Source organism: Streptomyces sp. NPDC058691 (assembly GCF_042714775.1).
Taxonomy (GTDB): domain Bacteria; phylum Actinomycetota; class Actinomycetes; order Streptomycetales; family Streptomycetaceae; genus Actinacidiphila.
The window spans coordinates 1-97,865 of the sequence record NZ_JBHXSO010000034.1; the positions used below are offsets into that span (position 1 = coordinate 1).

Annotated in this window: 90 protein-coding genes, 3 tRNA genes and 1 pseudogene; 36 read left to right on the top strand and 58 right to left on the bottom strand. The window is 73.1% G+C overall.

The annotated features are described in order from the left end of the window. Positions 1 to 182: 182 nt before the first annotated feature. A complete protein-coding gene (locus ACFWVC_RS23455) occupies positions 183 to 1,235 on the top strand; it encodes an aldose epimerase family protein (RefSeq protein WP_384289329.1) in 1,053 nt (350 codons plus the stop codon). Positions 1,236 to 1,256: 21 nt separating this feature from the next. Here the strand turns inward: ACFWVC_RS23455 and ACFWVC_RS23460 are convergent, their stop codons facing one another. From ACFWVC_RS23460 to ACFWVC_RS23485, 6 genes are all read right to left on the bottom strand, one after another. Beyond that, a complete protein-coding gene (locus tag ACFWVC_RS23460) occupies positions 1,257 to 2,876 on the bottom strand; it encodes an aminotransferase class I/II-fold pyridoxal phosphate-dependent enzyme (RefSeq protein WP_384289332.1) in 1,620 nt (539 codons plus the stop codon). Positions 2,877 to 3,095: 219 nt separating this feature from the next. Then, positions 3,096 to 4,352 (bottom strand): pyroglutamyl peptidase, encoded by a 1,257-nt coding sequence (locus ACFWVC_RS23465; protein WP_384289334.1) that lies wholly within the window; start codon positions 4,350 to 4,352, stop codon positions 3,096 to 3,098. Between the two features lie 113 nt (positions 4,353 to 4,465). Beyond that, positions 4,466 to 5,665 (bottom strand): exo-alpha-sialidase, encoded by a 1,200-nt coding sequence (locus ACFWVC_RS23470; protein ID WP_384289337.1) that lies wholly within the window; start codon positions 5,663 to 5,665, stop codon positions 4,466 to 4,468. A gap of 148 nt (positions 5,666 to 5,813) precedes the next feature. After that, complete coding sequence (locus ACFWVC_RS23475; RefSeq protein WP_384289340.1) at positions 5,814 to 6,569, bottom strand: class I SAM-dependent methyltransferase; 756 nt, start codon at positions 6,567 to 6,569, stop codon at positions 5,814 to 5,816. 78 nt (positions 6,570 to 6,647) lie between these two features. Continuing rightward, a complete protein-coding gene (locus ACFWVC_RS23480) occupies positions 6,648 to 7,466 on the bottom strand; it encodes an EI24 domain-containing protein (protein WP_384289342.1) in 819 nt (272 codons plus the stop codon). Between the two features lie 61 nt (positions 7,467 to 7,527). Further along, complete coding sequence (locus ACFWVC_RS23485) at positions 7,528 to 8,088, bottom strand: hypothetical protein (RefSeq protein WP_384289345.1); 561 nt, start codon at positions 8,086 to 8,088, stop codon at positions 7,528 to 7,530. 407 nt (positions 8,089 to 8,495) lie between these two features. On the opposite strand from ACFWVC_RS23485, the gene ACFWVC_RS23490 reads away from it, so the two are divergent. Then, positions 8,496 to 10,556, top strand: a complete 2,061-nt coding sequence (locus ACFWVC_RS23490) for a glycoside hydrolase family 36 protein (RefSeq protein WP_384289348.1) — start codon at positions 8,496 to 8,498, stop codon at positions 10,554 to 10,556. A gap of 54 nt (positions 10,557 to 10,610) precedes the next feature. On the opposite strand, the gene ACFWVC_RS23495 is transcribed toward ACFWVC_RS23490, so the two are convergent. Further along, positions 10,611 to 13,100, bottom strand: a complete 2,490-nt coding sequence (locus ACFWVC_RS23495; protein ID WP_384289351.1) for a glycoside hydrolase family 3 protein — start codon at positions 13,098 to 13,100, stop codon at positions 10,611 to 10,613. A gap of 201 nt (positions 13,101 to 13,301) precedes the next feature. Here ACFWVC_RS23495 and ACFWVC_RS23500 point away from each other — a divergent pair, with 201 nt between their 5' ends. After that, positions 13,302 to 13,928, top strand: a complete 627-nt coding sequence (locus tag ACFWVC_RS23500; protein WP_384289353.1) for a TetR/AcrR family transcriptional regulator — start codon at positions 13,302 to 13,304, stop codon at positions 13,926 to 13,928. Positions 13,929 to 14,040: 112 nt separating this feature from the next. Here the strand turns inward: ACFWVC_RS23500 and ACFWVC_RS23505 are convergent, their stop codons facing one another. Beyond that, complete coding sequence (locus ACFWVC_RS23505; RefSeq protein WP_384289355.1) at positions 14,041 to 15,048, bottom strand: NADP-dependent oxidoreductase; 1,008 nt, start codon at positions 15,046 to 15,048, stop codon at positions 14,041 to 14,043. Positions 15,049 to 15,134: 86 nt separating this feature from the next. On the opposite strand from ACFWVC_RS23505, the pseudogene ACFWVC_RS23510 reads away from it, so the two are divergent. After that, positions 15,135 to 15,561, top strand: a pseudogene (locus ACFWVC_RS23510) (MarR family winged helix-turn-helix transcriptional regulator). A gap of 54 nt (positions 15,562 to 15,615) precedes the next feature. On the opposite strand, the gene ACFWVC_RS23515 reads toward ACFWVC_RS23510, so the two are convergent. From ACFWVC_RS23515 to ACFWVC_RS23525, 3 genes are all read right to left on the bottom strand, one after another. Then, positions 15,616 to 16,251 (bottom strand): hypothetical protein, encoded by a 636-nt coding sequence (locus ACFWVC_RS23515; RefSeq protein WP_384289357.1) that lies wholly within the window; start codon positions 16,249 to 16,251, stop codon positions 15,616 to 15,618. 229 nt (positions 16,252 to 16,480) lie between these two features. Beyond that, a complete protein-coding gene (locus ACFWVC_RS23520) occupies positions 16,481 to 17,344 on the bottom strand; it encodes an SMP-30/gluconolactonase/LRE family protein (RefSeq protein ID WP_384289360.1) in 864 nt (287 codons plus the stop codon). After that, positions 17,341 to 18,117, bottom strand: coding sequence for an IclR family transcriptional regulator (locus ACFWVC_RS23525; RefSeq protein WP_384289364.1), 777 nt, complete (start codon positions 18,115 to 18,117; stop codon positions 17,341 to 17,343). Before ACFWVC_RS23525 ends, ACFWVC_RS23520 begins: the two co-directional genes overlap by 4 nt. 314 nt (positions 18,118 to 18,431) lie before the next feature. Here ACFWVC_RS23525 and ACFWVC_RS23530 point away from each other — a divergent pair, with 314 nt between their 5' ends. Next, positions 18,432 to 18,791, top strand: coding sequence for a chaplin (locus ACFWVC_RS23530; RefSeq protein ID WP_384289366.1), 360 nt, complete (start codon positions 18,432 to 18,434; stop codon positions 18,789 to 18,791). A gap of 81 nt (positions 18,792 to 18,872) precedes the next feature. Here ACFWVC_RS23530 and ACFWVC_RS23535 read toward each other — a convergent pair whose 3' ends face one another. Next, a complete protein-coding gene (locus tag ACFWVC_RS23535; RefSeq protein ID WP_384289370.1) occupies positions 18,873 to 20,264 on the bottom strand; it encodes a S8 family serine peptidase in 1,392 nt (463 codons plus the stop codon). Between the two features lie 172 nt (positions 20,265 to 20,436). Between ACFWVC_RS23535 and ACFWVC_RS23540 the strand changes: the two genes are divergently transcribed. After that, positions 20,437 to 20,745 carry a chaplin gene (locus ACFWVC_RS23540; RefSeq protein ID WP_384289373.1) on the top strand — a complete coding sequence of 103 codons (309 nt, stop codon included), beginning with the start codon at positions 20,437 to 20,439 and terminating at the stop codon, positions 20,743 to 20,745. A 270-nt stretch (positions 20,746 to 21,015) separates the two neighbouring features. Here ACFWVC_RS23540 and ACFWVC_RS23545 read toward each other — a convergent pair whose 3' ends face one another. The 7 genes from ACFWVC_RS23545 to ACFWVC_RS23575 all read right to left on the bottom strand — a co-directional run bounded on the left by ACFWVC_RS23545 (position 21,016) and on the right by ACFWVC_RS23575 (position 27,174). Beyond that, on the bottom strand, positions 21,016 to 22,254 hold the full coding sequence (locus ACFWVC_RS23545) for a beta-ketoacyl synthase N-terminal-like domain-containing protein (protein WP_384289376.1): 1,239 nt from the start codon (positions 22,252 to 22,254) through the stop codon (positions 21,016 to 21,018). Beyond that, positions 22,251 to 23,591 (bottom strand): beta-ketoacyl-[acyl-carrier-protein] synthase family protein, encoded by a 1,341-nt coding sequence (locus ACFWVC_RS23550; RefSeq protein WP_384289378.1) that lies wholly within the window; start codon positions 23,589 to 23,591, stop codon positions 22,251 to 22,253. Before ACFWVC_RS23550 ends, ACFWVC_RS23545 begins: the two co-directional genes overlap by 4 nt. Further along, positions 23,588 to 24,487, bottom strand: a complete 900-nt coding sequence (locus tag ACFWVC_RS23555; RefSeq protein WP_384289381.1) for a cupin domain-containing protein — start codon at positions 24,485 to 24,487, stop codon at positions 23,588 to 23,590. Before ACFWVC_RS23555 ends, ACFWVC_RS23550 begins: the two co-directional genes overlap by 4 nt. 100 nt (positions 24,488 to 24,587) lie before the next feature. Further along, positions 24,588 to 25,046 carry an SRPBCC family protein gene (locus ACFWVC_RS23560; RefSeq protein ID WP_384289384.1) on the bottom strand — a complete coding sequence of 153 codons (459 nt, stop codon included), beginning with the start codon at positions 25,044 to 25,046 and terminating at the stop codon, positions 24,588 to 24,590. Positions 25,047 to 25,107: 61 nt separating this feature from the next. Next, positions 25,108 to 25,311 carry a hypothetical protein gene (locus tag ACFWVC_RS23565; RefSeq protein ID WP_384289386.1) on the bottom strand — a complete coding sequence of 68 codons (204 nt, stop codon included), beginning with the start codon at positions 25,309 to 25,311 and terminating at the stop codon, positions 25,108 to 25,110. Positions 25,312 to 25,339: 28 nt separating this feature from the next. After that, positions 25,340 to 26,146 carry a family 1 encapsulin nanocompartment shell protein gene (locus ACFWVC_RS23570; RefSeq protein WP_384289388.1) on the bottom strand — a complete coding sequence of 269 codons (807 nt, stop codon included), beginning with the start codon at positions 26,144 to 26,146 and terminating at the stop codon, positions 25,340 to 25,342. After that, on the bottom strand, positions 26,143 to 27,174 hold the full coding sequence (locus tag ACFWVC_RS23575; RefSeq protein WP_384289391.1) for a Dyp-type peroxidase: 1,032 nt from the start codon (positions 27,172 to 27,174) through the stop codon (positions 26,143 to 26,145). Before ACFWVC_RS23575 ends, ACFWVC_RS23570 begins: the two co-directional genes overlap by 4 nt. A gap of 111 nt (positions 27,175 to 27,285) precedes the next feature. Between ACFWVC_RS23575 and ACFWVC_RS23580 the strand changes: the two genes are divergently transcribed. The 3 genes from ACFWVC_RS23580 (at position 27,286) to ACFWVC_RS23590 (ending at position 30,553) form a co-directional block, all read left to right on the top strand. Further along, positions 27,286 to 27,942 carry a YoaK family protein gene (locus ACFWVC_RS23580; protein WP_384289393.1) on the top strand — a complete coding sequence of 219 codons (657 nt, stop codon included), beginning with the start codon at positions 27,286 to 27,288 and terminating at the stop codon, positions 27,940 to 27,942. A 254-nt stretch (positions 27,943 to 28,196) separates the two neighbouring features. Then, on the top strand, positions 28,197 to 29,912 hold the full coding sequence (locus ACFWVC_RS23585; protein ID WP_384289395.1) for a PHP domain-containing protein: 1,716 nt from the start codon (positions 28,197 to 28,199) through the stop codon (positions 29,910 to 29,912). Next, positions 29,909 to 30,553 (top strand): hypothetical protein, encoded by a 645-nt coding sequence (locus tag ACFWVC_RS23590; protein ID WP_384289398.1) that lies wholly within the window; start codon positions 29,909 to 29,911, stop codon positions 30,551 to 30,553. Before ACFWVC_RS23585 ends, ACFWVC_RS23590 begins: the two co-directional genes overlap by 4 nt. A gap of 43 nt (positions 30,554 to 30,596) precedes the next feature. On the opposite strand, the gene ACFWVC_RS23595 is transcribed toward ACFWVC_RS23590, so the two are convergent. Then, positions 30,597 to 31,511, bottom strand: a complete 915-nt coding sequence (locus ACFWVC_RS23595) for an NmrA family NAD(P)-binding protein (protein WP_384289401.1) — start codon at positions 31,509 to 31,511, stop codon at positions 30,597 to 30,599. 177 nt (positions 31,512 to 31,688) lie between these two features. Here ACFWVC_RS23595 and ACFWVC_RS23600 point away from each other — a divergent pair, with 177 nt between their 5' ends. The 3 genes from ACFWVC_RS23600 to ACFWVC_RS23610 all read left to right on the top strand — a co-directional run bounded on the left by ACFWVC_RS23600 (position 31,689) and on the right by ACFWVC_RS23610 (position 33,826). Then, on the top strand, positions 31,689 to 31,847 hold the full coding sequence (locus ACFWVC_RS23600) for a hypothetical protein (RefSeq protein WP_384289403.1): 159 nt from the start codon (positions 31,689 to 31,691) through the stop codon (positions 31,845 to 31,847). Between the two features lie 174 nt (positions 31,848 to 32,021). After that, positions 32,022 to 33,266 (top strand): glycoside hydrolase family 88 protein, encoded by a 1,245-nt coding sequence (locus tag ACFWVC_RS23605; protein WP_384289406.1) that lies wholly within the window; start codon positions 32,022 to 32,024, stop codon positions 33,264 to 33,266. A 134-nt stretch (positions 33,267 to 33,400) separates the two neighbouring features. Continuing rightward, the gene (locus ACFWVC_RS23610) at positions 33,401 to 33,826 is read left to right on the top strand and encodes a hypothetical protein (RefSeq protein ID WP_384289408.1); all 426 of its coding nucleotides are present in this window, start codon (positions 33,401 to 33,403) and stop codon (positions 33,824 to 33,826) included. A 35-nt stretch (positions 33,827 to 33,861) separates the two neighbouring features. On the opposite strand, the gene ACFWVC_RS23615 is transcribed toward ACFWVC_RS23610, so the two are convergent. Together ACFWVC_RS23615 and ACFWVC_RS23620 are read right to left on the bottom strand one after the other, a co-directional pair. Continuing rightward, the gene (locus tag ACFWVC_RS23615) at positions 33,862 to 34,107 is read right to left on the bottom strand and encodes a hypothetical protein (protein ID WP_384289411.1); all 246 of its coding nucleotides are present in this window, start codon (positions 34,105 to 34,107) and stop codon (positions 33,862 to 33,864) included. 108 nt (positions 34,108 to 34,215) lie between these two features. Continuing rightward, positions 34,216 to 34,464, bottom strand: coding sequence for a hypothetical protein (locus ACFWVC_RS23620; RefSeq protein WP_384289413.1), 249 nt, complete (start codon positions 34,462 to 34,464; stop codon positions 34,216 to 34,218). Positions 34,465 to 34,925: 461 nt separating this feature from the next. Here ACFWVC_RS23620 and ACFWVC_RS23625 point away from each other — a divergent pair, with 461 nt between their 5' ends. Next, the gene (locus ACFWVC_RS23625) at positions 34,926 to 35,777 is read left to right on the top strand and encodes a fumarylacetoacetate hydrolase family protein (protein ID WP_384289414.1); all 852 of its coding nucleotides are present in this window, start codon (positions 34,926 to 34,928) and stop codon (positions 35,775 to 35,777) included. A 352-nt stretch (positions 35,778 to 36,129) separates the two neighbouring features. Here the strand turns inward: ACFWVC_RS23625 and ACFWVC_RS23630 are convergent. The 3 genes from ACFWVC_RS23630 to ACFWVC_RS23640 form a co-directional block, all read right to left on the bottom strand. Continuing rightward, positions 36,130 to 36,203: transfer RNA gene (locus ACFWVC_RS23630), tRNA-Ile, on the bottom strand. Between the two features lie 165 nt (positions 36,204 to 36,368). Beyond that, positions 36,369 to 36,441, bottom strand: a tRNA-Asn gene (locus tag ACFWVC_RS23635). Positions 36,442 to 36,455: 14 nt separating this feature from the next. Then, a tRNA-Asn gene (locus ACFWVC_RS23640) sits at positions 36,456 to 36,528 on the bottom strand. Between the two features lie 180 nt (positions 36,529 to 36,708). On the opposite strand from ACFWVC_RS23640, the gene ACFWVC_RS23645 reads away from it, so the two are divergent. From ACFWVC_RS23645 to ACFWVC_RS23660, 4 genes are all read left to right on the top strand, one after another. Beyond that, complete coding sequence (locus tag ACFWVC_RS23645) at positions 36,709 to 37,008, top strand: YtxH domain-containing protein (RefSeq protein ID WP_319662686.1); 300 nt, start codon at positions 36,709 to 36,711, stop codon at positions 37,006 to 37,008. Positions 37,009 to 37,071: 63 nt separating this feature from the next. Next, entirely contained in the window at positions 37,072 to 38,526 is a 1,455-nt protein-coding gene (locus ACFWVC_RS23650; protein ID WP_384289416.1) for an FGGY family carbohydrate kinase, read from the top strand. Positions 38,527 to 38,628: 102 nt separating this feature from the next. Further along, positions 38,629 to 40,371, top strand: a complete 1,743-nt coding sequence (locus ACFWVC_RS23655) for an ABC transporter ATP-binding protein (protein WP_384289418.1) — start codon at positions 38,629 to 38,631, stop codon at positions 40,369 to 40,371. 26 nt (positions 40,372 to 40,397) lie between these two features. Beyond that, the gene (locus ACFWVC_RS23660) at positions 40,398 to 42,320 is read left to right on the top strand and encodes an ABC transporter ATP-binding protein (RefSeq protein WP_384289581.1); all 1,923 of its coding nucleotides are present in this window, start codon (positions 40,398 to 40,400) and stop codon (positions 42,318 to 42,320) included. Positions 42,321 to 42,402: 82 nt separating this feature from the next. Here the strand turns inward: ACFWVC_RS23660 and ACFWVC_RS23665 are convergent, their stop codons facing one another. From ACFWVC_RS23665 to ACFWVC_RS23695, 7 genes are all read right to left on the bottom strand, one after another. Then, a complete protein-coding gene (locus tag ACFWVC_RS23665) occupies positions 42,403 to 43,707 on the bottom strand; it encodes an RNA polymerase sigma factor (RefSeq protein ID WP_384289420.1) in 1,305 nt (434 codons plus the stop codon). A 579-nt stretch (positions 43,708 to 44,286) separates the two neighbouring features. Further along, a complete protein-coding gene (gene dnaG, locus ACFWVC_RS23670) occupies positions 44,287 to 46,200 on the bottom strand; it encodes a DNA primase (protein ID WP_384289422.1) in 1,914 nt (637 codons plus the stop codon). A gap of 31 nt (positions 46,201 to 46,231) precedes the next feature. Next, on the bottom strand, positions 46,232 to 46,684 hold the full coding sequence (locus tag ACFWVC_RS23675; protein WP_384289425.1) for a GNAT family N-acetyltransferase: 453 nt from the start codon (positions 46,682 to 46,684) through the stop codon (positions 46,232 to 46,234). A gap of 30 nt (positions 46,685 to 46,714) precedes the next feature. Further along, positions 46,715 to 47,977, bottom strand: coding sequence for an NAD(P)/FAD-dependent oxidoreductase (locus tag ACFWVC_RS23680; RefSeq protein ID WP_384289428.1), 1,263 nt, complete (start codon positions 47,975 to 47,977; stop codon positions 46,715 to 46,717). A gap of 162 nt (positions 47,978 to 48,139) precedes the next feature. Beyond that, a complete protein-coding gene (locus tag ACFWVC_RS23685; protein WP_384289431.1) occupies positions 48,140 to 49,447 on the bottom strand; it encodes a deoxyguanosinetriphosphate triphosphohydrolase in 1,308 nt (435 codons plus the stop codon). Positions 49,448 to 49,483: 36 nt separating this feature from the next. Then, entirely contained in the window at positions 49,484 to 50,386 is a 903-nt protein-coding gene (locus tag ACFWVC_RS23690; RefSeq protein ID WP_384289436.1) for a sirohydrochlorin chelatase, read from the bottom strand. A gap of 142 nt (positions 50,387 to 50,528) precedes the next feature. Next, on the bottom strand, positions 50,529 to 50,960 hold the full coding sequence (locus ACFWVC_RS23695) for a gamma-glutamylcyclotransferase family protein (protein ID WP_384289440.1): 432 nt from the start codon (positions 50,958 to 50,960) through the stop codon (positions 50,529 to 50,531). Between the two features lie 44 nt (positions 50,961 to 51,004). Between ACFWVC_RS23695 and ACFWVC_RS23700 the strand changes: the two genes are divergently transcribed. The 4 genes from ACFWVC_RS23700 to ACFWVC_RS23715 all read left to right on the top strand — a co-directional run bounded on the left by ACFWVC_RS23700 (position 51,005) and on the right by ACFWVC_RS23715 (position 53,632). Beyond that, on the top strand, positions 51,005 to 51,706 hold the full coding sequence (locus tag ACFWVC_RS23700) for a vancomycin high temperature exclusion protein (RefSeq protein WP_384289584.1): 702 nt from the start codon (positions 51,005 to 51,007) through the stop codon (positions 51,704 to 51,706). Then, positions 51,703 to 52,350: a PhzF family phenazine biosynthesis protein gene (locus tag ACFWVC_RS23705; RefSeq protein ID WP_384289443.1), complete on the top strand. Its 648-nt coding sequence runs from the start codon at positions 51,703 to 51,705 to the stop codon at positions 52,348 to 52,350. The genes ACFWVC_RS23700 and ACFWVC_RS23705 overlap by 4 nt, the downstream gene beginning before the upstream one ends. 100 nt (positions 52,351 to 52,450) lie before the next feature. Next, entirely contained in the window at positions 52,451 to 52,648 is a 198-nt protein-coding gene (locus tag ACFWVC_RS23710) for an antitoxin (RefSeq protein ID WP_384289448.1), read from the top strand. 57 nt (positions 52,649 to 52,705) lie between these two features. Continuing rightward, positions 52,706 to 53,632: an oxidoreductase gene (locus ACFWVC_RS23715; protein WP_384289452.1), complete on the top strand. Its 927-nt coding sequence runs from the start codon at positions 52,706 to 52,708 to the stop codon at positions 53,630 to 53,632. Here ACFWVC_RS23715 and ACFWVC_RS23720 read toward each other — a convergent pair. The 3 genes from ACFWVC_RS23720 to dusB form a co-directional block, all read right to left on the bottom strand. Then, positions 53,604 to 54,962 carry an O-antigen ligase family protein gene (locus ACFWVC_RS23720; RefSeq protein ID WP_384289457.1) on the bottom strand — a complete coding sequence of 453 codons (1,359 nt, stop codon included), beginning with the start codon at positions 54,960 to 54,962 and terminating at the stop codon, positions 53,604 to 53,606. The two genes, ACFWVC_RS23715 and ACFWVC_RS23720, sit on opposite strands and share 29 nt — an antisense overlap. 129 nt (positions 54,963 to 55,091) lie before the next feature. Next, on the bottom strand, positions 55,092 to 57,788 hold the full coding sequence (gene ppdK, locus ACFWVC_RS23725) for a pyruvate, phosphate dikinase (RefSeq protein ID WP_384289586.1): 2,697 nt from the start codon (positions 57,786 to 57,788) through the stop codon (positions 55,092 to 55,094). A 418-nt stretch (positions 57,789 to 58,206) separates the two neighbouring features. Next, positions 58,207 to 59,361, bottom strand: a complete 1,155-nt coding sequence (gene dusB, locus ACFWVC_RS23730; RefSeq protein ID WP_384289460.1) for a tRNA dihydrouridine synthase DusB — start codon at positions 59,359 to 59,361, stop codon at positions 58,207 to 58,209. 129 nt (positions 59,362 to 59,490) lie between these two features. Between dusB and ACFWVC_RS23735 the strand changes: the two genes are divergently transcribed. Genes ACFWVC_RS23735 through ACFWVC_RS23745 form a run of 3 tightly spaced genes read left to right on the top strand, consistent with a single transcriptional unit; the run spans position 59,491 to position 61,933 of the window. Continuing rightward, a complete protein-coding gene (locus ACFWVC_RS23735; RefSeq protein WP_384289464.1) occupies positions 59,491 to 60,903 on the top strand; it encodes an MFS transporter in 1,413 nt (470 codons plus the stop codon). Then, positions 60,903 to 61,316 carry a MarR family winged helix-turn-helix transcriptional regulator gene (locus tag ACFWVC_RS23740; RefSeq protein WP_384289469.1) on the top strand — a complete coding sequence of 138 codons (414 nt, stop codon included), beginning with the start codon at positions 60,903 to 60,905 and terminating at the stop codon, positions 61,314 to 61,316. Before ACFWVC_RS23735 ends, ACFWVC_RS23740 begins: the two co-directional genes overlap by 1 nt. A gap of 41 nt (positions 61,317 to 61,357) precedes the next feature. Then, on the top strand, positions 61,358 to 61,933 hold the full coding sequence (locus ACFWVC_RS23745; RefSeq protein WP_384289473.1) for an NADAR family protein: 576 nt from the start codon (positions 61,358 to 61,360) through the stop codon (positions 61,931 to 61,933). A gap of 34 nt (positions 61,934 to 61,967) precedes the next feature. Here the strand turns inward: ACFWVC_RS23745 and ACFWVC_RS23750 are convergent, their stop codons facing one another. After that, entirely contained in the window at positions 61,968 to 62,849 is an 882-nt protein-coding gene (locus tag ACFWVC_RS23750; RefSeq protein WP_384289477.1) for a helix-turn-helix transcriptional regulator, read from the bottom strand. Positions 62,850 to 63,098: 249 nt separating this feature from the next. On the opposite strand from ACFWVC_RS23750, the gene ACFWVC_RS23755 reads away from it, so the two are divergent. From ACFWVC_RS23755 to ACFWVC_RS23765, 3 genes are all read left to right on the top strand, one after another. Then, positions 63,099 to 64,481 (top strand): MFS transporter, encoded by a 1,383-nt coding sequence (locus ACFWVC_RS23755; RefSeq protein WP_384289589.1) that lies wholly within the window; start codon positions 63,099 to 63,101, stop codon positions 64,479 to 64,481. A gap of 162 nt (positions 64,482 to 64,643) precedes the next feature. Beyond that, a complete protein-coding gene (locus tag ACFWVC_RS23760) occupies positions 64,644 to 65,651 on the top strand; it encodes an aldo/keto reductase (RefSeq protein WP_384289479.1) in 1,008 nt (335 codons plus the stop codon). 34 nt (positions 65,652 to 65,685) lie between these two features. Further along, positions 65,686 to 66,270 carry a TetR family transcriptional regulator gene (locus ACFWVC_RS23765; protein ID WP_384289485.1) on the top strand — a complete coding sequence of 195 codons (585 nt, stop codon included), beginning with the start codon at positions 65,686 to 65,688 and terminating at the stop codon, positions 66,268 to 66,270. Between the two features lie 83 nt (positions 66,271 to 66,353). Here ACFWVC_RS23765 and ACFWVC_RS23770 read toward each other — a convergent pair whose 3' ends face one another. Next, on the bottom strand, positions 66,354 to 67,736 hold the full coding sequence (locus tag ACFWVC_RS23770; protein ID WP_384289489.1) for a glycine--tRNA ligase: 1,383 nt from the start codon (positions 67,734 to 67,736) through the stop codon (positions 66,354 to 66,356). A 186-nt stretch (positions 67,737 to 67,922) separates the two neighbouring features. Here ACFWVC_RS23770 and ACFWVC_RS23775 point away from each other — a divergent pair, with 186 nt between their 5' ends. The 4 genes from ACFWVC_RS23775 to ACFWVC_RS23790 are packed head-to-tail and all read left to right on the top strand — an operon-like array spanning position 67,923 to position 71,057. Further along, positions 67,923 to 68,900, top strand: a complete 978-nt coding sequence (locus ACFWVC_RS23775) for a metal ABC transporter substrate-binding protein (RefSeq protein WP_384289495.1) — start codon at positions 67,923 to 67,925, stop codon at positions 68,898 to 68,900. 20 nt (positions 68,901 to 68,920) lie between these two features. After that, on the top strand, positions 68,921 to 69,682 hold the full coding sequence (locus ACFWVC_RS23780) for a metal ABC transporter ATP-binding protein (RefSeq protein WP_384289498.1): 762 nt from the start codon (positions 68,921 to 68,923) through the stop codon (positions 69,680 to 69,682). After that, positions 69,682 to 70,575, top strand: coding sequence for a metal ABC transporter permease (locus tag ACFWVC_RS23785; RefSeq protein ID WP_384289503.1), 894 nt, complete (start codon positions 69,682 to 69,684; stop codon positions 70,573 to 70,575). The genes ACFWVC_RS23780 and ACFWVC_RS23785 overlap by 1 nt, the downstream gene beginning before the upstream one ends. Positions 70,576 to 70,631: 56 nt before the next feature. Then, on the top strand, positions 70,632 to 71,057 hold the full coding sequence (locus ACFWVC_RS23790; RefSeq protein WP_384289506.1) for a Fur family transcriptional regulator: 426 nt from the start codon (positions 70,632 to 70,634) through the stop codon (positions 71,055 to 71,057). A gap of 37 nt (positions 71,058 to 71,094) precedes the next feature. On the opposite strand, the gene ACFWVC_RS23795 is transcribed toward ACFWVC_RS23790, so the two are convergent. Next, on the bottom strand, positions 71,095 to 71,937 hold the full coding sequence (locus ACFWVC_RS23795; protein WP_384289508.1) for an isoprenyl transferase: 843 nt from the start codon (positions 71,935 to 71,937) through the stop codon (positions 71,095 to 71,097). A 26-nt stretch (positions 71,938 to 71,963) separates the two neighbouring features. Further along, positions 71,964 to 72,710 (bottom strand): DNA repair protein RecO, encoded by a 747-nt coding sequence (recO, locus tag ACFWVC_RS23800; RefSeq protein WP_360906767.1) that lies wholly within the window; start codon positions 72,708 to 72,710, stop codon positions 71,964 to 71,966. A 71-nt stretch (positions 72,711 to 72,781) separates the two neighbouring features. Between recO and ACFWVC_RS23805 the strand changes: the two genes are divergently transcribed. Further along, a complete protein-coding gene (locus tag ACFWVC_RS23805; protein ID WP_384289517.1) occupies positions 72,782 to 73,147 on the top strand; it encodes a DUF1304 domain-containing protein in 366 nt (121 codons plus the stop codon). Here the strand turns inward: ACFWVC_RS23805 and ACFWVC_RS23810 are convergent. From ACFWVC_RS23810 to leuA, 6 genes are all read right to left on the bottom strand, one after another. Beyond that, complete coding sequence (locus ACFWVC_RS23810) at positions 73,110 to 73,748, bottom strand: response regulator (RefSeq protein ID WP_384289590.1); 639 nt, start codon at positions 73,746 to 73,748, stop codon at positions 73,110 to 73,112. The genes ACFWVC_RS23805 and ACFWVC_RS23810 overlap by 38 nt on opposite strands. Positions 73,749 to 73,798: 50 nt before the next feature. Further along, positions 73,799 to 74,053, bottom strand: a complete 255-nt coding sequence (locus ACFWVC_RS23815; RefSeq protein ID WP_384289522.1) for a hypothetical protein — start codon at positions 74,051 to 74,053, stop codon at positions 73,799 to 73,801. Further along, on the bottom strand, positions 74,050 to 75,342 hold the full coding sequence (locus tag ACFWVC_RS23820; protein WP_384289524.1) for a sensor histidine kinase: 1,293 nt from the start codon (positions 75,340 to 75,342) through the stop codon (positions 74,050 to 74,052). Before ACFWVC_RS23820 ends, ACFWVC_RS23815 begins: the two co-directional genes overlap by 4 nt. A 55-nt stretch (positions 75,343 to 75,397) precedes the next feature. Beyond that, positions 75,398 to 77,497: an MMPL family transporter gene (locus tag ACFWVC_RS23825; protein WP_384289593.1), complete on the bottom strand. Its 2,100-nt coding sequence runs from the start codon at positions 77,495 to 77,497 to the stop codon at positions 75,398 to 75,400. Between the two features lie 140 nt (positions 77,498 to 77,637). Next, positions 77,638 to 78,354 (bottom strand): TerB family tellurite resistance protein, encoded by a 717-nt coding sequence (locus ACFWVC_RS23830; RefSeq protein ID WP_384289528.1) that lies wholly within the window; start codon positions 78,352 to 78,354, stop codon positions 77,638 to 77,640. 206 nt (positions 78,355 to 78,560) lie between these two features. Next, positions 78,561 to 80,324, bottom strand: a complete 1,764-nt coding sequence (leuA, locus tag ACFWVC_RS23835; RefSeq protein ID WP_384289532.1) for a 2-isopropylmalate synthase — start codon at positions 80,322 to 80,324, stop codon at positions 78,561 to 78,563. 325 nt (positions 80,325 to 80,649) lie between these two features. Between leuA and ACFWVC_RS23840 the strand changes: the two genes are divergently transcribed. Continuing rightward, positions 80,650 to 81,771, top strand: a complete 1,122-nt coding sequence (locus ACFWVC_RS23840) for a M4 family metallopeptidase (RefSeq protein ID WP_384289535.1) — start codon at positions 80,650 to 80,652, stop codon at positions 81,769 to 81,771. A 9-nt stretch (positions 81,772 to 81,780) separates the two neighbouring features. Continuing rightward, positions 81,781 to 82,047, top strand: a complete 267-nt coding sequence (locus ACFWVC_RS23845; protein WP_384289537.1) for a protealysin inhibitor emfourin — start codon at positions 81,781 to 81,783, stop codon at positions 82,045 to 82,047. A 26-nt stretch (positions 82,048 to 82,073) separates the two neighbouring features. On the opposite strand, the gene era is transcribed toward ACFWVC_RS23845, so the two are convergent. The 5 genes from era to ACFWVC_RS23870 form a co-directional block, all read right to left on the bottom strand. Continuing rightward, positions 82,074 to 83,024, bottom strand: coding sequence for a GTPase Era (era, locus tag ACFWVC_RS23850; RefSeq protein ID WP_384289540.1), 951 nt, complete (start codon positions 83,022 to 83,024; stop codon positions 82,074 to 82,076). A gap of 87 nt (positions 83,025 to 83,111) precedes the next feature. Beyond that, positions 83,112 to 83,468, bottom strand: a complete 357-nt coding sequence (locus tag ACFWVC_RS23855) for a cytidine deaminase (protein ID WP_384289543.1) — start codon at positions 83,466 to 83,468, stop codon at positions 83,112 to 83,114. Positions 83,469 to 83,511: 43 nt separating this feature from the next. Next, the gene (locus tag ACFWVC_RS23860; protein WP_384289545.1) at positions 83,512 to 84,843 is read right to left on the bottom strand and encodes a hemolysin family protein; all 1,332 of its coding nucleotides are present in this window, start codon (positions 84,841 to 84,843) and stop codon (positions 83,512 to 83,514) included. A gap of 5 nt (positions 84,844 to 84,848) precedes the next feature. After that, entirely contained in the window at positions 84,849 to 85,346 is a 498-nt protein-coding gene (gene ybeY, locus ACFWVC_RS23865) for an rRNA maturation RNase YbeY (protein ID WP_384289548.1), read from the bottom strand. A 13-nt stretch (positions 85,347 to 85,359) separates the two neighbouring features. After that, a complete protein-coding gene (locus tag ACFWVC_RS23870) occupies positions 85,360 to 86,385 on the bottom strand; it encodes a PhoH family protein (protein ID WP_384289551.1) in 1,026 nt (341 codons plus the stop codon). Positions 86,386 to 86,521: 136 nt separating this feature from the next. Here ACFWVC_RS23870 and ACFWVC_RS23875 point away from each other — a divergent pair, with 136 nt between their 5' ends. Beyond that, positions 86,522 to 87,037, top strand: coding sequence for a GNAT family N-acetyltransferase (locus ACFWVC_RS23875; protein WP_384289553.1), 516 nt, complete (start codon positions 86,522 to 86,524; stop codon positions 87,035 to 87,037). A gap of 112 nt (positions 87,038 to 87,149) precedes the next feature. Here ACFWVC_RS23875 and ACFWVC_RS23880 read toward each other — a convergent pair whose 3' ends face one another. Then, positions 87,150 to 88,337 (bottom strand): carbohydrate kinase family protein, encoded by a 1,188-nt coding sequence (locus tag ACFWVC_RS23880; protein WP_384289556.1) that lies wholly within the window; start codon positions 88,335 to 88,337, stop codon positions 87,150 to 87,152. A gap of 32 nt (positions 88,338 to 88,369) precedes the next feature. On the opposite strand from ACFWVC_RS23880, the gene ACFWVC_RS23885 reads away from it, so the two are divergent. Further along, positions 88,370 to 89,332, top strand: coding sequence for an FHA domain-containing protein (locus ACFWVC_RS23885; protein WP_384289559.1), 963 nt, complete (start codon positions 88,370 to 88,372; stop codon positions 89,330 to 89,332). A 28-nt stretch (positions 89,333 to 89,360) separates the two neighbouring features. Here the strand turns inward: ACFWVC_RS23885 and ACFWVC_RS23890 are convergent, their stop codons facing one another. From ACFWVC_RS23890 to ACFWVC_RS23920, 7 genes are all read right to left on the bottom strand, one after another. Continuing rightward, positions 89,361 to 89,876, bottom strand: coding sequence for a hypothetical protein (locus ACFWVC_RS23890; RefSeq protein ID WP_384289562.1), 516 nt, complete (start codon positions 89,874 to 89,876; stop codon positions 89,361 to 89,363). Between the two features lie 81 nt (positions 89,877 to 89,957). Beyond that, entirely contained in the window at positions 89,958 to 90,947 is a 990-nt protein-coding gene (locus ACFWVC_RS23895) for an adenosine deaminase (protein WP_384289564.1), read from the bottom strand. Between the two features lie 46 nt (positions 90,948 to 90,993). Next, positions 90,994 to 91,902 (bottom strand): ribonuclease Z, encoded by a 909-nt coding sequence (locus ACFWVC_RS23900; protein ID WP_384289566.1) that lies wholly within the window; start codon positions 91,900 to 91,902, stop codon positions 90,994 to 90,996. 7 nt (positions 91,903 to 91,909) lie between these two features. Then, complete coding sequence (locus tag ACFWVC_RS23905; RefSeq protein ID WP_384289569.1) at positions 91,910 to 92,269, bottom strand: histidine triad nucleotide-binding protein; 360 nt, start codon at positions 92,267 to 92,269, stop codon at positions 91,910 to 91,912. A gap of 99 nt (positions 92,270 to 92,368) precedes the next feature. After that, positions 92,369 to 95,644, bottom strand: a complete 3,276-nt coding sequence (locus tag ACFWVC_RS23910; RefSeq protein WP_384289572.1) for a S41 family peptidase — start codon at positions 95,642 to 95,644, stop codon at positions 92,369 to 92,371. Positions 95,645 to 95,996: 352 nt separating this feature from the next. Beyond that, positions 95,997 to 96,734, bottom strand: a complete 738-nt coding sequence (locus ACFWVC_RS23915) for a 16S rRNA (uracil(1498)-N(3))-methyltransferase (protein ID WP_384289575.1) — start codon at positions 96,732 to 96,734, stop codon at positions 95,997 to 95,999. Further along, on the bottom strand, positions 96,731 to 97,804 hold the full coding sequence (locus tag ACFWVC_RS23920) for a nitronate monooxygenase (protein WP_384289578.1): 1,074 nt from the start codon (positions 97,802 to 97,804) through the stop codon (positions 96,731 to 96,733). The genes ACFWVC_RS23915 and ACFWVC_RS23920 overlap by 4 nt, the downstream gene beginning before the upstream one ends. Between the last annotated feature and the right edge of the window lie 61 nt (positions 97,805 to 97,865).

Genomic DNA, 97,865 nt, shown 5'->3' on the forward strand with positions numbered 1-97,865 from the left:
GTCCGTCACCGGACGGCGGCCGGCGCCGCTCCCGTGTGAAGTCGCACCGGGAACGGACGTACATTGATCACTGGCGCGGCGCTCGGGGCGGTCGCGCCCGCGACGAGCGGGACCAGCGCCCTCGCGGCCGGCACGACCGGGCCGGCCGCCCACACGACAAGGGACCCGCGGGTGGGACACAGGTGAGCAAGGAACACTTCGGGACCCTGGAGGACGGGACCAAGGTCGACATCTGGACCGTGCGGGGCGGCGGGATCACCCTGCGGGTGCTGTCGTACGGCGGGATCGTGCAGACCCTGGAACTGCCCGACCGCCACGGGCACCGGGCCAATGTCGCCCTCGGCTTCGACAACCTCGACGACTACGTGGCCCACAGCCCGTACTTCGGCGCGCTCATCGGACGCTACGGCAACCGGATCGCGCGGGGCCGCTTCACCCTGGACGGCACGGAGTACCAGGTACCGGTGAGCGACGGGCCCAACAGCCTGCACGGCGGCGACCAGGGGTTCGACAAGCGGGTCTGGGCGGTGGAGGGCTTCACCGACGGCGGCGACGGCGGGCTCGTGCTGCGGCGCACCAGCGCGGACGGCGAGATGGGCTTCCCGGGGACGCTCGAGGTCCAGGTGGTCTACACGCTGACCGCGGACGCCCGGTGGCGCATCGACTACAGCGCCACGACCGACAAGGCGACGGTGGTCAACCTCACCAGCCACACGTACTTCAACCTGCGCGGCGAGGGCAGCGGCGGAGTCGACGACCACGAGGCCGAGATCGCCGCCCACCGCTTCACCCCGGTGGACGCCACGCAGATCCCGACCGGCGAACTGGCGCCCGTGGAGGGCACACCGTTCGACTTCCGCACGGCGAAGGCGATCGGGCGCGACCTCCGCACCCCCCACCAGCAGATCCTGTACGGGCAGGGCTACGACCACAACTTCGTGCTCGACAAGGGCCGCACGGACCTTCCCGAGCACGTGGCGACGGTCACCGACCCGGTCTCCGGCCGCACGCTGCGGCTCGCCACCACCGAGCCGGGCATGCAGTTCTACACGGGCAACTTCCTCGCCGGTGCGTTCGCGGGCCCCTCCGGTCACGTCTACCGGCAGGGGGACGCCTTCTGCCTGGAGACCCAGCACTTCCCGGACTCCCCCAACCGCCCGTCCTTCCCCTCGACGGTCCTGCGCCCCGGGCAGACGTACCGCAGCACCACCGTGCACTCCTTCGGCGTGAGCTGATTCCGGCGGCCGGCGGCCGGGTCAGGAAGCGTCCTGCCAGTACAGGGCCGGTCTGGGCGAGCCCGGCTTGGAGGAGGCGAAGGCGGGCGGCACCTCGGCGGCCGCGGGGTAGAGCTCGGGGGCCGGGGGCTGCGGCGGTTGCGGCTGAAGGGGCATCTGCCTCTGGGCGGCCATCGGCTGCGGCTCGTACACCGGTTGCGGGCCCATCGGCTGCGGCTCGTAGACCGGCTGTGAGCCCATCGGCTGCGGCTCGTAGACCGGTGGCGGGGCCATCCGCTGCGGCTCGTACACCGGCTGCGGGGGCGCCGGCGGGAGGGCGGCCGGCTGCTCGTAGACCGGCTGCGGGGGCTGTGCCTGCTGGAGCTGGAGCTGTTGCGGGACGGGCACGGCCACCGGCTGCGGCGCGGGCTGGATCTGCGGGAGCTGCTGGATCTGCGGCGCCGGCTCCGGCACGGGGGCGGGCGCCGCCTCGGGCGTGGCGGCGTACCAGGTGCTGCCGTACAGCACCGTGCTCAGCCCGGTCAGCAGCCGCTGGACGTCCGCTTGCGGCCGCACGACCAGGCGCATGAAGCGGCTGCTGCTGCCGAGCTTGTTGCCGCACTCGCGGACCAGGACGCCGTGCTCGGCGAGCAGCCGGTCGCGGAGGACGGCGCCGTCCACGCCGTCGGGCAGCTTGACGAAGACGAAGTTGCCCTGCGACGGGTAGACGGTCAGGCCGGGCAGCGCCGCCAGTTGCCAGATCATCTCCTGGCGGTCGCGGGCGACCATGCGCAGGCTCTGCGCGTACTCCTCGCGGTGGTCCTTGAGCATGAAGACCACGGCCTCGGCGAAGGAGTTGAGGTTCCACTTGGGCAGCATCCGGCGCACCTTCCCGGCGAGGGCGGGGTTGGCGACCATGTAGCCGAAGCGGATGCCGTGCAGGCCGAAGTTCTTGCCGAGGCTGCGCAGGACGATGACGTTGGGCCGCAGGACGGCCTCGGCCGCCACGCTGGGCCACGCCTCGGCGTCGGCGAAGTCCAGGAAGGACTCGTCGATGACGACCAGGTCGAGGTCGGCGAGGGCGTCCATGAGGCCGACGACCGCGTGCTTGGGGAGGAAGCCGCCGTCGGGGTTGTTCGGGTTGCAGATGACGGCGGTGCGCGAGCCGCGGGCCCGGACGAACGAGACGAAGGCCGCCGGGTCGAGTGCAAAACCGGCGGCCTCGGGGAGGAGGAACATGTCGACGCGCTTGCCGGTCTCCATCGGCTGATCGGTCCAGCGCCCGAAGGTCGGTATCGGGATGGCGAGGCTGTCGCGGACCAAGAGGTGGTCGATCCAGGTGATCAGCTCGGTGGAGCCGTTGCCCATGGCGACGGTCTGCGGGTTGAGCCCGAGCAGGGAGCACAGCTCGTTGGTGATGACGTCCGTGCTGCTCGGATAATAGGTGAGGATGTCCTGCATCGAGTGCCGGAGTTTCTCGTACATCGCCGGGCTCGGGAAGTACGGATTGCACGGGATGCAGAAGTCGACGATGTCGGACGCCCCTTCGGGGGAGGACATGCCACCGGCTGCGCGGCGCAATGCGAAGTACGAGGGACTGTGCGCGGTGTTGGCGCGGAACAATTCGGTGGCATTACCGGAGACGCCGACGGCGACGGTCACGGCAGGACCTCCCTCGATCACAGAGGCCGCGCCGTGGCGACCTGTTTCCCCTTGCCCGCACAACTCTGTCGCACATCCCTCACATGTGGGGCGTGTGGGGTGTATGTGGGACAAGAGGTGCGCAGGGAAGCTATCTTGCGGTCTTTCGCAGTCCCTTACGGCTCCGCTCCGGCTTTCGTTCAGCACCCTCGACACCCGGCGCCGGCCCGGGGACCCGCCTCAGCCGCCGGCGGCCGCGATGAGGATCGCGCGGAGCTGGGCGGTGATGGCCAGGCGGTCGGCCAGGAATCCCGGATCGGTGACGGCGCCGGTGCCGGGGTCGGTGTTGCCTGGGCCGAACTGCAGCACAGGGGTGTGGACATGCCCGCCGGGCGCGGGAAGCGCGAGTTCGTCGCGGAGCAGGGTGGCGCGGTAGGCGATCTCGTTGGAGAGGTAGTCGCCGCCGCCACCGGCGCGCGCCGTGGAGCCGGGTGTCGGACCGGAGTCGCCGGCGACGGGCACGGTGGCCCCGGCCGGGATCTCGGTGACCGCGGTGTTGTCGTGGACCGGGAAGGGACCGGTCCCGGCCGCGACGATCGCCTGGTACGGCAGTCCCGTCGTCGTCCACTGCGGCGGCTCGTGGCCGTACGGGACGGGAACGGGACCGGTGACCGGGACGCCGGCGTTGTCCGGATGGCCGCCGCGCCAGGCCCCGTTGAAGCGTTCGAGGTCGAAGCGGCCGTCGCGGCCCTGGCTGACGGTGGCGAACAGGTCCACGCGGTGCGGGCCCGGACGGAACCACGGGCGCAGCGCGCGTTCGACGGTGCCCCGGGTGAAGTCGTCCCAGCGGACCGGGAAGACGAGGGCGTGCACGCGGGCCGGTCCGGCGGCGGTGCGGATCGTGACGCCGTCCAGGGCGAGCGCGGCGGCGCCCGAGGGGTTGCTGCGGCGGACGTCGGCGTCGAGCCGGAAGGGGTCGAAGCCGGTCAGCAGGATGCGCCTGACGCCCCCGGCCGCGGGCAGCCGGGGGCCGTCCATGCCCCGGGAGCTCCGCTCCAGCCGGTCCAGCAGCGCGGCGCGCCCGTCCTCCCCGAGCGGGAACGACGGCTGCCACGCGCGCAGGGTCCGGGTGAGGGCGAGCCGGGCCCAGTACAGCGGCCGGTCGTCGTCGCGGCTGAGGTCGCCACCGGCCGGAACGCGTCCCTGCGCCCTGCCGACCGCGTCCTGCCACAGCGCGCGGCCGTGCCGGCGCACGACGCGTTGCGCCGCGGCCCGGGAGTGCGCGGCCGCCAGCGCCCGGGCGAAGCGGGGGGCCGCGGCGTCGAAGCCGCTGCGGCGCAGGATCTCCTGCGGCGCGGCCCGGTCCAGCCGGGCCTCCTCCGCGGTCTGCGCCGCGGTCTGCGCCGCGGCGGTGGGGGCGCTCGCCGGGGCACTCACGGAGGGAGCGCCGGCGGGCGGTTCGAGGGCCGGCACGCCGGTCCGGGTGGGGGGCCGCATTGTCCGGGAACCTCCGAGCCGATCACGTGCGCGCCAGGTGGACGCGCGATCTCCCAGCATCCCGGACCCGCCCGGCGGATGGACAGGGGGCCCCGGCCCCCGCGCCCGCCGGGTCAGCGCAGGAGCGAGGCGATCGTGAGCCGGGTGAAGGTGACGGTGTCGTACGGGGTGACGCTCCCGGTCTCGTACAGCAGGCCGACGTGCTCACTGTCGATCTGCACCAGGTCCGAGTAGGCCGCCCTGGCCTTCGTCAGCCGGTACCCGGCCGACCACGTCACACCGCCGTCGAGACTCGCCCGCACGGTCATCCCCAGCCGGTCCCGGGGGTCGCCCGGGGCCGCCAGCAGCAGCGGGCCCGAGCCGCGGCCGTCCCAGGTCTGCAGCAGGCTGCCCTCGACGGACGGCGCGGTGATCCCGGGAACGGTCCTGAAGGGGGCCTGCAAAGTCGTGCCGCCGTCGTCGCTCCAGGCGTGCGCCCGGCTGCCGCGGTCGGTGCCCTTCTGATCACGGGCGTTGAAGTAGACCCGTCCGTCGGGGAGTTGGGCGACGGCGGTCTCGTTGACATTGACCCGGCCGTCACCGGCGGCGTCGACGTAGCCGATCCGCCAGGTCCTGCCGCCGTCGTCGCTCAGCAGGCTGTGCCCCGCGTACCAGCGCGGCTCGGAGCCGTTGTCCCCGCTGTCCGGCGACGGGGTGACGGAGTGGTCGGCGCCGACCACGAGCCGTCCCTTGTGGGGACCGGTGGTCAGCGCGATGCCGTGGCCGGGGCCGGTGGCGTACCAGCGCCAGCCGGGGCGCTTCACCTGCGCGGTGATCTCCCGGGACTGCGACCAGGTGACCCCGGCGTCGTCGCTGGACTGCACGAAGACACGCCGCCCGTCGGCGGGGACGGCGTCGCCGGACATGATGTCGGCCTCGGTGGTCGCTCCGCCGTTGCGGGTGGTCAGCAGCACCAGCCGCCCGGACGGGTCCACCACCGGTACCGGGTTGCCCCGGGTGTTCGGCCCGGAGCCGGCGACCTTGCGCAGCGCCGTCCACGTGCAGCCGCCGTCCGTCGAGCGGCGTTCGACGACGTCGACGTCACCGTGGTCCGCGCCGGACTCCCGCCGGCCTTCCGCGAAGGCGACGAGCACGGGGCCCGCCGTGCCGGACCCGGGCACCTGGACCACCGCGGGGATGCGGAAGGTGCTGTAGCCCTTCTGGCCCGAGACGAAGACGCGGGCGGGCGCGCACCCGGCACCGGAGCCCGTCGGCTCCGCCGGAGTCGCCGGCACGGCCTGGCACGCCGTCACCAGGGCAGAGCACGTGGCCATCACCAGACGCCGACCCCACCGCACCACGCGTCACTCCCCATGCTGACCGGCACAGACAACCGGACGCTAGCAGAGGAACCGGGGCACTCCCCGCCTCCGCGGCGCCCGGCGCGACGTGCCCGCGCGGTCCCGCTGACGGAGTTGAGGCCTACGCCGCCTTCCGTACCAGGAAGAAGATGCTCGGCCCGAACGTCACCCGAGCCAGCGGTCGCTGGAGCGCCTCCTCGGCGCGGACCAGCACGCCCCGCGACACCACCCGCTTCAGCCGCGTGCTGCGCAGGTTGGACACCGACAGCCGCTGCTGCACCCGCAGCCCGGCGGCCTCCAACTGGGCCTCCACGGTGCGCGGGTGGTGGTTGACGAAGGGGATGCTGTCGCGCTCGCGGTTGGCCGCCGAACGGATGTCGACCGGTTCCCGCGGTACGCGGCGGCGCCGGGCCGCGTACCGCAGCCGGTTGGCGGCGTGGGCGAGGTTGGCGCTCTCGACGACCGCGGTCCCCCCGGGCCGCAGGACGCGCGCGATCTCGGCCAGCGCGGGCGCCGGGTCGGGCAGGTGGTGCATGACCCGGATCATCGTCACCAGGTCGACGCTGCCGGGGCGGAGGCCGAGGCCGGCCACGGTCGTCAGCCGCATGCTGACGCCGGTCAGGCCAGCCAGGTACTCCTGCGCGTCGTCGAGTTGACGGCGGCTGGAGTCCACCAGCGTGACCCGGTCGGCGAACTCCCGCAGCACCGGCACGAGGCGCCCGTACCCGCCGCCGATGTCCGCGGCGTGGCCGAAGTGGCGGCCGGCCAGCAGCCGGCGCAGCGCGGCGACCTCGGCGTCGTGCTCGTAGCCGCGGCCGTCCCAATACGTGCGGTAGCTGCGCTGGTTGTCGTCGTACTGATCGGTTCGCTGTGCCATCGCGTCCCCCTCGCGTCCTGGCGTCACCCCACACAGTTGAGGTCACACGCGGGACGGGGAACGGTTCCCTCCGCAAGGTCAGGGTTTGCGGAGGTCCAGGGAACGCGGCGCGGCCTCGGGCGCGGCTTCGGGCTCGGACTCGGCGCGCCGCTCGTCCGCCTGCGGCGGCATCAGGTCGCGGACGAGGAGGGTGGCACCGGCCACCGCGCCGGGCATCAGGAAGACCGCGACGACCGGCACGAGGAAGCACAGCACCAGCGGCACACCGAAGCCGAGGCTCAGCATCATCCGGCCGCGGAGCATCCTCAGCCGCTCGCGCAGCGGCACCTCGCGGCGCTGGAAGGCGACACCGCTGAGTTCGAGCGCCAGGAAGAAGCCGGAGACGCAGAAGCCGACCACGGGCACGACGGTCTGCCCGACGACGGGGATGAAGCCCGCGCCGAAGAGCGCGACGGTCCAGAGCGTGACGCGCACCAGCACCCGCAGGCTGTCCCAGGCCGACCGCAGCAGTTCGCGCCACAGCGGGATGTCCGGGCCGTCGGGGGCGCCGCCCTCGGTGTCGTCGACGCGCTCCGCCAGCGACTCGTAGAAGGGCTGCCCGACCAGCAGCGTCACGGCGGTGAAGGAGATCACCGCCAGCACGAGGCCGCCGCCGAAGACGACGGCGGTGAGCAGGCCGCGGAAGAGCCCCTGCCACGGCGAGCCCCAGTCGTCGGCGAACGGGGTCGCCCAGGCGGTCGCGTCGTCGGCCCAGAACGCCAGGACCACCAGCGCCGCGACGTAGCCGACGAGGGTGATGAGCGCGGGCAGCAGCCCGAACCCGAACCAGCGGCCGTGCCGGGCGACCCAGCGCTGGCCGTCCACGAAGTGACGTATCCCGGTGGCAAGATCTCGCATGCGCGACAGGGTATGCGACCCTCCCGGGGTGGGGGGACCGTCCGGCCGCCGCGGATCGGGATCAGGCCACGATCTCGCAGTCCGCCGGGCCCGACGGCTCGGCGTCGAAGAAGCACACGTCGGTGTCGGCGTCACCGGTGACGCTGCCCGGCCCGGCGTCGTCGGCCTCGACGGAGATCACGTCGGCGCCCGCACCGCCGTTCACGGCACCGGAGTTGGCGACGGCGTCGGCGGAGAGTTCGATGATGTCGGCCTCGGTGCCGCCGCTCACCGTGCCGGTGTTCCCGCCGTCGATCTCGATCAGGTCGGTCCCGGCGCCGCCGTCGACCGTGCCCGCGTTCACGCCGGTGATCGTGATGACGTCGACGCCGCCCCCGCCGCTGATCACCGTGCCGGCGGCCACCCCCGCCGGGCACTCGATCTCGTCGGCGCCCTCCGTCCCCGTCACCGCCGCGCCCAGGACGGCCGTGCCGTTCACCGTGCAGCCGCCCACCAGCGCCGTGGGGTCCGCCGGGTCCGGCGGCCCGCTGCTCGCCTGCGCGGAGCCCGTCAGCAGGGCGGAGGCGGCGGCAAGGGCGAGGGCTGCGGCGGCCACGACCGGCCGGGGGCATATAGCGGGCATCTACTGCTCCTCAGGGGGACGCCTCGGGTCGGCGCGGATGCCACGAGCGTCACCGCGCCTGCCCCGCCCCGCAATCGGTCCGCGTCCGGCCGGGGGACGCCCGGGCTCTCCCCCCGCGGCCGGGTCCGCCGAGCGCCCGCGCGCGCCGGAGCGGGGCGTGCCGCGGGCCCGCCGCCGCCGTGCCGCCGGGCGCGCCAACACGCCCCGCGGGGGCCCGGCTGCCCGGCGCCGGCCCGTTGAGCAGGGGCGGGACCGCCGGGCGCGGGCCGTCCGAGGGCGGAACGGGGCGGTCACACGCCGGGCCTCAGTCTTGCGTTCGGGGGCGCGTCAGGTGCTCGTAACGTCGAGTGGGGAACGTGAGATCGGCACGGCCGAACATCAACGCCCGCAACAGCATTGGAGTCCGTGTGTACGCATGGGGAGACCTGACCGTCCGCTGCCCCGCCGACCGAGGTGTGCGGGCGCTGGAACTCCTTCCCACCGCGCTCGCGGCGGGGGCCGTCCCGGGTGCCGGCCCGGCGGGTGAGCCGCTGGCCACGGCCGCGCGGGCCGGCGACGCGGTGACCGAACCGTACGGCGCCGCACGCACGTTGCGGCGCGGGGCGACGGCCGCGGCGCTGCGCGAGCGTGCGCACGAGGCGGCGGACGACGCCGTCACCACCGAACTGGCCACGGACGACGGCCTCGTCCTGCGCCACCGCATCGTACGGGGCGACGGCTTCGTCCGGGTCCGCACGAGCGCGGTCAACGAGGGCGGCCGTCCGCAGACGCTGGAACTGCTGAGCTCCTTCACCCTCGGCGGCCTCACCATGTTCGCCGGGGAGGCAGGGGAAGCCGGGGACGCCGGGCAGGCCGGGGAAGACGCCTCCGATCCCGGGCGCTTCGTCGTGCACCGCCTGCGCTGCGCCCGGGGCGCCGAGGCACGGCTGGTCTCGGAGCCCGTCGAACGGCTCGGCCTGGAGCGCCCGCGGGGCGGCACCGCCGGCACGGTGGCAGAGCGTTTCGGGGCCACGGGGCTGCTGCCGGTGGCGGGTTGGCTGCCGTTCCTGGCCGTCGAGGACACCGTGGCCGGCGTCGTGTGGGGCGTCCAGCTCGCCGCGTCGGGGCCCTGGCAGCTGGAGGTGCTGCGGTCCGGTGCGGGGCTGGCCGTCGGCGGCGGTCCGGCCGACGCGGGCTTCGGCGGCCGTCGCCGCACACTGCCGCCCGGCGGGCACCTGGAGGCCCCGGAGGCGGTGCTGTCCGTGGTGCGCGGCGACCTCGACGAACTGTGCCACCGGCTGACGTCCGCGCAGTCCGGGCACCCGCGCCCGGGGGCGGAGCCCTCGCTGCCCGTCTCCTTCTCCGTGGACGACCCGTCCCACGAGCGGGTCGTCGCGCTCGCCGACCGCCTCGCGGGCACGCCGGTGCGTTACGTCACGCTCGGCCCCGGCTGGTACGCCGAGCCCGGCACCGACCCGGACCGGGCGCACGGCGACTGGGAACCCAGCACCGCCCGCTTCCCGGACAGCCTCGCCGCGACCGCCGGCGCGCTGCGGGAGCGCGGGTTCGTGCCGGGCCTGTGGTGGGAGCCGGAGACCACCGGCGAGCTGTCCAAGCGGTACGGGGCGGAGGACGGGCACGTCGCCCACGAGGGCGTGCCGGCGGCGGTCGCCGGGCGGCGGCTGCTCGATCTGCGCCGCCCGGAGGTGGCGGAACCGCTGCTCGACCGGATGACGGCGGTGCTGCGGGACTTCGGGTACCTGACGGTCGACTGCGGCGCGGACCTGGCGGCCGACGGTGAGACCTCCCGTCAACTGGGCGACGCCGCGGTCGACTTCCTGCGCGCGCTCGCCGCGCGGCTGCCGGACCTCGTGATCGAGAACCGCGCGGGCGGCCACCGCGTCACCCCCGCGTACACCGCCGTCACCGCGCTCTCCCGCGGCACGGGCGCGGTCGACGCGCGCGAGGTCCCCGTCGTCGCGGCGAACCTGCACCGCGTCCTGCTGCCCCGGCAGTCCCTGGTCCCGGTGGAACTGGGGCCGGAGGACGACGACCGCACCCTCGTCTCCCGCCTCGCCGCGGGCTTCCTGGGCCGGATGTCCCTCTCCGGCGACCCCGGCCGGCTGGACGCCGCGCGCTGGGCGCTGGTGCGGCGGGCGCTGGCGCTGTACGAGCGCGCGGTGCCCGTCATCGAGGAAGGGATCTCCCTGCACAGCGGCACGCGCGCCGCCGACGCCGCCGGCAACGCCACGGGCTTCCAGACGGTCCTGCGGGTCGCCCCGGACGGCCTGCGCGCCCTGGCCGTCCTCCACACCTTCGCCGACCCCGGCGACTCGGCGGGCCTGGTCCTCCCCGAGGGCCTGTGGACCGTCGACGCCGCGCTCACCCCCTTCGGCGCCCCCCTCTCCCTGGCCGGAGCCCGTCTCCGCTGGCACCACCCGGGCCCCTGGGCAGGCGCGGTGGCCCTCCTCTCGGCCACCCACCCCTGACCGCCCCACCCGGGGAGGGGGCCGGCAGCCTCCCCGGGGACGTCCCCCCACGCGTCAGCCGGTCACCGGGACCGGGACCGTGAGCCTGTGGTCGGCGAGGCTGCGGCCGATTTGGGCGGTGTAGGTGCCGGGCGGGGTGCGCCAGGCGCCGGCGGCCTCGTCCCAGGTGCGGGCGGCCCGCCGGGACAGCGGCACGCGCACCTCCGTGGCGCCGCCCGCGGGCAGTTCCACGGAGACGAAGCCCGCGAGGACACGGGCCGGCCGCTCCGCGGGGTCGTCCTCGGGCACCGCCAGGTAGACTTGGACGACCTCGCGGCCCGAGCGGCCACCGGTGTTGCGCAGCCGCACCGTCACGACGCCCAGCGTGTCGGCGTCGTCATGGCCGGCGGCCTCGTAGCCGGCGCCCTCGTACTCCCAGTCCGTGTAGCCGAGCCCGTGACCGAAGCCGTACGCCGGGGCGAGGTCCGACCGGTCCCAGGCGCGGTAGCCGATGAAGACGCCCTCCTCGTAGACCAGGGTGCCCTCGCTCGGCTGGACCCGGGTGACCGGCGCGTCGGCGAGCCTCACCGGCCAGGTGGTCGGCAGCCGCCCGCCGGGCTCCTCCGCGCCGAGCAGCACGTCGGCGAGCGCGGCGCCCGCCTCCTGCCCGGGGAACCAGCCGAGCAGCACGGCCGCGACCTCCTCCCGCCACGGCAGTTCCACGGGGGCACCGGAGTTGACCACGACGACGGTGCGCGGGTTGGCCGCGGCGACGGCGTGCACGAGTTCGTCCTGACGCCCCGGCAGCCGAAGGTCGCCGCGGTCGAAGCCCTCGCTCTCGACCCGCTCGGTGGTGGCGACGACCACGACCGCGACCTCCGCGTCGCGGGCGGCCGCGACGGCCTCCGCGATCAGCTCGTCCGGGTCGCGCCGCGGTCCGCCGTGGACGAGGGAGAACGCGACGGCCTCGATGGGCATGTCCTCGATCTTGAAGACGTCGTACGCGAGGGCGACCGGGACGGTCACGCCCGCCTCCAGTTCGACCGTCCCCCGGTCCAGAGGCGCGCCGAAGAACGCCTCGAACGGGTCGGTCTCCTGGCCCATCTCCTGTACGCCGTCGAAGACGACCGTGCCCGCGACGACCAGCCGGAAGCCGCCGAGCCCGCGGGTCCCGAAGTGGTGGGCGCCGCTCTCACGCGGGGTGAAGGTGCCGGTGACCTCGACGGTGTGGAGCGCGCCGTAGGAGACGCCCTCGGGCAGGTCGCCGCCCATCCACTGCACTTGGCCGCTCGGCAGGGCGGTCTCCCCCAGCGGCCGTCCCGCGGCGTCCCGGCACAGCGCGCGCAGTGCGAACCCAGCGCTCGCGGCGGCCAGTTCGTCGCTGGGGTCGGCGCCGACGGCGTACGTCAGCTCCGTGCCCGCGGGCAGCGCGGCGCGCAGCCCGTCCAGCGGGGAGACGACGTGGGCGGGGAAGACGTGCGCGGAGCCGCCGCCAAGGACGCGGGCGTCGCGCGCGGCGGCGCCGACGAGGGCGACGGAGCGGAGCCGCGCGGGGTCGAGCGGCAGCACGGGCCGTCCCTCGCGTGGCTCGTTACGCAGCAGGACGAACGAGCGCCGCGCGATCTCCCGGGCCAGGGCCTCTCCGTCGACGGCGGCGGGCAGCGCCCCGGCGTGCACCGCGGCGGGCACGCCCTCCAGCAGCCCGGCACGGGCGGCGAGCAGCAGCACGTTGCGCACGGCGTCGTCGACGACGGACTCCTCGACCCGCCCGTCCCGTACCGCCTGGGCGAGCGCCTCGCCGTACACCGTGCGCGGGCCGGGCATGGCCACGTCGAGGCCGCCGGTGATGGCGGCGACGGTGTCGCGGGCGGCCATCCAGTCGGAGACGACGAAGCCGTCGAATCCCCATTCCTCGCGCAGCACCTCGTTCTGGAGCCGGCGGTGCTCGGTCATGGTGGAGCCGTTGACCCCGTTGTAGGCGGCCATCACGCCCCAGGGGCGGGCGTTCTTGACGATGGCCTCGAAGGGGGCGAGGTAGAGCTCGCGCAGGGCGCGTTCGCCGATGACGTTGTCGACGGTGAAGCGGTCGGTCTCGGCGTCGTTGGCCACGAAGTGCTTGACGGTGGTGCCGACACCGCCGTCCTGGACTCCGGCGACATAGCCGGTGCCGATCTCGCCGGTGAGGTACGGGTCCTCGGAGTACGCCTCGAAGTGCCGTCCGCCCAGCGGCGAACGCTGCAGGTTGACCGTGGGCGCGAGCAGCACGTGCACGCCCTTGCGGCGCGCCTCCTGGGCGAGCAGCCGCCCGGTGCGGCGGGCGAGGTCGGGGTCCCACGTGGCGGCGAGCGCGGTGGGGCTGGGCAGCGCGACGGACGGGTCGTCGGCGGTGGAGCGGACGCCCCGTACGCCGATCGGTCCGTCCGACATGACCAGGGAACCCAGTCCGATCTCGGGTACCGGGGGCAGGGACCACATGTTCTGCCCGGCCAGCAGACGTGCCTTGGTGTCGAGGTCGAGCTTGCCGAGGGCCTGCTCCACGGCGGCCGCGCGCTCGGTGTCGGTCATCGGGTCAACTCCCATGTCGGGGACCGGTTGTCGTCGCCTTGTGCACGGGGCCGTCCCGCTCCGGCCACGGCATCGCGCCGGCCGGTACGGGGCGTCCCCTCCTCCTGCCGCCCGCCATCCTGGCCCTCCTCCCTGATGATCGGTAGGTGTCGTCACCCGCTCGTTACCCGGGCTCGCCACGGCCCGGTTAGGCTCGCCGTCGTGACAGCCAACGACCGCGGGCGGGGACTCGGGCGCGCGATCCGCAGCGAGGACCGCAAGGCCGAGATCATCCAGGCCGCCGCCGAAGTGATCGCAGAACGCGGCTACCGCGGCGCCTCGCTGGCGGCGGTGGCCGAGCGGGTCGGTCTGACGCAGCAGGGCCTGCTGCACTACTTCCCGACCAAGGAGGCACTGCTGATCGCGGTGCTGGACGTGCGCGACCAATGGGACATGGCCTCCGCGGCGCTGCACGGCTCCGCCTGGCCGCTGGAGATGATCGCCGGACTGGTCGAGTACAACGCGACCCGGCGCGGCGTCGTCCAGGTCTTCACCGTCCTCGCCGGCGACAGCGTCACCGAGGACCACCCCGCGAGCGGGTACTTCAAGGAGCGCTACGCGCGGGTGCGCGAGTGGGGGGCGCGGTCGCTGCGCAGCGAGTACGGCGACGTACTGCCCGGCGGCCTCACGCCCGAGCAGGCAGCGCCCCTGCTCGTCGCCGTGATGGACGGCCTGCAGACGCAGTGGCTGCACGACCCGGAGGCGGTGGACATGCCCGCCCTGTTCCGCGACTTCGTCGCCCTGCTGACCGCGCCCCGCGCGGCGGACGGAACGCCCGGGAGCGCCTAGGCGGCGCGTGGGCCTGAACCGGGCGGTCCCGGCGGGGCGTTGGCGCCCGTTATGACAGCGACAGGGGCGCGCCCCGCGGGAGCGCGCCCCTGTATGCCGGCCGGGAACCGGCCTACTCGGGCAGGCGGACCAGCATCTTGCCGGTGTTGTCGCCGCGCAGGACGCCGAGGAAGGCCTCCAGATTGTTCTCGATGCCGTCCACGACCGTCTCCCGGTAGTGCAGTCGGCCCTCGCGGATCCAGCCGCCGACCTCCTGGACGAACTGCGGCTGCAGGTCGTAGTGGTCGCCGACGAGGAAGCCCTCGATGCGCAGCCGGTTCTGGATGAGGCGGGCCAGGTTGCGCGGGCCGGGGGCGGGCTCGGTCGCGTTGTAGATCGCGATCATGCCGCAGACGGCCACCCGGCCGCGCAGGTTGAGGGCGCCGATGGCGGCCTCCAGGTGCTCACCGCCGACGTTGTCGAAGTAGACGTCGATGCCGCCGGGGGCGGCGGCGGCCAGCTGCTCCGCCACCGGGCCGTTCTTGTAGTTGAAGGCGGCGTCGAAGCCGTACTCCTCGGTGAGCAGCTTGACCTTCTCGTCCGAGCCGGCGCTGCCGATGACCCGCGAGGCGCCCTTGAGCTTGGCGATCTGGCCCACCTGGCTGCCGACCGCGCCGGCCGCGCCGGACACGAAGACGACGTCGCCCTCCTTGAGCTGCGCGATCCGCAGCAGGCCCGCGTAGGCGGTCAGGCCGGTCATGCCGAGCGCGCCGAGATAGGTGCTCAGCGGCGCGAGATCGGGGTCGACCTTGACCGCGGACTTGACGTCGACCAGGGCGTACTCGCGCCAGCCGAGGGAGTGCAGCACGTGGTCGCCGACGGCGAAGCCCTCGGCGTCGGAGGCGACGACCCGGCCGACCGCGCCGCCATGCATCGGCGCGTCCAGCCGGTACGGCTCCGCGTACGACTTCGCGTCGTTCATCCTGCCGCGCATGTACGGGTCGACGGACACATACAGGTTGCGGACCAGGACCTGCCCGGGGCCGGGCTCGCCGACCTCGGTCTCGCGCAGCGCGAAGTCCTCCGGCTTCGGCCACCCGTGCGGGCGGGCGACCAGGTGCCATTCACGGCTCTGCGGCATGGGGAAACGCCTCCAAAAGCTTTAGGTTCTCAACCAACCATGTACCTGGATGTTTGATGATGTCAAGCAACCGGTAGTCTGGGGCCATGCCACGCCGCGCCGATCCGCTGACCGTGGAGGTCGTCGACCTCATCGCCACCGTCGTGGCGCGCTATCACGAGGAGTACGAGGAGGCCGCCGCCGCCCACCGGCTCACCGGAGCCCAGGCGCGCGTGCTGACACTGCTGGCCCGCGAGCCGCTGCCGATGCGCGGCATAGCGGCACGGCTGAAGTGCGAGCCGTCGAACGTGACGGGCATCGTGGACCGCCTGGAGGCGCAGGGGCTGGTCGAGCGGCGCGCGGACCCGGCCGACCGGCGGGTCAAGCTCGCGGCCGCCACACGACGCGGGCGAGGACACCGCGGGACGGCTGCGCGGCTCCCTGGACTTCGCACGGGAGCCGCTGGCCGCGCTCTCGCCGGACGAACGGGCGACGCTGCGCGACCTGCTCAAGCGGATGACGGGCCGGGACTGACCGGCGGCCAGCACCTGCGGAGACGACCGGCCTGGGACGACGGGCGGTGACCCGTCAGCTGCACCACCACAGGAAACGGGTGCAGGTGGGCTTCGGCGTCGATGTCGGCGGCGGGGGCGGAGCCGCGGTGGTCGGGTTCGACGCCGGGCTGGAGGCACCCGAACCGCCGCCGGGAGAGGTGGTCGGCGGGTGGGAGCCGCCCGGGGCCTGGCTCACCGCGCCGGAAGCGGTCGCGGTGGCCGACTGCTTGCCGCTGGCCGAGGGACTCGACGAGGTCGAGGCACTGCTACTGGCACTGGCCGAGGCCGACGAGGACGCGTCGGACGCCGGCTTGGCGGTGACGCTCGCCCCCGAGGAGGCGTGCGCCGAGGACGTCGCGCCCGGCGAGGCGCTCGGGCTGGGCACCTCGTCGGAACCGGCGGACTGGGTCTGCTCACCGGTGACGTAGCCGGCCAGCGGCAGTTCGGCGACGCTCCAGCCGACCAGCACGATCGCGGCGCCCACCAGGGTGCCCACGAGCAGACGGGACTTGCGCCGGGTGCGGATGCTGCGGGTACGGCTGCGGCTGCCGGAGCGGCGCGAACCCCCGTCACTCCCCCCGCGGGCCGCCGCGCGGCGGCGTTCGGCCCTGCCGGGTGCGACGGTCTCCATGGCCTCGGTGTCCGCCGAGGAGGTCTGCGCCCCGGGCACGCCTTCGGAGCCCTTCTCACCGAGCTGGTGAGCGGGCGTTCCGCACCCCGGGCAAGACAGGGCGCCGTTGATGTGCCGTCGGCACGCTGCGCAGTAGTCCATCGTCCGGGCAGCGTATGTGAGACACCGGTACGACGTACACATGAGCCGTTCGTCGAACAAGTGAAACCTCTGTGAAAGCCGGGACATGCGGGTTTAGGAACCCGATCAGCCCCGAATTCCCCCTCAATCAGCCCGCATACGGCACTTCGGGCATGCCCTGCCCCGCCCCGGGCAGCACCATCAGCGCACCGGCCAGCGGCCGTGCGGACAGCTCCCGTTCCCCGAGGCCCGTCCGGGCGGAGGTGATGTAGAGGTCGGTCAGGTGCGGCCCGCCGAAGGCGCAGGCCGTCGGCCGCCGCACGGGCACCTCGACCACCCGGTCCAGGGCGCCGCGCGGGGTGTAGCGACGCACCGCGGCCCCGTCCCACAGCGCCACCCAGACACAGCCCTCGGCGTCCACCGTGAGCCCGTCGGGGAAGCCCGCGCCCTCCTCGACCACCGCGAACGGGCGCCGCTTGCGCACCAGTCCGGTGTCGCGGTCCACGTCGAAGACATCGATCCGGCCGGTGGGGCTGTCGACGTAGTACATCAGCGATCCGTCGGGGCTCCAGTCGGTCCCGTTGCTGACGGCCACGTCGTCCAGGACCGGCTCGACCGTGCCGTCCGGGGCCACCCGCCGCAACGTCCCGCCGCCGGGCGCCTCGTCGTAGCGCATGGTGCCGGCCCACAGGGCCCCGGAGGCGTCCACCGCGGCGTCGTTGGCACGCCGGCCGGGGACGGGTTCGCGGTGCAGCCAGCGGAAGGCGCCGTCGGCGTCGTACACCGCCACGCCGTCACGGAGGTTGACCACGATGCCGCCGCCCGCGCGCGGCTTGGCGGCGCCGACGTGCTGCCCGGTCGCCATGACCGAGGTACGGCCGGTCAGCGGGTCGTACCAGTGCACGCGGGAGGCCAGGATGTCCACCCAGACGAGCCGGGCGCCGACCGGGTCCCACGTGGGGCCCTCGCCGAGTGACGCCCTTGCGGGGAGGGCGAGTTCGACCCCGTTCACCGCCGGCCGCCGCGGTGGCCCAGGCGCTCGGAGAGTTCGGCGGCGCCCTTGACCGCCAGTCCCTCCAGCTCCGTCAGGCGCTCCTCGCTCCAACGGACCATCGGTACCGAGATGCTGAGCGCCGCCACCACATGCCCGCCGGAGTCCCGCACCGGGGCGGCCACACAGGAGACGTCCGGGTTGGACTCGCGCTGCTCGACGGCGATGCCGCGCTCGCGCACCAGGTCCAGCTGGCGGCGGAGTTCATGCGGAGAGGTGATGCTGTGCGGGGTCATCGCCGTCAGCGGGAGGCCGGCGGGGAAGCGGTCGTCGAGCGCGGCCGCGGGCAGCGCGGCGAGCAGCATCTTGCCGACCGAGGTGCAGTGGGCGGGCAGCCGCCGGCCCGCCGCGGAGACCATGCGCACCGCGTGGGTGCTGTCGACCTTGGCGATGTAGATGACGTCGGTACCCTCCAGGACCGCCACGTGCACCGTCTCGTCGCAGGTCTCGGCGACGGACCGGGCCACCTGCTGCCCCTCGGCGGCCAGGTCCAGCTGCTCGGCGTAGCGGCTGCCCAGTTGGTAGGTGCGCACGCCGAGCCGGTAGCGGCCCGTGTGCCCCGGCTCCGGAACGAGGTAGTTGCGCGCGGCCAGGGTGGTCACCAGCTCGTGCACGGTGGTGCGCGGGAGCCCCAGCCTGCGGGTGATCTCCGGCGCGGACATCGTGCCGTCCCCCTCGAGGAAGAGTTCCAGGATGTCCAGCGCTCTGGTCACTGCGGGTACGAGACGTCCCATCTCTGCTCGCTCTCTCCGGGCGGTCGTCCGCGGCCGTTCCCGACCGTTCACGGCGGTTCTCAACCGTTCGATATTCCGAAAAGCGATCGGTATCGCGAACGCAGCGTATCCGCGCCGGGGCGCACCGGGCAATGGCCGCGCATCGCACACACGCGACACCCAGGGCACGTCCGAACGACTGCCGGACCTGACGATCCATCACCCAGTGTGCTTGTCTGATGGGACTATATGGGTGATAGTTCGCATCCCCGGACATCTGCAGGCGTTGATTCGGTCACGACGTTTGGAGTCGGACCGATCCGAAGGGAATAAAAGTGAACCGCTTCACCAAGGCCGCCATTTCGACCATCATCGCCGGGGTCACCGTTTTCGGCGCCGCCACGGCGGCTGTCGCCGGTGGCAACGACAACCGCGGCGGCGGTTTCGGCGGCAACGGCCGCAACTTCGGCCACGGCGGTGGCTACGGCCACGGTGGTGGCTACGGCAACGGCTACGGCGGCTTCGGCCGCGGCGGCGGTGCCAACGCGCGGGCCGCCGCCATCGGCTCGCCCGGCATCCTGAGCGGCAATGTCGTCCAGGTGCCGATCAACATCCCGATCAACGTCTGCGGCAACGGCATCGGCATCATCGCGCTGCTGAACCCGACGGCCGGCAACGTCTGCATCAACAGCTGACGCAGTCGCACCACCCCGACCCGAGGCCGCCGGAGGATTCCTCCGGCGGCCTTGTCGCTGTCGCCGGCCGCTGCCGCGGTGTCACAGACCGTTGGTGAACGCGGCGAGCCGGGCCGTTCCGAAGCCTCCGTCCAGGGGGACGTTGCGGATCGCGTGATCGCTCAGCCACGCCGAGAGCGTCGCGAAGGACGCGTCACCGTAGGTGTCCTTGTAGAGCGCGGCGATCCCGGTGACGTGCGCGGCGGCCATCGAGGTGCCGTCCAGGTCACGGAAGGAGGCGTTCAGGTACGCGGACAGGATGCCCGCGCCGGGCGCGTGGATGTCCACGCACGTGCCCCAGTCGCTGAACCAGGCCCGGCGGTCCTCCTGGTCGATCGCGCCGACCGTGAAGGCACCGGGCGAGCCCGCCGGGGAGACGAAGCAGGCGTTGATGTTGTCGTTCCCGGACGCCGTCACGGGGAAGACCCCCGCCTTGGACAGGCCCTCCACCGCGCGGTTCACCGCCAGGGACCACCGGCCGGCGAACGACAGATTCGCCACGGCGGGCCGCTTCGCGTGTCCGGCGACCCAGTCGATGCCCGCGAGGATCACGGAGTTCGCGGTCCGCCCGACACAGGGGAAGACCCGCACCGACACCAGCGGCACCTTGCGGGCGACCCCGGTGTAGCTGCCGCCGACCGTGCCCGCCACATGCGTGCCGTGGCCGTTGCAGTCGCCGCCGTCCAGTCCGTCGCCGATCGCGTCGTAGCCGCGCACCGCGCGCCCGCCGAAGTCCGGGTGCGAGAACTCGATGCCGCTGTCCACGATGTACGCCGTCACCTTGGCGCCGGTCGCCTTCACGGAGAACCCGGTGCCGCCCAGCGCCCGGTTGTTGATCCGGGTCAGCCCCCACGGTGTGAAGCCGCCCATGCGCTGCGCGACGGCGGACGGCGGGGGGACCGGCTTGGTCGTGGGCCTGGGGGCCGGGGCCTGCTCCGGCGCGGCGGTCCCAACGGGGGCCGCGGTCTCCTGCGGTGCGGCCGACGCGCCGGGGGCCGCACCGGGCTCGTCCGCCGGCCCCTCCGGCTCCTCCGGGAAGTTCGCGGGGTCCTCCGCCGGGCCGCCGGCGTCGGGCGGTTCGAGGTCGCTGTCCGCGGGGGCGTCCTCGCCGGGCGGTATGTACACCATCGCGTCCTGCTCCACCTCGTCGACCCCGGGGGCGGTCCGCACCTTCGCCGCCTGGGCCTCCGTCAGCCGCGCCGCGAACCCGGTCAGGGCGTGCCGGTAGGTGAAGAGCGGCTTGACCCGGAGTCCGTCGAGCACAGCGGAGGGCGACGTGCCCGGCGTCAGCGTGACGATGTACCGCCCGGGTATTCCGCCCGGCGGGCCGGGGTGGGGTTCGGCGGTGACGGGCTTCGCGGGCAGGGCGAGGGCGAGGACCGGCAGGGCGGCTATGAGGGCGGCGGAGGGGGTCCGCCGCAAGGACAGGCGCATGTGCGGGGCTCCTTGACGGCTCGGTTCATCTGACGACCCCCCAGACCCCTGGTTATCAGCTGATATTTCCGCCCGCCCGGCCGGACGGCTATCCGGGTGACGCTCCGCATCCGACCGCGCGGGGGGTTCGTTGACCAGTCCGGCATGCAGTGATCAATGAAAGGAACAGCTCGTGAAGCGTTTTTCGAAGGCAGCGGTCCTGACCGTCGCGGCGGGTGCCGCGGTCCTCGGCAGCGCGGGCGGCGCCCTCGCCGACGGCGGCTACGGTGGCGGTTACGGCGGTGGCTACGGTGGCGGTTACGGCGGCTTCGGCCGTGGCGGCGCGCACGCCGACGGTGCGGCCATCGGCTCCCCCGGCGTGATCAGCGGCAACGTGATCCAGGTCCCGGTCAACATCCCGGTCAACGTGTGCGGCAACGGCATCAACGCCCTCCTCTCGCTGGTCAACCCGACCGCCGGGAACGTCTGCATCAACAGCTGACGGCAGCGCCCCTCGCCGGGGTGCCCCGCCGTCCGTCCGCACGGCGTCCGGACCCGCACGACCCTGTTCGTCCCCGCCACCGGCAGCGCCGCGGCCCTCGCGCCCCTCGCCAAGGCCTTCGACGTGCAGAGCCGCGGGTCTGTGCACCACCCTCCGCTCTCCGGGGCCATCGGCCCGGGAGCGTTCCGGAACCGACGCCGGTGATCCCCGGCTACGGCCGCCCCGCACTCGCGGGGCGGCCGTCGTCGTCCCGGCGGACCGCTCCGGGGGTCAGTCCAGCGCCCCCAGCACGACCGCGCTGTTGAAACCGCCCGTTCCGCGGGCCACCACCAGCGCCGTGCGCAGCCGGTCCGGCCGGTGCCAGCGGGTGATCAGGCGCAGCCCGTACCGCTCCGCACTGGTCGGCGCGTCCCCGCCGCGGGTGGGCGGGACCAGCCCGGTGCGCAGGGACAGCGCGGCGGTGGCGGCGTCGAGCGCGCCCGCGCCCGACACGAGCCGGCCGACCGCAGCCTTGGGCACGGTCACCGGCAGCGCGGCCAGCCGGTCGCCGAAGACCCGGCGCAGGGCCGCGGCCTCTGCGGCGTCGCCGTCCAGGTCGCCCGCGCCGTCGGCGAAGACCACGTCCACGTCCGACGGCTCGCGGCCGGCCTGCTCCAGGGCGGTGGTGATCGCCCGCGCCAGCTGCGCGCCGTCGGGCGCGGGCAGCGTGTGGTGGTACGCGTCGTGCGTCGCGGCGTGCCCCAGCAGTTCTGCGTAGGCGAGCCGGCCGCGTTCGGCGGCGTGGGCCTTCTCCTCCAGCACCATCAGCGCGCCGCCCTCGCCGGGCACGAAGCCGGAGGCGTCCGGGCTGAACGGCAGGTAGGCGCGCTCGGGGTCGGCGCCCCGGTGCACGGTCGGCAGGGTCGCCTGGCAGGCCAGCGCGTACGGGGACAGCGGCGCCTCGGTGCCGCCGACGAGCACCGCCTTGCTGCCGCGGCGCAGCAGCCGCCATGCCTGCTTGAGCGCGTCGAGCCCGCCCGCCCCGTCCGAGGCGACGACCCCGCAGCCGCCGGTGAAACCGTGCCGGATGGAGATCTGCCCGGTGCTGGCCGCGTAGAAGGACGCCGCCGGCTGACGGGCGCCCGACCGGGCGGGCCGACCGGTGAGCACATGGTGCAGCTCGCGCTGCCCGTACTCGTTGCCGCCCGAGCCGCCCGCGGTGACCACCGACAAATGGAACGGGGGGTGGTCGGCCGGTTTGAGGGCGGCGTCGGTCAGCGCCATCTCGGCCGCGGCCAGTGCGAACCAGGTCCACCGGTCGGTCTGCGCCCGCAGCCGGTCGCCGATCCACTCCCCCGCGTCGAAGCCGGTGATCTCGCCGGCCACCGCGACCGGGGAACGCCCGGCGTCCGGCCGGCCCAGTGGGCGCAGGCCGTTGCGCCCGGCCAGGGTGGCCCGCCAGTACGGGCCGGTGCCGATGCCGGTGGGGGCGATCACGCCGATGCCGCTGAGGACCGCGCGCGTGGTCATGCCGCCGCCCCCCGGCGGTCCGCCCCGTCCACGCGGCGGGCGCCCGCGGCGCCGCGGTCCTCGTCCGCGTCCAGGGCGGAGAAGACCATCGCCGACTGGAAGCCGCCGAAGCCGCTGCCGACCGACAGGGCGTGCCGCACCCGCTGGTCCCGCGCGAAGACGGGGGTGTAGTCCAGGTCGCACAGCGGGTCGGGGTGGACGAGGTTCGCGGTCGGCGGGATCTTGCCGCGGCTGATGGCCAGGGCGCAGGCGGCCGTCTCCAGGGCCCCGATCGCGCCGAGGGAGTGACCGATGACCGACTTGATGGAGCTGATCGCCACCTTCCGCGCGTGGTCGCCGAGGGCCCTTTTGTACGCGGCGGTCTCGTGGCGGTCGTTCTGCGCGGTGCCGGAGCCGTGGGCGCTGATGTAGTCCAGCTCCTCGGGGGAGATGCCGGCCTCGGACATGGCGGTGATGATGGCCTCGCTCAGCTCGTAGCCGTCGGGGCGCAGCCCGGTCATGTGGTACGCGTTGGCGCGGTTGTCGTAGCCGCGCACCTCGCAGTAGACGGCGGCGCCCCGGGCGACGGCGCGCTCCATCTCCTCCAGGACCAGCACGGCGCCGCCCTCGCCGAGGACGAAGCCGCTGCGGCGCGCGTCGAAGGCGGTGGACGCCCGCTCGGGGTCGCCGTCGAAGTCGGTCGTGGCGCGGACCGCGTCGAAGCAGGCCACCGTGACCGGCGAGATGGGCGCGTCGCACGCGCCGGCCAGCACCACGTCGGCCTCGCCGTCGCGCAGCGTCTGGAAGGCGTGGCCGATCGCGTCGATGCCCGAGGTGCAGCCGGTGGAGACCACGACGGAGGGACCGTGCAGCCCGTGCCGCAGCGACAGTTCGGCCGCCGCGGAGGAGGGGTGCATCGCCCGGTGCAGGAAGGGGACGCCGTACTCGGCGTGCACCTCCCAGTCGCGGCCGCCGTCGCTGGCGACCGCGTACTCCTCCTCCAGGGTGGCGGTGGCGCCCGCGGCGGTGCCGAGGCAGACCCCGATCCGGTCGGTGTCCTCGCCCTCCGGCGTGATCCCGCTGTCGGCGAGCGCCTCGGCGGCGGCGACCAGCGCGAACTGCGCGAAGCGGGCGTTGCGGCGCACCTCCTGCGGGGTGAGCCCGGCCGCGACCGGGTCGAAGTCGGCTTCGGCGGCGATCTGCGAGCGGTAGCCGGAGGCGTCGAAGCGGCTGATCCGGCGGACCGCCGGCTGCCCCCCGACGATCCGCCGCCAGAACGCCTCCCGCCCGGCGCCGCCGGGCGCGACGGCGCCGACGCCGGTGACCACGACGCGGCGCACGGCCGGGCGTCCGGTCATCGGTCGACCAGTTCGCGGCCCGTCGCCGAAGGACCGCCGGCCTCGGTGACCGCGGCCTGCGCCACGGCGGCCGCGTCCTCGCGGCTCTCGGTGTTCACATGGCCGAGGTCGGGGCGGGGCGCCAGCGGGCTCAGGAAGAACACCGCGCGGCCCACCGCGCCGGAGGCGTTCACCACGCGGTGCCGCACCTCGCGCGGGATGAGCAGTGCCTCGTTGGCGGCGACGCTGCGCGGCACGCCGTCGAGGTCGACCCTCAACTCGCCCTCCACGACGACCAGGTACTCCTGCGAGTAGGGGTGGTAGTGCTCGGCCACCGCCTCGCCGGGGCCGACGGTGACCATGCCGCAGAAGCCGTCCGTCGTCCCGACGGAACCGGTCGCCAGCAGGGTGCGGATGTCACCGCCGCGGCGGGTGTCGGCCGGCACGTCCAGGGTGCCGACCGGCCGGATGCGGCGGGCCTCCAGGCGCTCCTTGATGAGCTGCATCTGCACCTTGGAGTTGCCGTTGATCCGCTGCCGCATGCCCTCGTCGTCGACGGGCGCGTCCGCCTTCATCCGGAAGTCCTGCACCCAGCGCAACCGCGTGCTCTCCGGGCCGAGTTCCTCGTACTGCCAGAAGATGTTCATGAACTCGAACGGGCCGGTCTCCACCCGCCGCGCCCGCACGGTGCGCGTCGCCGGGTCCGCGGTGCGCTCCGAGACCCACGACCAGACGCGGCCCTTCTCGTCCGGGTGCATCGTGAGCCGGAAGCGCACGGTGTCGCCCTCCTGCGCGATGACGTCGGCCGCCGCGTACTCGCTGAAGAGCGAGGGCCAGGCGGCGACGTCGTTCGTCCGCAACCAGACGTACTGCAGCGGCGCGTCGATGACGATCTCGTTCTCCGTGTGCGCGCTCATCGTGGGGGTTCCTCCAGAAGGACGGCGAATGATCACACAAACGGTCCCCACGGTGACGGAACGTGTCACGCGCTCCCGGCCCGGTCCACCCGTACGGCGGTCAGGCGCGCCGCTCCAGGCGTCCGGCCAGCACCACGGCCCGTGCCTTCTGCACGGCGCCGGCCTGGGAGGCGGCGAAGCGCAGCAGGCCGGGAGGGGTGTGCAGGCGCAGCACGTCGGTGACGACGCTGCCGGGGCCGTCGCCCGCGATGGCGAAGCGGTAGCCCATGCGGACCCGGCCGGGGCTGCGCACCTCGCCGCCGACCGCGGCGGCGTCGGGCAGGCCGGCCGGATCGGCGCTGATGGTGACGTCGATCGCGTTGTCGTGACGCAGGCCGAGGAAGCGAAAGCGCTCCACGGCGGTGTAGCGCACCGTGCCGTCGTCGTCGCGGCGCACGTCGCGGACGGCTACCACCAGCGGCGACAGGCCGATGTAGTGCTCCGGCTCCCTCAGGTGGTCGTAGACCTCCCGCGGCGGCGCGGCGATCCGGAAGACGTGCGTGAGTTCGGTGGACGGCACCTTCAACCCCCTTGGACGCGCGGTGCGTCGGCACCGGCGATCCTCGCAGAAAGGGGCCGTTTCAGGCGCGGTGGTGGGGTGCCTGGCTGCCGTCGACGTGGGTGCCGGGGACGAGGGGCGGCGGGCCGGCGGGGCCGGCGTCCCGAGGCGGGCCCTCGCGGGTGGGGCCGGCGGTGGACGGGGTGGCCGCGTGACGGGTGTGTTCCTCGTGGCGCTCGGGGTGGCGGTGCGGCCAGAGCGAGGTTTTCCTGTGCTTTCCGGTCATATCGGTCCGTTACCCGGAACCGGCCGGGCTACGCGGCGGCCGGGGCGAGGGCGACCGCGGCCTCGGCCGTGTGCACCAGGAAGGTCAGCGTCTCCCGGAAGTACAGCCGGACGCTCGTGTCGTCGTGCGACAGGTAGCCGATGGCGACGTCGGAGCCGATGCGCAGCTCGAAGTCGCCGCCGCGCGTCGACAGCAGGAACGCCCCGTCGATGGCGGGGGCCCAGACGATCTCCCCGTCCAGGACGCGGGCCAGGTGGGTCTGGACGGGATAGCCGTAGTGGGACGTCTCGTTGACGGCGGTGTACGCCTCCGCGCTGAGCGCGAGCGTGTAGGGGCCGCCGACCCCGGCGAGGCGGAGCGCGGAGACGGCCTGGCTGACGGCGTCGGGGTAGTCGCGCACGTCCACAGGCAAGGTGAGCGGCGGGTTGGACGCGCTCGCGCGGATGCCGTCGATGCCGGCGGCCGCGTAACCCTCGAAGATCGCCCGGTCCTCGGTGAAGGCCATGCGCCGGGCGGCGTCCTTGACCGGCTGCCAGTCGGCGTCCTTGGCGCCGCGCTCCACGTCGTCCACCTGGCGGCGGTCGACGGTGAACGGCACACGCAGCTCGACGACCGGCTGCGATCGGCGGAGGTAGGCGAGGACGTCCGGCGCGGGCGGCTCCACGTCGTCCAGGTGACCCGTCGTCACCGCGGCCAGCTCGGAGCCCGCCGCCTCGGGGACGTCCACGATCCGGCGGCCCGCGACATGGCGCTCGAAGGTGCGCCGCGCCTCGTCCTCCAGGTCCGCCCAGGCGGCGTCGGAGACCGGGGCGAGTTCTCGGTGCAGGTTGTTCATGGCGTGCCGGTCTTCCTCAGGTCTCCGATCCCCAGCGACTGCGGGGCCGGTACGGTCGCGGGCACGGCGGCGGCCGCCGGTGCGGGCGGGGCGGGCAGGTCGTCGAGGAAGGCGGCGGGCGGGGCGAAGAACAGGGTGCCCGTCACGGCGGTGGAGAAGTCCAGGATGCGGTCGTGGGACGCCTCGTCGTCGCCGAGGAACATCCTGCGCAGCATCGTCTCGGTGACCTCCGGGGTCCGCGCGTAGCCGATGAAGTACGTCCCGAACTCGCCGCTCCCGACGGCCCCGAAGGGCATGTTGTCGCGGAGGATCTGCCGCTCGGCGCCGTCCGGGCCGACGACCGTGGTGCGGGCGACGTGGGAGTCGGCGGGCTTGACGTCGTCGTCCATCTCGATGTTGCCCATCTTGCTCCGGCCGATGACCAGCTCCTGCTGCTCGACCGTGAGGGCGTTCCAGGCGTCCATGTCGTGCAGGTACTTCTGCACGATCACATAGCTGCCGCCGGCGAAGTCCGGGTCCTCGTCGCCGGTCAGGACGGCCGCCGCCGCCTCGGCGCCGACCGGGTTCTCGGTGCCGTCGACGAAGCCGAGCAGGTCGCGCACGTCGAGGTAGGTGAAGCCGTGCACCTCGTCCCGGACCGTCACGGAGCCGCGCAGGCGCTCCATGATCTGGACGGCCAGCCCGAAGCACAGGTCCTGCCGCGTCGCCCGGATGTGGAAGAGCAGGTCGCCGGGGGTGGCGGGGGCGTGGTGGAGGGGTCCGGTCAGCTCCTCGAAGGGATGCAGACCGGCCGGCCGCGGCCCGTCGAAGAGGCGGTCCCAGACCTGCGAACCGATGCCCGCCACGACGCTGAGCCGGCCGCCCGGCGAGCCGAAGCCGATCGAGCGCCGCAAGCCGGAAAGGTTCTCCAGCAGATCGCGGACGGTCTCCTCGCCCCCGTCGTCCACCGTGACGACGAGAAAGATGGCGGAGGTCGTCAGAGGGCCGAGCACCGGCTGCGACAGCGCCTCCGGGGAGGGTTCCGCCATCACCACGCTCCTTCGTACCCCTGATCGGCCACGCACCAGTCTGCTCCCACCGCTTGCACGGTGCATCCTGACCGGGGAAGAACGGGACATCACCGGCGGAAGGCGGCGGACATGAGCGGTGGAGCGGCCACCGGGACGGGACGCCTGCTGCCCGCGCTGCTGCTCGCCCTCACCGTGCTGAGCGGGCTGATCGACGCGGTGAGCATCATCAGCCTGGGCCATGTGTTCGTGGCCAACATGACCGGCAACCTCGTCTTCGTCAGCCTCGGCATGGCGGGCGTCTCCGGTTTCTCCGTCGTCACCTCCGTGGTGGCGCTGGGCGGGTTCGTCGCCGGCGTCCTGCTGTGCCGGGCGACGGTGGGCCGGCTGCACCCGCCGACGGCGCTGGTGCGGGCCGGTGCGGGCTGCGAGACCGTCCTGCTCGGCACGGCGGCCGCGCTCGCGTCGGTGGGCGTGCCGCACGACGCCCTGGTCGCGATCTGCGCGGTCGCGCTCGGCATGCAGAACGCCATGGCGGGACGGCTGGGCATCAGCGGCCTGACGACGAGCGTGATGACCCGCACCCTGGTCTCCCTCGTCAGCAACACCGGCGCCCCGTGGCATCCCCGGCCGCAGGCCGTGCGCGAGACGCTGAGCGTGGTCGCGCTGATCTCCGGGGCCGCGATCGGCGCCCTCATCGTGCTCCACGTGAGCCCGGCCGCAGGGATCGCGGCGGCGGCGGTCTGCGCGCTGGCGGTCGCCGTGGCGGCGGCGGTCGCCGAGGCCTGACCCCGGCGGCCGGGCGGCCGGTATTGCGCGCACGGCCAACTCGCCCCAGAGGGAAGGGAAGTATCCAGCGCTGACGGCCTCTCAGCCGACCGACCGTTGCGAACTGACGCGTTCCGGAACAAGCGACCCGGTTCACATGCGGCGTAACTCTGCCCTCCACCTCACCGGCCCGAAGAATTCATCCGGCCTCCGCAGGCTCTCTTCCTGCACGCCTCCTACCAGCGCGGACCGGCGCTCAATGCAAGGAGCGAAACATGGGCCACGGCCATCACCACGGACACGACCACAGTCACGGACACGACCACGCGCACGGCGACGCCTCACAGTCGCTGCCGCCCGCGCTGGACATGTCCGTACCGGACGAGGAACTGACGCCGAACCAGCTGTCCCGCCGCGGCATGCTGCGGCGCACCGGCCTGCTCGGCGCGGGCCTGGCCGCGAGCAGCGTGCTCGCCGGCGCCGCCACGGGCGCGACCCCCGCCTTCGCGGACAGCAAGACGGGCCGCAGCGGCACCTGGAACGGCGACTTCCTGTGGCTGGCCGGTGACCACCACATCCACACCCAGTACAGCTCGGACGCCAAGTACCGCGTCATCGACCACGTCCGGCACGCCAACGGCAACGGCCTGGACTGGATGGTCATCACCGACCACGGCAGCGAGCAGCACGCCAAGATCGGTGTGGAGAAGGTCAACCCCGACATCGTCGCCGCCCGCGACCAGGTCGAGGACACCCTGGTCTTCCAGGGCCTGGAGTGGAACATCCCGGCCGCCGAGCACGGCACCGTCTTCGTGCACCCGGGCAAGGACGAGGTCGCGGTGCTGAAGGAGTTCGAGAACTCCTTCGACGGCGCGGTCAAGGGCGCCACCGACCCCACCCCGGCCAACGAGGCGCTGGCCATCGCGGGCCTGAACTTCCTCGCCGACGCCGTCGAGCAGCGCCGGGTCCGCGACGCGCTGTTCCTGGCCAACCACCCGGCCCGCAAGGGCCTGGACTCCCCGCACGAGATCCGCGCCTGGCGCGACGCCCAGCCGACCATCGCCGTCGGTATGGAGGGCGCCCCCGGCCACCAGGCCGCCGGCATCCCCGCCCCGCAGGGTCCCGGCGCCGGCCGCGGCTTCTACGACAGCAACCCGAGCGCCCAGTCCTGGGGCGGCTACCCCCTGGAGAGCTACCGCACCTGGGGCGGCTTCGACTGGATGACCGCCACCGTCGGCGGTCTGTGGGACAGCCTGCTCGCCGAGGGCAAGCCGTGGTGGATCACCGCCAACTCCGACGCCCACAACGTGTACGCGGACAACGCGGTGCGCGGCCCGGGCAGCGACTTCAACGCCAACGGCAAGTACAACGACCCGGTCTACGGCGGCGCGCTCAGCCTGACCGACGGCGACTTCTGGCCCGGCCAGTACAGCCGCACCCACGTCGGCGCCGTCAGCTTCTCCTACCGCGCGGTGATGGACGGCATCCGCGACGGCCGGGTCTGGGTCGACCACGGCGGCCTGATCAGCGGCCTCAACGCGCGGCTGAAGGCCGGCGGCGACGAGCAGACCCTCGGCGGCATGCTGCGCATCCGCCGCGGCGACAAGGTCGACCTGATCCTCGAGATCGACCTGGCGAACGGTCCCAACTGGGCCCAGTTCGTGCCGACGCTCGCCCGTGTCGACGTCATCCAGGGCGACGTCACCGGCCGCGCCTCCGACAAGGACACCTTCAGCACGCCCAACACCAAGGTCGTGACGTCCTTCGAGGTCAACCAGTCCGTGGGCTCGGTGCGCCTGCGCTACTCGCTGGGCCGTGTCGACCGCCCGCTGTACGTCCGCCTGCGCGGCACGGACGGCAACCGCAGCGCCGTCGGCCTGAACGGTGCCGCGGTGGACCCGCACGGTCCGGCGATCGACGTCCTGCACGACGCCGACCCGTGGAAGGACCTGTGGTTCTACACCAACCCCATCTGGGTGCTGCCCGCGTGACGTACGGCACGGTCCTCGGCGTGGACGCCGGGTCCGCGAGCCTGCGGGAGGCCGACCACCTGATCCACCACCTGGTGGACCGGCTCGGCCTTCCCGCGGGCACGGTCGCCTGCACCCACTTCGTCCGCACCGGCACCCCGCACACCGCCGTGTCCTTCACCCTGCCGGACGGCGACGGGGACGGGGACGGGAAGCAGGCGGCCGAGGCAGCCTGGCGTGCCCTGACCGCGCAGGACACGGCGGACGCAGCGGACGCAGCGGCGGCGGGGACGGGGCCGTGGGGCGTGCATCTGGCCGGCCGCGCCCACGGGCCGGCCCCGCTCGCCGCCGCGGCCGCGCGGGCCGCGGAGGAGGCCGCCGCCCGTACCGGCGGCCGCGCCGTGGTCTACCCCGGTGTGGAACTCCTCACCGGCACGGTCACGGTGGCCGACGTGCTCGCGCACACCCCCATCACCGGGCTCGCGGTCCTCGGCTCCCCCGCGGACGAGCGGCCCGCGCCCGGCGTCGAGGTGCTCACCAGTGACCACGTCCGTCCGGAGTGGCGCGCCGGCCGGCTCGTCCTGCCGCTGGTCCCCGCCATCGGCGGGCGCCTCGCCCCCTTCGAGGTGCCCAACCCGACGCCCTGCTGCGCCGACCACTGAGCGCGTGTGACCCGTCCCGACCCCGGCCGGGACGGGTCACGCGTCAGGCGAAGACCTCCGGGTGGGCCTCGACGAGCTCACGGACGCCGGACGCCGGACGGCCGATGATCTGCTCCAGGTCGTCCGTCACGCGGTCGTAGCGGTTCTCCGCGTGCAGCCTCGCCATGACGGACAGATGCTGCCGCACGTGCTCCGGGAGCCCGAGCGCGCCGAGATCCTTCTCCACCCACTGCTCGTAGGGGACGTCGACGTACCTGACGGGCCGTCCGAGCACCTCCGAGAACTCCGCCGCGATCGCGTTCATGTCGCGGGAGGCCGCCCCCGTCAGCTCGCGGACCCGCCCGATGTGCGGCGCCGGGTCCGCCAGGATCGCCGCGACCGCCTCGCCGACGTCCCGCCCCAGGATGGGCGAGGTGCGGCCGGAGCCGAAGGGCAGGCGGATCGTGCCGTCCCGGGTGATGGACCCGAATCCCGCTCCCAGGAGGAGCGGGTTCTCCATGAAGACGGTCGGCCGGACGTGGGTGACGGGTACCCCGGACCAGTTCATGGTCTGTTCCACGAGCCACTGCTGCCGGTGCTGCCGGGAGTCCGAGCCGCCGGTGAGATCCATCTGGGAGACCGTCATCTGCGACATGTTGACCAGCACGTCGAGCCGGCCGTAGTCCCGGGCGACGGCCGCCGCGACCAGCGCGGCCTGCAGATACTGCGCCGACACGCTCATGCCGAAGTACATCCGCGTGCAGTCGCGCACCGCCTCGGCGACGTCCGCGGTGCTGGTCAGGTCCCCGACGAACACCTCGGCCCCGATCGCCCGCAGCGCCTCGGCCCGGTCGTCCTCGCGGCGGACGAACGCGCGCACGGGAAAGCCGCGGTCCCGCAGGACCTCGACCGCGCTGCGGCCGACGCCTCCCACGTTCCCCGCGGCACCGGTCACGAGAATCCTCGGCTTGCCGGGCATCGCCTGCTCCTCTTCCGTGGGTCTGCGGAACCCACAGGATCGCAGCCGCACCCGGCGCCGACCGGCAACGGCGCACACGGGAGTGTCTCGGCCCGTCGGGGTCCCACAGGCACCTTCCCGCACATTAGTGCGAATTAGTGATTGGCAGGAGGCCCCCCGGCACGGTCTCCTGGACCCATGACCCAGAACCCGATCATCCGTTTCACCACCGAACTGATGCGTCTCACCGACGACCTCGACCAGGCGGCCGCCGCCGCCTTCGTGCAGCGCGTCTACGCCGCCGGCCGCGAGGACGGCGCGGCCGAGGCCGCGAAGGGGGCGTCGGGGCCGGAGTGAACGGGCGGCGGAGCCGCGGTGCGCGACGGCGCCGCGGCGACCCGGTCGGAGCCTGCGTCATCTCTGTTCACATACACAAACTCACGCCACGTATATGTACTTCGCCGTGAGCGCCGTGCAACCCTTGCCTCGCCTCTTCGTGATCCGTCCCCCCACTCGAAACGGCGGGCACCCATGAGCATTTCCCGGCGACACCTGCTGACCACCGCGGCCGGCGCCGCGGCCGCGACGACCGTTCTCGCACCCTCCGCGCCCTCCGCGCAGGCCGCGTCCTCCGTCCCGGCCGCCGATCCGGCCGAGACCCTGCAGACCCTGCGCGCGGCGGCGGACTACGCCGTGACCAAGCTGCGGGCGGTCGCCCCCGGCGTCACGTCGTTTCCCGTCATCACGAAAGCCGAGAAGTGGACCTACTCCGACAACGGCGACTGGGTCGGCGGCTTCTGGCCGGGCACGCTGTGGATGGCCTGGCTGCACAGCGGCGACGCCCGGTTCCGGTCCCTCGCCCTCGCCGCGGCCGACCGGCTCGCCCCGCGCCGCACCGACACCACCACCCACGACCTGGGCTTCCTCTTCTACCCCTCCTGGGTCACCGCCTGGCGGCTCACCGGCGACCCCAAGTGGCGTGACGGGGCGGTCCAGGCGGCGTCCTCGCTCGTCAAGCGGTACAACAGCGCGGGACGGTTCATCCGGGCCTGGGGCGCGCTGAACGACACGGCCAACGCGGGCCGCGTCATCATGGACACGATGATGAACCTCGACCTGCTCGCCTTCGCGACCGAGCAGACCGGGGACCCCCGCTACCTCGACGCCGCCACCGCACACGCCCGCACCGCCCAGCGCTACTTCCCCCGCCCGGACGGCTCCACGCCGCACGTCTACGACTTCGACCCGGCCACCGGCGCTCCCGTCGGCCCGGGCACGGTCCAGGGCTACAGTCCCGCCTCCTGCTGGTCCCGCGGCCAGTCCTGGGGCGTCTACGGCTTCACCACGATGCACCGGCGCACCGGTGACGCCCAGTTCCTCAGCACGGCCACGAAGCTGGCGGACTACGCGCTCGGCGCCCTCACACCCGACAACGTCCCCGGCTGGGACTACCTCGCGCCCCAGCAGCCGTACGACGTCAAGGACTCCTCCGCCGGCGCCGTCCTGGCCTGCGGACTGCTCGACCTCGCGGCCGCCACCGGCCGCCCCTCCTACCGCGAGGCCGCCCTCCGCATCCTCACCGCCCTCGCGACGACCTGCCTCACCACCCGGTCCACCCGTGCCCAGGCCGTCCTGGCCCGCGCGACCCGCAACCGCCCCGCCGAGGACGGCGTCGAGGTCTCCGTCCCCTACGGCGACTACTACCTCCTCGAGGGCATCCTCCGCGTCCTGCGCCCCGACGACGTCGACCGCGCGATCGACCTCTCGTCGGTGTGAGGCCCGGCGGGGCGCCCGTCTCGAACGCGCTCCGTGGCACAACGCCGCCCGCGGGGGCCGGGGTTCGGCCCCGTCCCCCGCGCGAATGCGCCGACTCGGCCCGGGCGCGCCCGGGCCCCGTCACAATGCCGGGCATGCGTATTCACCTCACAGCCGCCGTCCTCACCGGCGCCGCCCTCCTGCTCGCGCTCACCGCGTGCACCTCCGGCGGCGCCGACAGCGGCACGCCGGCGGACAGCCCCGCACCCGCCGCCACCCCGACGTCCTCCCCCACGGCCGCCGGCTCCGCCGTGCCCGACATCGCCGACCTGCTGCCGGACGAGCCCACCGGCGCCAAGCGCACCGCCTTGCTGGCCGCGCTCAAGGCGATCGACCCGGCGTTCGCCAAGGACGCGGACAAGGCGATCGCCAACGCGCGCAACCAGTGCTCGACCATCAGCGGCGGAGGCGACGCGGTCAAGGCGGCCCAGTCCCGTTTCGGCACGGCCGACCGCCAGGTCACCGAGGCACAGGCCGAGGCCGTCAACGAGGCTCTGCGCAAGACCCTTTGCACGTCCTGACCCCGCCCGGACGGCGGCCTCCCCGGCACCCCCGGTCAGCGGTCGCCGGCCTCCCAGCCCTGCGAAGTACCGGCGGGCAGCTCCTTGTTGCGGCCCAGGGCCTTGCGCCACGCGTTCCGGGACGCGAAGCCGAGCCCGACCAGCCAGGCCAGCGAGAAGGCCAGCGCCCAGGCGGTCTGGGTGGACAACTCCCTGCTCAGGGTGACGACGATGCCCGCGATGGTCGACAGTGCCATGACACTGAGCACGGTGGCGGCAAGGGTCCACGGAACGGATTTCATGCCGCGCACCCTAGCCAGCCGGCCGGCGTGACCGGTCACGAGGGTGCCGCGCACTCGTCTCTCGCCGCCCCAAGTCACTCCGTACGCAGCGCCGTTACGCGTCCGGCCTTACTCCCCCGGGGCCTGCCACGACCGTTCGTCAACGACGGGCGGAGCGCCCTCCCGGCTCAGGGCCTTGCGCCAGGCGGCCCGGGCGCCGAAGCCGAGTGCGACCGGCAGGGCCACGGTGATGGGCACGGACGGCATGACGACGGGGGCGCGATTGCCGTGGGCGATCTGGACGACGACAGCGACGACAACGGTCAGTGCGGTGAGGCCGATGGCGACGGCGGCAACGGCCCACGGCAGCGATTTCATGGCCGCACCCTAACGCTCCGCGCTCCGCGCCCAGGTGCACAGGCCGCGACGGGAACGCGGATGAAGCAAGCAGCCCCCGCCACGCCGTTGTGGTGGGGGCCGACTCGCGCGGGGGCTTCGCCCGGGGGCGAGGCCCACCGCAACCGAGCCTGCCCGCAGCCCGGGACACCCGCACGCCGGCCGCCGCCGCACGAGTGAGGGCGTCTTCCGCTCCCGGCGGTGCGGCAGTTGGGACGGTCTCTCGCTGCCCGGGCGGGAACAGCAGAACTGACCGCCACCAGCTGAGTCCCCTCGAAGCGCAGGGCCGCCCGCCCCCCGCGGGCGGCCCTGCGCCGTTCCCGCTCCCGTCTCGACGCGATGTCCCCCGTTTGATGGAGGCAGGACTCCGTGTCGTAATGGGTAGTGGTGCATCTCGAATCGGCAACGGCCGGTCGAACGGTCGCTGCCACGAAGGGTGAGCGATGAAACTCGCGACGTTCGACACCGGTTCCGGGCAGCACGTCGGCTTCGTCGAGGGGGACGAGGTGGTGGACCTCACGGCGGCGGATCCGTCGCTGGCGACCATGATCGACCTGCTGGAGCGCGATCCCGAGCGGGCCCGGGCAGAGTCCGGCTCGGCCCCGAGGATGCCGCTCTCGGAGGTGAAGCTGTGCGCGCCCGTGCCCAGGCCGCCCAAGTTCCTCGCCATCGGTTACAACTACGCCGCCCATCTCGAAGAGACCCACATGGAGCGGCCCACACGTCAGGCGTGGTTCAACAAGCAGCAGAGCAGCATCGTCGGCCCCGGCGACCCGGTCTGGATTCCGGCCACCGCGCCGGACGAGGTCGACTACGAGGGCGAACTCGGTGTGGTGATCGGCAAGCAGTGCAAGGACGTACCGAACGACAAGGACGCGGTACTGGACGTGACCGCCGGGTTCACCATCATCGACGACGTCAGCGTGCGCGACTGGCAGGAGCTCGAACCGGGCATGGTGGTCAGCAAGTCCTTCGACACCCATGGCCCGATCGGCCCGTGGATCGTCACCCCGGACGAGATCGGCGACCCGCTCGATCTGGGGCTGCGCACCTTCGTGAGCGGCGACCTCCGCCAGGACGGACACACGGCGGACATGCTCTACGACCTGTACGAGCAGGTCTCCTATCTCTCCAGTGCCTTCACCCTGGAGGTCGGCGACGTGCTGGCCACGGGCACCCCCAGCGGCATCGCCTGGCACCGGCCCGGCAAGTACCTCAAGGCGGGCGACACCGTGCGCGTCGAGATCGACAAGATCGGAGCCCTGGAGAACCCGGTCATCGACGAACCCCGCTGACGATCCTTGCGGCATCGCCTGGCCGCACGGCCCCTCCACCGCGAACTCCTCATGGTGCGGGGCGCCATTGGAGAGAGACAGGGCGCAGGCGGGCACCGCGCGAAGCAGGCCCGGGGCTCCGCGAGGATGCGGCCCCGCCACAACGAGCCAACACGAAGCCCGAGATGCCCGCACGCCGACGGGCGCTGCACGGGTGAGTCCCCGGCGGTGCGGCAGTTGGGGGGTGGATCGTTCGCGCTCCGGGCCCTCAGCGGGCCGGCCGGCGATCCCTGCGGCGGGCCGACGCGCCCGCGCACGGCCCCAGTTGGGGCCTTGGCGCAGGCCGGCTGGATTGCCGACCTGCCGCCCAGGGTGGGGCGGGTGGGACTCGAACCCACGACCGACGGATTATGAGTCCGCTGCTCTAACCGGCTGAGCTACCGCCCCGTACGGCGCGCCTTCACGTGTCGTGCACGCCGTCTGCCGCAGCATAGCTGCTCATACGATCTGTCGCCCTCGCGGGTCACAGACGCACCACCTGGGAGACCTCGATCACCCGGTGATCGGTTCCCGCACACGAAAAAGGACCCCCGAAGGAGTCCTTGATCAGCGCTCCCCCGACTGGACTCGAACCAGTAACCTGCCGATTAACAGTCGGCTGCTCTGCCAATTGAGCTACAGGGGAAAGACTTGCGCGAGCTCCCCCGACTGGACTCGAACCAGTAACCTGCCGGTTAACAGCCGGCTGCTCTGCCAATTGAGCTACAGGGGATCGCTCCGCTTGCACCGAATGCACCCGTTTCCGGCATCCCGGACGGCGTGCGCTCGCTGCGACACATACATTAGCGCAAGGTGGGGGGTGCTCCGCCAACCAGTAACGCCGTGGTTGTCCGCAGGCCACAGCGGGTAGGCGCGAAGCACAGCCCCTGAGGACCCAGGAGAGGGTGGAGCCATGCGCTACCGACTGACGTTCATCAGCGGGGTCGCCGTCGGATACGTGCTCGGGGCGCGGGCCGGCCGCGAGCGCTACGAGCAGTTGCGCAAGAGCGCGCAGCGGATCGCCCAGAACCCCGCGGTGCGGAACACCGTGGAGACCGCCGGGCAGACCGGGCGCGAGGCGGCCGTGAAGGCCGTGGACGCGGTGTCGGCGAAGGTGGGCGACCGGCTGCCGCCCGCGGTGGCCGACCGGGTGCGCCGGCTGCGCGCGGGCAACGGCAAGGCCCAGGACGACTGGGGCACCAGCAACACCTGACGGCACGGGACCGGCTCCGCCCGGTTGCCTTGCGTGTGCGGTGAGTACGGCATGATGCGACGCATGGGGATTGTGGCGGGGATCGACAGCTCGGGTGCGGGTACGACCGTGGTCGTGTGCGACTCGGACAGCGGGGCGGTGCTCCGGCAGAGCCATGCCCCGCATCCGGCGCAGGGGGTGGAGAGCGCTGCGGCGCTGACGGAGATCGACCCGGAGGCGTGGCTGCTGTCACTCGGCGAGGCGGCCAAGAGCGGGATGCTGGAAAGCGTCCAGGCCATCGGCGTGTCGGGGCAGCAGCACGGCATGCTGGCGCTGGACGCCGGGGGCGCGCTGGTGCGTCCCGCGCTGCTGCGGAACGACAAACGGGCGCAGATACAGGCCGCGGACCTCACCGACGAACTGGGCGGCCCGGGCAACTGGGCGGACGCCGTCGGGGCGGTGCCACAGGCGGCGTACCCGGTGGCGAAGCTGCGCTGGATGGCGCAGCACGAGCCGGCCGCGGCCCAGCGCACCGCTGAGGTGCTGCTCCCCCACGACTGGCTGGTCTGGCAGCTGATGGGCCGGCCGCAGCGGCGGACGACCGACCGCGGCGAGGCCTCCGGCACCGGCTACTGGTCGGCGGCGACCGGCCGCTACCGCACCGACATCGTGGAGCGCGCGCTCGGCCACCCGGTGGCGCTGCCCGAGGTGCTGGCGCCCGCCCAGCCCGCCGGGCGCACCCCCGAGGGGCTGATGATCTCGGCCGGCACCGGGGACAACATGGCGGCCGCGCTCGGGCTGGGTGTCGGGCCGGGCGACGCGGTGGTGTCGCTGGGCGCCTCCAGTACCGTCTTCGCGGTGCACCACCAGGCACTGAGCGACCCGTCCGGCACGATCACCTCCTTCGCGGACGCGACCGGACGCCATCTGCCGATGCTGCACACCCGCAACGCCGTACGCGTGCTGCGCGGCACCGCCGAACTGCTGGGCACCGACCTCGCGGGCCTGTCGGAGCTGGCGCTGCGCTCGACCCCCGGCTCGTACGGGCTGGTGCTGCTCCCCTATCTGGAGGGCGAGCGCACCCCCGACCTGCCGCACACCGCGGGCACCCTGACCGGGCTGCGGCGGGAGAGCATGAAGCCCGAACACCTGGCGCGGGCGGCCTTCGAGGGCATGCTGTGCGGGCTCGCGGACGCGCTCGACGTGCTGCGCCGCCGGGGTGTGGAGGTGCGCCGGATCTTCCTGCTGGGCCCCGCGGGTGATCTGCCGGCGGTGCGGTCCATGGCCCCGGCGCTGCTGGGCGCGCAGATCGTGATCCCGCCGCCGGCGGAGTACGCGGCGCTGGGCGCGGCCCGGCAGGCGGCCTGGGCGCTGGCGGTGGCCGAGGGGAAGGGCTCGCCCGAGCAGCCTCCGTACTGGCATCCGGCGGAGTACACGGTCGTGGACGCCGGGCCGGACGACGGGGCGATCGGGCACTCGGTGCGGCAGCAGTTCGTCGCGGTGCGTGAGCAGACGCATCCGGGGGCGTTCGGGAGCTGATCACCACCGGACGCGCGGCTGCGTCAGAGTCTGTCCGGGTGTGAGACATGCCCTGGTAAACCGGGTGCCTACGGCAACCTTCGGACTATAGGGTCAGCGGTCGTGCTGATCCGACTCCTCCGCTCCCACCTGGGCCCGTACCGGCGTTCCATCGCCGTGCTCGTGGTCCTCCAGCTCGTGGCGACCATCGCCATGCTCTACTTGCCCACGCTCAACGCCGACATCATCGACAACGGCGTCGTGAAGGGGGACACGGGCTACATCCTGCAGCTCGGCGGCATCATGGTCGCCATCACCCTCGCCCAGCTCGCCTGCTCCGTCGGTGCCACCTACTTCGGCGCCCGTACGTCCATGGCCGTCGGCCGGGACATCCGCGCCTCGGTCTTCGACCAGGTGCAGCGCTTCTCCGCGCGCGAGGTCGGGCAGTTCGGCGCCCCGTCGCTGATCACCCGCTCGACCAACGACGTGCAGCAGGTCCAGATGCTGGTGCTGATGACCTTCACGCTGATGGTCACGGCGCCGATCATGTGCTTCGGCGGCATCATCATGGCGCTCGGGCAGGACGTGCCGCTGTCCTCGCTGCTGCTGGCCGTCGTGCCGGTGCTGGCGGTGCTGATCGTGCTGCTGGTACGGACGCTGCGCCCCCTGTTCCGCTCGATGCAGCAGCGGCTGGACACGGTCAACCGCGTGCTGCGCGAGCAGATCACCGGCATCCGGGTCATCCGGGCCTTCGTCAAGGACGACTTCGAGCAGCAGCGCTTCGGCAAGGCCAACGACGAGCTGACCGATGTCTCGCTGCGCGCGGGGCGGACGATGACGCTGCTGTTCCCCGTCGCGATGGCCGTGGTGAACCTCACCAGCGTCGCCGTCCTGTGGTTCGGCGCGCACCGCATCGACAGCGGGGGTATGCAGATCGGCGCGCTCACCGCCTTCATCAGCTATCTGATGCAGATCCTGATGTCGATCATGATGGCGACCTTCATGGTGATGATGGTGCCCCGCGCGGAGGTCTGCGCCGAGCGCATCGAGGACGTGCTGAGCACCGAGACCAGCGTCGTGCCGCCCGAGCGGCCCGTGCGGCTGCCGGTGCGCCGCGGCGAGCTGGAGCTGCGCGCCGCGGACTTCAAGTACCCGGGGGCCGAGGCCGAGGTGCTGCACGCCGTCAGCCTGATCGCCCGGCCCGGTGAGACCACCGCGGTCATCGGCTCCACCGGCAGCGGCAAGAGCACCCTGCTGGGTCTGGTGCCGCGGCTGTTCGACGCCACGGGCGGCCAGGTGCTGATCGACGGGGTCGACGTCCGCGAACTGGACCCGGTGGACCTCGCCGAGACCGTCGCCCTCGTCCCGCAGAAGCCGTACCTGTTCTCCGGCACCGTCGCCTCCAACCTCCGCTACGGGAACCCCGAGGCGACCGACGAGGAGCTGTGGCAGGCCCTGGAGACCGCGCAGGCACGGGACTTCGTGGAGCGGCTGACCGAGGACGGCTCCGGGCTCGACGCCCCCATCGCGCAGGGCGGCACCAACGTCTCCGGCGGTCAGCGGCAGCGCCTGGCGATCGCCCGGGCCCTGGTCCGCAAGCCGCGCGTCTACCTCTTCGACGACTCCTTCTCGGCGCTGGACTACGCGACCGACGCCGCCCTGCGGCGCGCGCTGGCCCGACAGACCGCGCAGGCAACGGTCGTCATCGTCGCCCAGCGGGTCAGCACCATCCGCGACGCCGACCGCATCGTCGTCCTCGACGAGGGCCGCGTCGTGGGCACCGGCACCCACCGCGAGCTGATGGACGGCAATCCGACGTACCGGGAGATCGTGCTCTCCCAGCTCACCGAGAAGGAGGCCGCGTGAGCGTCCCCACACCCCGCCGCGGGCCGATGCCGGCGGGACCGATGCGCTTCATGGGCGGCCAGCCCACCGAGCGGTCCATGGACTTCAAGGGCTCGGGCAAGCGCCTGCTCGGACTGATGCGGCCCGAACGCACCCTGCTGTACGCGATGCTGGCGTGCACGATGCTGGGCGTCGGCCTCAACGTCGTCGGCCCGCGCATCCTGGGCCATGCCACCGACCTGATCTTCGCGGGCGTGATCGGCCGGTCCATACCCGCCGGCACGGACAAGGCCACGGCGATCGCGAACCTGCGGCAGCGAGGCGACGACACCGTCGCCGACCTGCTGCAGTCCATCGACTTCACCCCCGGGCACGGCATCGACTTCGGCGCGGTGGGGCACGTGCTGCTGATCGCGGTCGCGGTCTACGCGATCGCCGCGGTCTTCGCGATCGTCCAGGGCCGGCTGGCCACCCGGATCATCCAGCGTTCGATCTACCGGCTGCGGCGCGACATCGAGGCGAAGCTGGCGCGGCTGCCGCTGTCGTACTTCGACCAGCAGCCGCGCGGCGAGGTGCTGAGCCGGGCCACGAACGACATCGACAACATCGGCCAGACGATGCAGCAGACGCTGGGCCAGATCATCTTCGCGCTGCTGTCGATCGTGGGCGTGCTCGCGATGATGTTCTCCATCTCGTGGCTGCTGGCGCTGGTGGCCCTGGTCACGGTGCCGCTGTCGGTGGTGGTCGCCACCGCCGTCGGCAAACGGGCACAGCCGCAGTTCGTCGCGCAGTGGCGGACCACGGGCAAGCTCAACGCCCACATCGAGGAGATGTACACCGGGCACACCCTGGTGAAGGTCTTCGGCCGCCAGGAGGAGTCGGCGCAGGCGTTCCGGGAGCAGAACGAGGCGCTCTACGAGTCGGGGTTCCGGGCGCAGTTCATCTCCGGGATGATCCAGCCCGCGATGATGTTCATCGGCAACATCAACTACATCCTCGTGGCGGTCGTCGGCGGTCTGCGGGTCGCCAGCGGCGCGCTGTCGATCGGTGACGTGCAGGCGTTCATCCAGTACTCCCGGCAGTTCAGCCAGCCGCTGACGCAGGTGGCGAGCATGTCCAACCTGGTGCAGTCCGGCGTGGCGTCCGCCGAGCGGGTCTTCGAACTCCTCGACGCGCAGGAGCAGAGCGCCGAGCCGAAGACACTCGGCCTGCGCAAGGAACTGCGCGGCGAGGTGCGGTTCGAGGACGTCGCCTTCCGGTACCAGCCCGACAAGCCCCTCATCGACGACCTGTCGCTGGCCGTCGAGCCCGGGCACACCGTGGCCATCGTCGGCCCGACCGGCGCGGGCAAGACCACCCTGGTCAACCTGCTGATGCGGTTCTACGAGGTCACCGGCGGCCGGATCACGCTCGACGGCACCGACATCGCGACCATGTCGCGGCAGGAACTGCGGTCCGGGATCGGCATGGTGCTCCAGGACACCTGGCTGTTCGGCGGCACGATCGCGGAGAACATCGCGTACGGCACCGACGGTGCCACCCGCGAGCAGATCGAGGAGGCCGCGCGGGCCGCGCACGCCGACCGCTTCATCCGCACCCTCCCGGACGGCTACGACACCGTCATCGACGACGAGGGCACGGGCGTCAGCGCCGGCGAGAAGCAGCTGATCACGATCGCGCGGGCGTTCCTGTCCGACCCGGTCATCCTCGTCCTCGACGAGGCGACCAGCTCCGTCGACACCCGCACCGAGGTGCTGATCCAGCGGGCGATGGCCCAGCTCAGCCACGGCCGCACCAGCTTCGTCATCGCCCACCGGCTCTCCACGATCCGCGACGCGGACGTCATCCTGGTCATGGAGCACGGCGACATCGTCGAACAGGGCACCCACGAGGAGCTGTTGCTCAAGGACGGCGCCTACGCGCGCCTGTACGCCGCGCAGTTCGCCCAGGCGGTGGCGGAGGTCGACTGACCGCCGCGCACGGCAGCGCGAAGGGCCCCCGGCGGATCGCTCCGCCGGGGGCCCTTTCGTGGTGTCAGGTCGCCGCGAACAATCAGTCCAGATAGCCGCGGAGCTGGTCGGCGAAGGCGTGGTCGCGCAGCTTGTTGAGGGTCTTGGACTCGATCTGGCGGATGCGCTCGCGCGTGACGCCGAAGATGCGGCCGATCTCCTCCAGGGTGCGCGGACGTCCGTCGGCGAGGCCGTAGCGGAGCTGGACGACCTTGCGCTCGCGCTCGCCGAGGGTGGACAGGACCGCCTCCAAGTGCTCGCGCAGCAGCAGGAACGCGGCCGACTCCACCGGCGAGGCGGCGTCGCCGTCCTCGATGAGGTCGCCGAGGGCGACGTCCTCCTCCTCGCCCACGGGGGCGTGCAGGGAGACGGGTTCCTGCGCGAGACGCAGGACCTCGGTGACGCGCTCGGGCGGGATCTCGAGGTGGGCCGCGACGTCCTCGGTGCTGGGCTCGTAGCCGCGTTCCTGCAGCAGCCGCCGCTGGACACGGACGACGCGGTTGATGAGCTCCACGACGTGCACCGGGACCCGGATGGTGCGGGCCTGGTCGGCCAGGGCGCGGCTCATGGCCTGGCGGATCCACCAGGTGGCGTAGGTCGAGAACTTGTAGCCGCGGGCGTAGTCGAACTTCTCCACGGCGCGGATCAGGCCGAGGTTGCCCTCCTGCACCAGGTCGAGCATGGTCAGGCCGCGGCCGACGTAGCGCTTGGCGACCGAGACGACCAGGCGGAGGTTGGCCTCGATGAGCCGGCGCTTGGCCATCCGGCCGAGGACGACCAGGCGGTCCAGGTCGACCGCGAGCCGCGAGTCGAGGTCCGGGGTGCTGCCCAGCTTCTCCTCGGCGAACAGGCCGGCCTCGACGCGGCGGGCGAGTTCGACCTCCTCGACGGCGGTGAGCAGGGGTATTCGGCCGATCTCCCGCAGGTACTGCCGGAAAAGGTCCGCGGACGGCCCCGCGACCTCCTCGGTGAGCCGCCGCGGTGGGCCCGGATCGTCGGGTTCCTGCTCGGCTTCCGGGTCCGGGTCCGGCTCCGCCTCCGAGTCCGCCCCGTCGCCGGCCTCGGCCCCCGGTCCGGGCGCCTCGGCCCCTTCCGGGTGCAGGGCGGCGTGATTCTGCTCGGGGACCCGTTCCAGCAGGTCGTCCGTCGCAAGGGCCGGGGGCGTCAGGGTCTGGATCTGCACGGGAGCGACCTCCACGGTGAGCGCAACCACGGGCTCGGAGGCGCGCGACAGCGGAACGGTTGCGGCGCCCTCGCCGCGGCCCGTCCGGGAGTTCGCCGTCAGCGGTACTCCCTGGGCGCCGGTGTCGGCGCCTCCCGGAATTCCGCGCTCCGAGGACTCTTGCACCGCCCCCAGTGTGGCGTACGGCACACCGAGCCCACGAGGGTCGTGCGCGGCTTTTTCCGTCGGGCGTGACCGAGGGCGACGCCACGGTCACGCCTCGGCCATGCCTGGGGGCCTCCCCCGGCCGGCGCCCGTCGCGGCGGCGGAGCCGACGCCCTACCGGTACCTGCGGGACATTGCCGGGACCGTCCGGTCCTCGCGGGCGCCGCGCTGCCGACGCGGCCACCACGCACTTCGGCACCAGCGGACCGGCGGCGCTGCAGACGGCCGCCCGAGTCGACAGCACCCAGGAGCCGACCGGGACAGCCGCGAGCCCGCAGGCCGTCACGGACGGCCGGGCCGGCCCTCGCGGACAGCCTGAGCAGGACCTCGCCGTCGACGCCAACCGCCACGCGCCTGCGAACACTGCCCGAGGCGGCAGGTCACCAAGGACAGCAACACCGGCCTCGCGGACGCCCCGGACGGGGCCCTCGCTGCGGACCCGCGTTCCGAGTGCCGCCCGTCGGCCGCGCACGGCTCCATCGGCATGGGCACAACGGCGCAGGCGGCGGCCACGGCTCCGGCCGGTCGTCACCGCCGCGGCTACAGCGCGGCCGCGCCCTGTTCGCGCAGGCGGTGGTCGTATTGCTGGAGGGCCCACAACTCGCCGCCGATCGCGGCGAGCTGGTCCTGGTCGGCGCGCGGGCCCTGGGCCGTGAGCCGGGTGTGGTCGGCGTTGAGCTGGGCGAGCCGGCGGGCGACGGCCTGACGGCGTACGTCGACGAGGATCTTGCCGGCGTAGACCTCGGGGGCCTTGTGCTGGACGGGCTCGACGGCGAGTTCGGTGACCAGGGAGCGCACGGTGTCGTCCGGGGCGACGTCGCGGACCCGGGTCAGGAACTGCGCGTCGGCGAACTCGGCGCCGCCCGCCTCGGTGATGGCGTGGCGCACGGCGACGTAGGGCGGGGCGGTGAACTCGTCCTCGCCGTACGCGTCGAAGGCCGGGGAGACCAACTCCGGGTACTGGAGGGCGAGTTTGAGGAGCTCGCGCTCGACACGGTGGGCGGGGCTGCGCATGTCCAGCCGCGGGCCGCGGGGACCCGAGGGCGCGGCGGGGCCGGCCGGGGCAGCCGCGGGCCGTGCGGTGCGGGGGCCCGCCGGGCCGGCCCCGGACTGGCGGCGTTCGCGCTGCCAGCGGGCGAGTTGGCTCACCCGGCGCACCACGAACTGGGAGTCGAGGATGCCGAGCATGCCGGCGAGCTGGACGGCGTACTCGTGCTGGATGGCGGCGTTCTTGATGCCGGCGACGATGGGCGCGCCCGCCTCCAGCGCGGAGGCGCGGCCCTCGGCGGTCTCCAGGTTGTAGCGGGCCACCGCCGAGCGCAGGGCGAACGCGAACAGCGGCGTACGGGAGTCGACCAGCCGCTCCACTGCGGCGTCGCCCTCGGCCAGCCGCAGGTCGCAGGGGTCCATGCCGCCGGGCGTGATCGCGATGGAGGTCTCGGCTGCGAACTTCTGGTCGTCCTCGAAGGCGCGCAGGGCGGCCTTCTGCCCGGCCTCGTCACCGTCGAAGGTGAAGACCACCTCGGCGTTGGAGTTGTCCATCAGCAGCCGGCGCAGGATCTTGATGTGGTCGCCGCCGAAGGCGGTGCCGCAGGTCGCGATGGCGGTGGTGACGCCGGCGAGGTGGCAGGCCATGACATCGGTGTAGCCCTCGACGACGACGGCCCGGCTGGTGCGGGCGATCTCCTTCTTGGCCAGGTCGATGCCGTACAGGACCTGCGACTTCTTGTAGATCGGGGTCTCGGGCGTGTTGAGGTACTTCGGCCCCGTGTCGTCCTCGCGGAGCCGGCGGGCGCCGAAGCCGATGACCTCGCCGGTGATGTCGCGGATCGGCCAGGTCAGCCGGCCGCGGAAGCGGTCGATGGCCCCGCCGCGGCGGCTCTCGCTGGCCAGGCCGGAGACGATCAGCTCGCGGTCGCTGAAGCCCTTGCCGCGCAGGAAGCGCACCAGATGGTCCCAGCCGGCCGGGGCGTAGCCGACACCGAAGTGCTCGGCGGCCGCCTGGTCGAAGCCGCGCTCGGCGAGGAACTTCCGGCCGATCTCGGCCTCGGCGCCGCCGAGCTGCTCCACGTAGAACTGGGCGGCGGCCTTGTGCGCCTCGATGAGGCGGATGCGCTCGCCCTGCTGGCGGCCCGGCGTGTAGCCGCCGTCCTCGTACCGCAGGGTGATGCCGGCGACGGCGGCCAGCCGCTCGACGGCCTCGGAGAAGGACAGATGGTCGACCTTCATCACGAAGTCGAGGGTGTCGCCGCCCTCCTGGCAGCCGAAGCAGTGGTAGAGCCCCTTGCCCGGGCTCACGTGGAAGGAGGGGGACTTCTCGTCGTGGAAGGGGCACAGGCCCTTCAGGTTGCCGCCGCCGGCGTTCCTGAGCTGCAGGTACTCCGAGACGACGGCGTCGATCGGGACCGCGTCCCGCACCGCCTTGACGTCCTCGTCCCTGATCCGCCCTGCCACACGGGGATTCTACGGCGCCGCCCCCGCGAGGTCAGACCAGCTTGGCGACGAACAGGTAGTGCGGGCCCGCGGGCTGCAGCACGAACTCGTCGCCGACCGCCGTGAAGCCCTGGCCCTCCCAGAAGCCGCGGGCCGAGGTGCGGCCGTTGCACCAGACCAGCTCCGCCCCGCGCTCCCGGGCCTCCGCGAGGGCCGCGCCCAGCAGGGCGGAGCCCAGGCCGCGGCCGCGCGCCTCGGTGGCGGTGGCCATGCCGCGGATGCGGTAGGCGACCTCGTGGTGACCCGGCAGCTGCTCCGGGAAGAGCGTGACGCAAGTCACGACCGGCGCCAGGGCGCCGTCGCCGTCGTAGCCCGCCATGTGGAACGCGGCCGGGTGGCCGTCCTCGATGAAGATCGCGGATTCACGCGGGAGCCCCGGCCTGAGCACGGTCCAGCGCAGTTCGAAGATCTCCTCGACGGGCACGACAGCGGTACGGAACTCCATGAAAGCCATGCTAGGCGACCGCGCGCGCACTCATTCCAGCAGGGAGTTCAGCGGCACCGTGGGATCGGCGAGCGCCTCGGGGTCGACCCGGCGGCCGGAGCGGATGAGTTTCTGGATGCTGTCGGTGACGTCCCACACGTTGACGTTCATCCCGGCCAGCACCCGGCCCTCGCTCAGCCAGAAGGCGATGAACTGCCGCTTGCCGACGTCGCCGCGGGCCAGCACCTGGTCGTACGTGCCCGGCGCGGCGTGCCCGGAGAACTCCATGCCCAGGTCGTACTGGTCGGTGAAGAAGTACGGGACGCGGTCGTAGCTGACCTCCTTGCCCAGCATCGCGCGCGCCGCCACCGGTCCGCTGTTCAGCGCGTTCGCCCAGTGCTCGACCCGCAGCCGGCCGCCCAGCAGCGGGTGTTCGGCGTTGGCGACGTCGCCGGCGGCGAAGATGTCGGGGTCGGAGGTGCGCAGCGACGCGTCGACCGCGATGCCGCCGCCGGCCTCGCGGTCGGCGAGGGCGAGCCCGGCGGCCTCGGCCAACGCGGTGCGCGGCGCGGCGCCGATGGCGGCGAGCACGTCGTGGGCGGGGTGCTCCTCGCCGTCGTCGGTGAGCACGGACAGCACCATGCCGTCCTGGCCGGTGATCTCGGTGAGCCGGGCGCCGAAGTGGAACCGCACGCCGTGCTCGCGGTGCAGGTCGGCGAAGACCTCGCCGAGCTCCGGGCCGAGCACCGAGTGCAGCGGGCAGGGCTGTGCCTCCACGACGGTGACCTCGACGCCGTAGCCGCGGGCGGCCGCCGCGACCTCCAGCCCGATCCAGCCCGCCCCGGCGATGACCAGGTGGCCGTTCTCGCGGCCGAGGGTGGTCAGCACGTTCTTCAGCCGCTCGGCGTGCGCGAGCCGGCGCAGGTGGTGCACGCCCGCGAGGTCGGTGCCGGGGATGTCCAGCCGGCGCGGCTCGGCCCCGGTGGCCAGCAGCAGCCTGTCGTACGGGATGGAGGTGCCGTCGCCGAGCGTGATGCGCTTGGCGGCCCGGTCCAGACCGGTGACCGGCTGGCCGAGGTGGAGCTCCACATCGTGCTCCGCGTACCACGCGGCGGGGTGGACGAAGACCGAGTCGCGCTCCTCGTTGCCCAGGAGGAAGCCCTTGGACAGCGGCGGTCGCTCGTACGGGTGGTCGCGCTCGTCCCCGATCAGTATCACGCGGCCGGTGAACCCCTCGGAGCGAAGCGTCTCGGCCGCTTTCGCCCCCGCGAGTCCCGCCCCGACGATGACGAATGTGTGGTCTGCGTCCACCACTGTGCGCCTCCCTGAAAGTCCCTCGGGTGCCCGGGTGCCCTCCCTCTGGCAATTGCCAGTCATGTGAGCGTCCCGCACGGCACGGCCCACGGGAAGAGCGCCGCGCCGACACGGGCCCTTCCGGATCGCCCTCCAGGGGGCGGCCGGGGGCCCGCCGGGGGCTCACCGGGCGGCGGTGAGCCGGGCGTGCAGGGCGGTCGCCGCGGAGTCGGTGAGGGAGGCGATCTGGTCGACGACGGCCCGCTTGCGGGCCCGGTCGTCCTTGGCCGCGTCGAACATCCCGCGGAACTGCGGGTCCAGCCCCTCGGGCGCCCGCGCGAGCAGCGCCTCGGCCAGCTCGCCGATCACCACCCGCTGCTGGGCGCGCCGCCGCTCCTGCGCCTCGCGCTGCATCACATAGCGGTCGGCGACCGCCTTGAGCACCGCGCACTCCAGCCGCTGCTCGCGCGGGACGACGAGCTGGGCGCGGTAGCGGGTGAGCCGGCCGGTGCCGTACGCGTCCCGGGTGGCGCGCTCGGCGGCGAGGCAGAACCGGCCGATGAGCTGCGAGGTGGCGTCCTTCAGCCGGGCCTGCGCGATGGCCGAGCCGTCGAAGCCGTGCGGCCACCACTCCATGTCCAGCAGCCGGTCCATGGCCTCGGCGAGTTCGTCCTCGGCCGCGCCCGGCGCGTAGCGCGCGGCGGCCACGGCGAAGATCTCGCGCCGCTCGGGCTCGGCGAGCAGCACGGCCGGGTCCAGGTGACCGGCGTGCAGGCCGTCCTCGACGTCGTGGACGGAGTACGCCACGTCGTCCGCCCAGTCCATGACCTGGGCCTCGAAGCACTGCCCGTACGGGCGGTCCGCCGGGGCGGTGCGGCGCAGCCACGCGAAGACCGGCAGGTCGTCCTCGTACACCCCGAACTTGGGACTGCCGGGCTGCGTGGGATGGCCGCCGCGGGGCCAGGGGTACTTGGTGGCGGCGTCCAGGGCCGCACGGGTGAGGTTGAGGCCGACGCTGACCAGGGCGCCGTCGTCGTCGTGCGCGAAGCGCTTGGGCTCCAGGCGGGTGATGATGCGCAGGCTCTGCGCGTTCCCCTCGAAGCCGCCGCAGTCCTCCGCGACCTCGGCGAGCACCATCTCGCCGTTGTGCCCGAAGGGCGGGTGGCCGATGTCGTGCGCCAGGCACGCGGTCTCCACCAGGTCCGGGTCGCAGCCGAGCGCCGCGCCGAGCTCCCGGCCGACCTGGGCGCACTCCAGGCTGTGCGTGAGCCGGGTGCGCGGGCTGCTGTTGATCGCCCGCGCGTCGTCGACCGGATCCACGACCTGGGTCTTGCCGGCGAGCTTGCGCAGCCCGGCCGAGTGCAGCATGCGCGCGCGGTCCCGCTGGAACGAGGTGCGGCCGGGCCGCTTGTCGGGCTCGGACACAAAGCGCTCGGTGTCGGCCTCGCTGTAGGGGGCGTACTCGTCCGCTGCCTGGTCGTTCGGGTCCATACGGCGACAGTATCCGGCGCGGCGCCGGCCAGGTGGTTACGCGGTGGCCAGCCGGGTCGCGGCCGTGGCGGGACCGGTGACGGCGCGGTCGGCGGGGCCGCGGCCGGCGGACAGCGCCTGGTCGTAGCGGTGCAGCATCAGCGCCGCCACCGACGGGTGCGCGCCCAGCGGCGCGGCGGCGATACCGGGGGCGGCGGCCGCCGCGGCGGCGGCCAGGCGGCCGGGCGCGGCGAAGCAGGAGGCGACGGCGATGTCGCGGCGGCCCGCCGCGGCAAGCTCGCGCACGGCGTCGGCGACACCGGCCCCGGCCGTCGTGTACGCCGGGACCACCGGGACGCCGCCGCCCAGCCGGGCCTGCAGCAGGGCCGCGGTGCGGGCCGTGTCCCGCGCCGACCGCGGGTCGCGCGATCCGGCGGCGCCCAGCACGACCGCCGCGCGGTGCGCGTCCCGCGGCCGCGGGACGCGCCACCCGGCCTCGGTCAGCCGGTCGTGCAGCGCCTCCGCCAGCAGCGCGTGCGGCCCGAGCGGGGCGGCGATCCGGGTGCCCGGGTGCGCGGCGCGGGCCAGCACCCGCGGGATGCCGGCAGTGGTGTGGTGGCCGTGCGCCAGCATGAGCGGGACCAGCACGGCGTCCCCGGGCAGCGCGGCGAGGGTGTCGTCGAGCAGCGGCTCGTTGAGTTGCAGGTGGCCGAGACGCACTGTTAGACCGGGCCGCAGCCCCCTGACCGTCTCGATCAGCGCGTGCGCCGTCCGCAGCGCCTCGGGGTCGCGGCTGCCGTGCGCGACGGCCACCAGCGCGGGGGGCCGCCCGGACCCGTTCAGCGTCACCCGCGACAACTGGCTGCTGAGCTGCGCGGTGATCAGGGCCAGGAGCTGTCCCGTGCTGTCGAAACGGTCCGGTCCGTCGACGCCGGGGAGCGTGGGTTCCTGTGCCGTCATGCAGCGAGTGTGCCCACGCGGGGTTGCGGGGCCGTTGCACGGACATGACGGCTGGTTTCCCTCGGCGGGTCCGGCTGTGGCGATGCCGTGTCGTGCGTCGCCCTCCTTCCCCCAACCTTCGTTGAGGAAGGGACGGCCGGGGTCAGCGGTGTTTCCAGTCGCCGCCGTGGATGGGGCGGCCGGAGGCGCGCAGGTCGCGTTCGTGGGCGGGCGCGGCTAGGTACACCCAGGCGGGGAGGGTCTGGCCGGCGTAGGTACGGACGTCGCGGACGACGCGCTCGTAGAGGTTGCCGGCCGCGTCGGGGGTGTACTCCTCCAGACGGTCGAGGTCCGCGAGGACCTCCTCGTACAGGTCGTCGACGGGCTGCACGAGGTCTCCCTGCACATGGCCCCGCGCGTCGGACACGGCGTACGGGTAGCCGGGGCCGTCGAACAGCAGGGCGCCGTGGAGCACGGCCGGGGTCTCGGTGACGATGCGGCCGCGCAGCAGCCAGGAGTGGTTGATCTCGCCGGGCCGCAGGGTCCCGTACACGAAGAACGGGAGGCGGGAGTGGTCGTCTCGCACGATCATCATGGAACCGCAGGGACGTGGGCGGCGTCGACTCGGGCGTGAAGCGGTTGCGCGGGAAAGTACGGAAAGTCGTCACGGGTGCGAGGTCCGCGGCGGCTTGGCGGCCCCGGTCCAGACGGGGCAAGCGGCGGTTGCTGCGCGCGGCGGTGGCGGTCTGCGTGCTGGCGCTGCTGCCCGCCACATGGCTCCAGGTGACCGCGGACCCGCGGGTCCGCAACCTGGCCGACGCGCCGTCCGAACCGGTCGCGGTCGTCTTCGGCGCCGGGCTGTGGAACGGCGAGCCGTCGCCCTACCTGGCCCACCGGCTCGACGCGGCCTCGGCCCTGTACTCCGCGGGAAAGGTGCGGGCGGTCCTCGTCACCGGCGACAACAGCCGCACCGACTACGACGAGCCGTCCGCCATGCGGGACTACCTCGCGTCGCACGGCGTCCCCCGCGCGAAGGTCGTCCTGGACTACGCCGGCTTCGACACCTGGGACTCCTGCACGCGCGCCAAGCGCATCTTCGGCGTCGACCACGCGCTCCTGGTCAGCCAGGGCTTCCACATCCGCCGCGCGCTCGCGCTGTGCGACGCCGCGGGCATCGACGCCTACGGGATCGGCGTCGACGAACCCCACGACGTCACGTGGTACTACGGCGGGGCCCGCGAGATCGCCGGCGCCGCCAAGGCCGCCGTCGACGCCGCCCTCACCCCGGACCCGCACTTCCTCGGGCCCCGGGAGCACGGCATCGCGCGGGCACTGCGGTGAGCGCCGTCGAGGTGCTGCGGGTCTTCACCGGGCCGGACGGGCGGGGCGGGAACGTGCTGGGCGTCGTCCGGGACGGGGCGGCGGTGCCGGGAACGGCGGCACGTCAGGCGCTGGCCGCCGAACTCGGTTACAGCGAGACGGTGTTCGTGGACGACGCGGAGCGCGGCGTGATCGACATCTGGACGCCGGGCGTGCGGCTGCCGTTCGCGGGACACCCCACGGTGGGGACGGCCTGGCTGCTGGGGGCCGAGGTGCTGCGGCCGCCCGCGGGCGAGGTGAGGGCCTGGACACAGGGCCCGTTCACCTGGGTGAAGGGCCGCGCGGAGTGGGCGTCGGGGCGGCGGACGCAGCAGTACCGCTCGCCGGTGGAGGTCGACGCGCTGCCTTCTCCGCCGCCGGGTGAGGGCTGGCTGTACGCGTGGGCGTGGGACGACGAGGCCGAGGGGCGTGTGCGCGCACGGGCGTTCCCGCGCCGCGGGGACGGCATCGTGGAGGACGAGGCGACCGGGGCGGCCGCCCTGGTGCTGAGCGACCAGCTCCGGCGGCCGCTGGACGTGCGTCAGGGCACGGGTTCGCAGATCCTCACCCGCGTGCACCCCGACGGCACCGTGGACATCGGCGGGCGGGTGGTCAGGGCCCGCTGAACCGCTCCCCACCTGCGGCATTGGGCGCGGCTCCGGATGCGGATCTTCAGCGGGGCGGTGATGCTGGGAGGAGTCCCACCTCACGGCAAGGAGGACAGCGATGTCCATGTTGGACAAGATCAAGGCCAAGCTGAAGGGCCACGAGAGTCAGGCCCAGAAGGGCATCGACAAGGGTGGCGACACGCTCGACGAGAGGACCGGCGGCAAGTACCAGCGCCAGGTCGACACCGGCCAGGACAAGATGAGCGACGAGTTCGGCACGGGCGACTCGGGCGAGAACCGGCCTCCCCACTCCTGACGCCGGCGGGCCGCCACGCCCGCTTCCGGCGGCGCGCGGCGGCCCTACGCTGGTGCCATGGCCTGGACCGCGAACGACATACCCGACCTGAGCGGCCGCACCGCCGTCGTCACCGGCGCGAACAGCGGCATCGGTTACTGCACCGCACGCGAACTGGCGCGCGCCGGTGCCTATGTGCTGCTCGCGTGCCGAAGCGAGGAACGCGGCAAGGAGGCGGCCGAACGCCTCACGCGTGACATCCCCGACGCCCGCGCCGGCTACCGCCACCTGGACCTCGGCGATCTGTCCACGGTGCGCGCCTTCGCCGAGGAGTACGACGACGACCGGCTGGACCTGCTGATCAACAACGCGGGCGTGATGGCGCTGCCGTACCGGACCACCCCGGACGGCTTCGAGTCGCAGATGGGCATCAACCACCTGGGCCACTTCGCTCTCACCGGTCTGCTGATGCAGCGCCTGCTGGACACCCCGGGCGCGCGCGTGGTCACCGTCTCCAGCGGGATGCACGCGATGGCCAACGTGGACCTCGGCGACCTCAACAGCGAGCGGGGATACCGCCGTTGGATCGCCTACGCCCGCTCCAAGAGCGCGAACCTGCTCTTCGTCCACGAGCTGGCGCGGCGCTTGGCCGCCGCGGGCGCCGACACCGTGGCCGCGGCGGCGCACCCGGGGTACGCCCGCACCAATCTGCAGACCCGGGGCGTCCGCATGGAGAACCGCCGGTTCGCCGAACGCCTGATCGACCTCGGCAACCGCGTCGTCGCCCAGTCCCCGGAGGCCGGCGCGCTGCCGCTGCTGTACGCCGCCACGGCGCCCGGTGTCCGGCCCGACTCGTTCACGGGCCCGCGTCTCCAGGGCTGGCGCGGCTCGCCCGCCCCGTCCTGGCGGGCCAAGTGGACCCTCGACGATCGCGCGGGCGAGATGCTGTGGGCGGCCTCCGAGCAGCTGACGGGCGTCACATACCCGGTTCCGCCCGTCGGGTGAGGGCCGGTACGGGTGCCTCCCGGTGGCCGGGGACGGGCCATGCGGCACCGTGCCGGGGCGCGGGCAGCGCGGACCGGCGCGTGACGGGCCGCGCTGCGGCGGGGCGGCGCCGGCCGGCGGGTGCCTCGGCCATGACGAGTCCCAGGACGAGCCAGAACGCGATGGCGATCCGGTCCTGGTTGGCGGGGTGGTCCACCATCGCGGCCAGGAAGAACCCGGTGAGCGCGGCGAACCCGGCCGTGCCGATCACCGACTTCTCCCGGGCGGCGCGGGCCGCGCTCAGCAGGGCCACCACCGTGATGCCGAGCATGCCCAGCAGTCCGAGCGGGCCGGTCTCCACCAGCCAGTTCAGCCACATGTTGTGGGTGTGGACGAAGGTCCGGTCGCCCGGCACGGCCGCGGAGACGACGGCGCCGGCCCGGCCGAGCCCGACGCCCAGCGGATTGTGGGCGGCGATGCGCAGCGCGGCCTCCCATGCCTGCCCGCGCACGCCGAGTGAGGTGCCGGCCCGGGACGCCGCCCAGATCGCCGCACCGGCCCCCAGCAGGACCAGCCCGCCCACGACGGCCGCCACCCGGCGCCCCCGGCGGCCGAGGCGGGGCGCGATCCAGTAGGCGCCGCCCAGCACCAGCAGGCCCGCGGCGGCGGCCACGTACCCGGCCCGCGAGTACGTGGTCAGCACGGCCCCGTACGCCGTCACCGCCACCAGGGTGACCGCGGTCCGCGCGGTGCGCTCGCCCGCCGCCACGACGGCGAGCAGCAGGAGCGGGGTGAGCAGGACGAGGAAGGCGGACAGCAGGTTCGGGTTGGAGAAGGTGCCCACGGCCCGGGTCAGCACCCCGGGGCCGCCGGAGTCGCAGCGTACGTCGGTGAGCAGCCCCGTACGGCAGAAGCCGGTGGGCACGTCATTGGTGACCTGGGTGAACGCCGCCAGGGCCGCCGCCGCGACGGAGACGAGCGCCAGCAGCCCGAAGGCCCGCCACGACTCCGGCTGGGTGCGCCGCAGACCGACGACGAGGTAGTGGCACAGGACCGCGGTCAGCAGTCCCCGCAGCGGGGCGGTGGGGTGGCCGCCCAGGTAGGTGGTCACCGCGGCGGCGGCGAGCAGGACGGCGACGGGCAGGTCCAGCCGTGTGCGGAAGCTGCTCAGCCGGGCGCCGCCGGCCACGAGTGCCACCAGGCCGAGGCCGAGCGCGAGGCGGATGGGGGTGACGACGCCGGTCAGCGGGTCGTCGGGGAAGAAGTCGGTCGCGGAGTCGAGGAGGACGACCGCGAGCGCCGTGAGCGGCACGGCTTGGAGGAGCGCGTGCAGGGGCCGGGGAGCTGCCATGCGCCCCACCCTGGCGGCGGAACGGGACGGCCCGGTGTCCGCGGAACGAACGGCGGAATGCGGGGGCGGCACCTTCGCACAAAGGTGCCGCCCCCGGTGAGGGTGGGAGATGGTCTTCGGGTGCCGGGCTTACCGGCTGTTGTTCTCCCTGGTCAGCGCCGCGGCGCGGCCCGCCTCCAGGCGGGCGACGGGGATCCGGAACGGGGAGCAGGAGACGTAGTCCAGGCCGACCTCGTGGAAGAAGTGGACGGACTCGGGGTCGCCGCCGTGCTCGCCGCAGACGCCCAGCTTGAGGCCGGGGCGGGTGGCCCGGCCCGCCTCGGCGGCGGACCTCACCAGCGAGCCGACGCCGTCGCGGTCGATGGTCTCGAACGGGGAGACGCCGAAGATGCCCTTCTCCAGGTACGCCGTGAAGAAGCTCGCCTCCACGTCGTCACGGGAGAAGCCCCACACGGTCTGGGTCAGGTCGTTGGTGCCGAAGGAGAAGAACTCCGCGGCCTCGGCGATCTGCGCGGCGGTCAGGGCGGCCCGGGGCAGCTCGATCATCGTGCCGAGCGCGAGATGGAGCTCGGTGCCGGTGGCGGCCTCGACCTCGGCGATGACCGACTCGGCCTCGTCGCGGACGATCTCCAGCTCCTGGACGGTGCCCACCAGCGGGATCATGATCTCGGCCCGCGGGTCGCCCTTGGCGTTCTTGCGCTCCGCGGCGGCCTCGGCGATCGCCCGCACCTGCATCGCGAACAGGCCGGGGATGACCAGGCCGAGACGTACGCCGCGCAGGCCCAGCATCGGGTTCTGCTCGTGGAGCTTGTGGACGGCCTGGAGCAGCCGCAGGTCGTTCTCGTTGGAGTCCTTGCGGGACTCGGCGAGCGCGACCCGCACCGACAGCTCGGTGATGTCGGGCAGGAACTCGTGCAGCGGCGGGTCCAGCAGCCGTACGGTCACCGGCAGCCCGTCCATGGCCTCGAAGAGCTCGACGAAGTCGGACCTCTGCAGCGGCAGCAGGGCGGCGAGCGCCTCGTCGCGCTCGGTGTCGGTGTCGGCCAGGATCAGCCGCTCCACCATCTCCCGGCGCTCGCCGAGGAACATGTGCTCGGTGCGGCACAGGCCGATGCCCTGGGCGCCGAAGCGGCGGGCGCGCGAGGCGTCCTCCGCGTTGTCGGCGTTGGCGCGCACCCGCAGCCTGCGCACCCGGTCGGCGTACGCCATGATCCGGTGCACCGCCTGCACCAGCTCGTCGGCGTCGTCGGCGCCCGCGTGCATGCGGCCCTCGAAGTACTCCACGACCGGGGACGGCACGACCGGGACGGTGCCGAGGTAGACCTTGCCGCTGGAGCCGTCGATGGAGACGACGTCGCCCTCCTCCACGACGATCCCGCCCGGCGCAGTCATCCGCCGCCGCTTGGTGTCGACCTCCAGTTCCTCGGCGCCGCAGACGCAGGTCTTGCCCATGCCGCGGGCGACGACGGCGGCGTGCGAGGTCTTGCCGCCGCGGGAGGTGAGGATGCCCTCGGCGGCGATCATGCCGTTGAGGTCGTCGGGGTTGGTCTCGCGCCGGATGAGGATGACCTTCTCGCCGGAGCGCGACCACTTCACCGCGGTGTACGAGTCGAAGACGGCCTTGCCGACCGCCGCGCCCGGCGAGGCGGCGATGCCCCAGCCGATCCGCTCGGACTTCGTCTTCTCCTCGAAGCGCGGGAACATCAGCTGCGCCAGCTGCGCGCCGTTGACGCGCTGCAGCGCCTCGGCCTCGTCGATGAGGCCCTGGTCGACCAGCTGGGTGGCGATGCGGAAGGCGGCGGCCGCGGTGCGCTTGCCGACGCGGGTCTGCAGCATCCACAGCTTGCCGCGCTCGATGGTGAACTCGATGTCGCACAGGTCCTTGTAGTGCGTTTCGAGGGTCTCCATGATCTGCATCAGCTGGTCGTAGGAGGCCTTGTCGAGCTGCTCCAGCTCGGCGAGCGGGACGGTGTTGCGGATGCCCGCGACGACGTCCTCGCCCTGCGCGTTGCACAGGTAGTCGCCGTACACGCCCTGGTGGCCGGTGGCGGGGTCGCGGGTGAAGGCGACGCCGGTGCCGGAGTCGGGGCCGAGGTTGCCGAAGACCATGGAGCAGATGTTGACGGCCGTGCCGAGGTCGCCGGGGATGCGCTCCTGGCGGCGGTAGAGCTTGGCGCGCTCGCCGTTCCAGGAGTCGAAGACGGCCAGGACGGCCATGTCCATCTGCTCGCGCGGGTCCTGCGGGAAGTCCCGGCCGGTCTCCTTGGCCACGACGGCCTTGAACTGCTCGACCAGGCCCTGAAGGTCGCCGGCCTCCAGGTCGAGGTCGTTGTGGGTGCCCTTGGCGCGCTTGGCGTCCTCCAGGGCCTCCTCGAAGAGGTCGCCGTCCACGCCCAGCACGGTCTTGCCGAACATCTGGATCAGGCGGCGGTAGGAGTCCCAGGCGAAGCGCTCGTCGCCGGCCTGCGCAGCGAGCCCGGCCACGGAGTCGTCGGACAGACCGATGTTGAGGACGGTGTCCATCATGCCCGGCATGCTGAACTTCGCCCCGGAGCGCACGGAGACCAGAAGAGGGTTGTCCGGCTGGCCGAGCTTCTTGCCCATCCGCCGCTCCAGCGCGTCGAGGTGCGCACTCACCTCGTCGCGCAGGGCCGCGGGCTCGGTGCCGGAGTCCAGGTAGACCTTGCAGGCCTCGGTGGTGATCGTGAAGCCCGGAGGGACGGGCAGGCCGAGGTTGGTCATCTCGGCGAGGTTGGCGCCCTTGCCGCCGAGAAGGTCCTTGAGGTCCTTGTTGCCCTCAGTGAAGTCGTAGACGAACTTCTGGATTTCTTGTTCTTCCGACACGGGACTCGCTCCTCGCGGCCGGGATGCCCTGACGGCGGGGAGCGTACCCATCTCGAAGGCGCTGCAGTACGTCCATCACCAGGTCACACGGCCGTAACCACCCATCGGCCGATAGATCGAAAGCGCCGCGACCGGTTCGGGCGGGCATCAGGTGCATTCAATCCTCGAACACATGATGCCGTCACGTGATCGGCACAGGCGGAATCTGTTACTCCATGCGAGGGATGGCTTGATCAGGTGGCGACGACAACGATGGCACCCAGTGCCACCCATAAGAGAGATGTTGTGACACTCGGCATGCTCATCTGAGCAACACCCCTATCAGGCGTGGCGAGAATCACTCCCCGCGCCGACACCGCGTCAGGCCCCGCGGGCTCCTCCGCCGCCGCGCGGAATGCCCTCAGCCGCCGGAAGTGTCCGATTCCGCGTCCGCGTCCACGACCACCGAGCAGTCGTACGGGTCCTCCAGCCAGCCGTCCGGGAGCGCGACGCGCTTGCCCGCCGCCGTCCGGCCGCGCGGGCCCTCGGCGCCATCCGGCCATTCCTGGTCGAGATCGAGGTCGTCGAGGTGCGCGTCGAGCTCCGCCAGGGAGGACGCCATGGCGAGCTTGCGGCGCATCTCGGAGCCGACCGAGAAGCCCTTGGTGTACCAGGCCACGTGCTTGCGGAAGTCGATGACGCCGCGCTCTTCGTCGCCCAGCCACTCCCCGAGCAGCTCGGCGTGGCGCCGCATCACCCCCGCGACCTCGCGCAGCGCCGGGGTGGCCAGGGTGCCGCCGTCACCGTCGAACGCGGCGACGAAGTCGCCGAACAGCCAGGGCCGGCCGAGGCAGGCGCGGCCCACGACCACGCCGTCACAACCGGTCTCGCCCATCAGCCGGACCGCGTCCTCGGCGCTCCAGATGTCGCCGTTGCCGAGCACGGGGATCTCCGGGACGTGCTCCTTCAGACGGGCGACCGCCTCCCAGTCGGCCGAGCCGCCGTAGTGCTGGGAGAGCGACCTGCCGTGCAGCGCGACGGCGGCGATCCCCTCCTCGACGGCGATACGGCCCGCGTCCAGGTAGGTGACGTGGTCCTCGTCGATGCCGGTGCGCATCTTGATGGTCACCGGCAGGTCGCCCGCGTTGGCGACGGCCTCGCGCAGGATCGAGCGGAACAGGTTGCGCTTGTACGGCAGGGCCGCACCGCCGCCCTTGCGGGTCACCTTCGGCACCGGGCAGCCGAAGTTCAGGTCGATGTGGTCGGCGAGGTCCTCGTTGACGATCATCCGGACCGCCTTGCCGACGATCACCGGGTCCACCCCGTACAGCTGGATCGAGCGGGGGTTCTCGCTCTTGTCGAAGTGGATGAGCTGCATGGTCTTCTCGTTGCGCTCGACGAGCGCCCGGGTGGTGATCATCTCGGAGACGAAGAGCCCCTTGCCGCCGGAGAACTCCCGGCACAGCGTGCGGAAGGGGGCGTTGGTGATCCCCGCCATCGGCGCCAGCACCACCGGCGGCCACACGGTGTGCGGGCCGATCGCGAGCGGTGGGGCAGTGATGGCGTCTGCAGTCATGCGCCCCATTCTCGCGTATCCGCGCGCATCCGCGGACGGCCGGTGCCAGGAGTGGGTGTAGATTGAAATGGTTACACAAGTACAATCAAAGGCCGGGGCGGGCGTCCCGGCGGAGCGGACGGGGAACCGATGCCGGAGCTCAGCCACCGCAGGCGTCTGCTGGTGCTGGCCATTTGCTGCATGAGTCTGCTCATCGTCAGCCTCGACAACACGATCCTCAACGTGGCCCTGCCGTCCATGCGCACGGACCTGCACGCCTCGATCTCCGGACTCCAGTGGACGATCGACGCCTACACCCTGGTGCTGGCCTCGCTCCTGATGCTCTCCGGTTCGACCGCCGACCGCATCGGGCGGCGCCGGATCTTCCGCCTCGGGCTGGTGATCTTCACGGTGGCCTCCGGCCTGTGCAGCATCGCGCCCAGCCTGGAGTGGCTGGTGGCCTTCCGGATGCTGCAGGCGGTCGGCGGCTCCATGCTCAACCCCGTCGCGATGTCGATCATCACCAACGTCTTCACCGACCCGCGGGAGCGGGCCCGGGCCATCGGCGCCTGGGGCGGCGTCGTCGGCATCAGCATGGCGGCCGGCCCGATCATCGGCGGCGCGCTGGTGGAGACCGTCGGCTGGCGCTCGGTGTTCTGGATCAACCTGCCCATCGGCCTCCTCGCCCTGGTGCTGACCGCCCTCTTCGTCCCGGAGTCCCGGGCGCCCAGGCCGCGCCGCATCGACCCCGTCGGCCAGTTGCTGATCATCGCGCTGCTCGGCTCGCTGACGTACGGGATCATCGAGGCGCCGGGTGCGGGCTGGGGCTCGCCCCTCATCATCGGCTGCATGGTGGTCGCGGTGTGCTCGGCGGCGGCGCTGATCGGCTACGAACGACGGCGCAAGGAACCGCTGATCGACCCGCGCTTCTTCCGCAGCGCGCCCTTCAGCGGGGCGACGGTGATAGCGGTGAGCGCCTTCGCCTCGCTCGCCGGCTTCCTCTTCCTCAACACCCTGTACCTGCAGGACGTGCGCAAGCTGTCCGCCCTGGACGCCGGACTGCACCTGCTGCCGATGGCCGTCATGGCGCTCGTCTTCGCCCCGCTGTCCGGCCGCATCGTCGGCAGCCGCGGGCCACGGCTGCCCCTGCTGCTCGCCGGCACGGCCACGACGGCGAGCGGGGTGGTCTTCGCCGCGCTGCACGGCCAGTCCTCGGACGTCCTGCTCTTCACCGGGTACGTGCTGTTCGGGATCGGCTTCGGCTTCGTCAACGCCCCGATCACCAACACCGCCGTCTCCGGTATGCCGCGCTCCCAGGCGGGGGTCGCCGCCGCCGTGGCCTCCACCAGCCGTCAGGTCGGCCAGTCGCTGGGTGTCGCCGTCATCGGCGCGGCCCTGGCGGCCGGGCTGAACATCACGGCGTGGTGGATCATCACCGGCTGCGGCGTGGTCGTACTGGTGCTGGGCTGGCTGACGACGGGACCCTGGGCCGCGGGGACGGCCGCGCGGGCCGCGCAGCGACTCCAGGCCGAGGAGCCCCGGGAAGTGGTGGGGGCCCGGTGATGAACGACGCGAAGACGACACGGGTGTGGCGCAACCTGCGCACCCTCGTCCTGGAGCGCAACGAGCGCCGCCGGGAGGTGGCCGACGCCCTCGGCATGAGCTTCTTCCGCGTCAAGGCGCTGCGCCGGATCGCCGCCGCGCCCGTCACACCGGGCGAACTCGCCGCCGACCTCATGTCGGACCGCCCCTACATCACGCTCGTCGTGGACGACCTGGCCCGGCGCGGCCTGGTGGACCGCTCCCCGCACCCCGACGACCGCCGCCGGAAGGTCGTGGCGGTCACCGCGGCGGGCGCCTCGGCCGCCGCCGAGGCCGAACGCATCCTCGGTACGCCCCCGCCGGGACTGGCGGCCCTGCCGGAGGACGAACTCGACCTGCTGGACCGCGTGCTGGGCCGGTTGCTGGACGTGTGATCCGGGTGCCCGCTGTCGGACCCCCGCGTTACGGTCACGGCATGACGCAGACGCAGATCACCGAGCCGGGCGACGTACGCGACCGCGACGCCCTGGTGGCGCTGACGGCGCGGGGGACGCGCGTGAAGTACCTGTTCTTCTGGGGGCACCAGCCGCAGCAGGACGGCAGCGTGGGCGCGGGCTGCCTGAGCCAGTGGTGGCCTTCGGAGTTCTCGGTCGAGGGCGTCCGCTACCCCACGGCCGAACACTGGATGATGGCCGGCAAGGCCCGGCTCTTCGGTGACGAGGAGACCCTGACCAAGATCCTCGCCGCGCCGCATCCGCACGCCGCGAAGGAACTGGGCCGCCAGGTGCGCGACTTCGACGGCCAGGCGTGGGAACGGCGGCGCTCGGAGCTCGTCGTGGAGGGCAATGTGGCCAAGTTCGGGCAGGACCCCGCGCTCCGCGCCTATCTGCTGGGCACCGGCCGGCGGGTGCTCGTCGAGGCCAGCCCGGTCGACCGCATATGGGGCATCGGCCTGGCCCTGGACGACGAGCGCGCCGCCGACCCGGCGCAGTGGCGCGGGCTGAACCTGCTGGGCTTCGCCCTCATGGAGGCCCGGGCGCGGCTCGGCTGAGCCCGGCGGGCCGGGTTCAGGCGGGTACGGGGGTTCAGGCGGGTACCGGTTCGGGCAGCGGCCCGGCCATGCTCCCGGCGGGGGCCGTGATCAGCTCGTACAGACGCTGCATCCGCTCGCGGGTGGTGTCGTCCGCCGGGGTGTAGGTCACCAGCCGCGGGCCCTGCCGGGGGCCGAGCCACAGGTGGGTGAAGTCGAAGGTGAGCAGACCGACCAGCGGATTGAGGAAGCGCTTGGTGCGGTTCTCCGGCTCCTGGACCTCGTGGCGCTCCCAGAGTTCGCGGAACTCCGGTGACGCCTGCTCCAGCCGCTTCAGCAGCGCCTTCCATGCGGGCTCCGCGAGGTGCTCGGCCATGGCGGCACGGTACTTGGCGACCATCAGCCGGCTGGTCTCCTTCCAGTCCGGCATGCCCGCGCGCCACGCGGGGTCGGTGAAGGCCAGCCACATCACGTTGCGGTCCTCGTCGGGCAGGGCGTCCAGGTCGCTCACCAGCCGCCCGTAGGTGCGGTTGTGGGCGATGACATCCGTGCGGGCGTTGAGGACGGCGGCCGGCAGCGGCTCCAGCTTGGTGAGCAACTCGGCGATCTGGTCCGACATACCGGGGCACTGGCCGCGCGGATTGGGGTCGGTCACACCGGCCAGCAGGAACAGATGGGTGCGCTCGTTCCGGTCGAGCATGAGAGCGCGGGCGATGGCGTCGGCCACCTGGGCCGAGACCTGGATCTCCCGCGCCTGTTCGAGCCAGGTGTACCAGGTGACCCCGACCGCGGCGAGCTGCGCGACCTCCTCGCGGCGGAGCCCCGGCGTGCGCCGGCGGCGCCCGGGCGGCAGGCCGACCTGCTCGGGGGCGATCCGCTCGCGGCGGCTGCGGAGGAAGGAGGCGAGCTCCAGCCGGGCATCTGCGGTCGTCGTCATGCCTCCAGGGTGCCCCATACGCGCAGCCCGTTGCCAGGTGGTCGTGATACCTGGATAAACGGTCTCTGGTACCACCTTGGGAATGGGCCCATGGTGGCATACGTGACCGATCGAACCGACCTCTCCGCTTCCGCCGGCCTCCGTTCCCGAGCCCGGGTCGTACCCCGGGTGATCCGCCTCGGCGGCGGCCCCGCCGCCACCCCCGCTCCCACGGCCGGGGCCGCCTCGCCCGCGTCCCCCGCCTCACCCGTGCTCAGCCCACTGGGCCTGTTCACCGTGCTGCTGGGCGCCGCGCTGCCGCTGATCGACTTCTTCATCGTCAACGTCGCCCTGCCCGCCATCGAATCCGACCTGCACGCCGGGCCCGCCCTGCTGGAGCTGGTCGTCGCCGGCTACGGCGTGGCCTACGCCGTGCTGCTGGTGCTCGGCGGCCGGCTCGGCGACTCCTTCGGCCGCCGGCGGCTCTTCCTCGCCGGCATGGCGGCGTTCGGCCTCACCTCGCTCGCCTGCGGTCTGGCGCCGGACGCCTGGACGCTCGTGACCGCGCGTGTCGCGCAGGGCGCGTCGGCGGCGCTGATGCTGCCGCAGGTGCTGGCCACCATCCACTCCGCCACCTCCGGCCACCGCCGGGCCAAGGCGCTGAGCCTGTACGGCGCCACCGCCGGCCTGTCGATGGTCGCCGGCCAGATCCTCGGCGGCATCCTGGTCGCCGCGGACATCGCGGGCACCGGCTGGCGCGCGGTGTTCCTGGTGAACGTGCCGGTCGCCGTGGTCGGCCTGTTCCTCGCCGCGCGCAGCGTCCCGGAGACCCGCTCCGAGCACCCGGCGCCCGTGGACCGTCCGGGCACGCTCCTGCTGGCGGCGTCCCTGATCACGCTGCTCGCGCCGCTGACCGAGGGCCGGGCCGCCGGATGGCCTGTGTGGACCTGGGTGTCGCTGCTGCTCTTCCCCTTCGCCTCGATCGCCTTCTACCTGGTCGAGCGCCGGGCGGACCGCGCGGGACGGGTTCCGCTGGTGCCGCCGAGCCTGTTCCGCTCGGCCGGCATGCGCAGGGCGCTGCCGCTGGTGCTGCCCTTCTCCATCGGCTTCGGCGGCTTCATGTTCGTGATCGCGGTCGCGCTGCAGGAGGGCCTGGCGTACGGCCCGGTGGAGGCGGGCGCCGCGCTGGTGCCGATGGCGGTGGCCTTCTTCATCGCCTCGCTGGCCGGTCCGCGCCTGGTCATCCGCTACGGGGGCCGTGTGGTCACCGCGGGCAGCGTGCTGCAGGCGGCCGGTGTCGCCGTGCTGGCGGCGTCGGTGGCCAGCGAGTGGAACGCGGGAGGGATGAGCGGCTGGGCGCTGCTGCCGGGGCTGGCGCTGGCGGGCTTCGGACAGGGGCTGCAACTGCCGGTGCTGTTCCGGCTGGTGCTGGCCGATGTGCCGGCCGCCCGGGCCGGGGTGGGCAGCGGGGTCATGGTGACCGCGCAGCAGTCCGCCCTCGCGCTGGGCGTGGCCACGCTCGGCACCCTCTTCCTCTCCCTCACGCCCGGGCACGGGATGCGGGACGCCCTGGTCATCGTGCTCGTCGTGCAGCTCGCGGCCGTCCTGGGCACGGCGGCCTTCAGTCTGCGGCTGCCGCGGCAGGTGGGGTGAGGCGCCCGGCCGGGCGGTCCTGACGGGTGGGCTCCACCCCTAGCGGCTCGGAGGCTCGGATGACACATGCGCTGACAGATATTGAAATCTGTCAGTGCATGTGTCATCGTCGTCAGTACCCCCCGATCACGCGATCTCCTGATCCGACCCAAGGAGTTCCCCATGCGGAGCCGCACCCTCGGCACCACCGGCCCGACCGTCTCGGCCCTCGGCCTCGGCGCCATGGGCATGTCCGCCCTCTATGGCGACGCCGACCGCGCCGAGTCCATCGCCACGATTCACGCCGCCCTCGACGCGGACATCACGCTGATCGACACCGGCGACTTCTACGGCATGGGCCACAACGAGATGCTCATCGGCGAAGCCCTGCGTTCGGCCGGCGCCAACCGCGAGAAGGCCCTGGTCAGCGTCAAGTTCGGCGCTCTGCGCGGCCCCGGCGGCGAGTGGTACGGCTACGACGGCCGCCCGGCGGCCGTGAAGAACTTCGCCGCCTACTCGCTGCAGCGCCTGGGCACCGACCACATCGACATCTACCGCATCGCCCGGGTCGACCCCAACGTCCCCATCGAGGAGACCGTCGGTGCCATCGCGGAACTCGTCGAGGCCGGCCACGTACGCCACATCGGCTTGTCCGAGGTCGGCGCCGGCACCCTGCGCCGGGCCGCTTCCACCGCGCCCATCAGCGACCTGCAGATCGAGTACTCGCTGATCTCCCGCGGCATCGAGGAGGCCATCCTGCCGACCGCCCGCGAGCTGGGCATCGGCGTGACGGCCTACGGCGTGCTCTCCCGCGGCCTGATCAGCGGCCACTTCACCCGCGACCGGCAGCTCGCCTCCAACGACTTCCGGGCGATGAGCCCGCGCTTCCAGGGCGAGAACCTGGAGCACAACCTGACGCTGGTCGAAGCGCTGCGGAAGATCGCCGAGCAGAAGGGCGTCTCCGTCGCGCAGACCGCCATCGCGTGGGTGCTGGCCCAGGGCGAGGACATCGTCCCGCTGGTCGGCGCCCGCACCCGCGAGCGGCTGGCCGAGGCGCTGGGCGCGCTGGACGTCCGTCTCGACACGGCCGACCTCGCCGCCGTCGAGGCGGCCGTACCGGCCGGCGCGGCGGCGGGCAGCCGCTACCCGGAGGCACAGATGGGGCACCTGGACAGCGAGCGCGAGCACTGACGGCCACCGCCCCGGTCCTGGGAGAATGTCCGCCATGCCACCCGAGACGCTGACCGCAGAACACATCCTTGCGACCACGGAGGACGTGCTGCGGCGCTACGGCCCCGCGAAGGCCACCGTGGTCGACGTGGCCCGTGCGCTCGGCGTCAGCCACGGGAGCGTGTACCGGCACTTTCGTACCAAGGCGGCACTGCGGGAGGCGGTCACCCAGCGCTGGCTGGACCAGTCGCACGCGGAGCTCTCCGCGATAGCGCGGGACGCCGGCCGCCCCGCGCCGGAGCGGCTGCGGACCTGGCTCGCGGCGCTCTTCGCGGCGAAGCGGCGCAAGGCGGGCGGCGACCCGGAGCTGTTCGCGACGTACATGGTGCTGGCCGCGGAGCAGAGCGCCGTCATCGATCGCCATGTCGGCGACCTGGTCGAGCAGTTGTCGTGGATCATCCGGGAGGGCGCCGGCGCGGGCGACTTCGCGGCAGGGGACGCCGAGGTCGCGGCGCGGGCCGTCTTCGACGCCTCGGGACGCTTCCACGACCCGGCGTACGCGGCCGAGTGGTCCGCCCCCGGCATCGACGCCGCCTTCACCGCGGTCTGCGACCTGATCGTGCGCGGCCTGGCGAACTGAAGCCGGCGCGCGCACGCGAGGGCGCCCGGTCTCCGTCGGGGGTGACCGGGCGCCTTCGTGCGTGTCGTCCGTACGAGCCGGACCTAGCAGCCGAGCAGGCGGCCGCCGAGGAAGGACTCGACCTGGTCGAGCGAGACGCGCTCCTGCTTCATGGTGTCGCGCTCGCGGACGGTGACCGCGTTGTCCTCGAGGGTGTCGAAGTCGACGGTGACGCAGAACGGCGTGCCGATCTCGTCCTGGCGACGGTAGCGGCGGCCGATGGCGCCGGCGTCGTCGAACTCGATGTTCCAGTGCCGGCGCAGGTCCGCGGCGAGCCCCTTGGCCTTCGGGGAGAGCTGCGGGTTGCGGGACAGCGGGAGCACCGCGACCTTGACCGGGGCCAGGCGCGGGTCGAGCCGCATGACGGTGCGCTTCTCCATCACGCCCTTCGCGTTCGGCGCCTCGTCCTCGTTGTAGGCGTCGAGCATGAAGGCGAGCATGGCGCGGTTGAGACCGGCCGCGGGCTCGATGACGTACGGGAAGTAGCGCTCGCCGGCCTCCTGGTCGAAGTACGACAGGTCCTGGCCGCTGGCCTGGCTGTGGGCCTTGAGGTCGTAGTCCGTGCGGTTGGCGATGCCCTCCAGCTCGGAGAACTCGGTGCCGCCGAAGTTGAAGCGGTACTCGATGTCGGTGGTGCGCTTCGAGTAGTGGGAGAGCTTCTCCTTGGCGTGCTCGAACCAGCGCATGTTCTCCTCGCGCAGGCCAAGGCCCCGGTACCAGTCCCAGCGCTGCTGCATCCAGTATTCGTGCCACTGCTCGTCCTCGCCGGGCTTGACGAAGAACTCCATCTCCATCTGCTCGAACTCACGGGTCCGGAAGATGAAGTTGCCCGGCGTGATCTCGTTGCGGAAGGACTTGCCGGTCTGGGCGATGCCGAACGGCGGCTTGCGGCGCGAGGTGGTCTGCACCTGCGAGAAGTTGGTGAAGATGCCCTGGGCGGTCTCGGGACGCAGGTAGGCGATCGAGCCCGAGTCCTGGGTCGGGCCCAGGTGGGTGGCGAGCAGCCCGGAGAACTGCTTGGGCTCGGTGAACGCGCCCTTGTTGCCGCAGTTCGGGCAGTTGATGTCGGAGAGGCCGTTGGCCGGCAGGTGGCCGTGCTTGGCCTCGTACGCCTCCTCCAGGTGGTCCGCGCGGTAACGCTTGTGGCAGGAGGTGCACTCGGTGAGCGGGTCGGTGAACGTGGCGACGTGGCCGGAGGCCTCCCAGACCTCGCGGGCCAGAATCACCGAGGAGTCAATGCCGACCACGTCCTCCCGCGAGGTGACCATCGCACGCCACCACTGGCGCTTGATGTTCTCCTTGAGCTCCACGCCCAGCGGCCCGTAGTCCCAGGCGGCGCGCTGACCGCCGTAGATCTCGCTGCAGGGGAAAACGAAGCCACGGCGCTTGCTCAGGCTGACGATGGTGTCGATCTTGTCGGCGGCCACGGTGCTCTCTTCAGACGACGAAGCGGTCGGTGGGGTCCGCCGGGGGGCGAGCTCGGTCCGGCGAATACCTCAGATTACCGGCGCCGACGGGGGCGGTATCAAATCGGTTCCGCGCCACGGGGGGCCGATCGTGATCACACTCTGTTCAATTGACAATCGTTTCCATTTTTGTTGAAAATGGGAGTCATGAACATAGGTCGTGTGCTGCTCCCGATGGCGGCCGTCGCCGGGCTGGTCGCCCTCTCCGCGTGCACCGCCGCCGCGGGCGAAACCCGCACCGCGGACGGCCGGCTCAAGGTGACCGCGTCGTTCTACCCGATGCAGTTCCTGGCGGAGCAGATCGGCGGCAGCCACGTCAGCGTCACCGACCTCACCAAGCCCGGCACCGAGCCGCACGACCTGGAACTCACCCCCCGGCAGATCGGTGAGCTCGGCGAGTCGGGCGTGGTCGTCTACCTCAAGGGCCTGCAGCCCGCGGTGGACGACGCCATCGCCCAGTCCGGCGTGCGGCACGTCGTGGACGCCGCCTCGCTCACCGCGCTGGAGGACCACGGCACCGAGGTCGACGGGCACCACCACACCACCGGCGACAACCACAGCGACACCGAGGACGGCGTCCCCCACGAACACGACGAGGACGCCGGCGCCGACCCCCACATATGGCTCGACCCCGTGAAGTACGCGACGGTCGCCGAGGGCGTCGGCAGGACGCTGGCCGCCGCCGACCCGGACCACGCGGCGCTCTACGCCAAGAACACCGCCGCGCTCGTGAAGAAGCTGGACACGCTGAACACCGCGTTCACGGACGGACTGCGCAACCGCACCTCGGACACCTTCCTCACCACCCACGCCGCCTTCGGCTACCTCGCCGAGCGCTACGGCCTGGTGGAGGAGGCGATCAACGGCATCGACCCGGAGGCTGAGCCGAGTGCCGCCCGGATGCGGGCGCTGCAGAGCCTCGCCAAGGACAAGCACGTGAGCACGGTGTTCTTCGAGACGCTCGTCAGCGACCGGACCGCGAAGACCCTGGCGGGCGACCTGGGCCTGCGCACCGACGTCCTCGACCCGATCGAGGGGATCACCGACCGGTCGCGGGGCTCCGACTACTTCGGGGTCCAGCGCGCCAATCTCAAGGCCCTGCGGACGGCGCTGGGCGCCAAGTGACCGCGATGACGGAGGCTGCCATGGACACGGTCATCTCGCTGCGGGGTGCGACCGCCTCGCTCGGCTCGCGCCCGGTACTGCGCGGCATCGACCTGGACGTGCACCGGGGAGAGGTCGTCGCGCTCCTCGGCGCCAACGGCTCGGGCAAGTCGACCGCGGTGCGCGCCGTGGTCGGCCAGGTGCCACTCACCGGCGGCGAGCTGGAGCTCTTCGGCACCCCGCACCGCCGCTTCCGGGACTGGGCGCGGATCGGCTACGTGCCGCAGCGCACCACGGCCGCCTCCGGGGTCCCCGCGACCGTGCGCGAGGTCGTCACCGCGGGGCGGCTGGCCCGTAGCCGGATGGGGTTCTCCCGCAAGGCCGACCGGGCCGCCGTGGACCGCGCCCTGGAACTGGTCGGCATGGCCGACCGGGCCGGCGACTCGGTGAACGCCCTGTCCGGCGGCCAGCACCAGCGCGTGCTGATCGCCCGCGCGCTGTCCGTGGAGCCCGAGGTGCTGATCATGGACGAGCCGATGGCCGGTGTCGACCTCGCCAGCCAGGAGGTGCTCGCGGGCACCCTGCGCGAACAGGTGGGCCTCGGCACCACGGTGCTGGTCGTGCTGCACGAACTCGGCCCGCTGGAGCCGCTCATCGACCGCGCGGTCGTACTGCGCGACGGCTGCGTCGTCCACGACGGCCCGCCGCCGCAGGCGCGCGGCCAGCACGCGCTGCCCGGCCACGACCATGTCCACCCGCACGCCGACCGTGCGGCCGAGCCGATCCGGACGGGGCTGTTCTGATGGAGCTGTTCTCCTACGCCTTCATGCAGCGGGCGCTGATCGCGGCCGTCCTGGTCGGCATCACCGCCCCCGCCATCGGCATCTTCCTCGTCCAGCGCCGCCAGGCGCTGATGGGCGACGGCATCGGCCATGTGGCGCTGACCGGCGTGGGCCTGGGCTTCCTGCTGAGCACCAACCCGGTGTGGATGGCGACGGCCGTGTCCATCGCCGGCGCGATCGTGATGGAGCTGATCCGCTGGTACGGCCGCACCCGCGGCGACATCGCGCTGGCCATGCTCTTCTACGGCGGCATGGCGGCCGGCGTCATGTTCACCTCGCTGGCGCCCAACGGCTCCAACGCCAACCTGACGACGTATCTCTTCGGCTCGATCACCACCGTCTCGTCGCAGGACATCACCGCCGTCTGCGTGCTGGCCGGCTTCGTCGTACTGGTCACCCTGGGTCTGCGGCGGCAGCTGTTCGCGGTCTCCCAGGACGAGGAGTTCGCCCGTGTGACCGGGCTGCCGGTGCGGCTGCTCAACCTGCTGGTCGCGGTCACCGCGGCCGTCACCGTCACCGTGGCGATGCGGGTCGTCGGCCTGCTGCTGGTGAGCGCGCTCATGGTGATCCCGGTGGCGGCCTCGCAAGCGATCACCCGCAGCTTCGCGACGACCTTCGCCCTCGCGGTGGCGATCGGCGTGACCGTGGCCTTCTCCGGCACGGTCACCTCGTACTACGTCGACGTGCCCTCCGGGGCGACGATCGTGCTGCTCGCCATCGGCGTCTTCCTCGCCCTGACCGTGGCATCCGCGCCACTGGCGAAAAAGAGGGCTCGCAGGGCCGCGCAGGACACGGAACGATGCACCCTGGAGGTACCCGGAGCGCGCCCGGCCGAAGACGACGTTCGGGTCTGAGGGCCCCGGACTGGCAGAATGTCCGCCCGGGACAACGACGGAGAAGGAGGCCACCGGTGACGACCGCCAAGCCCCCCGTAAGGGGCCGTTCGACGCGCCAGCGCGCCGCCGTGGCCGCGGCCCTCGCCGAGGCCGACGAGTTCCGCAGCGCACAGGAACTGCACGACCTCCTGAAGCACCGGGGTGACTCGGTGGGCCTCACCACGGTCTACCGCACCCTGCAGTCCCTCGCCGACGCCGGCGAGATCGACGTCCTGCGCACCGGCGACGGCGAGTCCGTCTACCGGCGCTGCAGCAGCGGTCACCACCACCATCTCGTCTGCCGCGTCTGCGGCAAGGCCGTCGAGGTCGAGGGTCCCGCGGTCGAGAAGTGGGCCGACGCCATCGCCGTGGAGCACGGCTTCGTCGATGTCGCGCACACGGTCGAGATCTTCGGCACGTGCGCGGACTGCGCCCCCTGCGGCCGCCCCGCCGCGCTCTGAGCGGTTTCCCCCGGCCTCAGAGCGCGGCCACGCGCCGTCAGGCCTGCGGGGTCGCCGTACCGCCGCCGGCCGACGTCTCCTCGTTGGGCAGCGCGCCGCCGAAGCGGCGGTCGCGGGAGGCGTACTCCAGGCAGGCGCGCCACAGGTCGCGGCGGTCGAAGTCGGGCCACAGCACGTCCTGGAAGACCATCTCGGCGTAGGCGGACTGCCAGATCAGGAAGTTGGAGGTGCGCTGCTCGCCGGAGGGGCGGACGAAGAGGTCCACATCGGGCATGTCCGGGTGGTACATGTACTTGGCGAGGGTCTTCTCGGTGACCTTGGACGGGTCGAGTCGACCCGCCTTTATGTCTTGCGCGAGCGCGGCCGCGGCATCCGCGATCTCCGCGCGGCCGCCGTAGTTGACGCACATGTACAGCGTCATCGCGTCGTTGTCGCGGGTCATCTCCTCCGCGACCTGGAGCTCCTTGACCACGGACTTCCACAGGCGCGGCATGCGCCCGGTCCAGCGGATGCGGATGCCCATCTCGTGCATCTCGTCGCGGCGGCGGCGGATGACGTCGCGGTTGAAGTTCATCAGGAAGCGGACCTCATCGGGGGAGCGCTTCCAGTTCTCGGTCGAGAAGGCGTACAGGGAGAGGTTCTTGACGCCGATCTCCAGGCAGCCCTTGAGGACGTCGAGCACGACGGACTCGCCGACCTTGTGGCCCTCGGTGCGGGGCAGGCCGCGCTCCTTGGCCCAGCGGCCGTTGCCGTCCATGACGATGGCGACATGCTGCGGGACGAGTTCGCCTGGGATCTTGGGGGGCTGGGCGCCGGACGGGTGCGGGTCGGGAGCCCGGTACTCGCGTCGGGGGCGGCTCAGAATCCCGCGTACAGCCATGCGCCTGCTCTCCACTTCATGTGTTTCTACTTGTCGATGAAACGCAGCGAGCGCAGTCCGCGCTCCAGATGCCACTGCAGGTAGGCGGCGACCAGGCCGCTGCCCTCGCGGCAATGGCGCGGCTCGCACGCGTCCGCGGTCTCCCAGTCGCCACCGAGCAGCGCCCCGAGGAGTTCCAGGGACTCCAGTGAGGGTACGACGCTTCCGGCCGGGCGGCACTCGCCGCATACGACTCCTCCCGCGGCGACCGAAAAGAACCGATTCGGTCCGGGCATCCCGCACTTCGCGCAGTCGCCGAAGCTGGGCGCGTAACCGTTGACCGCCAGGGAGCGCAGCAGGAAGGCGTCGAGCACCAGGCGCGGGTCGTGGTCGTCGCCGGCGAGGGTGCGCAGGCCCCCGACGAGGAGCAGGTACTGCTGCACCGCCGGTTCGCCCTCGTGGTCGGTGAAGCGCTCGGCGGTCTCCAGCATGGCGGTGCCCGCGGTGTAGCGGGCGTAGTCGGTGACGATCCGGCTGCCGTACGGGGTGATCGTCTCGCCCTGTGTGCACAGCGGCAGCCCGCGTCCGACGAGTTCTCCCCCGCGGGCGAAGAACTGCACGTCCACATGGGAGAAGGGCTCCAGCCGGGCCCCGAACTTCGACTTCGTGCGCCGCACTCCGCGGGCCACCGCGCGCACCCGGCCGTGGCGGCGGGTGAGCAGCGTGATGATCCGGTCCGCCTCGCCCAGTTTCTGGGTGCGCAGCACGATGCCGTCGTCGCGGAACAGACTCATGCCGCCCATTCTCCCGCACGGCGCGGGACGCCCGGGACGGGACGCCCGACACGGGCCGTACGCTACGGCCCATGTCGATCACCGCTACCGTCGCCGTGCTGCTCATAGCGGCCCTGCACGTCTACATCCTGGTCCTGGAGATGTTCCTGTGGACCACGCCGCGCGCCCGGGCCTCCTTCGGCACCACCGAGGAGTTCGCACGGGAGAGCAAGGCGCTGGCGGCCAACCAGGGCCTCTACAACGGCTTTCTGGCCGCCGGGCTGGTGTGGGGCGCGGTGGCGCCGGACCCGGCCGGCTTCCAGGCGAAGGTGTTCTTCCTGATCTGCGTGGCGGTGGCCGGGGTGTACGGCGCGGCGACCGCGAGCCGCCGCATCGTCTTCGTGCAGACCGTTCCGGCCCTCATCGCGCTGGCGCTGGTCCTGGCTGCCCACGCGTGACCAGTCCCGACTCGTAAGCGGCGATCACCAGCTGCGCGCGGTCGCGGGCGCCCAGCTTGCCCATGATCCGGCTGACGTGGGTCTTGGCGGTGAGCGGGCTCAGCCCCAGCGCCTCGGCGGCCTCGGTGTTGTTCAGACCGCGCGCGACGAGCGTGAGCACCTGGCGTTCGCGTTCGGAGAGCGCGGCCAGGCGCCCGGGGACCGGGCCGCCGGACGGCGGGCTGTCCGGCAGGCGCAGCACCCGCGCGATCAGGCGGGCCGTGGGCCCGGGCGAGAGCAGCGCCTCGCCGGCGGCGACCGTGCGGATGGCGTCGAGGAGTTCGGCGGGGCGGGTGTCCTTGACCAGGAAGCCGCTGGCGCCCGCGCGCAGCGCCGGGACGACGTGGTCGTCGGTGTCGTAGGTGGTGAGCACCAGCACCCGCACCCCCGCGAGGTCGTCGTCGGCCGCGATGAGCCGGGTCGCCTCGATGCCGTCGAGGTCGGGCATGCGGATGTCCATGACGACGACGTCGGCACGGCAGGCCCGGGCGGCGGCGACAGCCTCCCGGCCGGTGGCCGCGTGGCCGACGACCGCCATGTCCGGGGCGGACTCGACCAGCATCGCGAAGGCCTCGCGGACCAGAGTCTGGTCGTCGGCGAGCAGGACCCGGATCACGCGGCACCCCCGGCGAGCGGCACGACGGGGGCGACCCTCGGGACGAGGTCCGGCGGTCTGCGCGCCACCAAGCCGTGGCGGGTGACCGCCGTGTCCGGGGCGGACCCGACCGGCGTCGCGAAGACCTCACGGACCTGCGTCCGGTCTCCGGCGAGCACGGAGACCACCCGGGAACCGCCCCCGGGGCGGGCCCCCGCGGTCGGCGCGCCACGAAGGCCGTGGCCGACCGGCATCCGGTCGCCGGCGATCACGCCGCACCCCCGGCGAACGGCAGAACAGCGGCGACCTGGAAACCGCCCCCGGGACGCGGCCCGGCGGTGAGGGTGCCGCCGACGCTGCGGGCGCGCTCGCGCATGCCGATGAGGCCGTAGCCGGCGGCGGGCGCGGGCCCCGCCGGGACGGCGTCCGCGGGCGTCCTGGGGGGTGCCACGGCGCGCCAGGGGCGCCAGCGGGCGTCGGGACGGTCCGGTTCGTGCCTGGGATCGGGACCCGGCCCGGTCCCCGGGCAGGGGCCGTCGTCAGTGACGGCGATCCGCAGGGCGGTGCCCCGGTCCGGGTCGGTGCCGAGCTCTACCCCGACCCGCACCGAGGTGCCCCCTGCGTGCCGTACGGCGTTGGTCAGGGCCTCCTGGACGATGCGGTAGGCGGCGGCCCCGATCGCCGGGGGCACCCCGTCCGCGCCGGCCGCGACGGCCAGCTCCACCCGGGCGCCCGCGGCCTCGGCGGAGCGGGCCAGGTCGGCGACGGCCGCCAGGCCGGGCAGCGGGCCGCGCTCGTCGTCGCCGCGCAGCACCTGGAGCGTGGCGCGCAGTTCGGCGCGGGCGTCACGGCAGGTGCCGGCGATGCTGTCGAGGGCGCCGGCGACGGCTGTGCGGTCCAGCCGGTCGGGATCGGCGACCAGGACGTGTGCGGCGACCGAGGTCTGCACGCCGATGAGCGTGATGCTGTGGGCGAGCAGGTCGTGCAGGTCGCGGGCGATCCGCAGCCGCTCCTCGGCGACCCGCCGGGCCGCCTCCTCCTCGCGGGTGCGTTCGGCGCGTTCGGCGCGCCCGACGATGGCGGCCACGTACTTGCGGTGGATGCGGACCGCCTCGCCGGTCAGCGCCACGGCCACCACCCAGCCGCCGCTGCGCAGCATGTCGGTCGCCGCGTGCCGGTCGGGTGTCGCCGTCATCACCCCGACCATGATCGCGACGACCGCCGCCACGGTGAGGTACGTCCGCGGCGGCGGCCCGGCGACCGCCAGCGAGTAGATCGCCACCATGCTCGCCGGGACCACGGCCAGGTGCAGGTTGTCCATGGCGTGGTACGGGGCGACGGCCGCGACCATGACGAGCATCACGGTCATCGGCCACCGCCGCCGGGCCGCCAGCACCAGCGCGGAGACCACCAGCAGCGCCCAGCCCGCCGCGTCCGGGCGGTGCCCCTGCCCGGCCGGCAGGAGGGCGCCCATGGCGCTCTGGAGCACGAGCACGCCCACGGCGAGGGCGGCGTCCTTGTGCGCGCGGACGGCGGGCGGGAGGGGCGGCGGCTTCGGCACGGCTCCATCTTCCGTTACGGGATCGGCGGGGGGACAGACCGGTTCACGGGCCGGCTCACGGATCCGCACGCGGCTGGCTCAGCCGGCCCGGCCACCAGACCCGCTCGCGCAGCGCCACGCTCGCGGAGGTGACCAGGTAGGTGCGGACGAGGAAGGTGTCCAGCAGGACGCCCACGGCGATGACGAAGCCCATCTCGACCAGCGACACCAGCGGCATGTTGACCAGTACCGAGAACGTGGCCGCCAGCACCAGCCCCGCCGAGGCGATCACCCCGCCCGTGGTGCGCAGCGCGGTGACGGCCGCGGCGGCCGGCGCGGCCCCCGCCAGCGACTCCTCGCGCATCCGGTGCATGAGGAAGATGCCGTAGTCGACCCCGAGCGCCACGAGGAAGACGAACGACAGCAGCGGCAGCCCCGGGTCCGTGCCCGCGAAGCCGAACAGCGGCCCGAAGACCAGCCCGCCGATGCCCAGCGAGGCGCCCCACACCGCGATCACGGCCACCACGAGCAGCAGCGGCGCGACCAGGCTGCGCAGCAGCGCGACGAGGATCAGCAGCACGGCGGCCAGGACGAGCGGCACGACGACCCAGCGGTCGCGGGCGCTGGTGCCGGCGAGGTCGGCCTGCTGGGCGCTGGGCCCGCCGACGTGGGCGCCGTACGGGCCGTCCAGCTCCGCGCGCAGGGCGTGGATGGTCGCGGTCTCGGCGGCCGACTCCGGCGGCGCCTCGGCGGTCACCGACACCTCCGTCCAGCCGTCGCCGCTGCGCCCGCGTTCGGCGGCCGCGACGCCTTCGGTGCCCCGGACCGCGGCCAGCACCTCGCCGGCCCGGCCGGTGGGCGCCATGACGGTGATCGGCTGGGCGGAGCGGCCGGGGTCGGCCTCGGCTAGGGTGCGCATGGCGGCGACCGACTCGGGCGCGGTGGTGAAGGCGTCGTCGTTCCGCAGGCTGCCGGGCAGGGCCAGGGTCCCGAGCGCGAGCGCCCCGAGCAGCACCGCGCCGCCCGCGAGCACGGCCCGCGGACGGCGTGCCGCCGAGCCGCCCATCGCCGCGAACAGGCCGCGCGGCCGCGGCACTTCACTGCCGTACGCGGGCACCAGCGGCCAGAACACCCGCCGTCCCAGCAGCACCAGCAGCGCGGGCAGCAGGGTCGTCATCGCCACCAGCGCGCACAGCACCCCGACCGCGGCGATCGGGCCCATGCCCCGGCTGCTGTTGAGGTCGGCGGCGAGCAGGCACAGCAGCCCCGCCGCGACGGTCCCCGACGAGGCCAGGATCGCGGGGCCGCAACCGCGCAGCGCGGCGCGCATGGCTTCGTACGGGCGCTGGATCCGGCGCAGTTCCTCGCGGTAGCGGGAGACCAGCAGCAAGGCGTAGTCGGTGCCGGCGCCGAAGACGAGGATGGTCATCACGCCCTGGCTCTGGCCGGTGACGGTGATGCCGAAGGCCTGATGGAGTCCGTAGACCCCGGCCATCGCGGCGGCGTCGGCCACGCCCGCGACGACCAGGGGCAGCAGCCACAGCAAGGGGCTGCGGTAGATGAGGATCAGCAGGACGGCGACGACGGCCACCGTGGTCCACAGCAACGGCCCGTCGAGGGAGGAGTACACCTCCTTCATGTCGGTGTTGAGCGCGCCGGGGCCGCCCACTTGGGCGGTCAGCCCGCCGCCGCCCGCGGCCCGGTCCCGGACGTCGCTGACGAAGGCCTCCTTGGCCGCGTCGTCCTGGCCGGGCCCGGTGCTCGCGACGGGGTACATCAGCGTGTCGCCGTGCGAGGGAACGGCGTGCGGTGTGCCCCCGGTGAGCCGGTGCGCCCGCGCGATGCCGGCGATCTGGGCGGCGGCCCTGTCGCGGTCGGCGGCGGTCAGTCCGCCGTCGCGGTGGTAGACGACCACGAGTTCGGTGGCCTCACCGCCGGGCAGCGCGTCCTGCAGCCGGGCGACCTGCGTGGAGTCGGCGCTCACCGGGAGGTAGTCCACCGCCCGGTTCTGCTGGGCGTCGGCGAGCTTGCCGGCCAGCGGGCCGGCCAGTGCCAGCACGGCGATCCACAGTGCGAGCACCGCCCAGGGAATCGCGCGGGCGCCCCTGCTCCTCCCCCGTCCTCGCGTCGGCGGCGGCGCGGCGGCCGGTGTGGTCTCAGTGGTCGGGGCCCCCATCATGGGCCTCCCTCCGGGCCGGTGGTCTGGTCCTTTCCAGACTTCCGGCGCGGCGGCGCCTTTTCGTCGGGCCCGGGACCGAGCCCGGCGTTACTGCCCGGGGTGCGGGGCGGGCCCGGTTACTCCCCGGGGAGTACTCCTCAGGAGGGCGTGCGGGCCGCGGCTTCCAGGACGCGGGCCGTGTCCTCGCCGATCAGCCCGAGGCAGCGGCCGACGGCGCCCAGCACCTCGCGCTCGGCGGGCAGGTACGGGCCGTCGGCGAGGGCGATGCGGGCGCCCTGCAGCAGGACGCGCTCGCGCCCCTGGGGGGCGAGGTGGCGGGAGAGCGGCTCCAGGGCCTCGTGCAGCTCGATCGAGAGCCAGCTGCCGCAGCCGTCGAGGGAGTCGGCGAGGCCCTCCGGGGAGAAGGAGCCGGCGGCGCCCGGGAAGCGCCCCTCGTCGGCGACGATGGCGGCGAGCAGGCCGAGCAGCTGGTCCTCGGTGCAGTCGGTGAAGCCGGCCGTGCGGACCGCCTCCACGGCCGTGTCGCGGGCGGCCCGCCCGGTGGCGCCGCCCGCGGTGAGGACCGCGAGGGCGACGGTGTGGACGGCGTCGCGGAGCATCGCGGAGAAGACGGTGGTCGTCGGCTGCTCCAGGGCCTCGGGGCCGCGGCGCGCACGGCACACGACGCACTCCACGACGGTGCCGGCCGAGCCGCGCGGCAGCAGCGGCAGACCGAGCACGGTCAGCCGCCGGGTGCCGGTGCGCCGCCGGTAGCCGCGGTCGCCGCCGCAGCCGGCGCAGAAGAACTCCCCGTCACCCTCGGTGTGCCAGACCGTCCGCACGCCCAAGATGCACAAGCCCTTGATGTGGAGCACTTCGCACCCTCCGGCCGCTCATCCGGATAATTCCCGGTTCGTCCCGTTACGGGCCGTAGGCGTGGGTAACGCTCCGGCAACGGCGCCGTAATGACGTGATGTTAGCCACATGAGCAAGGCGGAGTCAGTACCACGAGAGGGCTGAATACAAGAATCGGCCACGACACCCGGGCGGGTGCCGTGGCCGGTTCACCGTCCGCGGTGATTCAGCGGGTCGCGCGGTTGACGGCGGAGACGACCGCCTTCAGGGAGGCGCGGGTGGTGTTGGCGTCGATGCCGATGCCCCACAGGACCTGTCCGTCGATCGCGCACTCGATGTACGAGGCGGCCTGGGCGCTGGCCCCCTCGCTCATGGTGTGCTCGGTGTAGTCCAGCAGGCGCGCGTCGACGCCCACGGCGGCCAGCGCGTCGAAGAACGCCGAGATCGGGCCGTTGCCGGTGCCGGTCAGCACGGTCTCCACGCCGTCCACGGCCGCCTCGACGGTGAGGGTGTCGGTGCCGTCGCTGCTGGTCGAGGTCTGGGCGGAGCGCAGGGTGATGCGGCCCCAGGCGTTGTCCGGCGTGGGCAGGTACTCGTCCTCGAAGATCGCCCAGATCTCCTTCGGGGTGACCTCGCCGCCCTCGGCGTCGGTCTTGGCCTGGATGATCTTCGAGAACTCGATCTGCATCCGGCGCGGCAGGTCCAGCTTGTGGTCGTTCTTCAGGACGTACGCGACACCGCCCTTGCCGGACTGCGAGTTCACGCGGATCACGGCCTCGTAGGAGCGGCCGACGTCCTTGGGGTCGATCGGCAGGTACGGCACCGCCCACTCCAGGTCGTCCACGGTCACACCCTGGGCGGCCGCGTCGGCCTCCATGGCGTCGAAGCCCTTCTTGATGGCGTCCTGGTGGGAGCCGGAGAAGGACGTGTAGACCAGGTCGCCCACGTACGGGTGGCGCGGGTGGACCTCCATCTGGTTGCAGTACTCGGCGGTGCGGCGGATCTCGTCGATCTGCGAGAAGTCGATCTGCGGGTCCACGCCCTGGCTGAACAGGTTCATCCCCAGGGTGACCAGGTCCACATTGCCGGTGCGCTCGCCCTGGCCGAACAGGCAGCCCTCGATGCGGTCCGCGCCCGCCATCAGCGCCAGCTCGGCGGCGGCCACGGCCGTGCCGCGGTCGTTGTGCGGGTGGACGGACAGGCACACGTGCTCGCGGCGCGACAGGTTCCGCGACATCCACTCGAAGCGGTCGGCGTGGGTGGAGGGCGTGGAACGCTCCACGGTCGCCGGCAGGTTCAGGATGATCTCGCGGCCCTCCTCGGGCTGCCAGACGTCCATGACCGACTCGCAGACCTCCAGGGCGAAGTCCAGCTCGGTGTCGGTGAAGATCTCCGGGCTGTACTGGTAGCCGAAGACGGTCTCGTCGCCCAGGATCTTGTCCGCGTACTCCATGACCAGCCGCGTGCCGTCCACGGCGATCTGCCGGATCTGCTCCTTGGAGCCGCGGAAGACCACCCGGCGGAAGACCGGGGCGGTCGCGTTGTACAGGTGGACGGTGGCGCGCGACGCGCCGCGCAGGGACTCCACGGTGCGCTCGATGAGCTCCTCGCGGGCCTGGGTCAGCACCGAGATCGTGACGTCCTCGGGGATCGCGCCCTCTTCGATGATGGAGCGCACGAAGGCGAAGTCGGTCTCGCCGGAGGCGGGGAAGCCGACCTCGATCTCCTTGTAGCCCATCGACACCAGCAGGTCGAACATCGCGCGCTTGCGGGCCGGCGACATCGGGTCGATCAGGGCCTGGTTGCCGTCGCGCAGATCGGTCGACAGCCAGCGCGGCGCCTTGGTGATCCGGTTGCCCGGCCAGGTGCGGTCCGGGATCTCCACGGCCTCGTACGGCCGGTACTTGTGCACCGGCATGGACGTGGGGCGCTGGCGCACGGTGGCGGCGGTGTTCGGCGTGGGACGGCCGACGGCGTTCGGGGTGGACATGTGCGGGGGTGCTCCTCGGTTGCGGCTTCAGAAGCGGCCGACCGGCGCTGGTTCTCCGACAACGCCACACTCCGCGGGGAGGGAGTCGACCTGGACTACAGGCCCTCGCCGCGGCAGCTAAGGAGGAGAAGCATCCCGAAACGCATGATGCGACCGACCCTAACCGAGCCCCGGGTCGCCCCGCAGCCGCTGCGGCGTTCTTCTCAGTATGCAAGACCGCCCGCGATGACATGAAAAACGTGATTCTCCACCCTTTGTGGCAATCGTTGGGGCAATCGCCGTCACGGCTGGTGACACCGGAGTCGCGGCGTGCCACATTCCCTTCATGGAGCACACACCCGTTTTCTGCACGATCGTGCCGCCGCACGTCCTCGACCGGATCGCCCGCAACGAGGACAGCGCATTGGCCGGGCCCTCCCGCCGCACCTTGGAGCAGGACGCCGCGCAGCGCACCCGCCGCCGCCTGACCACCGTCATCGGGGCCCTCCCGGTGGCCGGGGCGGAGCCGTCGGAGCAGCCGCGGCGCACCATCTGCGACGCCGGGCACGGGGAGGACCTGCCGGGCGTGCGGGTCCGCGGCGAGGGTGACGGACCGCTCGCCGACGCGACGGTCAACCGGGCCTACGACGGGCTCGGCGCGACCTTCGAGCTGTACCTGACCGCGTACGGCCGGCACTCCATCGACGACGACGGCCTGCCGCTGGACGCGACCGTCCACTACGGCCGCGACTACAACAACGCCTTCTGGAACGGCGAGCAGATGGTGTTCGGGGACGGCGACGGGGAGCTCTTCCTCGACTTCACGCTGCCCCTCGACGTCATCGGCCACGAACTCACCCACGGCGTCACGCAGTACACCGCCAACCTGGACTACTACGGCCAGTCCGGAGCGCTCAACGAGTCGGTGTCCGACGTCTTCGGCTCGCTGATCAAGCAGTACGCGCTGGGGCAGACGGCCGACCAGGCCGACTGGCTGATCGGCGCCGGGCTGCTCGCCCCGCGCGTCACCGGGTCCGCCCTGCGGTCCATGAAGGCCCCCGGCACGGCGTACGACGACGACGTGCTCGGCAAGGACCCGCAGCCCGGCCACATGGACGGCTACGTGCGCACCTCGCGCGACAACGGCGGCGTCCACATCAACTCCGGCATTCCCAACCGGGCGTTCCACCTCGCCGCCACCGCGCTGGGCGGCCACGCCTGGGAACGCGCCGGGCGGATCTGGTACGACGTGCTGACCGGTGGCGGGCTCTCGCCGCGCGCCGACTTCGCGGAGTTCGCCCGGGCCACGGTGGCCGCGGCCGCCGCCCGCTACGGCGAGGCCGAGGAGCGCGCGGCCGTCGCCAAGGCCTGGAGCGAGGTCGGGATCGCGACGCCGGCGGCGGGCGGCTCCGAACTCCCGCGCCAGGCACCGGCACCGGAAGGTGCGCAGCCCCCCGTCCAGGGGTAGGCGCACCCCATGCGCATACAGGTGATCCGCTCCGGCGGCTTCGCGGGGATCGAGCGCCGGGCCGCGCTGGACACGGGCGGCCGACCCGACGCCTTCCGTCTGCACGCCCTGGCCCGCGACGTCCTCGCCGCGGGCGGGGCGGCACCCCAGCGCGGGGTCCCGGACGGCTTCCACTACGAGATCACGGTCGACGCGCGTACCGTGCACTGCGCCGACCCGGACCTCACGCAGGCCCAGCACGAGCTGATCCGGATCGTCCTGAAGGAGGGCACCTGAACCCCCGCTCACGGACCGGCCGGGGGCTAGAAGCCCAGCTTGCGCAGCTGCTTGGGGTCGCGCTGCCAGTCCTTGGCCACCTTCACGTGCAGGTCGAGGAAGACCGGCGTGCCCAGCAGGGCCTCGATGTGGCGGCGGGACTTGGTGCCGACCTCCTTCAGGCGGGCGCCCTTGGGGCCGATGATGATGCCCTTCTGGCTGGGGCGCTCGATGTAGATGTTGGCGTGGATGTCGAGCAGCGGCCTGTCCGCCGGGCGGTCCTCGCGCGGCAGCATCTCCTCGACGACCACGGCGATGGAGTGCGGCAGTTCGTCGCGTACGCCCTCCAGCGCGGCCTCGCGGATCAGCTCGGCGACCATGACCTGCTCGGGCTCGTCGGTGAGGTCGCCCTCCGGGTAGAGGGCCGGGCCCTCGGGGAGGAGCGGGACCAGCAGGTCGGCGAGGAGGCCGACCTGACTGTCGCCGACGGCGGAGACGGGGATGATCTCGGCCCATTCGATGCCGAGTTCGGCGCCGAGCTGGTGGATGGCGATGAGTTGCTCGGCGAGGCGCTTGGAGTCCACCAGGTCGGTCTTGGTGACGATCGCGACCTTGGGGGTCTTGCGGACCTCGCCCAGCTCCTTGGCGATGTAACGGTCGCCGGGGCCCAGCTTCTCGTTCGCGGGCAGGCAGAAGCCGATCACGTCGACCTCGGCCCAGGTGGTGCGGACCACGTCGTTCAGCCGCTCGCCGAGCAGAGTGCGGGGCTTGTGCAGCCCCGGGGTGTCGACCAGCACGAGCTGCGCCTCCGGCCGGTGCACGATGCCGCGCACGGTGTGCCGGGTGGTCTGCGGCCGGTTGGAGGTGATCGCCACCTTCGTCCCGACGAGAGCGTTGGTCAGGGTGGACTTGCCCGCGTTGGGGCGGCCCACGAAGCAGGCGAAGCCGGCCCGGTGGGCGGGAGCAGTGGTCTCGGTCTGAACGCTCATGGCGACCATTGTCCCTGATCCTCCGGGCCCGTCCGACGCACGCGCCCGGCGCCCGCCCCTGGGCGGGGCCTCACCCCCGTGGGGCGGGCCCGGAAGTCACTCCGCGTGGACGGTGGCGCGCAACACGCCGTCCGGGCCCGCCAGGAGCACCGGGGTGCCCGCGCCGCCGAGGTCGCGCACGGCGGCCAGGTCCTCCGGGGAGACGCCGTCGGCGGCGGAGACGACCGCCGCGGCCTCCAGGGACGTGGCACCGCTGGCGACGGCCATGGCGACGGCCGTCCGCAGGGCGCTGAGCGACAGGGACCGCAGCGCCACCGTGCCCGCGACGTAGGTACGCCCCGTGCCGTCCCGCACGGCCGCGCCCTCGGGCACGCCGTTGCGCGCCCGCGCCGAGCGGGCCAGCGTGATGATCTTGCGGTCCTCGGGGTCCGGCGGGGGCTGCTCGTCGCTCATGCGGTCAGCGTATCCGCCGTGAACCCGCCCTCCGGGGCGGGGCCTAGCCGCGTACGGCGCCGTTCGGGGCGGAGTCCGTGCCGGCGTCCGGGGCGGGGGCGGGAAGCGGGTCGACCAGCACCGCGCCGATGCGGTTGCGGCGCCCGGACGGCGCCTCGGCGGTGAGCCGGAGCGCGGCCGGGGCGTCGGGGGCGGAGGCGGTCTCGGGCAGCTCGACCACCGCGGAGGCGCCCGGGATGGGCACCCGGCCGAGGATCTTGGCGAGCAGGCCGCCGACGGTCTCCACGTCCTCGTCGTCCAGGTCGACCCCGTACAGCTCGCCGAGGTCGCCGAGGTCCAGTCGGGAGGTCACGCGGTAGCGGCCGTCGCCCAGTTCCTCCACGGGCGGCAGCTCGCGGTCGTACTCGTCGGTGATCTCGCCGACGATCTCCTCCAGGATGTCCTCGATGGTGACGATGCCGGCCGTGCCGCCGTACTCGTCGATGACGACGGCGACGTGGTTGCGCTCGCGCTGCATCTCGCGCAGCAGGTCGCCGGCGTTCTTGGTGTCGGGCACGAAGGCGGCCGGGCGCATCACCGAGGAGACCGGGTCGGTCTCCGCGTCGCGGTTGATGTGTACACGCCGGGCGAGGTCCTTGAGGTAGACGATGCCGACGATGTCGTCCTCGCTCTCGCCCGTGACGGGGATGCGGGAGAAGCCGCTGCGCAGGGCGAGGGTCATGGCCTGCCGGATCGTCTTGAAGCGCTCGATGGCGACCAGTTCCGTGCGCGGCACCATCACCTCGCGCACCAGGGTGTCGCCGAGTTCGAAGACGGAGTGCACCATGCGGCGCTCCTCGTCCTCGATCAGCGACTCGCTCTCGGCGAGGTCGACCAGGGCCCGCAGTTCGGCCTCGGAGGCGAACGGGCCCTGCCGGAAGCCCTTGCCGGGGGTGAACGCGTTGCCGAGGAGGATCAGCAGCGCGGGAATCGGGCCCATCACCCGGGCCAGCGGCAGCAGGACGTACGCCGCCGCGGTGGCCGTGTTCAGCGGGTGCTGGCGGCCGATGGTGCGCGGGGAGACGCCCACGGCCACGTACGAGACGACGATCATGACGCCGATGGCGACGAGCAGCGCCTGCCAGGTCGCCTCGAAGTGCCGTACGCACAGCACCGTGACGAGCACCGCCGCCGCCATCTCGCAGGCCACGCGCACCAGAAGGGCCACGTTGAGGTAGCGCGTGGGGTCGGAGGCGACCGCGAGGAGCTTGTCGGCGCCCCGGCGGCCCGCCCGCATCGCCGCCTCGGCACGGAAGCGGGAGATGCGGGCGATGCCGGCCTCGGCGCAGGCGGCGAGCCATGCGACGACGACCAGCAGGACGGCGTAGACCACCATCGTGATCAGTGGGTGGTCGTCGGGGCCGGGGAGGGGCCCTGGATGCCGCGCTCGGCGCGCCAGCCGTCGAGGATGGCCTTCTGCAGGCCGAACATCTCGGCCTTCTCGTCGGCCTCGTCGTGGTCGTAACCGAGCAGGTGCAGCACCCCGTGGACGGTGAGCAGCTGCAGCTCCTCGTCCATGGAGTGCTTGGTCGAGGCGGCCTCACCCTGCGTCTTGGCCACCTCGGGGCAGAGCACGATGTCGCCGAGCAGGCCCTGCGGGGGCTCCTCGTCGTCCTTCCCGGGACGCAGCTCGTCCATCGGGAAGGACATGACGTCGGTGGGGCCCGGTTCGTCCATCCACTGGATGTGCAGCGCCTCCATGGCGTCGGCGTCGATGGCGATCACCGAGAGCTCGGACAGCGGGTGGATACGCATGTGCTGCAGGGCGTAACGGCTGATGTCGAGCACAGCCGCCTCGTCGAAATCCCAGCCGGATTCGTTGTTGACGTCGATCGCCATAGTGCTTCGGAGGCTACTTTCCGTTGCCGTTTCGGTTGCCGTTGAGGTCGTCGTAGCGCTCGTAGGCGTCCACGATGCGCCCGACCAGCTTATGGCGTACGACATCGGTGCTCGTCAGGCGCGAGAAGTGCACGTCCTCGACGCCGTCCAGGATGTCCACGACCTGGCGCAGCCCGCTCTTCGTACCACCGGGCAGGTCGACCTGCGTGACGTCGCCGGTGATGACGATCTTGGATTCGAAGCCGAGCCGGGTGAGGAACATCTTCATCTGCTCGGCGCTGGTGTTCTGCGCCTCGTCGAGGATGATGAACGCGTCGTTGAGCGTGCGGCCGCGCATGTACGCCAGCGGGGCGACCTCGATCGTCCCGCTCGCCATGAGGCGCGGGATCGAGTCGGGGTCGACCATGTCGTGCAGCGCGTCGTACAGCGGACGCAGATACGGGTCGATCTTCTCGTAGAGCGTGCCGGGCAGGAAGCCGAGCCGCTCGCCCGCCTCGACGGCGGGGCGGGTCAGGATGATCCGGTTGACCTGCTTGGACTGCAGGGCCTGCACGGCCTTGGCCATCGCCAGGTAGGTCTTGCCGGTGCCCGCCGGGCCGATGCCGAAGACGATGGTGTGCTTGTCGATGGCGTCGACATAGCGCTTCTGGTTCAGCGTCTTGGGGCGGATCGTGCGGCCCCGGCTGGAGAGGATGTTCTGAGTCAGGACCTGGGAGGGGGTCTCCTCCAGGCCGTCGGTTCCGCTGTCCTGGCGGAGCATGGCGATCGACCGCTCCACGGCGTCCTCCGTCATCGGCTGTCCGGTGCGCAGCACCAGCATCATTTCGTCGAAGAGGCGCTGGACCAGGGCGACGTCGGCCGCTTCGCCTGTCGCGCTGATCTCATTGCCTCGTACATGGATGTCGACGGCCGGGAACGCCTTCTCGATCACGCGCAGAAGCGAGTCGCCGGACCCCAGGACAGTCACCATGGGGTGCTTGGCCGGTACGACGAAGTGGGCGCTCGCCTGCGGTTGCTGCGTTGTCGGTGTCTGTGTCATGGGCCAGGCACTTCGGCCTGCTCATCCCGCCTTCTGCTCTTCGACATACCACTGGGCTTGGGGTTCAAGGGTACGTCGGTGCGACGGAGGTGCCGAGGGGTTTTACGCTGCGTCACACGACGGGTAGAACTGCGCCATGCAGATCCGTACCGGGGGTCCCGGCGACCTCCCCGCCACGCTCGCCCTGCTCGACGGCGCCATCGCCTGGCTGACGGCGCGCGGCCACACCGGGCAGTGGGGCACCCAGCCGTGGTCCTCCCGCCCGGCCGCCGTCGACCGGACCCGCCGCTACGCCGACGAGTACCTGCTGCGCGCCGCCGAGGTGGACGGCGAGGTCGCCGGGGTGTGCGTGCTCGCCGGGGAACCCCCCGAGAGCGTCCCGCCGGCCGGCGAGCCCGAGCTCTACATCCGCCTGCTGGTCACCGACCGGTCCCGCTCCGGGAGCGGCATCGGCGCCGCGCTGATCGGCGACGCGGTCGCCGAGGCCCGCCGCCGGGGCGTCTCCCTGCTGCGGGTCGACTGCTACGCGGGCAGCGAGGGGCGGCTGGTGCGGCAGTACGAGGCGCTGGGCTTCACCCGCGCGGAACCGTTCGCGGTGCCCCGCGACGTGGGCGAGCCCTGGCCGGGGCAGGTGCTGCAGCGCCGGGTGTGACGACGCATGCGAAACGCATGCATGCGCTCTCGTCACGGGCGACGCCCGGATCGCGCGAGCCGGGGCCGCGCGCTGCCCCGTCGACGTGGTCGCGTGACGTGACGCGACCGCGTCAGCGGTAGGGCCGGAAGCCGATCGTCGGCACTGCCCGGCGCAGCGGCCAGCGCCGCGTTCCGGTGGGCAGCAGGTCGTCCAGGAAGGCGTAGCGGCGCAGCGCGGTGCGGTCCTGGTCGTCGTAGGCCTTGGCGTGCTGCCACCAGGCGGCGATCTCGATCCAGCCGGGCGCCGACAGCGAGCCGCCGAACTCCTGCACCGACAGCGCGGCGGTCAGGCAGGCGAAGGCCAGCCGGTCGGCCAGCGGCCACCCGGCGAGCGCGCCGGTCACGAAGGCCGCGACGAAGACGTCGCCGGCGCCGGTCGGGTCGAGCGCCTCCACGTCGAGCGCGGGCACCTCGGCGCACTGGCCGGTGCCGGAGTCCACCGCGTAGGCGCCCTCGGGGCCGAGCGTCACCACCGCCAGCGGCACCAGTTCGGCCAGCTTGCGGGCGGCGGCCCGGGGGCAGTCGGTGCGGGTGTAGGCCATCGCCTCGGCGGCGTTGGGCAGGAACGCGTCGCAGTGCTCCAGGTCGCTCAGGTCGGAGGGATCCCAGCGGCCGGACTCGTCCCAGCCGACGTCGGCGAAGACCCGGCTGCCGTGCCGGGCGGCGGTGCCGATCCACTCCTGCCGCGGCCGGCCGGGCACCAGCGAGGCCACACACGCCCGGCTCGGCGGCGGGCACGCCGGGGCGGTCTCCTCCGGCGGCGGGGCCTCGTGGCCGTGGCTGACCATGGTCCGCTCGCCCTCGTACGCCATGGAGACGGTGACCGGGGAGTGCCAGCCGGGGATCTTCCGGGAGGGCCTCAGGTCGATGTCCTCCCCCTCGGCGAGGGAGTCCCAGCAGTAGTCGCCGTACACGTCGTCGCCGAAGGCGGCGGCCAGGCAGGTGCGCAGGCCGAGCCGGGCCAGCGCGGTGGCCATGTTGGCGACCCCGCCGGGGCTGGAGCCCATACCGCGGGCCCAGGACTCGGTGCCGCGTACGGGCGCGCTGTCCAGACCGGTGAAGATGATGTCCAGGAAGACCGTGCCGGTCAGGTACACATCGGTCTCCGGGTCGTCCGGGGTGCGCACCGCGCCCAGCGGATCGAGGACGGGCTGGTCATCCACCCGGGGTTCCTCCCGACCTGGTCTCGTTCGCAACGATCGTACGCGCGGCGGCCCCGCCGGTATGCGTTTGTCCGTTCGGACACTCGGGCGGATCATGAAGGAAAACGGATGAATCGCGGGGGCTGAACATGCCCGGACCTTCGGCTTCACCACCGCGGCTGATCGTGACCTCCGGGCCGGACGAAGGCACCGTCTTCGAGATCCCGGCCGGGTACTGCGAGATCGGCAGGCTGCCCGGGAGCGGCATCCGGCTCGACGGCGAGGGGATCAGCAGGCGGCATGCGGCAATGAACCGTGCCGGGAGCCATGTCGTCCTCGCCGACCTGGGCTCGACCAACGGCACCTTCCTCAACGGGGACCGCCTCATGGCGCCTCTGCCGCTGCGGGACGGGGACCTGGTGCGGATCGGGCACGTCGAGCTGCGGCTGTCGGTGACCTCGGGCGGCGACCGGGACGCGGAGCCGGGACGGGAGCCGGCCGGACGGGGCCCGCGCGAACTCCCTCCCGGTGACTCCCCGCCCCCCGCCGCGCCGCCGGTGAACCTCGACCTCGGCGACGTCCGCCGCCCCGCCCCGCGCGGCCGCACGCGGCGGTACACCTCGGCGCACGAGCAGTTCCTGGTGGGCCGCGATCTCTACCGGGACGATCCGCCGGCCCCCGCGGCGGACGGCCCGGACGCGCCGTACCCCGAGCCTCATCACGGGCCGGACGCCCATCCGTACGCCGATCCGTACCCCGAGCCGTACGCCGACTCCTACGCCGATCCGGACGGCGCCGTCCTCGCGGGGCAGGGGCCGGGCCGCGCCCTGATGGTGCTGGGCGTGCTCGTCGCGCTCGCGGGATTCGTCATCTGGGTCTCCCTGATCCTCGGTCTCCTGGGCGGCACGGGCAGCGCCGCGGTGCCGCCCGACCCCTTCGCCGAGCAGTTGTGGGGGGCGCCGAAGGCCCCACTGGGATTCGCCGCGTTCGGCGGCGGGGCGGTGCTGTTCGGCGTCGGCGCGGCCCTGTCGAAGGCCGCACGCCGGCGGGCGCACGAGACCGGGCGGCACGGGAGACACCACCGTGTCCACCGGGGTGGACACGGCCCCTGACACGCCGTCAATTCCGCAGCGGGACCCGCTACACGCCCTCGCGGGGCACCGGCCGCCAGTTCGTGGCGCCCGTCCCCCCGCGCGGGGGGCGGGGGCCGCGGCGCCGCGCGCGGGCCAGCCACAGGCCACGCCCCGCCGACCACGCCAACAGCGCGGCGACGAGCGGGCCGCCGAAGAAGATCACCAGCCCGGCGCCGATGTTGGCGCCGATGACGCCCGCGGTCACGACCCGCCAGCCCGCGCCGGCCAGCACACCGGCCGCGACCAGCGGGCCGAGCACCTGCCACCACCGTCCGTCGAACCGCTCGGGCCCGGGCCGCGAGGCCATTCCCAGCACGGTCGCGGCGCCCACGGCGAGCACCGCCGCCGCCACGCCGAGACCGGTCTCCACACCGGCCGGGACGTCCAAGGGCCGCACCAGGTAGTCGAGTTCCGAGGGCCGGAAGCCGGCGGCCTCCTGCCGGCCCAGCAGGCCCCAGACGGCCACCGGTACCGAAGCGATCAGGGTGACGGCCGCGAGGGGCCGTATCGGGTGCTTTCGCATGAGTCCATGCTCCATCCACGGGACGCGGTCCGCATGAGTGCGCGTACTCAGAACGCCTGCCCTCGTGGGCGGGAAAGCAACTCAGAACACGTACGCGTCCACTTCGGCCAGATAGCGGGCGCGCAGGTCCTCCTCGTCGTCCAGGAACGCGGCCCGGAAGGAGTTGCGGGCCAGGCGCCGCAGGGTGTCCTCGTCGAGGGCGAGCGCGTCGCGCAGGGCGTCGAAGTTGTCGCCCGCGTAGCCGCCGAAGTAGGCGGGGTCGTCGGAGTTGACGGTGACCAGCAGCCCGGCGTCGAGCATCGCGGGCAGCGGGTGCTCCGCCAGGTTGGGGACGCAGCGCAGCCGGACGTTGGACAGCGGGCAGACGGTCAGCGGGATCCGGTCACGGACCAGCCGGGCGACCAGCTCCGGGTCCTCCATGCTGCGGATGCCGTGGTCGATCCGGTCCACGCCGAGGGCGTCCAGCGCCTCCCACACGTACGCGGGCGGGCCCTCCTCCCCCGCGTGCGCCACGCGCCGCAGCCCCGCCGCGGCGGCCGCCGCGTAGACCTCGCGGAACTTCGCCGGCGGATGGCCCACCTCGGCCGAGTCCAGCCCGACCGCCGCGATGCGGTGCAGATGGGGCCGGGCGGCCTCGAAGGTCTCCATCGCGGAGGCGGCGGACTCGTCGCGCAGGAAGCACATGATCAGCCGGGTGCTGACGCCGTGCCGCTCCCGGCTGCCGTCCAGCGCCCGCGCCAGGCCCTCCACGACCGTCCCGATCGGCACTCCGCGCGCGGTGTGCGCCTGCGGGTCGAAGAAGATCTCCGCGTGCCGCACCCCTTGCGCCGCCGCCCGCGCCAGGTAGGCGTCCGCGAGGTCTGCGAAGTCCCGCTCGGTGCGGAGCACGGCCATCAGCGCGTAGTACAGGTCGAGGAACGACTGCAGGTCGTCGAACGCGTATGCCTGCCGCAGTTCCTCCGCCGAGGCGAACGGCAGCGCGACCCCGTTGCGCTCGGCGAGGGCGAAGGCCAACTCCGGTTCGAGGGTGCCTTCGATGTGCAGGTGGAGTTCGGCCTTCGGGATCGTCACCCGACAACGGTACAGGTCACAGGCGTGCGGACCGGCTCACGGCGGGTCAGCGGCGGCGTGGCACGGGGACCCGGCCGAGGTCCTGGGCAACGGTCAGCTCGGCCGCGAAGCCGGCGGCGCGGGCCTGTGCCTCGAAGGCGCCGGGGTCGGTGTAGCGCTGGGAGAAATGGGTCAGGACGAGGTGGCGCACACCGGACTCGGCGGCGACGCGGGCGGCCTGACCTGCCGTCAGATGACCGTGCTCGTGGGCGAGAGAGGCGTCCTCGTCGAGGAAGGTGGACTCGATGACCAGCAAGTCGCAGCCGTCGGCGAGCGCGTACACCGCGTCGCACAGCCGGGTGTCCATGACGAAGCCGAAGCGCTGGCCGGGCCGTACCTCGCTGACCTCGGCCAGGGTGACACCGTCGGCCTCGCCGTCACGCTGGAGACGGCCGACCGCGGGCCCGGTGATGCCGTGGGCCGCGAGCCGGTCCGGCAGCATGCGGCGGCCGTCCGGCTCGACGAGGCGGTAGCCGTACGCCTCCACGGGGTGGGAGAGCCGGCGGGCCTCGAGCCGGAAGGCGTCCGTCTCGGCCAGGACCGCGCGGTCGCCGGAGACCGGCTCCTCACGCAGTTTCACCGTCTCGCGGTAGGCCGTCGCGTAGCGGAGCCGGTCGAAGAAGTGCCGCCCGGACTCGGGGTAGTGCGCGGTCACGGGGTGCGGCACCCGGTCGAGGTTGATCCGCTGGATCACCCCGGCCAGGCCCAGGCTGTGGTCGCCGTGGAAGTGCGTGACGCACAAGCGGGTCAGGTCGTGCGCGGCCACCCCGGCGCGCAGCATCTGGCGCTGGGTGCCCTCGCCGGGGTCGAAGAGGATGCCCTCGCCGTCCCAGCGCAGGAAGTAGCCGTTGTGGTTGCGGTGCCGGGTCGGGACCTGGCTGGCCGTGCCCAGGACGACGAGTTCGCGTGCGGACACGGGCGCGTTATCCCGGCGGCCAGTCCAGGCCGCGCCCGCCGAGCACGTGCGCGTGGGCGTGGAAGACCGTCTGACCGGCGCCCGCCCCGGTGTTGAAGACGATCCGGTAGCCGGTGCCGTCCACCTTGTCCCCGGCCGCCACCTCGCCCGCCTCGCACAGCACGTCGGCGGCGAGCTGCGGCTCCGCGGCGGCGAGGGAGGCCGCGTCCGGGTAGTGCGCCTTGGGGATCACCAGCACATGCGTCGGCGCCTGGGGGTTTATGTCCCGGAAGGCGATCGTCGTCTCCGTCTCGCGGACGACGGTCGCGGGCACGCTCCCCGCGACGATCTTGCAGAACAGACAGTCCGCCTGCGGTTCTCCCGCCACCGTGGCGCCTCCGGCTCGTCGTTGCTCACGTCGTTGCTCAGGTCGTTGATCGCTACGGGCATGCTACCGGTGCCGCGACGGCCCGGAGCGGAGCCCGGGTCACGGCAGCGGCGGCGCCGTCCGCGCCGGGTTCTCCGCGAGCGCTTCGAGGGCGAGCCGGATCGCGGTGTCGAGCTGGGGGTCGCGGCCGGCCGCCCAGTCCTGCGGAGTCTGCGGGACCTCGACGTCCGGGTCGACACCGTGGTTCTCCAGGTCCCAGCCGACGCCCTCCATCCAGGTCGCGTACTTGGGCTGGGTGACGAGCGTGCCGTCGACCAGGTGGTACCGGGAGTCGATGCCGATGACCCCGCCCCACGTCCGGGTACCCACCACCGGTCCGATCCCGAGCGCCTTGATGGCCGCGTTGACGATGTCGCCGTCGGAGCCGGAGAACTCGTTGGCGACCGCCACGACCGGGCCGCGCGGGGCGTCCAGGGGGTAGGTGAAGGCGGGCAGCCCGCGGGGCAGGTCCCAGCCGACGACACGGCGGGCGAGCTTCTCGACGACGAGCTGCGAGGTGTGGCCGCCGCGGTTCTCCCGGACGTCCACGATCAGCCCCTCGCGGGCCACCTCGACGCGCAGGTCGCGGTGGAGCTGCGCCCAGCCCGAGCCCACCATGTCGGGCACGTGCACGTACCCCAGCCGGCCCTGCGAGGCCTCCCGGACGTGGGCGCGCCGCCCGGCGACCCAGTCGTGGTACCGCAGCGGCTCCTCGTCCGGGATGGGCACCACGACCACATGGCGCGGGGCGCTCCCGTCGGCCGGGGCCACGGTCAGTTCGACCGGCTTGCGCACGGTCCCGGTCAGCAGCGGGCCGGGCCCGGCCACCGGATCGACGGGACGGCCGTCGACCGCGAGGATCGCGTCCCCGGCGCGCACGGCGACCCCGGGCGCGGCCAGCGGGGCGCGGGCGCGCGGGTCGGAGGTCTCGGAAGGCAGGACGCGGCCGATCCGCCAGACGCCGTCCTCGTCGCGCACGAGGTCGGCGCCGAGCAGGCCCTGCCGGTAGAGGGAGTCGACGCGCCCGCCGGACGGGCTCACGTACGCGTGCGAGGTGCCGAGCTCGCCGGCCACCTCCCACAGCAGGTCCACCAGGTCGTCATGGGTGGCGACGCGGTCCAGCACCGGCCGGTAGCGGTCGCGCACGCCGTCCCAGTCGACGCCGCCCATGTCGGCGCGCCAGAAGTTGTCGCGCATGAGGCGGTGCGCCTCGTCGTACATCTGCCGCCACTCGGCGTGCGGGTCGACGGTGACGCGGACCCGGGACAGGTCCACCGTCACATTGCTGTCGGAGTCGTCCTCCGAGGGCGTGGACTTGTGGTCGGCGGCGGCGACCCGCAGCCGGTGGCCGGAGGTCACCAGCACCTTGTTGCCGTCACCGCTGACCGCGTAGTCGTCCGCCTCGTCGGCGATCTCCTCGATGCGCAGCTGCTTGAGGTCGTACCGCTCCAGCACGCTGGACGGCGGCTCCGCCTCCGGGGAGGCCAGGCTCGCGCCGAGCACGCCGCGCACGGGGTGGCGCAGCCACAGGACGCCGTCCTTGGCGGAGCGCAGCGTGGAGTACCGGGCGGCCTCGACCGGGAAGGGCACGATGCGGTCGGCCAGGCCCTCGACGTCGACGCGGGTGACGGGGACGCGAGGGCGCTCCTCGCCGTCCTCCTTGCGGGACTCGCTCTTGGCGTTCTTGGCGTCGTCCTGGCCGCGTTCGTCGCCGTCCTTGTCCTCCGCCGAGGCGTCGACGGGCCGGCCGTGGAGCTGCGGGCCGAAGGGCGAGGGGGTGGTGGCGGCGAGGGTGATCAGGTGCGGGCGGCAGGAGGCGACGAAGGCCATGTCGAAGGCGTGCTCGTCGTAGACCGGGTCGAAGGACCGCTCGGAGAGGAAGGCCAGGTGCTTGCCGTCGGCGGTGAAGGCGGGCGAGAAGTCGTTGAAGCGCAGGGGCGTGGCGTCGACGACGGTCAGGTCGGCGGTGGACGCCAGCCGGAGCCGGCTCAGCGGCTCCCGGCCCGGCTGGGACCAGGCCAGCCACGCGGAGTCCGGGGAGAAGGTCAGGCCGCTCGCGTGGCCGTACTCGCTCTCCACGACCGTGCGCACCTCACCGGTCTGCGCCTCGACCAGCAGGACCCGGCCGTCGTGCGAGGCGACCGCGATCCGGTGGCCGTCCGGGGAGACGGTCATCGCCAGGACGCGGCCGAGCCGGCCCGCGGCCAGCCGCCGCGGCGCCGGGACACCGCCCGCGGCGGGGGCGATCTCCAGCGCGTCCTCCCCCTCCGCGTCGGTGACCCACACGACCTGCTGGTCGCCCTCGCCGCCGAACACCCGCGGTAGCCGGGTGCGCACGCCCGGCTCGGCGGCCAGCGCCCGCGCGGGGCCGCCGCGGTGGGTGACCCAGTGCGTGGTGCCGCGGACCTCGACGGCGCTGCCGCGACCGGTGTGGTCCGGGCGCGCGTCGCCGAGGTGATGGGCGGCGTGGACGGGGTGCGGCTGCAGGTCGGTGCGCTGGCCGCCGAGGCGCACCTCCAGCGGGCGGGCCTCGCCCCCGTCGAGGTCGTCCAGCAGGAACAGCCGGCCCGCGCTGGTCCAGACGACGCGGGTGCCGTCGGTCGTGGCCTGCCGCGCGTAGAAGCCGCCGTCCTGCACGTCGGTGTGGCGCCGCAGGCCGCTTCCGTCGGGAAGGCTGGAGTAGAGCGCGCCGACGCCCTCGTGGTCGGAGAGGAACGCGATCCTCTCCCCCACCCACATCGCGGACTCCAGGTTGCCGTCCAGGTCCGCGTGGACCCGCTCGAACTCCCCGTTCCCCGTGCGGTCGATCCACAGCTTGCCCGCCGTGCCGCCGCGGTAGCGCTTCCACGCCGCCGCCTCGCGGCCCATCGTCGCGGACAGCAGCAGCACCGCGCCGTCCGGCCCGTGCGCGACGTCGCCGACCGGTCCGTACGGCAGTGTGCGGGCCGGGCCGCCGTCGAGCGGGATCGCCCACGCCCAGCTGCGGCGCGACGACGCCTGCCCGTGCGCGCTGATCGCCAGCACCTCGCCGTCGGCGGTCCAGCCGCGCACCAGGGTGCGCCCGGCGCCCCAGTACGTCAGCCGCTTCGACGGGCCGCCGTCGACCGGCGCCACGTGGACCTCCGGGGCCCCGTCGCGGGTCGAGCTCCACGCCACGTGCCGCCCGTCCGGCGAGAACCGCGGATGGCCGACCGGCATGTTGTCCGCGCTCACGCGCCACGCGCGGCCGACGCCGTCGAGCGGGGCCGCCCAGACGTCGTCCTCGGCGGCGAAGGTGATCAGGTCGCCGTGCAGGTGCGGAAAGCGGAGGTACGAAGGGTGCGAAGGCTGCGTCACGCCGTCACATTAACCACCCGGTGGCCTGTGGGTCAGGGGTTTTGGATCTCATTTGCCGCCCGTGAGTGAGCCACCGGGCGCGCCGGCACCGGCAGGGCCCCCTCCCCGCGGCACCCGGCGCAGGATCCAAGCACCCGAAGGCCGGCGCACACCGCCCGTGAGCGAGCCAAAGGGCGCGCCCCTGCCGAAAGCGACGAGACCAAGCGACCGAGGAACGAGGAAGCGCAGCGTCGAGGAGCGTCGGCAGGGGATCAGAGCGCCCGGAGGCGAGCGAACACAAAAAATGGAAGCGCAGCGTCGAGGAGCGTCGGCAGGGGATCAAAGCGCCCGGAGGCGAGCGAACCCAAAAAAGTCAGCCCCAGCGGCCCGTGCGTCCCAGCAGCAGCGCGGTCGCCGCGACACCGGCCGTCGAGGTGCGCAGGACACTGGCGCCGAGCCGGTACGGTTTGGCGCCGGCGGCGGCCAGGGCGTCCAGCTCCTCCGGGGAGACACCGCCCTCGGGCCCGACGACCAGGACGATGTCGCCGTCCGCGGGAAGGGCCGCGGCGGCCAGCGGCTCGGACCCCTCCTCGTGGAGGACGGCGGCGAAGGCGGCCCCGGCGAGCAGCGGTGCGAGTTGACGGGTCGTCAACATTTCGCTGACGTCGGGGAAGCGCAGCCGGCGCGCCTGCTTGGCGGCCTCACGGGCGGTGGAGCGCCACTTGGCGAGGGACTTGGCGCCGCGGTCGCCCTTCCACTGCGTGATGCAGCGGGCGGCGGCCCACGGCACGATCCCGTCGACGCCGACCTCCGTCATGGTCTCCACGGCCAGTTCGCCGCGGTCGCCCTTGGGTAGCGCCTGGACGACCGTGATCCGCGGACGGGGAACGGGCTCCTCACGGAACCCGGTGACGGCGACCTCGAGGGTGTCCTTGCCGTCGACGGCGGCCACGAGCCCCTGCGCACCTCGCCCCTGACCATCCGTCAGCACGATCTCCTCGCCGACCTGCAACCGCCGCACGGAGACGGCGTGCCGTCCCTCGGGGCCGGAGAGCGTGATGCGGTCCGGGCCCAGGGCGCCGGGCTCGACGACGAAGACAGGGGCGGTCACAAGGCGCTCCGGGCGGAGTCGAGTTCGGCCGCGAGCAGCCGGACGAGGTCGATGGCGGGCAGGTCCCGGGCCATGGCGTGCCCCTGGCCGGCCCACAGGGCCATCGCCCCGAGGTCTCCGGCCGCGGCGGCCGCGGCGCGCACCGGGGCGGTCAGGAAGTGGATCCGCGGGTAGCCGGGCGGGGCGTACGGGCCGTGCTCGCGCAGGAACCGGTTGACCAGCCCCCGGGCGGGGCGGCCGGTGAACGCCCGGGTCAGCTCGGTCCACGCGAAGTCCGGATCGGTCAGCGCGCGCTTGTGCGCCGGATGCGCCCCCGACTCGGGGCAGGCCAGGAAGGCGGTGCCCATCTGTGCCGCGTCCGCGCCCGCCGCCAGCACCGCGGCGATCTGCGCGCCGCGCATGATGCCGCCCGCGGCGACGATGGGCAGCGACACGGCCGCGCGCACCTGCGGCAGCAGGGCGAGCAGCCCGGTCTCGGTGCCGTCCCGCTCCGGGTCGTCGCGGTGCGTCGACTGGTGGCCGCCGGCTTCCGCGCCCTGCACGCAGACCGCCGCCGCGCCCGCCGCCTCGGCGGCCCGCGCCTCGGCGACGCAGGTCACGGTGACGACGGTCACCGTGCCCGCCTCGGCGAAGGCCCGCAGCACCGGGGGCTCCGGGCAGCCGAAGGTGAAGCTCACCAGGGGGACGGGGTCCTCCAGCAGGGCCGCGATCTTCGCCCCGTACGCGTCCTCCAGCACGGCGTCGCCGCCGGTGCCGGGGTCGCCGAGGAACGTGCCGTAGCGGGTGGCCTCACCGGCCAGCCGCGCGGCGAAGGCCTCGACGCGCGCGGGGTCGGCGGTCTCACGCTGAGGCATGAACACGTTCACACCGAAGGGCCGGGAGGTGAGCCCCCGGACCTGCGCGATCTCCTCGCGCATCGCCTCCGCGGTACGGAAGCCGGCCGCCAGGAAGCCGACGCCGCCGCCCTCGGCCACGGCCGCCGTCAGGGCCGGGGTGGACGTCCCGCCGGCCATCGGCGCCTGCACGACCGGATGCGCGGCGAGGGTCGAGAGATCGGTCAGCGCGGCCATGCCTCCATCGTTTCACGACCCCGGACACACAGCCGCGCGGGGCGCGGGCGGATGCCCGCGC

Bases quoted from the DNA above. Each gene is read 5' to 3' on its own strand.
- ACFWVC_RS23740 (WP_384289469.1), top strand. From the start codon at position 60,903: ATGAACGACGCGAAGACGACACGGGTGTGGCGCAACCTGCGCACCCTC.
- ACFWVC_RS23780 (WP_384289498.1), top strand. From the start codon at position 68,921: ATGGACACGGTCATCTCGCTGCGGGGTGCGACCGCCTCGCTCGGCTCG.
- ACFWVC_RS23625 (WP_384289414.1), top strand. From the start codon at position 34,926: ATGAAACTCGCGACGTTCGACACCGGTTCCGGGCAGCACGTCGGCTTC.
- ACFWVC_RS23610 (WP_384289408.1), top strand. From the start codon at position 33,401: ATGCGTATTCACCTCACAGCCGCCGTCCTCACCGGCGCCGCCCTCCTG.
- ACFWVC_RS23785 (WP_384289503.1), top strand. From the start codon at position 69,682: ATGGAGCTGTTCTCCTACGCCTTCATGCAGCGGGCGCTGATCGCGGCC.
- ACFWVC_RS23565 (WP_384289386.1), bottom strand. From the start codon at position 25,311: ATGACCGGAAAGCACAGGAAAACCTCGCTCTGGCCGCACCGCCACCCC.
- era (WP_384289540.1), bottom strand. From the start codon at position 83,024: ATGGTCGCCATGAGCGTTCAGACCGAGACCACTGCTCCCGCCCACCGG.
- ACFWVC_RS23600 (WP_384289403.1), top strand. From the start codon at position 31,689: ATGACCCAGAACCCGATCATCCGTTTCACCACCGAACTGATGCGTCTC.
- ACFWVC_RS23615 (WP_384289411.1), bottom strand. From the start codon at position 34,107: ATGAAATCCGTTCCGTGGACCCTTGCCGCCACCGTGCTCAGTGTCATG.
- leuA (WP_384289532.1), bottom strand. From the start codon at position 80,324: ATGTCCACCCCGAACGCCGTCGGCCGTCCCACGCCGAACACCGCCGCC.
- ACFWVC_RS23735 (WP_384289464.1), top strand. From the start codon at position 59,491: ATGCCGGAGCTCAGCCACCGCAGGCGTCTGCTGGTGCTGGCCATTTGC.
- ACFWVC_RS23795 (WP_384289508.1), bottom strand. From the start codon at position 71,937: ATGGCTGTACGCGGGATTCTGAGCCGCCCCCGACGCGAGTACCGGGCT.
- ACFWVC_RS23840 (WP_384289535.1), top strand. From the start codon at position 80,650: ATGGAGCACACACCCGTTTTCTGCACGATCGTGCCGCCGCACGTCCTC.
- ACFWVC_RS23480 (WP_384289342.1), bottom strand. From the start codon at position 7,466: ATGCGAGATCTTGCCACCGGGATACGTCACTTCGTGGACGGCCAGCGC.
- ACFWVC_RS23805 (WP_384289517.1), top strand. From the start codon at position 72,782: ATGTCGATCACCGCTACCGTCGCCGTGCTGCTCATAGCGGCCCTGCAC.
- ACFWVC_RS23465 (WP_384289334.1), bottom strand. From the start codon at position 4,352: ATGCGGCCCCCCACCCGGACCGGCGTGCCGGCCCTCGAACCGCCCGCC.
- ACFWVC_RS23760 (WP_384289479.1), top strand. From the start codon at position 64,644: ATGCGGAGCCGCACCCTCGGCACCACCGGCCCGACCGTCTCGGCCCTC.
- ACFWVC_RS23620 (WP_384289413.1), bottom strand. From the start codon at position 34,464: ATGAAATCGCTGCCGTGGGCCGTTGCCGCCGTCGCCATCGGCCTCACC.
- ACFWVC_RS23920 (WP_384289578.1), bottom strand. From the start codon at position 97,804: ATGGCCGCGCTGACCGATCTCTCGACCCTCGCCGCGCATCCGGTCGTG.
- ACFWVC_RS23675 (WP_384289425.1), bottom strand. From the start codon at position 46,684: ATGGAGTTCCGTACCGCTGTCGTGCCCGTCGAGGAGATCTTCGAACTG.
- ACFWVC_RS23475 (WP_384289340.1), bottom strand. From the start codon at position 6,569: ATGGCACAGCGAACCGATCAGTACGACGACAACCAGCGCAGCTACCGC.
- ACFWVC_RS23645 (WP_319662686.1), top strand. From the start codon at position 36,709: ATGCGCTACCGACTGACGTTCATCAGCGGGGTCGCCGTCGGATACGTG.
- ACFWVC_RS23885 (WP_384289559.1), top strand. From the start codon at position 88,370: ATGCCCGGACCTTCGGCTTCACCACCGCGGCTGATCGTGACCTCCGGG.
- ACFWVC_RS23685 (WP_384289431.1), bottom strand. From the start codon at position 49,447: ATGGACCCGAACGACCAGGCAGCGGACGAGTACGCCCCCTACAGCGAG.
- ACFWVC_RS23550 (WP_384289378.1), bottom strand. From the start codon at position 23,591: ATGACCGGACGCCCGGCCGTGCGCCGCGTCGTGGTCACCGGCGTCGGC.
- ACFWVC_RS23545 (WP_384289376.1), bottom strand. From the start codon at position 22,254: ATGACCACGCGCGCGGTCCTCAGCGGCATCGGCGTGATCGCCCCCACC.
- ACFWVC_RS23470 (WP_384289337.1), bottom strand. From the start codon at position 5,665: ATGGCCACGTGCTCTGCCCTGGTGACGGCGTGCCAGGCCGTGCCGGCG.
- ACFWVC_RS23595 (WP_384289401.1), bottom strand. From the start codon at position 31,511: ATGCCCGGCAAGCCGAGGATTCTCGTGACCGGTGCCGCGGGGAACGTG.
- ACFWVC_RS23860 (WP_384289545.1), bottom strand. From the start codon at position 84,843: ATGGTGGTCTACGCCGTCCTGCTGGTCGTCGTCGCATGGCTCGCCGCC.
- ACFWVC_RS23720 (WP_384289457.1), bottom strand. From the start codon at position 54,962: ATGGCAGCTCCCCGGCCCCTGCACGCGCTCCTCCAAGCCGTGCCGCTC.
- ACFWVC_RS23875 (WP_384289553.1), top strand. From the start codon at position 86,522: ATGCAGATCCGTACCGGGGGTCCCGGCGACCTCCCCGCCACGCTCGCC.
- ACFWVC_RS23505 (WP_384289355.1), bottom strand. From the start codon at position 15,048: ATGCCGCAGAGCCGTGAATGGCACCTGGTCGCCCGCCCGCACGGGTGG.
- ACFWVC_RS23715 (WP_384289452.1), top strand. From the start codon at position 52,706: ATGGCCTGGACCGCGAACGACATACCCGACCTGAGCGGCCGCACCGCC.
- ACFWVC_RS23495 (WP_384289351.1), bottom strand. From the start codon at position 13,100: ATGACCGACACCGAGCGCGCGGCCGCCGTGGAGCAGGCCCTCGGCAAG.
- ACFWVC_RS23650 (WP_384289416.1), top strand. From the start codon at position 37,072: ATGGGGATTGTGGCGGGGATCGACAGCTCGGGTGCGGGTACGACCGTG.
- ACFWVC_RS23485 (WP_384289345.1), bottom strand. From the start codon at position 8,088: ATGCCCGCTATATGCCCCCGGCCGGTCGTGGCCGCCGCAGCCCTCGCC.
- ACFWVC_RS23855 (WP_384289543.1), bottom strand. From the start codon at position 83,468: ATGAGCGACGAGCAGCCCCCGCCGGACCCCGAGGACCGCAAGATCATC.
- ACFWVC_RS23870 (WP_384289551.1), bottom strand. From the start codon at position 86,385: ATGACACAGACACCGACAACGCAGCAACCGCAGGCGAGCGCCCACTTC.
- ACFWVC_RS23890 (WP_384289562.1), bottom strand. From the start codon at position 89,876: ATGCGAAAGCACCCGATACGGCCCCTCGCGGCCGTCACCCTGATCGCT.
- ACFWVC_RS23570 (WP_384289388.1), bottom strand. From the start codon at position 26,146: ATGAACAACCTGCACCGAGAACTCGCCCCGGTCTCCGACGCCGCCTGG.
- ACFWVC_RS23575 (WP_384289391.1), bottom strand. From the start codon at position 27,174: ATGGCGGAACCCTCCCCGGAGGCGCTGTCGCAGCCGGTGCTCGGCCCT.
- ACFWVC_RS23535 (WP_384289370.1), bottom strand. From the start codon at position 20,264: ATGCGCCTGTCCTTGCGGCGGACCCCCTCCGCCGCCCTCATAGCCGCC.
- recO (WP_360906767.1), bottom strand. From the start codon at position 72,710: ATGAGTCTGTTCCGCGACGACGGCATCGTGCTGCGCACCCAGAAACTG.
- ACFWVC_RS23765 (WP_384289485.1), top strand. From the start codon at position 65,686: ATGCCACCCGAGACGCTGACCGCAGAACACATCCTTGCGACCACGGAG.
- ACFWVC_RS23710 (WP_384289448.1), top strand. From the start codon at position 52,451: ATGTCCATGTTGGACAAGATCAAGGCCAAGCTGAAGGGCCACGAGAGT.
- ACFWVC_RS23825 (WP_384289593.1), bottom strand. From the start codon at position 77,497: ATGGGGGCCCCGACCACTGAGACCACACCGGCCGCCGCGCCGCCGCCG.
- ACFWVC_RS23880 (WP_384289556.1), bottom strand. From the start codon at position 88,337: ATGATCCGCCCGAGTGTCCGAACGGACAAACGCATACCGGCGGGGCCG.
- ACFWVC_RS23585 (WP_384289395.1), top strand. From the start codon at position 28,197: ATGGGCCACGGCCATCACCACGGACACGACCACAGTCACGGACACGAC.
- ACFWVC_RS23555 (WP_384289381.1), bottom strand. From the start codon at position 24,487: ATGAGCGCGCACACGGAGAACGAGATCGTCATCGACGCGCCGCTGCAG.
- dusB (WP_384289460.1), bottom strand. From the start codon at position 59,361: ATGACTGCAGACGCCATCACTGCCCCACCGCTCGCGATCGGCCCGCAC.
- ACFWVC_RS23580 (WP_384289393.1), top strand. From the start codon at position 27,286: ATGAGCGGTGGAGCGGCCACCGGGACGGGACGCCTGCTGCCCGCGCTG.
- ACFWVC_RS23525 (WP_384289364.1), bottom strand. From the start codon at position 18,117: ATGGGACGTCTCGTACCCGCAGTGACCAGAGCGCTGGACATCCTGGAA.
- ACFWVC_RS23605 (WP_384289406.1), top strand. From the start codon at position 32,022: ATGAGCATTTCCCGGCGACACCTGCTGACCACCGCGGCCGGCGCCGCG.
- ACFWVC_RS23695 (WP_384289440.1), bottom strand. From the start codon at position 50,960: ATGATGATCGTGCGAGACGACCACTCCCGCCTCCCGTTCTTCGTGTAC.
- ACFWVC_RS23845 (WP_384289537.1), top strand. From the start codon at position 81,781: ATGCGCATACAGGTGATCCGCTCCGGCGGCTTCGCGGGGATCGAGCGC.
- ybeY (WP_384289548.1), bottom strand. From the start codon at position 85,346: ATGGCGATCGACGTCAACAACGAATCCGGCTGGGATTTCGACGAGGCG.
- ACFWVC_RS23745 (WP_384289473.1), top strand. From the start codon at position 61,358: ATGACGCAGACGCAGATCACCGAGCCGGGCGACGTACGCGACCGCGAC.
- ACFWVC_RS23660 (WP_384289581.1), top strand. From the start codon at position 40,398: ATGCCGGCGGGACCGATGCGCTTCATGGGCGGCCAGCCCACCGAGCGG.
- ACFWVC_RS23775 (WP_384289495.1), top strand. From the start codon at position 67,923: ATGAACATAGGTCGTGTGCTGCTCCCGATGGCGGCCGTCGCCGGGCTG.
- ACFWVC_RS23810 (WP_384289590.1), bottom strand. From the start codon at position 73,748: ATGCTGGTCGAGTCCGCCCCGGACATGGCGGTCGTCGGCCACGCGGCC.
- ACFWVC_RS23690 (WP_384289436.1), bottom strand. From the start codon at position 50,386: ATGACGGCACAGGAACCCACGCTCCCCGGCGTCGACGGACCGGACCGT.
- ACFWVC_RS23750 (WP_384289477.1), bottom strand. From the start codon at position 62,849: ATGACGACGACCGCAGATGCCCGGCTGGAGCTCGCCTCCTTCCTCCGC.